Source organism: Sinorhizobium sp. KGO-5, from assembly GCF_036245905.1.
In the GTDB taxonomy this organism is placed as follows: Bacteria; Pseudomonadota; Alphaproteobacteria; order Rhizobiales; family Rhizobiaceae; genus Sinorhizobium; species Sinorhizobium meliloti_A.
In genome coordinates, this window is the sequence record NZ_BDIZ01000004.1 from 1 (window position 1) to 115343 (window position 115343).

Here is a 115343-nt window from a genome sequence, read left to right on the forward strand (position 1 = left end):
TCTTGGCCAGTGGCCCTGTGCGGCCACACCGAAAGGCCGAACATATGGAAGCAAGCGATCCGATCAAAAAATCTGCAAAAAACACTTGCAAGGGGGAGCCGTCCACATAAGGGATGAGGCGATCAAAAAAGCCGCGGCAGGTAGCCCGAATCTCAACAGGCCTTCATCCGACAATCGTCTGAATGCCGAAGCACGGCGCGTTCCCAGTCAGATGCCGAGCATCGTCTTGGCTTGGCCGAGCGCTGCTTCCGAGCCCGCATGGTCGCCGGCCTTGTGCAAGTCTTCGCCCTGCTGGCGCAACTGTTTCACCTTGGCCATGTCGGCCTCGGACAATGATGCGTTGGGCATGGCCGCATCGATGGCCTGCATCATGGAGGGGCACTGATTCGCAAAAGCGGGGACAGGCGCAAGCGCGAGAAACAGCGCAACGGAAATTCTGGTAATCATGGTCGCTCCTCCGTGGGCCGGGGGGCGGCTGCCTCCCCGGCAACGAGAGGATGATAGTCCAGAACCGGCCCGGCGCCAATCCGAGCGGCCGGGCCCGTGCTGAGGGGGGGGGAACCTACATGATCAGGTGCCGGATCGCCATGACCGCGATCCAGCCGACGAGCAGCATCCGAAGCGTCGAGAAGCGCAGCCCGATGACGAAGGCGACGAGCATCGCTGCGGCGACGTCGATGCCACCATAGACGAAGGCGGGCGCCACCAGCGTCGTCAATACAGCCGCGGGAACTGCGTTCAACGCAGATTCGATCCGCGGGGGAATGTACTTCAGCTGCGTGATGAGCACGTAGCCACCGAAGCGCGTGACATACGTGGCGACCGCGGCCGCAACGATGAGATAGAGCAGATCGAGGTGTTGCGCGTCCAAGGATCAGGCCTCCTTTTCCACGGCGCGGGCTTCGATCACCGGTCGCTTCGGCGGCATGCAGGCCGCAAGCACGATGCCGGCAAGCGCGCCGATGCTGACATGCCAGGGGGAGCCGACGAAATGCATTGCCGCCACCGAGGCGACGGCGCTCACGGCCACGATCGGCAGAAAACGGTCGCGTGTGCGGAAGCTCATCACCAGCCCCAGAAAGTAGATCGGGAGGAGCACGTCGAGACCGATCGCCTTGGGATCGCCGATCAGCTGCCCGAAAATCGCACCGATCAGCGTATTGATGATCCATGGAACATAGATCACGACGCCGAAGCCCGCATACCAGGCGAAGGTGACCGGCAATCCGCGCTCGCCGCGCTGTTCGGTCTCTGCATATTGCGGATCCACGAGCAGAAAGAAGGCGATCAGCTTTTGAGCGAAGCTGAAATGGCGGATGTGCTTGGCGAGAGAAGCGGAATAGAGCACGTGGCGGAAGTTGACCGCAAAGACCGAGAGCACCACGAGCCAGGGCTGCACGTTGCTTCCGAAGAGTTCGATGCCGACCATCTGGCTTGCACCCGCATAGACGGTGGCGCTCATGAATACCGCATCGGCAATCGAAAAACCGTTATCCACCGCAAGCGCGCCGAAAAGCGCGCCGAAGGGCGATGCCGCCAGCATGATCGGAAAGCCGCCGCGAAGCCCTTCCCGGAAATCGCCTCTGCTCATGAAATTCTCCCGCGGGGGCCGCTCGTAACGAGCATGCCGGCAGATTGCCTGCCGGACAGATAGGGGCTGCCGCACATCGCGACAATTCAATTACTCTGATGCGGCGATTGAATTTTCTGATGGTTGGACTCGCGTCATTCCAAGCGCACGCAAGACCAGGTGCTCGGCCGGCCAACCATAAGAAGGCGGACGCAAGGAACGCGCCCGCCCCGACACGTCAGCGCTTTACCTGAAACGTGTGCTCTATGCCGGGAAAAGTGCGCGCCTTCACCTCGTTGGCATAGGCCTCCGCCGCCTTTGAGATCGTCGGCGCCAGTTCGGCGAAGTGCTTGACGAAGCGCGGTTTGAAATCGTTGAAAAGACCCAGCATGTCGTCCGATACGAGGATCTGGCCGTCGCAGGCCGGCGAAGCGCCGATGCCGATGGTCGGCGCGCGCAGCGTGGCGGTGATCTCGCGGGCGACCGGCTCGACCGTTCCCTCGACCACGATGGCGAAAGCGCCGGCATCGTCGATCGCCTTGGCGTCGCGGCGGATCTTGGCCACTTCCTTCTCGTTGCGCCCGACCGAGCGGTAGCCGCCCGTCGTGTTGACGAGCTGCGGCATCAAGCCCACATGGCCGAGCACCGGAATGCCACGGCTGACAAGAAATTCGACCGTCTCGGCCATCTCGGCCCCGCCCTCGAGCTTCACTGCGCTGCAGCCCGTTTCCTTCAGGATGCGCGCGGCGCTGCGGAAGGCCTGTTCCTTGGATTCCTGATAGGCGCCGAAAGGCAGGTCGACGACGACACAACAGCGCTCCGAACCGCGCATGACCGCCTGGCCATGCGCAATCATCATTTCGAGCGTGACGCCGACGGTCGTATCGAGGCCGTAGAGAACCATGCCGAGCGAATCGCCGACGAGGAGGAAATCCACATGAGGATCGAGAAGCCGTGCGATCGGCGTCGTATAGGCCGTCAGGCTGACGATCGGGCGCTCACCCTTCAGGGCTTCGATGCTGGCGGGGCTGAGCCGCCGTTTCGTGGTCTGGACGCTCATTCTCAGGCTACCTTTGCAAAACGGGCGGATTTCGGGGCTATGACGCGGTTGTCGAGCAGCTTCGTGGTGCCGAAGCGGACGAAGAGCAGGAGCAGGACCGGCTTTTCTCCGATCTCGCCGATAGGCTCAAGCGTTTCCGGGTCGCGCAGCGCCACCACTTCGGGCCGCGCCAGGGGTTCGCCGGCGAGAAACTCCAAGACACCCTTCTCGATTTCGGCCGGTTCGGTGACGCCGCTTGCGATCAGCCGCTCGGCCTCGTCCAGCGCCTTCGGCACGATCGCGGCTGCACGCCGCTCTTGTGCCGTCAGATAGACGTTGCGCGACGAACAGGCGAGCCCGTCCTCCTCGCGCACCGTCGGTACGCCGATGACCGTAACCGGCTGCGCCAGATCCTCGACCATGCGCCGGATGATCTGGAGCTGCTGGAAATCCTTTTCGCCGAAATAGGCGCGGTCCGGCTCGACGATGTTGAAGAGCTTGGTGACGACGGTCGCAACGCCTGCGAAATGGCCGGGCCTCACCGCGCCTTCGAGCTCGGAGCCGAGCTTCGGCACGTCGACCACCGTTTCCATCGGCTGCGGATACATGTCGGAAACGCCGGGGGCAAAAAGGAAATCGACGCCGCCATCGGTCAGCAGCGCCCGATCACGGGCGAGGTCGCGCGGGTATTTGCCAAGATCCTCGTTCGCGCCGAACTGCAGCGGATTGACGAATATGCTGGCAACGACCACGTCGTTCTCGACGCGGGCGCGGCGCACGAGTTCCATATGGCCGACATGGAGATAGCCCATGGTGGGGACCAGTCCGATGGACCTGCCCGCGCGCCGATGCTCGGCAAGGGCCTCTCGCAGTTCGGCGATGGTGCTGATGGTTCTCATTTCGGACCCTCCAATCCGCCGGGACGTTAGATACGCCCCGCTTCGCCGATATGGCTCCTGCATCGTCAAAATGCTACAGCGACAGTTGCGCGTCCGATAAGACGCGCGGCTGCGGGCGCCAGCCCCGCGAAAAGGCAATTGCACAAATTTTGGCTGCAAGATCTATCTTGTGCAGCGCAAAAACACAAACGGAAATGGGCTCAAATTCGAAGCGCCGCACTGATCGGCGTCTCAGACCGTGGTCGACTACGAGGGGGTCGAAAAATTCAACGAGACCTGTCGGCACGCGGCACATGTCTTCGTCCTTGGCTCATCGAAGCGAAACCAATTTAACGAGGAGCACCCCATGCGCATGATTTTCGTCAACCTGCCGGTCAAGGATCTGAAAGCCTCGCGGTCCTTCTTCTCCGCTTTGGGCTTTACATTCAACGAGCAGTTTTCCGACGAGACCGCCGCCTGCATGGTCATCGACGACAATATCTTCGCCATGCTTCTGACCGAGCCGAAGTTCCGTAGCTTCATCGTCGGCGAGATCAGCGACACGGCGAAGGGCACCGAAGTCATCACCGCGCTCTCCGCCGGAAGCCGTGCCGAATGCGACGACATGTTCGACAAGGCTATTGCCGCGGGCGGCAAGCCATGGAAGCCGGCGATCGACTACGGCTTCATGTACGGCATCAGCTTCCAGGACCTGGACGGCCACGTCTGGGAGTTCATGTGGATGGACATGTCGGCTGAGCAGCAGGCGTGACGATCTAAACCAACGGGTCACGCGGCATCGCTCTCCTGCCGGCACCTTCTCCCCACGTCAATGGGGAGAAGGGACAAGGAGCGGCGCCGCGAATCCCCTTCGCCCCGCTTGCGGGAGAAACAAAATACGCTACCCGCCGATCAACGCCAGCCACTCGTCCTCGTCCATCGTCTGCACGCCGAGTTCGCGGGCCTTGTCGAGCTTCGAGCCGGCGCCCGGGCCGGCAACGACGATGTCGGTCTTCTTCGATACCGATCCCGCCACCTTGGCGCCCAGACTCTCCGCCTTCGCCTTCGCCTCCTCGCGCGTCATCTTCTCGAGCGATCCCGTGAAGACGACCGTCTTGCCGGCGACGGGGCTGTCGGTCGCCACGGGCAATGCCGCGCTTTCGGGGGTAACTTCCCGCAGCAGCTCGGAAACGACCTTCAGGTTGCGCGGCTCCTTGTAGAACTCGACAATCGCGCGAGCGACCACCTCGCCAATGCCGTCAATGCTGTTCAGCTCGTTCCAGGCATCTCCCGAAAAGCCTGCCGCCTCGGTCATGGCCGCCCCGAAATGCTCGTAGCTGCCATAGGAGCGCGCAAGCAGCTTGGCGGTCGTCTCGCCCACATGGCGGATGCCAAGCGCATAGATCAGGCGATGAAGCGCTATCGAGCGGCGGGCATTGATCGCTTCGTACAGCTTGCGGACGCTTACCTTGCCGAATCCGTCGATGTTCTCGAGCTTATTGAGCGATTGCTCCTGGCGGCGTTCGAGCGTGAATATCTCGGGGGCGGTGCGGATCCGCAGATTCTCGTCCTCGCTTTCGAAGAAGAACTCGATCTGCTTGGAGCCGAGGCCTTCGATGTCGAAGGCATTGCGCGAGACGAAATGCTTCAGATGCTCGACCGCCTGCGCACGGCAGACGAAGCCGCCCGTGCAGCGGCGCACGGCATCCACCTTGCCGGTCTTTTCGTTGATGTCACGCACCGCATGGCTGCCGCAGATGGGGCACGTCGTGGGAAACCTGTAGGGCTCGGCGCCTTCCGGCCGCTCGTCCATCACCACGTCGACGATCTGAGGGATCACGTCCCCTGCCCGCTGCACGATCACCATGTCGCCGATACGGACGTCGCGCCCATCGCGGATCGGTTCGCCGGTGTTGCCGACGCCCCGGATATAATCCTCGTTGTGCAGCGTCGCGTTAGTGACGACGACGCCTCCGACCGTGATCGGCTCCAGCCGCGCGACGGGCGTCAGGGCGCCGGTACGGCCGACCTGAATGTCGATGCCCTTCAGACGCGTGAACGCCTGTTCGGCCGGAAACTTGTGCGCCGTTGCCCAGCGCGGACTGCGCGAGCGGAAGCCGAGTCTGGCCTGCAGATCGAGCCGGTCGACCTTGTAGACGACGCCGTCGATGTCGTAGTCGAGGTCCGGACGCTCCCGCTCGATATGGTGATAGTGCTCCAGGAGCGCGTCGGCGGAGAAGAAGCGCTGCATCAGCGGGTTGACCGGGAATCCCCAGGCCTTGAAGGTCTCCACCATGCCGAGCTGCGTATCCGCAGGCATGGCCGAAATCTCGCCCCAGGCATAGGCGAAGAAGCGCAGCTTGCGGTTCGCCGTCACCTTCGCGTCCAGCTGACGGAGCGAACCCGACGCCGTATTGCGCGGGTTGACGTAGAGCGGCCTGCCCTGCGCCGCCATTTCGGCATTGAGCGCGGCGAAGTCCGATTTCGCCATGTAGATCTCGCCGCGGATCTCGACGACGTCAGGCGCGTCGGCCGGAAGCGTCTGCGGGATCATGCCGATGGTACGAACATTGGCCGTGACGTTTTCCCCGGTCGTGCCGTCGCCGCGGGTCGCAGCCGTGACGAGCCGCCGGTTTTCGTAGCGCAGCGACATGGATAGCCCGTCGATCTTCGGCTCGGCCGTGAAGGCGATCGAGCCGTCCGGGAGCTGGCCGAGGAAGCGGTAGACGCCGGCGACGAATGCGCGGGCGTCCTCGTCCGAGAAGGTATTGTCGAGCGACAGCATCGGCCGCGCATGGGCGACGGGCGCGAAGGTGAGCGAGGGCGCGGCACCGACCTTCCGCGAGGGGCTGTCCTCGCGGACAAGTGCCGGAAAGCGCTCTTCGATGAGATCGTTCCGCCGCTTCAGCCCGTCGTAGTCCGCATCCGAAATCTCCGGAGCATCCTTGCCGTGATAGAGTACGTCGTGGCGGGCAAGCTCCGCCGCCAGGAAGGCGAGTTCCTCGGCAGCTTCCGCTTCGTTCAATTGTTCGACGGGTTTTCTTTGATTCAGCATGGATGCGGCTCCAGAACTTTGGAGTCGCTTTTACTGCATGATTCTTAAAATCGGAATCGATTTGAGGGTGATCGATACGAAGATAAGTGGGAGGCTATTCAACCGTTGCCGGCGAGCAATCGCGCAGCCGCAGCCCTCGCCTCCTCGGTAATCGAGGCGCCGGCGAGCATGCGGGCGATCTCTTCCGTGCGTGCCGCTTCGTCCATGCGGGCGACGCGGGTGGCGATCATCTCGGTCTTTTCCGCGGAAGGCCCCTTCGAAATCAGGAGATGCGTCGCCGCGCGCGCGGCGACCTGCGGCGCATGGGTGACGGAAAGCACCTGCACGGTTTTCGAAAGTCGCTTCAGGCGCTGGCCGATCGCATCCGCCACGGCGCCGCCGACGCCGGTATCGATCTCGTCGAAGACGAGCGTCGGCGCCGAACCGCGGTCGGCGAGCGCCACTTTCAGCGCGAGCAGGAAGCGCGAGAGCTCGCCACCCGAAGCGACCTTCATGATCGGCCCCGGCCTGGTGCCGGGATTGGTCTGGACGTGGAATTCGACCGCATCGATCCCGTCGGCCGTCGGCGATCCCGGATCGCTCGTCACCTCCACCATGAAGCGGGCGCGTTCGAGCTTCAGCGCAGGCAGTTCTTCCATGACGGCGGCCGAAAGCGCAGCAGCCGTATTGTGGCGCTTCTCGGAAAGCGAGCGGGCCGCAACATCGAAGGCCGCTCTGGCCTCGGCGACCTGTATTTCCAGATGCTTCAGCTTCTCCTCGCCGGCGTCGAGATCGGCAAGATCTGCGATCATCCGCGCGGCAAGTGCCGGCAGTTCGGTGACGGGAACCGAATATTTGCGGCTCGCGGCCCGCAGAGCAAAAAGCCGCTCCTCGACGCGCTCGAGTTCCTTCGGATCGAATTCCGTGTTGCGGAGCGCGCGCTCGACCGCCATCTGGGCATCCGCAAGCTGGTTCAGCGCCCCGTCCAGAAGCTCGACCGTCTCTTCGAGCAGGCCGGGTGCCTCATGGCTCTTGCGTTCGAGCCGCCGGACGAGCGACGCGATGAGCGGTACCGGCGAGGCGTTGCCGTTCAGAAACTCGGATGCCTCGCTGATGTCCCCGGCAATGCGCTCGACCTTCATCATGCGGGCTCGGCTCTCGGCGAGTTCCTCCTCTTCGCCGTCGCGTGGCGAAAGCGTCTCGAGTTCCTCGACGGAGGAACGCAGATAGTCCGCCTCGCGGGCTGCTGCCTCCACCTTCTCGCGGTGTTTCTTCAGACAGCGCTCGGCATCCTTCCAGCCGCGATAGAAGGTCGCGACGTCTTCCGCAGCTTCGGTCGTGCCGCCGAAAGCGTCGAGCAGCGTGCGGTGCGCGTCGGTGTCGACAAGCGCCCGATCGTCGTGCTGGCCGTGAATCTCAACGAGCGTCTGGCCGACCTGCCGCATCAGCTGGACGCTCACCGGCTGGTCGTTGATGAACGCCTTGGTGCGGCCGTCGGCCGATTGCACACGGCGGAAGATCAGATCGCCGTCGTCGTCGATGCCGTTCTCGCGCAGGAAGAGCCGCGCCGCATGGCCGGCGGGAACGTCGAAGACAGCGGTAACCTGGCCCCTGTCCTCGCCGTGACGCACGAGCGAACCGTCGCCGCGGCCGCCCAGCGCGAGCGACAGACTGTCGAGAAGGATGGATTTGCCCGCGCCGGTTTCGCCGGTCAACACCGAAAGCCCGGCATCGAAGCTGAGGTCAAGCCGTTCGATCAGGACGATATCGCGGATCGCGAGCTGGGCGAGCATCCGGTTTCATATCTTCGTTGTCGGGCGCCGGGAAAATCACGCGCCGATGAGGTTCTTTCCCGCGCGCGCGATCCAGGACGTGCCGGTTTCGCGCGGCTCAAGCCCGCCGGATTGCAGCAGCTTGTAGGAGTCGGCATACCATTGGCTGTCGGGGTAATTATGCCCGAGAACCGCTGCCGCCGTCTGGGCTTCCCCAGTCACGCCCATCGCATAATAGGCTTCGACGAGACGGGCGAGCGCTTCCTCGACCTGATTGGTGGTCGGATATCGCTCGACGACGGTGCGGAAGCGTGAAATCGCCGCAAGGTATTCCTTGCGCTCGAGATAATAGCGGCCGACCTGCATCTCCTTGCCGGCGAGCTGGTCGCGTGCAAAGCGGATCTTTGCCTGCGCATCGTCGACATATTCGGAGTCCGGATACTTGTCGACGACGACCTGCATCGCCTCGATCGCCTTCGCCGCAGGTCTTTGATCCTGCGTCACCGACGGAATCTGCTTCGTATAGGCAAGGCCCTGGATATATTGCGCGTAGGCCGCGTCTTCCGACTGCGGATAAAGGTTCAGATAACGGTTGGTCGAGTTGATCGCGTCCTGATACTGGCCGTTGCGATAGGAAACGAATGCATTCATGACCAGCGCTTTGCGGGCATATTCGGAGAACGGATGCTGCTTGTCGATCGCCTCGAACTTCCGCGCCGCTTCCGTCGTCTTGCCGGCATTCAGGTTTGCAAGGCCCTGGTTGTAGAGCACGTCCGGCGGATCGGTCTCGGCCGTGAGTTTGGTGATGTCGATGTCCGGATCGTTCTGGCAGGCCGTGATCAGACTGGAGCCGGCGATAGCCGCAAGAACGACCGCGGCGACGCGCGCTGATCTTCTTATGTCGACAGAAACTGCAAGAACCATCGGATATTCCCGTTTCACTCAGCGCCCAGCATCGCGCCAGACTTGCGCGTTTTAGAGCAAGTTACCTCAAGACCGCAACGTCATGATCGGCAATTCATGCAAATTTGTGGCGCCCTGCAGGGCTGCACCCCTTTTCAGATGTGTAAAGCGCCTCTGGCACCGTGAAAATCGGTGCCGAAGAACACGCGTTACTCGGGGCAACGATCGAATCATCATAAAAATGCCGGCCTTTCGGCCGGCGACTGGAGAAGAATATCCTATGCCGTCAGGCGGACCAGGGCGCGAAGCCCGGCGCGGCAACCGCCACCATGTCCCGCGAACGGGTGCGCTGACGCGGCGTTGCCGTTTCCACCACCTCATAGGCGGTCGGATCGCTGAGCAATGCCTTGAGGGCATTGGCATTCATCCGGTGCCCGCCGCGATAGGAGCGGTAGCAGCCGAGGAAGGGAGCGCCCGCCAGCGAAAGATCGCCTACGGCGTCGAGGGTCTTGTGGCGGACGAACTCGTCCGTATACCGCAGTCCCTCCACATTGATGACCGCGTTGTCGTCCGAGATTACCACGGAGTTTTCGAGTGACGAGCCGAGCGCGAAACCGCCTGCCCAAAGGCGCTCCACATCGCGCATGAAGCCGAAAGTACGCGCCCGCGACAGCTCCCGTTTGAAAACGGAAGGCGTCATGTCGCCCTTCCATGCCTGGCGGCCGATCAGCGGGCAGCCGAAATCGATCTCGACTTCGAAGCGCATGCCGTCATAGGGCGTGAATTCCGACCAGGAAGCGCCCGATTCGATGCGCACCGGCTTTAGGATGCGGATATAGCGGCGCTTCTCGGCAAGCGATTGAATACCTGCCTGCTCGATCGCCTCGATAAAGGGGGCGGAGCTGCCATCCATGATCGGCATTTCGGCGCCATGCACCTCGATCGACAGATTGTCGAGGCCGAGCGCATAGACCGCCGCCATGACATGCTCGATCGTCGCGATCGAGGTCGCCGGCGAGAGGCCAAGGACGGTGCAGAGATCGGTGTTGCCGACCTGCGAAGAGACGGCCCGGAATTCGCTCACCCGGCCGCCGGCAAGCACACGCTGGAACACGATCCCGGCGTCGGCATCGGCCGGCTGGAAGGTGATCTCGACTTCCGCACCGGAGTGAACGCCAATTCCCTTGAGGGTTATCGGGTTTGCAATCGTCGTCTGAAACCCGAGCAGTTCGATTCCCATTCTCGTCACTTTCAATCAAGGCGGCCTTCGGCCAAAATCCTAGAGGGTGCCACGTTGCTCAAGACACAAGACGAAGTACCGGGATCCCGCGCCAGTCGGCGGAAATCTCGTCTTCGAACTAACAGCGCCCGATCGAATCGTATGCGTCCCCAATTCCGATGATGAAAATAAGAGTTTGGAGACACCATTCCAAATCACTGTTCGTTTCGGTTTGTTACGCAATTCATATGCGCGCAATGCAAATGATAAGCATCTGATTTCACGCGAGAAATCGAAAAATGCCCGGGCTGGCGCCCGGGCATCGGCAAGGTGAAGGAACAGTCTCCGCATGTTTCCCTGAACCGGAGCCGGCTCAGGAAAAACGGCGGCGACTGAAAGTACCACGGCGACGTTGCGCGTCCGATCGGACGCACGGCACCGTAGGTATCAGCTCGACTGGCGGCGCAGGAACGCCGGAATTTCGAGCTGATCGTCTTCATGCGACCGCATCTGAGGCGCAGCGCGACCGTGATCGTCGAGCTGGCCGCGACGCGGCGCATAGAGGCTGGCTTCCGGCGAAAGCGGCCGGCGCTGTTGCGAGGCGGCGCTTGGTGCGGCGGCGGTCATGTCGGACGAGACATTCGTCGCTTCCCGTTCACGCAGCCCGAGCGAGCTCGTGATCCGGTTCAGGAGTCCCATCGGTCCGCGTTCCTCCTGATGCACAGGCGCCGGCTGCGTCCGGTGATCCATTTCCGCCTTCACGACCGGCGGAAAGTCCTCAACCTTCGGCATGCGTACCGGCTCGGCCTGCTGCCGCACGACCGGGGTGGGCTCCTGCCGGACCGGCTGTGCCTGCATCTGCGGCTGAACGGGCGCCTGCATCTCGACCGGGCGCGGTGCCGGCTGCGCCGGCCGCATGACCGGTGCGGCCTCCGCCGGAGCGACGCCTGCGAAAAGCTTGCTCTGCGGACGGAAGGTCTCTTCCTGCAGTTGCGGCTGCGGCTGCGGCTGCGGCTGCGGTGCGGCGACCTGGGTGCGCGCAGCGATGTCGAGTTCGCGCTCCATTTCGGCTTCGCGAATGGCGAGCGCGATGTGGTCGACATTCTGCTGCTGCTGGAGCGGCTGCTGCACCGGCTGCGGCTGCGGGGCCGGCTGCAGCGAAACAGTCGGCTGCGGCTGGGCCGGAACGGCGGCGGACGGGCGGACGATCGGCTTCGGCGCTACCGGACGAAAGTCGGCGGAGCGGCCGGCCACCTCCGCGGCCGTGCGGTCGATGCCGGTCGCGACGACCGAAACCCGAATGAGGCCTTCGAGTTCCTCGTCGAAGGTCGCACCGAGAATGATGTTGGCGTCCGGATCGACCTCCTCGCGGATACGCGTCGCAGCCTCATCCACCTCGAAGAGCGTGAGGTCGCGTCCACCGGTGATGGAGATGAGCAGGCCTTGAGCGCCCTTCATCGAGGTTTCGTCGAGCAGCGGGTTGGCGATCGCAGCTTCCGCAGCGGCCATTGCGCGGCCTTCGCCGGAGGCTTCGCCCGTACCCATCATGGCGCGGCCCATTTCGCGCATCACCGAACGGACGTCGGCGAAGTCGAGGTTGATGAGGCCTTCCTTGACCATGAGGTCGGTGATGCAGGCGACGCCGGAATAAAGAACCTGATCGGCCATGGCGAAGGCGTCCGCGAAGGTCGTCTTGTCATTGGCGATGCGGAAGAGGTTCTGGTTCGGGATGACGATCAGGGTGTCGACCGACTTCTGAAGATCGGAAATACCCTGGTCGGCGATCCGCATGCGGCGTCCGCCTTCGAAATGGAACGGCTTGGTGACGACGCCGACGGTGAGGATACCCTTGTTGCGGGCAGCCTGGGCGACGATCGGAGCAGCGCCCGTGCCGGTGCCGCCGCCCATGCCGGCGGTGACGAAGCACATATGCGTGCCCTGCAGGTGATCGATGATCTCGTCGATGCATTCTTCAGCGGCCGCACGGCCGACTTCCGGCTGCGAGCCGGCACCAAGACCTTCGGTGACGGCGACACCCATCTGGATGATCCGCTCGGCCTTGGTCATGGTGAGTGCCTGGGCATCCGTGTTGGCGACGACGAAATCGACGCCCTGGAGCCCGGCGGTGATCATGTTGTTGACGGCGTTGCCGCCGCCGCCGCCGACGCCGAAGACCGTGATACGCGGCTTCAGCTCGGTAATGTCCGGCTTCTGCAAGTTGATGGCCATAGTCCTGTTCCTTCTCTTTCCCTGGCCGCCTTGCCGAGCCGGCCAATTCCTTCAAACTCGAACACCTGTCCCGTTCGGCGATATGCCGAGCGGTCTAGAAACTTTCTTTCAGCCATTGCCCCATCCGGGCGAAACGGCTGTTGCCGCCGAGGGTGGAGAACATGCCGCTGCCGGCGGCATGCGTCTCGAGGTCGGCGACCTGAGGGTAGATCATCAGCCCGACGGCCGTGGAGAAGGCCGGGCCCTTGGCAGCGGCCGGCAGTCCGGATACGCCGAGCGGGCGGCCGATGCGGACATTGCGTGCAAGGATGCGCCGCGCCGCTTCCGGCAGGCCGGTCAACTGGCTGGCTCCCCCCGTCAATACGATCCGCTTGCCGACGATCGGGCTGAAACCGGACCGCTGGATGCGGTCGCGTATGAGTTCCAGCGTCTCTTCGATGCGAGCGCGAACGATGCGCGAAACCAGAGCGCGCGGCACGTGCGTCGGCTGGTCGCGGTCGTCTTCGCCGATCGGCGGAACCGAAATGATATCGCGCTCGTCCGCGCTGTTCGGAAGCGCCGAACCGTGCACGACCTTCAGGCGCTCGGCATCCTCGATGCGGGTGGACAGGCCGCGCGCAAGATCGGTCGTGACATGGTGGCCGCCAAGCCCGACGGCATCCGCATGGACGAGCTTGCCTTCGGCGAAAACCGAGATCGTCGTCGTACCGCCGCCCATGTCGATGGCCGCACATCCGAGCTCGACCTCGTCATCCACGAGTGCCGCAAGGCCGCTGGCATAGGGCGTCGCGACCATGCCCTCGACCGAGAGGTGAGCGCGGTTGACGCAGAGCTCAAGGTTCTTCAGTGCGGGCCGCTCCGCCGTCAGCACATGCATGTCGACGCCGAGAACGTCACCGAACATCGCCAGCGGGTCGCGGATGCCGCGCTCGCCGTCGAGCGAGAAGCCTGTCGGCAGAGAGTGCAGGATGGCACGATCGGTGCGCAGCGACTGGTGACCCGCGGCAGCGAGTACCTTCTTCAGATCGTTCGCCTCGACCTCCTGCCCGCCGAGATCGATCGTCGCGGTATAGACGTCGCTCTGCAGGCGGCCGGCGGAAACATTCACGATGAGGCTGTCGATGGTCAGTCCCGCCATGCGCTCGGCTGCATCGACCGCAAGCCGGACGACACTTTCGACCGCATCGAGATCGGCGATGACGCCATTCTTGACGCCCCGCGACTTCTGGTGACCGATGCCGATGACCTCGATGCTGTGCGTGCGCCCCGGCAGGATCTGGCTCTCCGCACGCGGCGTCAGGCGGCCGATCATGCATACCACCTTGGTCGAGCCGATATCGAGGACCGACACGACATGCGACCGCTTCGAGGGCAAGGGTTTCAGACGCGGAAGGCCGAAATTGGCGGATCCGAACAAACTCATATCCGCTTCTCCTGGGCTTTCAGCATTTTCTCCCTCGCCTTGAGTGCGACTTCCCGGCGCTTCACGGCTTCCGGCGTCAACTGTACGGTCGTGCGGTCTTCGAGCCTGAGATCGACGGCGGCGATATCGCGCTCCAGCAGCTGATGCGTGTCTTGCATACCGGCGAGCACGCTCATCGCGCGGGCAACATCCTTTTCCGGAAGCTTCACGACGACGCCGTTGTTGAGCCGCAGATCCCAGCGACGCCCGGCCACGCGCACGAAGGCTTTGACGCGGGAGCGGAACTCCGGCCAGCGGGAAAATTCATCGTAGAACGCGGCCGCCGCCGTCTCCGCGTCGCGGCCGACGAAAAGCGGCAGGCTGGCGAACTTGTTGTCCCTGAGCGGCGCGATGACGCTGCCGCTACGCTCTATCAGGGAGAGATCCGATCCGTGCTGCCAGATACCGAAGGCTTCGCGCTCCTTGAGAACGACCTCGATCGTACCCGGATAGATCTTGCGCACCGTGACGGTCTCCACCCAGGGCAGTTCGCCGATCAGCCGACGCGCCTCCTCGATGTCGAGCGCCACCAGTGACGTCGTGCCGTCCAGGCCGAGCTGCTGGAGAATGTCGATCTCGGAGGTCTGCGCGTTGCCGGAAACGCGGACGTCCTCGATCGCGAAGCCGGCCGCAGTCGTCGAGACCTGCGCGAAACTCTGCGTGTGGCCGCCGAGCGACATGCCGTAAAGGCCCGTGGCCACCATGAAAGCTGCGGCGGAAACTGTTCCGGTATGATTCGGGAAGCGGATTCGACCGGCGCCAAGGCTGATCAGAAAGCGCACGCCCTTGCGCAGCGGCCGCGGCAGGACGAACGCTTCATCCGCCTCGGCGACAGCGCCGGCCGGGTAACGAACCCTCTTGCCCCTTCTGCCCCTCAGCGCAAGCACGACGCGTCCTCCACCATCCACCTGAGAAATTCACCGAATTGAAGGCCCGCATGCTGCGCCATTTCGGGCACCAGGGACGTTGGGGTCATGCCGGGTTGGGTATTGATCTCGAGCCAGATCAACTCGCCCTCACCATCCCCACGATCGTCGAAACGAAAGTCGGACCGGCTGACGCCGCGGCAACCGATCGCCTCATGCGCCTTCAACGCCAGTGTTTGTATTTTTTGGTAAATATTTGGTGAAATCTGTGCAGGTATGACGTGCTTTGAACCACCTTTTACGTATTTCGAGTCGTAATCGTAGAAGGCGTGCCCCTGCGGGATGATTTCAGTGACGCCGAGGGCGACATCGCCCATGACACCGCAGGTGAATTCGCGTCCGGCAATATAGCGCTCGACCATGACGCGGTCGCCGTACCGCCACTCGCTTGAGGTGATCACCTGAGGCGGATGCGACTGATCCTCCTTGACGATCACCACCCCGAAGCTCGACCCCTCGCGGACCGGCTTCACCACATAGGGCGGTTTCATCGGATGCTGATTGCCGAAGCTGCGCCGGTCCATGACCAGCGCCTCGGCAACCGGGATGCCGGCAGCCTTGGCGACATGCTTTGCCTGGTCTTTATCCATTGCCAGTGCCGAAGCCAGGACGCCCGAATGGGTATAGGGGATCTCGAGATATTCGAGAATGCCCTGGATCGTCCCGTCTTCGCCGAACGGCCCATGAAGCGCATTGAAGACGACATCCGGGCGCAAATTCTGAAGAACCGCTGCGACGTCGCGACCGACATCGACGCGCGTGACGCGATAGCCTTCCGCCTCCAGGGCATCCGCGCAAGCCGTCCCCGAAGACAGGCTCACCGGCCTCTCCGAGGAAAATCCGCCCAACAGGACAGCAACATGCTTGCTGCTCATTCAAACCCCCAAACAATACGCCACTATCGCGAAGCTTGCTTGCACCTGGCTGATTTCGAAGCCTCGATTCGCGTGACCGCCGCGTGGAACCACTACAACGACATTATGGTTAATGAAGTGTTTACTTTGGTTAACTCTCGCCGCGAAACGCGCTTCGGCGAAACCCGCCAAGAATCAATCAGAGACAAGATTTCCTAGCTGAATCAGAGCTTTCTGTGGCTTGCAAGGGAAATAATCTTAGGGAAGGCAGAGCCCGCCTGCGTGTGCAGGCGGGCTCTACACGGTCTCGCGTTGCGCTATCTTTCCCGATCTAGCTATCGTCGCCGACGATTTTCCATACGATTCCGGCGATGGCTGCACCGATCAGCGGTGCGACCCAGAAGAGCCAGAGCTGGGAAATCGCCCAGTCGCCGACGAACAGCGCCTGTCCGGTCGATCGGGCCGGATTTACGGAGGTGTTGGTGACCGGGATCGAGACGAGGTGAATCAAGGTCAGCCCCAGGCCGATGGCGATGGGCGCGAAGCCCACAGGCACACGGCCATGCGTCGAGCCAAGAATGATGAGCAGGAAAAAGGCGGTCATGACGACCTCGGTGACGAGAGCCGCCGTCAACGAGTAGCCCCCCGGAGAATGTTCGCCGTAACCATTGGCGGCAAAACCGCCAAGCTGGAAATCGGCCTTGCCGCTGGCGATCACGTAGAGCACGGCAGCTGCGGCGATCGCGCCGGCGACCTGCGCGATGATGTAACCGACGAGGCTCGCCGGCGGCATTCTGCCGGCTACGGCAAGTCCGACCGATACCGCCGGATTGAAATGGCCGCCGGAAATTCCGCCGACCGCATAGGCCATGGTCAGCACCGTAAGGCCGAAGGCAAAGGAGACCCCGAGCAGGCCGATGCCGACCTCCGGGAAGGCAGCGGCAAGTACGGCGCTGCCGCACCCGCCGAGAACGAGCCAGAAAGTACCGAGAAATTCCGCAGAGAGCTTTCTGAACATGAATATTCCCCCAAATCGAAGCAAAACGCTTCGCCGGCGAGAGTTCTCCAGTATTCGATTCTCGTCAAGCAGGAGATGTATTTCCTGGCAATGCCCGCAATGCGGGAAGCCCGTGAATTCATGTAAGTGGGCATGTCGACCGCTCGAGCACACCGGGGCGATGCGCCGATGGAATATTGCTGCGCCGGCAAGCGCATTTAGTTCGCATTTCTTACGAAATCGGACTTTCTCGATGTGAAAACTTGCGCTAAGAACCGGCCGCCCGCCTCCCAAGACGGCATAACCGCCAGATCATTTTTTTGCGTCCATGGGACGGCGAACTGATCTAACCCTCTGAAACTACGCAATTCCGGCGGGGAGAGTTACTCGCTTTCCCGCGAATTGCCACAGGAACGAACCAATGACAGACGCGACAACCTCGCTGTCGCCGCAGGATGGTGCGTTGCATCGGCAGGCCGTGAACTCCCCTGCCCGGGTGCTGTTCGCCAGCCTGGTCGGCACCACGATCGAATTCTTCGACTTCTATGTCTATGCGACCGCAGCGGTAATCATCTTCCCGCACCTTTTCTTCCCTGCAGCCGATCCGACCTCGGCAATGCTGCAGTCCCTCGCCACCTTTTCGATCGCCTTCTTCGCCCGCCCTCTCGGCGCCGTGATCTTCGGTCACTTCGGCGACAGGATCGGCCGGAAGGCGACGCTCGTCGCCGCGCTGATGACCATGGGCATTTCCACGGTCATCATCGGCCTGTTGCCCACCTATTCGACGATCGGCGTCGTGGCACCGCTGCTGCTTGCCCTCTGCCGTTTCGGTCAGGGTCTCGGCCTCGGCGGCGAATGGGGCGGCGCGGTGTTGCTCGCCACCGAGAATGCGCCCGAAGGCAAGCGGAGCTGGTACGCCATGTTCCCGCAGCTGGGCGCGCCGATCGGCTTCATCCTGTCGGCAGGAACCTTCCTCATCCTCGGCGAAGTCATGAGCGAAGAGGCCTTCTTCGCCTGGGGCTGGCGCGTTCCCTTCATCGCCAGCGTGCTGCTCGTGATCGTCGGCCTCTATGTCCGCCTGAAGATCACCGAAACGCCGGAATTCCAGAAGGCGATCGACAAGCACGAGCGTGTCGAGGTGCCGGTCGCGGCGATCTTCCGCTCGCACAAGCGAAGCCTCGTACTCGGCACCTTCGTGGCGCTCGCGACCTTCGTCCTGTTCTATCTGATGACCGTCTTCTCGCTCTCCTGGGGCACGACAAAGCTCGGCTATTCGCGCGAACAGTTCCTGCTCGTACAGATGACGGGCGTCGTCTTCTTCGGCCTGATGATCCCGGTCTCCGGCATACTTTCGGACCGCTTCGGCCGGCGCCTCGTGCTGGTGCTGACGACGATCGGCATCGGCGTTTTCGGCCTCTTCATGGCATCGCTTCTGTCATCCGGTCTCGGCGGGGCCTTCGTCTTCTCGATCGTCGGCCTCGGCCTGATGGGCCTCACCTACGGGCCGATCGGCGCGGCGCTGGCGGCCCCCTTCCCGACGGCGGTGCGCTATACCGGCGCCTCGATGACCTTCAACCTCGCCGGCATCTTCGGCGCGTCGCTGGCGCCCTATATCGCCACCTGGCTCGCGACCAATTACAGCCTCGGCCATGTCGGCTACTATCTGCTGGCGGCGGCGGCGATCACGCTCGTCTGCCTGCTTCTTTCGAACGAGGAAGAGGTCTCGGGCTGAGAGATGGAATAATCCGGAAAAAAGGGCCGCGTCGGATATCCGCCGCGGCCTTTTTCTTGGTGCCGATTTCGGATCAGGCCGTGGCGCGGCCGAGGAATTCCCTGATTTCATAGCCCGGCATGAAATTGCCGACCCGCTTGATTTCCCATTCCAGCTTGACGCCGGAATGCTCCATCACCCGCTGGCGCACGGTCTCGCCGAGATATTCGAGCTCATAGCCGGTCGCCTGTCCGGTATTGATCATGAAATTGCAGTGAAGCGGCGACATCTGGGCATTGCCGATCATCATCCCGCGGCAGCCGGCCTCGTCGATCAGCTTCCAGGCCGAGTGGCCGTCCGGGTTCTTGAACGTGGATCCGCCGGTCTTCTCGCGGATCGGCTGCACCGTTTCGCGATGCTGGCGCACGGCGTCCATGTCGGTGCGGATCTTGGTCTTGTCTTCCGCATAGCCCTCGAAGATCGCATGCGTGAAGATCAGCTCCTTGGCCGCGCCGGAATGGCGGTAGCCGTAGCCCATCTCCGCTTTGCTCAGGACATGCCTGTTGCCCTTGCGGTCGACGGCATGGACCTCGACGACGCGTTCGCTGGTTTCGCCGCTATTGGCGCCGGCGTTCATGCGGAGTGCCCCGCCGATCGAACCGGGAATGCCGTAATAGAAGTAGAAGCCGCCGATACCATGGTCGAGTGCCATGGCGGCGATGTTCTTGTCCGGGCAGATTGCGCCCGCCTTGATGCGGTTTTCACCGGCGAGTTCGAGATCGCCGAAGCCCTTCGCCGAAAGCCGGATGACGACCCCCGGAATACCGCCGTCGCGCACGAGCAGGTTGGAGCCCACACCGACGACCATTACCGGCACCTCTTCGGGCACCAGCTTCAGGAAGGCGACGAGGTCGTCGGTGTCGTGCGGCTGGAACATGAGCTCGGCGAGACCGCCCGCCCGAAACCAGGTAACGCGGTCCATCGGCGCATCGGGCGTGAGACGTCCGCGGATTGCAGCGACGCCGTTTCCGAGCGAATCGAGAAGTTTCTGACCGTTGACCTGTTTCATGCTCGATTTCCTGAAATTTCCGCGAGCTGCTTGGGCAAGGCCGCGGCCCAATAGGTAATGCTGCCAGCTCCCAAGAGAACCACAAAATCGCCCGGCTGTGCAATCTTCGCGATAACAGGCGCCAGTGCCTCCTGTCCGGGGATGTGGCGGGCATCGCGATGGCCGGCAGCCTTGATGCGGTCGACAAGCGCTTCCGAACTGACGCCCTCTATGGCTTCCTCGCCGGCCGCATAGACCGGAGCGAGCAGGATCGTATCGGCGTCGTTGAAGCAGGATGTGAAGTCTTCGAAGAGGCTCGACAGGCGCGAGTAGCGATGCGGCTGGTGGACCGCGACGATGCGCCCCTGGCACGCCTCGCGCGCCGCCCTCAGGACCGCCCTGATCTCGACGGGATGGTGGCCGTAATCGTCGAAGATGCGCGCGCCGTTCCACTCACCCGTCAGAGTAAAGCGGCGTTTCACGCCGCCGAAGGTGGCAAGACCTCTCGCAATGTCCTCGGGCTTGATGCCGAGCCGCTGTGCGACCGCCACGGCAGCCGTGGCGTTGGAGACATTATGGCGTCCGGGCATCGGCAGCCTGAGGTCCTTGATCGCGATCACCTGGCCCGTGCGGCGGCGGCGGATCTCGATATCGAAGATGGAAGTCGCACCGTCCATGCGGATATTGTGGAAGCGCACGTCGGCCTGGGGGTTCTCGCCGTAGGTGACGACCTTCCGGTCCTCGATCTTGCCGACCATGGACTGGACCTCTGGATGGTCGAGACACAGCACACCAAAACCGTAAAAGGGCACGTTCTCGACGAACTGCCGGAATGCCGCGCGCACGGCGTCGAAATTGCCGTAGTGGTCGAGATGTTCGGGATCGATATTGGTGACGACCGCGATGTCGGCCGGCAGCTTCAGGAACGTGCCGTCGGATTCGTCTGCTTCGACCACCATCCATTCGCCGGCGCCCATGCGCGCATTGGTGCCGTAGGCGTTGATGATGCCGCCGTTGATCACGGTCGGATCGAGGCCGCCCGCATCGAGCAGGGCGGCGACCATCGAGGTCGTCGTCGTCTTGCCATGGGTCCCGCCGATCGCAATCGCATTGCGGAAGCGCATCAGCTCGGCAAGCATCTCGGCCCGCCGCACGACCGGCAGGAATTTCTCGCGCGCAGCGATGAGCTCGGGGTTGTCCTTCTTGATCGCCGTCGAGACGACGACCACCTCGGCATCGCCGAGATTCTCCGCTTTGTGCCCGATGGAGACGCTGATGCCCTTTTCCCGCAGACGCTGCACATTGGCGCTGTCGGCCTGGTCGGAACCCTGGACGCGATGGCCGAGATTGTGCAGGACCTCGGCAATACCGCTCATGCCGATGCCGCCGATACCAATGAAATGTACGAGCCCGATCGTCTTCGGCATCTTCATGAGCGTGTTTCCTTGAACTTCGCGACTGTCGAGCCGCTGGCAATAGCCTCTACCAGCAAGGCAAGCAAGCGCGCGGCATCCGGCTTGCCGGTCTGGCGGGCGCCGGCCGCCATCTGCGCCAGCGCATCCGGGTTGCTCATCGCATCCGCAAGGATGCCGGCGAGCCGCTCGGCGCTGAGCTCCACCTGCGCGATCACGCGCGCGCCCCCTTTCGCGGCGAGTGCCGCGGCATTGGCTGCCTGGTCGTGGTCGAGAGCGTAGGGATACGGCACCAGGATCGCCGGGCGTCCGATGACCGAGATTTCCGAAACGGTGGAAGCGCCCGAGCGGCAGATAACGAGCTGCGCCGAAGCGATCCGACCGGCCATGTCGTTGAAGAAGGGAGATACCTCAGCGGGAACGCCGAGCTTCTCGTAGACCGCGATGACGCCTTCGCGGTCCTCGGGCCGGGCCTGCTGCGTCACCTTCAGCCGCTGGCGCAGTGCGTCGTCGAGCCGGCAGACCGCCTGCGGCACCGTTTTCGAGAAGAATTGCGCGCCCTGGCTGCCGCCGAAGACCACGAGATGAAAGGGCGCATCGCCGGCAGCCGGCGCATAAGGAAGCCCGGCAGCCTTCAGCACCGCCGGACGCACAGGGTTTCCGGTCGCCACGGTCTTCGCCGCGAAGGCTCCGGCGCCTTCCGGGAGAAAGCCGCCGGCGACGGCCTTGACCCGCGATGCGAGCATTTTGTTGGCGCGGCCCATCACCGCGTTCTGTTCGTGGATGATCGACGGGATGCCCATGCCCGTGGCCGCAAGCAGCGGCGGCACCGTCGGGTAGCCGCCGAAGCCGACGACGGCCCTGGGCCTAAGCCTGGCAATCAGTCGCCGGGCCGCCCTCAGCCCCGTCCAGAGCTTCCATACCGACCGGGCGAGTTTCATCGGGTTCTTCGAACCGATCGTCGCCGACGGCACGACATGAATCTCGTCGGCCGGAAACTTCCCCGTGAAGCGTTCGGCACGGCTGTCCGTCACCAGATGCACGGAATAGCCTGTTGCTTTCAGCTCATGCGCCAGCGCCTCGGCTGGAAAGAGGTGCCCGCCGGTCCCGCCGGCGGCAAGAAGAATGATGCCTTTATCCATGTCTCACTCCGCCGGCACTCCGACGCCCGATCGAAAGAGGCTGCGCTCGACGGCACGTTTCTCCGGCCGATGACGCGTCAGTGCCAGAATGAACCCCGCCGTCACGCAGATCGCCACCATCGACGACCCGCCATAGGAAATCAGCGGGAGCGTCATGCCCTTGGCCGGAAGCAGCTCGAGATTCACGCCGATATTGATCATCGATTGGATGCCGATTTGCAGAACCAGCCCGGCAACCGCGAACCGGTTGAAATCGTTGCGCTCGCGGAAGGCATGATTGAGGCCGCGCATGACCACGAAGGCGAAGATCATGACGATGACCATGCAGAAGACGATGCCGAACTCCTCCGCAGCGACGGAGAAGATGAAGTCCGTATGGCTGTCCGGAATGATGCGCTTCACCACGCCCTCACCGGGGCCGCGGCCGAACCAGTCGCCGCGAATGATCGCCTCGCGGGCCGTATCCACCTGGAACGTATCGCCTTCGCCGGTCAGGAACCGGTCGATGCGGCCGGCGACGTGGGGCAGGATGGAATAGGCGGCGAAAAATCCGCCTATCGCCACCGACGCGAGCACGATGATCCAGAGCCATGGCATGCCGGCCATGAAGAACATGCCGCCCCAGACCGCCGCAGTGAGGATGGTCTGGCCGAGGTCGGGCTGGGCAACGAGGAGCGCCCCGACGATACCGAAGAGGAGGATCGACAGCAGATTACCGGGAATTTCCGGCTGCCGCGCATGTTCGGCGAAAAGCCAGGCGCAGACTACGACAAAGGCGGGCTTCATGAATTCCGAGGGCTGTATCGAAATGCCGGCGAGCGCCAGCCACCGCCGGGAGCCCTTGACCTCCTGGCCGAAGAACAGAGCCAGCACCATCATCGCCGTGGAGATCACGAGCAGGATGATTGCCGTGCGCCGCACCTGTCGCGGCGAGAGAAAGGAGATGCCGACCATCACCACCAGCGACGGCAGGAGGAAGAGCGCATGGCGCTTGACGAAGTGGAAGCTGTCGAGGCCGAGCCGTTCGGCGACCGGGGGGCTTGCGGCGAAGGAGAGCATGAAGCCCACGCCCATCAGCAGGATGAAGGCGGCGAGAAAAAATCTGTCGATCGTCCAGAACCAGTCGGCCACGGGGCCACGTTCGGCTCGGCTTACCATCAGTCTGTCCCCTTTCCGGGCGCGTACCGCGCCAACATCCACTACCGGCCGAAGCCGTCAAATCAGCATGCTCACGCCCTCGAGCGCCGCCACATGGCCGACGAAGGCATCTCCGCGCACCTCGAAATTCTTGTACTGGTCGAAGCTTGCGCAAGCCGGGGAAAGCATCACGGCCGCAGGGCCTTGCATGTCCCGCGCCGCATCCGCTGCCGCGTGCGCAACCGCCTTCTCCAGCGTCCCCGAGATTTCGTAGGGCACTGCTTCGCCGAGGGTCGCCGCGAAGGAGGGTGCCGCTTCTCCGATCAGATAGGCCTTTACGATCTTCGGGAAGAACGGCGCTAGTGACGTGATGCCGCCCTCCTTCGGCAGACCGCCGGCGATCCAGTAGATTCGGTCGTAACTCGAAAGCGCCGGGGCTGCAGCCTCTGCATTGGTCGCCTTGCTGTCGTTGACGAAGACGATCTCGCCCTTTTTCGCAACCGGCTGCATCCGGTGCTTGAGGCCCGGAAAGCTCCTGAGGCCGTTCACGATTTCCTTCCCGGAGATGCCGACCGCCAGGCAGGCGGCGATCGCAGCCGCGGCATTCTGGGCATTGTGCCCTCCGCGCAGCGTCTGGATGCCGGCAAGATCGGTAAAGAGCGACGATGCCCCGTCCTGCGCCCGCATCAGCGCCGAGCCTTCGGCATATACGCCCTCGGCAAGCGGATGGCGGCGCGATATGCGCACGACCTTTGTTCCTGCCCGCTCCACCCGATCCGCGATCAGGCTCGAGAGGCTGTCGTCGACGCCGACGACCGCCGTTCCGCTCCCCGCCACCAGACGCTCCTTGATATCCGCATAGTGCTGCATCGTGCCGTGGCGATCCAGGTGATCCGGCGTCAGGTTGAGCAGTATCCCGGCGGTCGGGTCGAGCGTGGGCGCAAGGTCGATCTGGTAGGATGAGCATTCGACGACATAGAAGCGCCCTGCTTTCGGCGGATCCAGCGTGAGCACTGCGGTGCCGATATTGCCGCCGAGCTGCGTGTCCCGCCCGCTCGTCCTGAGAATATGGGCGATCAGCGCCGTCGTCGTGGATTTACCGTTGGTGCCGGTGATGGCGATGAAGGGGCAGTCGGGCGCGTGTTTGCGTCGCTCACGCACGAAGAGCTCCACGTCGCCGATGATCTCGACGCCGGCCTGATGCGCGAGATCGACGCTCCAGTGCGGCTTCGGATGCGTCAGCGGCACGCCGGGCGAAAGCACTAGGGCGGCAAAGGCATGCCACTCGACGCCGCGCAAGTCAGCCGTGCTTATCCCGGCTGCGGCGGCCTTGGCGACGCTGTCAGGATTGTCGTCCCACGCCACGACATCGGCGCCGCCCGAAACGAGTGCCTGAGCCGTCGCGAGCCCCGAGCCGCCAAGCCCGAAGAGTGCGACCTTCCTGCCCTTGAATGAGGTGACCGGGATCATCGTGGCTCACCGCAGCTTCAGCGTGGAGAGGCCGACCATTGCGAGGATCACTGCGATGATCCAGAAACGGATCACCACCTGGCTTTCCGTCCAGCCTTTCTTCTCGAAGTGATGGTGGATCGGCGCCATCAGGAATACGCGATGCCCGGTGCGCTTGAACCAGAAGACCTGGATGATGACCGACAGCGTCTCGATGACGAAGAGCCCGCCGATGATGACCATGACGATCTCGTGCTTGGTCGCGACGGCCACGGTGCCGATCAGGCCGCCGAGCGCAAGCGAACCCGTATCGCCCATGAAAATCGCAGCAGGCGGTGCGTTGAACCACAGGAAGCCGAGCCCCGCGCCGATCACGGCGCCGAGGATCACCGCGAGTTCGCCGGTGCCGGGCACGAAATGGATCTGCAGGTAATTGGCGAAGACGGCGTTACCGGCAAGATAGGCGATCAGCCCGAATGCGGCCGACGCGATCATGACGGGAACGATCGCGAGCCCGTCGAGACCGTCGGTCAGGTTTACGGAATTTCCGGCGCCGACGATGACGAACCCGCCGAACAGCACGAAGAAATATCCGAGATTGAGCATCAGGTCCTTGAAGAAGGGAAAGGTCACCGACGAGCCGAAGGTGGAACCCGCCGCCCCCGCGGAAAGCGCCGCCTGCATCATGAAGAAGACGGCAACGGCGGCGATCACGAACTCGATGCCGAGCCGTGCCTTGCCGGAGAAGCCCTTTTCCGACTGCTTCGTCACCTTCAGATAGTCGTCGTAGAAGCCTATCGCGCCGAACCCGAGCGTCACCAGAAGCGTCGATACGACGTAGATGCTGGATAGATCGGCCCAGAGCAGCGACGACACCACGATGCCGGTCAGGATCATCAACCCGCCCATGGTCGGGGTCCCTGCCTTCTTGAAGTGCGTCTGGGGGCCGTCCGCACGGATCGGCTGGCCCTTGCCCTGGCGGATGCGCAACGATGCGATCATGGCGGGGCCGAACAGGAACACGATCAAGGCAGAGGTGAAGAGAGCCGCCCCCGTACGGAAGGTGATGTAGCGAAAGAGATTGAAGAATTGAAAGTGGTCCGCCAGTTCCACAAGCCAGATCAGCATAAGGGACCTTTCCCCCAGAAGTTTATAATCGGACATCGTCCAACAGAATCATCTGCCAGAAGATACCCGCTTGCGTTCGACTATGTTAGGCCATTTCCCCTGGCCGAAGGCCGTATCCACCAGCACTGCGGCGCCGCGCACCCTTTCGGGCGTACAAGAGCCGCCGCAGCGCTTTCAGTAGCCGCATGTTCTTCCGCAGACCGGTTCCGGGTTCGAGGAAACATGCAGCGATGGCAACGTCCCTATACTTCCCCTGCTCCGGCCGTCTCCTGCGGATAGGCATCGAGAAGCGCCTGGACGATCTTTGCGCAACCGGTGCCCTTCGAAGACTTGACCATCACGACGTCGCCGGCCGCGACAGCTCCGAGCGCGTAGCCCGTGAGATCATCCACCCGGTCCCGATGGACGACGGATACCTCCGGCGGCAGGGCGTCGCGCAGATGGGCCATCTCTGGTCCGGCCAGCCAGACATCGGCAATACCCGCCTCGACAATGGGTCTCGCAAGCGCCGCATGAACCGCCGCCGAATGCTCGCCCATTTCCAGCATGTCGCCGAGAACGGCAATGCGTCGCCCGCCGGGTAACGGCTCTGCATCGCGCAGAAGCGAGATCGCCGCCCGCATCGAGGCGGGATTGGCGTTGTAGCTTTCGTCGATCACGGTGAGGTGCCCGGTGCCGATCCTGAGGTGATGCCGCAGCCCCCGGCCCTTTTCCGGCTGCATCGTCGCAAACGACGCGGCGACGCGATCGGTATCCGCGCCTGCCAGCGTCGCCGCGGCGATCGCCGCCAAGGCGTTCTCGGCAATATGGCGCCCGGGTGCCCCGATCGCTACCTCAAGCGTTCTGCCTCCGACGGCGGCCCAGAGCACCGAGCTTTCCGCTCCCCCGGCAAACTCGGCCAGACGGAACTCCGATCTCGGATTTGCGCCGAAGGAATGGACATGGCTGACCCCCGCCGCCGCAGCCGCCCTTTCGAGGAGCTCGTATTGCGCGCTGTCGCGATTGATGACCGCATGGCCGCCATTGACCACGCCTTCGAAGATCTCGGCCTTGGCGGCCGCAATCTCGTCCAGGCTCGTGAAATTGCCCAGATGGGCGGCGGCAATGCTGGTCACGACCGCGACATGCGGGCGGACCATCCGTGTCAGCGGCAGAATTTCGCCCGCATGGTTCATTCCGATCTCGAAGACCCCGAAATCGGTCGTCTCCGGCATGCGCGCAAGCGTCAGCGGCACGCCCCAGTGATTGTTGAAGGACGCCACGGAGGCGTGGACCCGACCGAGGGGCGACAGCACGTGCCTCAGCATCTCCTTCGTGGTGGTCTTGCCCACCGATCCCGTGACGGCGATGATTTTCGCCGCGCTGCGGTCGCGGGCGGCGCAACCGAGCCGGATCATCGCCTCCAGCACGTCGTCAACGACGATCATCGGGGCGGTCAGGCGCCCCAGCGCCGGGAGTTTCGCTTCGCTGACGACCAGGAGCGCGGCTCCGTTTGCAAGCGCGATCCCGGCATAGTCGTGGCCGTCGACGCGATCGCCTCTGATCGCGAAAAAGGCCTCGCCATCGCCGATCGTGCGGCTGTCGATCGAAATGCCGGTGATCCCTTCGGGCAGGTTCCCGACCGGGCGGCCGTTCATGGCGGCCAGAAGATCGCTGCTTGTCCAGAGCCAGTTCAAATCAAAGACCTCCCAGTGCCTTGCGGACCTCCGCGTGGTCGGAAAAAGGCAGCGTCACCGAACCGACCGTCTGCCCCTCTTCATGCCCTTTTCCGGCAACGATCAGCGTATCGCCGGTCTTCAGCATTCCGACGGCCGCACGGATCGCCTCGGCGCGATCGCCGATTTCCGTAGCCCCCTTGGCCGCAGCCATGATCTCGGCACGGATCACTTCCGGTACTTCCGAGCGCGGATTGTCGTCGGTGACGATCACGACATCGGCGAGGCGGCTGGCAATCTCTCCCATGATCGGGCGCTTGCCCTTGTCCCGGTCGCCGCCGCATCCGAAAACCACCACGACCCGGCCGGTGGTAAAGGGACGCACGGACTCCAGTACGTTTGCGAGTGCGTCCGGCTTGTGGGCGTAGTCCACATAGGCGAGTGCGCCGTCTTTCGTCTGTCCGACGAGCTCCAGCCGCCCCGAAGCGCCCTGCAGCCTCTCCAGCGCCGAGAATGCCGCCTTTGCGGTGATCCCGGTGGACATTGCGAGCCCCGCGGCAACGAGCGCGTTGGCGATCTGGAAATCACCGGCAAGCGGCACGTGAATTTCGTAGATGTCGTCGCCGACATGCACCTCCGCCGACTGCTTGTGGCGGAAATGCTCGACGCGCTTCAGCGCGATGAAATCGCCATTGCGCCCGACGGTGCGCACATCGTGGCCGGCCTTGCGAGCGGCAGCGATCGCCTCGGCGGACCATTGGTCGTCCGCGAAGATCACCGCCGGCGAACCTTTCGGCAGGAGCGCCCCGAAGAGGCGCATCTTGGAGGCCATGTAGTGTTCGACCGTCGGATGGTAATCCATGTGATCGCGGCCGAGATTGGTAAAGGCGGCGGCCGCGAGGTTGACCCCGTCCAGCCGGCACTGGTCCAGGCCGTGGCTCGAAGCCTCCATTGCCGCATGGGTCACGCCCTCATCGGCAAGTTCGGCAAGCAGCTTATGCAGGGATACCGGGTCGGGGGTCGTCAGCGAGCCGTATTCGGTGCGGCCGGGCGCCACCACTCCCGTGGTGCCGATCATCGCCGCCGAGAAGCCGCTATGCGCCCAGATCTGCCGGGTGAAGGAGGCAACGGACGTCTTTCCCGCCGTGCCCGTGACCGCCACCATCGTCTCCGGCTGGCGCTCGTAGAAGCTGGATGCCGCCTTTGCCAGGAACCTTCGCGGTTCCGAGATCGCAAAGACGGGCGCACCCGCTTCCGCCTGGGCGCCTTTTCCGGCAACGACCGCCGAGGCTCCGCGAGACAGCGCATCCGCTATGTAAGCAGCCCCGTCAGCCTTCGATCCGGCAACGGCGACGAAGAGATCGCCGGGCTTGACCTGCCGGCTGTCGGCCGTGATGCCGCCGATCTCGATGGTTGCGGCGTCGCCCTTGAGCTGCGCCGAAAGTTCCGGGAAATTCGATCCCGCCAGATCCGTGATCTTCATGAACTGCACGTCTCACATCGATATGAACCAACAGCGCCGTGCGTCTTTTCAGACGCGCAAAGGTCGCCGTAACACTTTGAATGCAGCATGGTATGGTCCTTGAATCGACTCCGGTTCACGGAGCCATGCAGCGGAATCGCGAATCCTCCGCCTTTCATTTCACGGTCAATAAGACACAAGCAAGGCAGAACCGTCTTGTCCGAATTTCGGCTCCACGCCGAGCAGCGGAGCGGAGCGGCTGATGATGTCGCGCACCATCGGGGCGGCATTCGAACCGGCCGTGCGGCCCCCGCCTTCGCCGGTCTTGGGCGCGTCGATGAAGGTCAGCACCATGTATTTGGGATCGTCGATCGGAAACGCCGCAAGGAAGGCATTGAAGTTCAGGTCGCTGGCATAGCGGCCGTTGACGACCTTGTCGGCCGTGCCGGTCTTGCCGCCGACATTGAAACCCGGAACGAGCGCCCGCTTGCCCGAACCCGCGATGCCGTTCCAGCGAAGCAGATAGCGCATGTCTTCACTGGTGCTCTTCTTGACCACTGCGCTCGCAAGTTCGCTCGCTTTTTCCTCGCTGCGCGGCAGGAAGGTCGGCGGGATGAGTTTGCCGCCATTGACCAGCGCGGCACCTGCGACCGCCGTCTGCAGCGGCGTCGTCGAAACGCCGTGGCCGAAGGAGATCGTGATCGAGTTGATCTTCTTCCACTCGCGCGGCTGGCTTGGCGCCTTTACTTCCGGCAGTTCGGTCGGAAGCCTCGTCAGCAGGCCTATCCGGGTGAGGAACTCCTTGTGGCCCGGAATGCCGATCAGGTCGGCGATCTTGGCGGTGCCGATATTCGAGGAATACTGGAAGATTTCCGGCACCGTCAGTACGCGGCGCTTGCCGTGGAAGTCCTTGATCGTGAATCCGCCGATGCGGATCGGCGCGGTCGCATCGAAACTGTCGTTGAGCGTCACCTTGCCGGAATCGAGACCCATGGCGATGGTGAAGGTCTTGAAGGTGGAGCCCATCTCGAACGTGCCGTTCGACATGCGGTTCATCCAGCCCTCTTCGGCGCCTTCCGCGGGCCTGTTCGGGTCGTAATCCGGCACGGAAGCCATGGCCAGCACTTCGCCGGTATGGACGTCGAGGACGACGGCACCGGCGGCAATCGCCTGGTAGTTCTTCATGCCTGCGTCGATGACGTCGCGCACGATGTTCTGCACGCGCACGTCGATCGAAAGCCTGACCGGTTCGAGCTTGGCATCGCTGGTCATTCCGATCGCCGCAAGATCGGCGAGACCCTGCTCGTCTATGTAACGCTCCATACCGGCGACGCCGCGGTTGTCGATGTTGACGTGACCGAGGATGTGGGCGGCAGTCGGCCCTCCCGGATAGAAGCGCCGTTTCTCCGGGCGGAAGCCGATGCCGGGAATGCCGAGCGCGAGGATTTCGCTCTGCTGCTTCGGCGTCAGTTGCCGGCGCAACCATTGAAAGCGCGAATTCGACTTGAGCTTGTTGTAGATTTCGCGCGCGTTGAGATCGGGAAGCACCGTCGCCAATCGCTCCACCGCCTCGTCGGCATCGACGATCTTGTGCGGCTCCGCATAGAGCGAGACGGTACGGATATCGGTTGCGAGAACCTCGCCGTTGCGGTCGAGAATGTCCGGCCGCGAGGCCATGAGACTATCGGCGCGGCCGATCGAGGAGACCGTTTCCGGTTGCGCGAGACCATATTGGACGAGGCGTCCTCCGATCGCCGCGTAAACGAGGCCGAAACTGGCGATGATGATCGCGACCCGGCTTTTCGCCCGGCTTGCGCTCTTCTTGCGCGTTCCTTCGAAAGTGACGTTGAGCCCGCTGTCGGCGGGGCGGTTATTGCCGCCCGCCGAAAAATGCGCCTTGCTCTTCAGCACCATGATACGAGAGAGAAACGACATCAGCGCGCCACCGAACCTGTTGCGATATTGTCGGCCTCGATGACGGCGGCGATATTGTCGGCCGCCTGGTCCCTGGCCTTCTTATCCTCTTCCGAAGGAGGCAGATCAGCCCTCAGCATCGGCAGCTCCTCCGGCCGCGCCAGCTGCGTCGAGGGGGTCGGCGCGAGTTGCAGATCGGCTGCAAAGACGGTCACCAGCCTCTCCAGCCGGTTCGGCTGGGTCAGAAGCGCCCAGTCGGCCTTGAGCAGATCGATCGTGTCCTCTTCGAGCTTTATCGCTGCGTCGAGCCTGCGCACCTCTTCGAGCTTGTTCTCGGCCTTATGCTTGATCGTGTAGGTGACCGTCGCGGCCGCCGTCATGATGACGATCAGGACAATATCGAGCGTTCTGAGCATCGTCTTCTAGCCCCCCAGCCTTGCAAGGCTCGCCAGTTCCGGCAGATTGAAAATCGAAAGATCGGCGCCCGGCGACGGAGCCTCGGTGCGGACACCCGCTCTCAGCTTCGCGGACCGGGCACGAGGATTGCGGGACGCCTCCTCCTCGCTTGCCGCAACCATAGGCTTGCCGACTGGAGTGAAGGTTGCGGCGCGCGCCGTCACCAGCGGCAGATGGCGGGAGCCGCCCGCCTTGCCGGACCGATCCTGGAAGAACGTTTTTACAATTCGATCCTCGAGCGAATGAAAGGTAACGACGACGAGCCGGCCGCCAGGTTTCAGAGCCCGTTCGGCCGCAAACAGGGCGTGGGCGAGCTCGCCCAGCTCGTCATTGACGAAGATGCGCAGCGCCTGGAAAACGCGCGTTGCGGGGTGAATTTTGTCCTTGGCCTTGCGCGGCGTAACCGTCTCGATGAGATTTGCGAGGTCGCGGGTGGTCTCGAACGGCGTCTCGGCGCGGCGCTTTTCGATGGCACGCGCAATCCGCCCCGCCTGCTTTTCCTCTCCGAGGAAGCCGAAGATGCGGATGAGGTCCGACACCTTCGCTCGATTGACGACATCGGCGGCGGAGACGCCGGCGGCCGACATGCGCATGTCGAGCGGCCCCTTCTTCTGAAAGGAGAAGCCACGCTCCGCCTCGTCGATCTGCATGGAAGAGACGCCGATATCGAGCACGACGCCGTCGAGCCCCTGTGCCGGCGCATGCTCGGCCAGATCGGAAAAACGGGAATGAACGAGCTTCAGCCGCCCGCCGCTCGCGTGCATCATGGATTGCCCCGCGGCGATCGCCGTCGGATCGCGGTCGAGCGCGATGACGTCGGCACCGGCATCGAGAATGGCGGAGGCGTAGCCGCCGGCGCCGAAAGTGCCGTCGAGAACGATCTTGCCGGGAGCGGGATCCAGAGCCGCGAGAACTTCCTTCAGGAGGACGGGAATGTGACGAACCGGTCCGCCGTCGGCATCAGAAGTTCCGCCGCCTTGATCCGTCACCATCCCGCCTCTCCATTCTATTGTGAACGCAGCCCCCGTTGCTTGCGCCCTTCTCTGGCCTCCGCCTGCGCCCTCGCAAACGCCTGCGGATCCCAGAGCTGAAAATGATCGCCCCGCCCGACGAAGGTCACGTCGTTCGAGATGCCGGTGAAGTCGCGGATGAAATCCGTCACCATCAGCCGGCCCTCCGGGTCGAGCTTCACATAGACCCCGCCCCCATGAACAAGGAGCGACATCTCGTTGGCCGCATCCGAAAACGGATCCTCGGCGGCCATCTGCTTCTCGAACCGGTCCAGAAGCTCCGGCCCGCCGACGCTGATCGCCGGAAAGACGAAGTCCTGAAAACAGTATAACTCCCGCACGCCTGCCTCCAAAAGCACGGCGCGGAAGGCCGACGGGACGGAGACCCGCCCCTTGGCATCGATCCGGTTCGTAACATGTGACAAGAAGCGGTTCATGACGCGAAACGGCCGCCTCCGATTGACGGACCACGATCATCGGCCCGCACATACACTCGCACCACCGCGCATGGATCCCCCGCCGGGCACGTGCGTGCCCGCCTGATCTTCCCATCGACGGAAGCCTCGAATTTCGCGATGGAGGGCCATTACACGGCCCTTGCGCAGTACCATTATGGGATAACATGGGACCATATGGGCGTCAATGGGAGAAGCTCGTAACCAGCCTTGCGGATGATCAAATATTGATAGGTTGTTAAGTTTAACAAAGGGTTACGATCCAAACCCTAATGCCTTGGAATCGCGCGCAAAAGCGAGCCACGTCCGTGAGGTGCGGCGAGCCTCGCAGGCGTGATTCGCTGAGTCAGGGAATTGAGGAGACGTGCTTTGCCGCAGTGGCGAAAGCTGCAAAGAAAAAAGCCAGTTGGCCTGTAAGCCGGGTTCTGTATGGCTCCGCCTCCGGAGAGACGAAACGTGGCAGCCATTCATCTGGGGCTGCGCTTGCGCGCAGCCTCGTGCAACCCACCCGGACGACGCGCCTGGAAACCGGCTGGGCGCTTGCGCGCCCGTGTCGTCCCTATTCGGTCTTGCTCCCGGTGGGGTTTGCCGTGCCGTCCATGTCGCCATGTCCGCGGTGGGCTCTTACCCCACCCTTTCACCCTTACTCCGCAAGCGGAGCGGTCTGCTTTCTGTGGCACTTTCCCTGGGGTCGCCCCCGCCGGACGTTATCCGGCACCGTGTTTCCGTGGAGCCCGGACTTTCCTCGCCCCGCGGCCTTTCGGCACTTGCGAGGCGCGGCTGCCCGGCCAACTGGCAGAGGCTCATTAAACGACCGGGACGGCAAGCGCCAGAGAAATCGGCACTGCCGCGCGGCCCGGCGGTTACTTAGCGATACGCGACCGCGAAGTCCGTTTCGTACCCGTCCGCCTCGAGCCGGCCGTCCGCCACCAGCACCGCGCCAAGCCTGCCGATCTCGTCGGAGCTCTTGGCAGCCTGGCCGTTGCCGCCTGTGAGCACGGCGATGCGGTCGCTCACGAAACCGATATAAGGATAGCCGTGTCGCGTGAACGCCGTGACGCAGGGCGAATAATGCGTCGAAACGGGTCTCAAGGCGGGGATCGTCTCGGCGAGCAGTCCGCGCATGTGTTCGGCCGCTTCCGCGTTTGCACCGCTTCGGAACCAGTCCCTGATCGCCCGCTCGCTCGCAAGGATCCTATCGGTCGGATCGCCGCCGATCTTTACGTAGTGTTTGCCATCGGCATAGGCAACCGGCGGCAACAGGTAATAGCTTCTCTCCTGCTCCGGCGCGACGCCGATCAGCGACGGCATGCCTTCATAGAAGGAAAGATCATCCGCGCCCACCTCCGCAAAAAGCACGGTGCGCGCCTTTACCGCAAGGTCGAGCGGCCGCGGAAGAAGCGCCTGCGAAAGCGAGAAGCCGCCTGCGGCGACCAGGGCGCGGCCGGCCCGTACCAGGTGGCCGTCGATCGTGCCGACCACCACGTGATCCGGACCGTCTTCGACCGAGATCACCTCCGAGCGGATCACCCGTGCACCCGATTTCTCGGCCGCGATCGTTTGCGCCCGGACGAGCGAGCGTGGATTTATGTAGCCTGCGCCGCTTGCCTCGTGAACTCCGGCATAGCCTTGCGGGAAGCGGAACCAGGGAAACCGCCCGGCAAGGTCGTCGCCAAGGATCAGCGGTGCCTCGACGCCGAGCCTGTCGCGGGCACGCTCGACATTCTCGAGATAATCGAACGCGCCGCCGGGAGCTGGGGCCGCGATCAGACAGCCGACGGGAAAATAGAATTCGACGCCGCTTTCCTGTGCAATTTCCGGATACCGATCGATCGAGCGCCGGGCCAGACGCGCCCAGACCGGGTCGTCGTCGATCGTACGGGTGATGCGGGCATTGTCGTAATGACTGGCGAAAACGCCGCCGTGGTTCGCCCAGTCCTCCGGCTCATCGGGGCCGATAAGCGCGACGCCGGCGCCCGCCCTCGCAAGGTGACGCGCCGCTGCGGCGCCCATCATCCCCTTGCCAATGATAACGAAATCAACGCTCTCCGACATGCCCTTCCCCGATATTCGCTTCGCGACCGAGATAGCACGCCGTTCAGGCTTTCGCACCGAATTCCTTCGGACAATCAACAATATGCCGGAACGCAATACCCACCCGGCGTATGTCTTACAGCGTCACATGCGATAGATCACAACCAGTCCAGGATGTTCTTGACTTTACCGCAATAGCGCTTCGAAACGGGGTTCATTCGCTTCGCGGCGTGGCCGGCATTGTATTTGAGGATGGTGCCGCAGGTCGTCCCGTCCGAAAGCTCCTGCGCCTTCGCCAGGTACTTCATCCCGAATTTGATATTGGTCTCAGGCTCGTAGAGGTCTTTGATCGAGCCGGTATAGCCCATCATCCGGGCCGTGGCCGGCTTGATCTGCATCAGGCCGACTTCGCCGGCGCTTCCGCGAGCCTTGGCATTGAAGTTGCTCTCGACCTCGACGATCGCGTGAGCGAGGTCGGCGGGAATGCCGTATTGCTTGGCATAGGACTGGATGAGGATCGTATATTGGGATCCGCGCGGCAAAGTCAGGTCGGGTTTCGGATAACCCGTCGTTCTGCTTACCGACGGAATTGCAGAAGTCTTGACGGTTTTGTCGATGCCCCCTGCATACGACGTACCAATCCCGGCGAAGAACATGCCAAGGCATGCCGCCACCGCAGCAACAGACGCTATTCTCATTTAGTTTGAAGTCTCCGGTCTGGGGAACCGATCGCGCGGCGCACCCCACCGCGACGATCGAATTTCCCGATCGTTTTCATTGACAAGAGTGCCGCGCCCGGCGCCACATCCCCTGCAGTTGATGCAACGGAAATGACCGGCGCATCATGGTAAACATGTGGCAGCACGAGAAAATCGTGCACGAAAATCAATCAGACGCTAATTTAGGGCGGACAAAAATCGCTTTTCAGGCGGCCGGAATCGGCAATGTCGAAAGCAGGCGGTGCAACGTATCGATGGTGGAAACGTCGGCGATGCCGTCCACTCGCGATTGTCGGAAATGGCGCTGGAACGCAGCGACCACCCCTTCGGTCTTCGCGCAGAAATCCCCTGTGATTTCAACTCCGTAACCATAAAGCAAAAGCATGGACTGGAGCGCTTCCACGGGCTGGCCCCGGTCGCCGCGCTGGAAGAAGCGGCCGCCCCTCACGGAGGCCGGTTCAACCCAGTGTCCGACCCCGCGACGAAACAGCACATCCCAAGGAAAATTTTCTCCAGGATCAACCTTGCGAATCGGCGCGATATCGCTATGCGCAAGCACCCTCTCCGGGGTGATTTGCCAGCGTTCGCCACAGTCCAGACACAATTCGGCGACTGCCTCGATCTGCGCTTCAGGGAAGTCCGGGAGGCCGCCCGGGTGACCGGCATTGGCAATCTCGATCCCGATGGAACACGAATTGATATCCTTTTCGCCCTTCCAGACGCCCTTGCCCGCGTGCCAGGCCCTGCGTTCTTCCGGCACCAGCTGGGCGATTCGCCCCTCCTCGTCTACGAAATAATGACAGGAGACCTGGCTTTCCTCGCGACAGAGCCAGTCGAGCGCGGACGCCGCCGTCTCCATGCCGGTGTAATGAAGGATGATCATATCCGGCCTGCGCCCGCCGGCGCGCTCACCATGGTTGGGCGAGGGCACGAGATGAGCGCCGGGGAAGTCGCAGGTCTCGGATGTCATGCGGCGCGGCGCTCTCTTTCGATCGCCTCGTAGGCCGCGTTGAGCACGGCCATGCGATCGTTGGCGATCGCGTGGAACTCTTCCGGCACGCCGCGCGCCACGAGCATGTCCGGGTGGTTCTCGGAAACGAGAACGCGATAGCGCTTGCGAATCGCGGAAAAGTCATCCTTCGGCGAAACGCCGAGAACCTGGTAGGGATCGCGGTCGTCGCCATGAACGTGGCGCGCCATGATGCACCCGAAATGATCGTCGTCCATCCTGAATATTTCAGCCACACGCCTCAGGAACGTAAGCTCCTTCTCGTGCACCGCCCCGTCCGATTTCGCGATATGGAACAGGCCGTCGACGATGTCTTCGAGAATCGGGCAATTCCTTTCGCAAGAGGAGCAGAGCGAAGCCATTTTCTCCGCATAGGCCTCGTAACCGGCAACGTCCTGGCGGGCGAGATTGTAAAGCCTGGCGACGTTCCTCGCCTGGTCCGCGGGAAACTTGAAGATGTCGCGAAAGGCGCTCACCTCGGCCTCGTTCACGATGCCGTCGGCCTTCGCCATTTTCGCCGAAAGCGCGATCATGGCGACCGAAAAGGCGACCTTTCGCCGGGTTTCCGGATCTCCTTCGAAGAGCGTCCGGACCGCCTCGACCACTCCCGTAAGGGCGTTACCAGTGGTCGTGACGATTTTGAGGAGGCTGTCCCAAAATGACATGAGTGCGATTGTTCCCTGTCCACCACGCGAGCATGATCTGATGCGGTGGCGATTTGCAAGCGGCAGAGCCGCGTCAACCATCATGGATGACGAATTTGTGATGGCCCCTCAATAATTCATATCGTCACAAATCTCAATCGAATTCCTGGACGGCGCCGTGCGACCTTCAGGCGCAACGCTGCAACCGCGCGGCCGGTTCCCCTTTCTCGTGATCCACAACCCTGTCATTTAATTTCCATCGGATTTGGGTTAGACCACCGCTATCTTTGATCTAAGGCAAGGATTTAGAATGCGGTTGATCTCACGAGCGATCGCTTGATGCCGAAATCCCCAGGAGGACCCCATGGCCAAGAAGAAAGTCGCAATGTTGACGGCAGGCGGGCTCGCGCCCTGCCTCTCATCCGCTGTCGGCGGCCTGATCGAACGCTACACGGACATCGCGCCGGACTATGAGCTCGTGGCCTACCGTTCCGGCTATCAGGGCCTGCTTCTCGCCGACCGGATCGAAATCACGCCGGCCATGCGCGAGAAGGCGCATGTGCTCCACCGCCACGGCGGATCGCCGATCGGCAACAGCCGCGTGAAACTCACGAACACGGCCGACTGCGTGAAGCGCGGCCTCGTCAAGGAAGGGGAGAATCCGCTGCGCGTTGCGGCCGAGAGGCTCGCCTCCGACGGCATCAGCATCCTGCACACGATCGGCGGCGACGATACCAACACCACGGCGGCCGATCTCGCAGCCTATCTCGGAGCCAACGGCTACGATCTGACGGTCGTGGGGCTGCCGAAGACGGTCGACAACGACGTGGTGCCCATCCGCCAGACACTCGGCGCCTGGACGGCGGCCGAATACGGCGCACGCTTCTTCGACCATGTCAGCAACGAACAGAGCGCTGCGCCGCGCACCCTCGTCGTCCATGAAGTCATGGGCCGCCACTGCGGCTGGCTGACCGCGGCAACCGCGCGCGCCTATATCCAGCTGGCCGGCAACAAGGAATATGTCGACGGCTTCATGATGAACGCACAGCTGAAGAACATCGACGGCCTCTACCTTCCCGAGATGGCGTTCGATCTGGAAGCGGAAGCCGAGCGCCTGCGCGAAGTCATGGATCGCGCCGGGTTCGTCACGCTGTTCGTGAGCGAAGGCGCCTGCCTCGATGCCATTGTCGCCGAACGGGAGGCCGCCGGCGAGACGGTCAAGCGCGACGCGTTCGGCCACGTGAAGATCGATACGATCAACGTCGGCAACTGGTTCTCCAAGCAGTTCGCGGCGCTCCTCGGCGCCGAGCGGTCCATGGTGCAGAAGTCCGGCTACTATGCCCGCTCCGCCCCCGCCAATGTCGACGATCTGCGACTCATCCAGAGCATGGTCGATCTGGCGGTCGAGAGCGCGCTCAACAAGGTCTCCGGCGTGACGGGTCACGACGAGGACCAGGGCGGGCGGCTGCGCACGATCGAGTTCCCGCGCATCAAGGGCGGAAAGCATTTCGACACGTCCGCGAAATGGTTCGGCGAGGTCATGGATGTCGTCGGTCAGAAATGGCAGGTGGCCGACTGATGAAGGACGAGGAACGGTTCGCTGTTTTCTGAAACGGCGAACCGCTTCTCACCGGAGGCTTTCGGCTCGAGAGGAGTTGACGGCTGCCCGCCGGCATGGCTCCCTCCTCTTCAGCAGCCATTCAACCGCGGAGCCCACTCATGTCCTTCGAACACTGGTTCGCCTTCGCCGCCGCATCTGCGGTGCTGCTTGCGATTCCCGGCCCCACGATCCTTCTCGTCATATCCTATGCGCTCGGCCACGGCCGCAAGATCGCGGGGGCGACCGTGGCTGGTGTGGCTCTTGGCGATTTCACCGCAATGACGGCGTCGATGCTCGGCCTCGGTGCCCTGCTTGCAACCTCGGCGGCGATTTTCACCGTGCTGAAGTGGGTCGGCGCCGCCTATCTCGTCTGGCTCGGCATCAAGCTCTGGAAGGCGCCGGTCGGCAACGACAGCGGGAGCACCCTTGAAACGAGTCCTGCAGAAAGGCCGCTGCGGATCTTCGTTCACACCTATGCGGTGACCGCACTCAACCCGAAGAGCATTCTCTTCTTCGTCGCCTTCCTGCCCCAGTTCCTCGATCTGTCGCGGCCGCTTTTCGCGCAGATGGCGATCTTCGAGACGACATTCCTGATACTCGCCACGATCAACGCGGCGCTTTATGCCTGGCTTGCTGCCGCGGCCGGAAGCACCATCCGCAAGCCGAATGTCCGGCGCATCGTCAATCGCCTCGGTGGTTCGCTGCTCATCGGCGCCGGCCTGCTGACGGCGGGTCTGAAGCGCGCCACGACGTGACATGAGCAGTCTCTGAAATGCTCTCACGCGCTTGCCGCAACCGGCGGCATAGGTTAATGGAGATTCAAGCGCGGCGGGGTGGCAACCGCTGATTTGCAGGGGCTACGGGGCCCAGAAGCACGAAAGTGACAGCATGGCGAAATTCCGTATTCCCCTTTCGAAGCGGGCACTTGCCGCCGTGTCCCTTGTTTCCGTCGCTGTTGCTTCCGGGTGTTCCACGGTCGAGCATACGTCGCTTGCGGAGTTAACGGCCGTGCAGACCGTTACGCCACTGCCGAAGCCGGGAACGGAGACGACGGCTTACGCACTGCCCGCGCCGGTCGGCGCAACGGCGAGCACCTCGGCCGCATTGACCGCACAAACCTCGTCGGCGGCGCCGGCAAGCGCCGCAGGAACTGATTTCGCTGGCGAAACGAAGACGGCGCCCGCGACAGACACGACCCTCGCTTTCGCGGCTCCCCAGTCGGTCGCCGTGCCGGCGGCCAAACCCGCGCAGCCCTTTGAAGTAGCGATGGCGACACCCGCCTCGGCAGGCACCTCCCCGGCAGCCGCGCCGCCGGTCCCCGAGAAAGGCGCCGGGCATCAGTCCGCCCCGCTTATCGGGGTTGCCGCCTCGTGGGAATCGGATTTCGACACCGGCGAGCCGGTCGGTCTGGAAACGCTTGTCGCCAAGCGCATGATCGTTCCGACGGAGCGCCCGAAGACGGGCGTGTTCGGCACCGCAGTCGGCGCGGTCGCAAGCGTCATCCCCGATTCGCTGAAGTCCGGAAAAGCACCGACCAGCTCGCGGCCGGAGCTTGACAGGCTGATCAAATATTATGCCGAACTGAACGGTCTGCCGCTCGAGCTGGTGCACCGAGTGGTCAGGCGCGAGAGCAACTACAACCCCCGCGCCTACAGCAAAGGCAATTTCGGGTTGATGCAGATCCGCTATAACACGGCCAAGGGTCTCGGCTATGAGGGCCCGGCCGAAGGGCTCTTCGACGCGGAAACCAACCTCAAATACGCGACCAAGTATCTGCGCGGAGCGTGGATGGTTGCCGACAACCAGCACGACGGCGCGGTAAGGCTCTATGCCAGCGGCTATTATTACCATGCCAAGCGCAAGGGCATGCTCGACGAGCTGAATATGAGGTAAGCCGCGCCGAGCGGCTGGCCTGTCTGCCGGACATCGCTCAATCGAGCGCGTCGATTATCCTCGCATTCAGCTTCTGCACATCGTAGCCGAGGCGCGACGGTGTCAGTCCCAGGCGGACGACCGCGAGGCGAAGCGAGGGGACGATCATGATCGCCTGCCCGTCATGTCCAAGCATCCAGAACGTGTCGGGCGGGAAATTCGCCGTTCCGGCGCGGATACCGTTTTCCTTGAGCCAGACCTGGCCGGCCCCGTAGTCGCCGCCGGAAGCCGCAGTCGGCGTGCGCATGAAGGATACGTAACCTTCCGGCAGGAGCCGCCTCCCCTTCCAGCTTCCGTCCTGAAGCAGAAACTCCGCGAAGCGCGCCCAGTCCGGCGCCGACGCATACATGTAGGAAGAGCCGACGAAGGTTCCGCTTGCATCCGTCTCCATCACGGCGCTCGTCATCCCGAGGGGAGCGAAGAGCGCCTCGCGCGGATAGGAAAGCGCTTCGGCCGGATCGTCGAATGTCTCCATCCAGAGCCGGGACAGAAGATTGCTCGTGCCGCTCGAATAGGCGAATTTCGTGCCCGGAGCCGCCTCCAGAGGCTTCGAGGCGACGAAGCCGGCCATGTCGCTTTCCAGATAGAGCATGCGCGTCACGTCCGTGACGTCGCCGTAATCCTCGTTGAAATCGAGCCCGCTCTGCATCGCGAGAAGATCGGTCAGCTTGATGCGAGCTCGCTCGTCGCCGTTCCATTCGGTCACCAGATCGGTCCGGGCCAGATCCATCCGCCCTTCGGCAATGCGCCGGCCGATGATCGCCGCCGTCACGGACTTCGTCATGGACCAGCCGAGCAGGGGCGTGTTCCGGTCGAAGCCCGCCGCATAGGTTTCCGCGACCAGCCTGCCATCCCTGACGACCACGATTGCGCGCATGCCCGGACCTGCCAGTGCCGGATCTTCGACAAGCATTTGAATGGCCGCGTCGATGTCCGGCTTGTCCCCGTCCGGCCAGTCGACGCCAGGATCGTGGGCGAGAGGCGCCGTCGCCGACTCGGTCCCGCGCATCCCCGCGATGGCCTCGGCGCTGCCTCCGCTCACATTGGCGCAACCGCTGCCCGGACGGTAGACGGCGCGGCCGGGTGCGGCAAAGCCCAGGATACGCGCCGTCACGCTCTGCTCTTCCCGATCGACCGAAACGCGCACGAGCTTCAGCAGCGGGTGCCCGGGCGCCTGCACGTCCTGCGCCAGCACTTCCTGCGGATCGCGTCCGGCGAGGAACACGTTGGAGCAGACGATCTTGGCGGCATAGCCGTCTCCCACCTTGAGGAGTTCAGGCGGAAACAGCGCCAGCCAACCGACGAGGCCCACGAGCGCGGCCGCCCCCAGTCCGCCAAGCGCCTTCAGAAGACCCTTCATTCTCGCCCTCCCGCTCTTCGCATAAGTGCTACTGCGCTTTCGCCCGTCTGACCAGTCGGATGAGTGGCAATACCCGAATCCCTGCGAGCCCCTGTGCGAAACCTCGTCATCAAAGTGTAGCCGAGTCACCTTAGAAGCGGCTCAGTTTCAACTGGACGATAGGCAAGATGACCGACTTCGCCCCGGATGCCGGCTTCGGCAAGAAGAATCCGAAACTGAAAAGCGCACTCCTGCAGCATAAACCGCTCTCCCCCGCCGGTCTCTCCGAACGCCTGTTCGGTCTGCTCTTTTCCGGACTCGTCTACCCGCAGATCTGGGAGGATCCGATTGTCGACATGGAAGCGATGCAGATCCGCCCCGGACATCGGATCGTGACGATCGGTTCCGGCGGCTGCAACATGCTGACCTACCTCTCGGCCGCGCCTGCCCGGATAGACGTGGTCGATCTCAATCCCCATCACATCGCGCTCAACCGGCTGAAGCTTTCGGCCTTTCGCCACCTGCCGAACCACAAGGACGTGGTGCGGTTCCTCGCCGTCGAAGGTACGCGCACGAATGGCCAGGCTTACGACGTGTTCCTCGCTCCGAAGCTCGATCCGGCAACCCGCGCCTATTGGAACGGCCGGGATATCACCGGCCGCCGGCGCATCGGCGTCTTCGGGCGCAACATTTACCGTACCGGCCTGCTCGGCCGCTTCATTGCCGCGAGCCATGTTCTCGCACGGCTGCATGGCGTCAATCCTGAAGACTTCGCAAAGGCGCGCTCCATGCGCGAGCAGCGGCAGTTCTTCGACGACAAGCTCGCTCCGCTCTTCGAGCGTCCGGTCATCCGGTGGATCACCAGCCGCAAGAGCTCCCTTTTCGGCCTCGGCATCCCGCCGCAGCAGTTCGACGAACTCGCGAGCCTGAGCAGGGAGAAATCCGTCGCCGCGGTGCTGCGCAATCGCCTGGAAAAGCTGACCTGTCATTTCCCCTTGCGCGATAACTACTTCGCCTGGCAGGCCTTTGCGCGGCGCTACCCGCGGCCGGACGAGGGCGAGTTGCCGCCTTATCTTCAGGCATCGCGATACGAAGCGATTCGCCACAATGCGGAGCGCGTCGAGATCCACCATGCGAGCTTCACCGAGCTTCTCGCCGGCAAGCCCGCCGCCTCCGTCGACCGCTACGTGCTCCTCGACGCACAGGACTGGATGACCGACCAGCAGCTGAACGATCTCTGGACGGAGATCACCCGCACCGCCGACGTCGGCGCGGCGGTGATCTTCCGCACGGCGGCGGAAGCGAGCATCCTGCCGGGGCGCCTCTCCACCACGCTCCTCGATCAGTGGCACTACGATGCCGAGAGCTCGATGAGGCTCGGCGCCGAGGACCGGTCGGCGATCTATGGCGGCTTCCACATCTACCGGAAGAAAGCATGAGCGCCGTGCAGACTGTGAATGAAAGCCAGGCTCACCTCATGGACCGCATGTATCGCTATCAGCGGTACATCTATGATTTCACGCGCAAATACTATCTCTTCGGCCGTGACACGCTGATCCGTGAATTGAACCCGCCGCCGGGTGCATCCGTGCTGGAAGTCGGTTGCGGCACGGGCCGCAATCTCGCCGTGCTCGGGGAACTCTACCCCGGTGCGCGCCTCTTCGGCCTCGATATCTCGGCCGAAATGCTGGCGACCGCCAAAGCCAAGCTCCGGCGCCAAAATCGGGCGGACGCAGTGTTGCGGGTCGCCGACGCGACGAACTTCACCGCCGCCTCCTTCGATCAGGAAGGTTTCGACCGGATCGTCATCTCCTACGCCCTTTCCATGGTTCCCGAATGGGAAAAGGCGGTCGACGCCGCGATTGCCGCGCTCAAGCCGGGCGGCTCGCTGCATATCGTCGATTTCGGCCAGCAGGAAGGTTGGCCGGCCGGCTTCCGCCGCCTCCTCCAAGCCTGGCTCGGACGTTTCCACGTCACGCCGCGCGAATCGCTTTTCGACGCGATGCGCAAAAGGGCCGAGAGAGACGGAGCGGCGCTCGAGGTCAGATCGCTCGGACGAGATTATGCCTGGCTCGCCGTCTATCGCCGCGCGGCACCGTAGCGGACGATGGCGGAAAGCATTCGGCTGCAATTCCCACTTGAGCTAACGCAATTTTTACGATGATATGGTGAAAAGGAGGTCACGCCTCCCTGGGGGACATCACCAATCATGGAAACCATCGCGTGAGGCAGGATCGTCGTTCGTCTCGAAACGGAACCCCCATGCGCCGGCTTCTCCTGGCATTGCTGCCCATCGCCTCCATTCTCTCTTCCTGTACCTCCACCGATTACGACCTCGTCAAGACGGCCTCCATTCAGCCGCGCTTCCACGATACGGATCCGCAGGATTTCGGCGGCCGCACGCCGCACCATCACAGCGTTCACGGAATCGACGTCTCCAAGTGGAACGGCGACATCGATTGGCGAAAGGTCAAGAATTCCGGCGTGTCCTTCGCGTTCATCAAGGCAACCGAAGGCAAGGACCGGGTGGACTCGCGCTTCCACGAATATTGGCAGCAGGCGCGCGCCGTCGGCCTCGCCTACGCGCCCTATCATTTCTATTATTTCTGCTCCACCGCCGACGCCCAGGCCGACTGGTTCATTGCCAACGTGCCGAAGAGCGCCGTCCACCTGCCGCCCGTCCTGGATGTCGAATGGAACGGCGAATCGAAGACCTGCCGCTACCGGCCGGCGCCGGACACCGTGCGGTCCGAAATGAAGCGGTTCATGGACCGGCTCGAGGCCCATTACGGCAAACGGCCGATCATCTACACGTCCGTCGACTTTCACCGCGACAATCTGGTCGGCGCCTTCAACGACTATCATTTCTGGGTGCGCTCGGTAGCCAAGCACCCAAAGGACATCTACGTCGAACGCCGCTGGGCCTTTTGGCAATATACCAGCACCGGCGTGATCCCCGGCATTCAGGGCAGCACGGACATCAACGCCTTCGCCGGTTCCACTAGGAACTGGCAGAAGTGGGTCGCGACCGTCTCGCAGGCAAGATAGACCGGAGGACGGGGCGGCATGGTCCGCATTTTCTTCATTCGGTCATAATGCTCTGAGAGAGCATCGATAGATTTCATTCTCGACAGACTTCGGGCCCGGCGGCATTCCGTGCGGCCGGCCACGGAAAGGAATTGTAATGACAGGCACAGCGCGCAAAGCCCTTCTCTCCCTCGGATTCCTTGCCATCGCCGGCACGCCGGCCCTGGCGCAAGCTCCGGCTCAGTCGGGAAACCCAGCCGCCGCGTGCGGCGGCGACCTCGGCTCCTTTCTGGAGGGCGTCAAGGCCGAAGCGGTCGCCAAGGGCATTCCCGCAGACGTCGCCGATCGGGCCCTCGCAGGCGCCGCGATCGACCAGAAGGTGCTCAGCCGCGACCGCACCCAGGGCGTGTTCAAGCAGACCTTCACCGAATTTTCGAAGCGAACCGTCAGCAAGTCGCGCCTCGACATCGGTGCGCAGAAGATGCGGGAATATGCCGACGTCTTTGACCGGGCCGAGCAGGAATTCGGCATACCGGCGCCCGTGATCACCGCATTCTGGGCGATGGAAACCGACTTCGGCGCCGTGCAGGGCGATTTCAATACGCGCAACGCGCTGGTGACGCTGGCGCATGACTGCCGCCGCCCGGAAATGTTCCGGCCGCAGCTTCTCGCTGCAATCGAGATGGTGCAGCACGGCGATCTCGATCCCGCGACGACCACGGGCGCATGGGCGGGCGAGATCGGCCAGGTACAGATGCTGCCTGAGGACATCATCGCCTATGGCGTCGACGGCGACGGCGACGGCCATGTCAATCTCAAGAAGAGTTCTCCGGATGCCATTCTGACGGCGGCGAAATTCATCCAGAGCCTGGGCTTCAAGCGCGGCGAGCCGTGGATTCAGGAGGTCCGCGTCCCGGAGCAACTGCCTTGGGAGAAGACGGGCCTGCAGTCCGGCATGACCGCCGGCGACTGGTTCGCACTCGGTGTCACGCCGCGTGACGGCAACACCTCCAACAGTGGGCTCGAAGCCTCGCTGGTTCTCCCTCAAGGCCGCAAAGGCGCCGCTTTCCTGACCTACCCGAACTTCAAGATCTATCTCGAGTGGAATCAGTCCTTCATCTACACGACCTCCGCCGCCTATTTCGCGACCCGGCTTGCCGGTGCGCCTCCCTATCAGCAGGGCAATCCGGAACCGGGGCTCGGCGACGCCGAGATGAAAGCCCTGCAGACCAGATTGCAGGCGCTTGGTCATGACGTCGGCAAGATCGACGGCATTCTCGGCTCGGGCACGCGGGCCGCACTGCAGAAGGAGCAGTTGAAGCTCGGCCTTCCCGCCGACGGCTGGGCAACACCGGGCCTGCTGGAGGCGCTTTAACCTTTGGCAGGACGCAAGAAGCGGGTGGCGACACCCGCTTCGCCGCAATACTGCTTGCGCAATTCTGAATTGTCGGGCTCCTATTCCGGCTTAGAGCGCGGTCGTTCCGGATGGGCGCACGAAGTGCGCTCCAACTTATTCGGTCGACGCATCGTGCTTTCCGAAATCGTCCGATTTCGGGCCGATGCGGCAGCTGCTGCGCAGGCAAGATATGGCTTCACCCGCAAATTCCATCAGCGCCCACATGACCATGCGCCTCTGGGCACTGCTCGGGCTGCTCGGTCTCATCTGGGGCGGTTCCTTCTTCTTCGCCCGGGTGGCCGTTGCCCATGTGCCGCCTTTCACGCTCGTGCTTTTGCGTCTCGGCCTCGCTGCCCTCGCCCTGCATCTCTATCTTCGCGGGCGACACGGCATATATCCGGCGCTCGCCGAGCGCTGGCGCGAGTTCCTGCTCATGGGGCTCATCAACAACGCCATTCCGCATGCGTTCATCTTTCTCGGCCAGACGCATATCGGCGCCGGTCTCGCTGCAATCCTCAACGCCACGACGCCGGTCTGGACGGTGCTCATCGCGAATGTCGCGACCGAGGATGAAAAGCTGAGCACCGCGAAGTTCAGCGGTTGCCTGCTCGGGCTTGCCGGTACCGTCGTGCTCATAGGGCCGAGTGCGCTTGCCGGCCTCTTCGGCGCTGCCGGCGACGTGCCGCTCTGGGCGCTGGTCCTGCCGGTCCTGGCGGCAGTCAGCTACGGCTTTTCCGCTTCTTACGGCAAACGCTTCCGCAATCTGGCCGCGCCGGTGACGGCCGCCGGGCAATTGACCGCATCGACACTCATCATGCTGCCGGTCGCGGTTCTCGTCGACATGCCATGGACCCTGCCCATGCCGCCGCTCACGACCGTGCTCGCGATCCTCGGACTGGCGCTCGTTTCAACCGCCTATGCCTATATCCTGTTCTTCCGCATCATGGCTGAAGCGGGCGCCACCAACACCTCGCTGGTAACGCTGCTCGTCCCGCCAAGCGCCATCCTGCTCGGCTATCTCTTCCTGGGAGAAATACTGCAGGCGACGGATATCGGGGGCATGCTGCTCATCGCCGTCGGCCTGGCGATCCTGGATGGGCGCGTCCTGAAGCTCGGATATTCCGCCGGACGGTGACCATTCCGCGCGCCACGATCCGCCCGGCGGGCGCCGGTAGACTGATTCACCGACTTTTTCACACACTCACGCAGCGTTACAGATGTTTACATTAACCTCCTGGCAGGAATTGTGAATAAAATGTGGCATTCTAAATAGTTGATTGTTTTCAACATATTACATGTATTCATGAAAAAATCGGAGATAGGAAATTTCGCAGTGCAGCACAAGTTTCGCTTTCACATGCCGTTTTTTCGCCCTATGTTTTACCCGTCAACGCAGGGAGGATCAGCTTATGGGACTTACACACTCGTTGAACGTCCTTATGATCAGTGCAGCGTTCGCATTCGTGGCCGTAATGCTTTTCGTGTGATTCAGGGCCACTGACAGTCCAGCCGAAACGGGGACTTTAATTTCCGGAAAATCCATTTTGCAGCAAGGTCTCACCGCCGCTCAGGCGCAATAGTTCGACAGGCTGCAACAATCAGAAAGCCCATGAATGCTGCGGCATTCATGGGCTTTCGCTATGGTGCTGCTTATCCGAGGTCGGCCGTCATGCCCTCGCGACCGCCCGGACCGGGCGGTCCGTGTCTGCGGGCTGAGCCGGCGCGAGTTCCGGATCATAGCCCATCAGTTCGCAAACGGCAGTGATGAGCTGCGGGCGGTTCATCGTGTAGAGGTGGAAATCGCTGACGCCGCGCCGGACGAGATCGGTGATCTGTTCGGCCGCGATATGGGCCGCCTCCCGGAAACGCCCTTCCGGCTGATCGTCAAGAGGGCTCAGCCGCGAAACGAGCGACTCCGGAACTCTGGCGCCGCAAAGACCGGCAAATTTCTGCACCTGGGTGAGATTATTGATCGGCAATATGCCGGGTACGATCGGTATCGCGATGCCCGCGCGCCTTACGCGTTCCAGATAGCGCTCGAAGTCGTCATTGTCGAAGAAGAACTGCGTAAGCGCGCGCGTTGCGCCATTGTCGACCTTGCGCTTCAGCATGTCTATGTCGGCAGCGACGTCGGGGCTCTCCGGATGCTTTTCCGGATAGGCGGAGACGGAGATCTCGAAATCGCCGCGCGCCCGCAGGGCCTCGACGAGGGCGGCGGCATTTTCGTAGCCGCCCGGGAAAGGCTCGTAGACGCTGCCGATACCGCCTTGCGGATCACCCCTCAAAGCCACGAAATGGCGCACCCCGCAGGCGACGAACTCGTCGATGACCGCATCCACCTCCGCCTTCGGCGCGCCGACGCAAGTGAGATGCGCGGCCGTATTCCGGATCTCCATCTCCCCGATCATCCGCTTGACCGTCGTCAGGGAGCGCGCCTTGGTCGACCCGCCGGCACCGTAGGTCACGGTGACGAAGGCGGGCGCGAAGACGGCGAGAGCCGTGACGGTCTGAAAGAGTTGCGCCTCCATCTCGTCGTTCTTCGGAGGGAAGTACTCGAAGGAAAATCTAAGACCGTCGCAGTCCACGGGATAAGGCGTCCGTCCGTTCATTCTCAAACTCCCCCTGCATGAAGGCGCTGGCGCGGCAAGTCGGCAACGGTTTCGACCGCGCGCTGATCGCGCGCCAGCCAGATGGTGACAGTCAGCTTCCCCTCCTGCCCGCCTTCCGGCGCAAGATCGGTCGTCTTCTCGAGCGAAAGATCGGCCTTCTGCAGCCATTCGCTCATTGTCTGGTGCGAAAAGCCCAGGCGCGCATGGGCATGGTCGTCACGCAGGTGTTCAAGCCCGTGCGGCGCGAAATCGATGATCACGAGCCGGCCGCCCGGGACGAGCATGCGCGCCGCCTCGGCAATCGCCGCCTCGGGCTCCTCGAGATAATGCAGCACCTGATGGATCGTGACGAGATCGAAGGATTGACCATCAAGCGGCAGGTTGAAGATGTCGCCGTGGCGGATCGACGCCTTGGTGATGCCGGCCTTGTCCAGGTTGGACCGCGCGACCGCCAGCATGTCGCGGCTGGCGTCGACCCCGATCCCGCGGCGGTAGATACCCTCGAAGAGCTGCAGAATACGTCCGGTTCCTGTGCCGAGGTCGAGCAGGCTGTCGACCGGCTCGTCGCCGACCATCGCCTTGAGCGCCGCCTCGACGTCGCCTTCGGCGATGTGCAGACGTCTGAGCTTGTCCCATTCGGCGGCGTTGCGGCTGAAATAGGCCTGCGCCTTCTCCGCGCGGGTTCTCTTCAACGTGGCAAGGCGGATGGCATCCCTGGCCAGAATTGCATCGTCGGCTGCGGCCGATGCGAGAAGCTCGCGGATCAGCGCGACGCGACGGCCCTCCTGCCGCAGGCGGAAATAGGCCCAGGCGCCTTCCTGATAGCGATCGATGAGCGCGACCTCGGCCAACAATTTCAGATGACGGGAAATGCGCGGCTGCGATTGCCCGAGAATTTCGGTAAGATCGGTGACCGTCAGGTCACCGGCCGAGAGAAGGGCCAGCAGGCGCAGGCGCGTCGGCTCGCCCGCCGCCTTCAGGACGTCGACCAGCGCATCCAAACCAAGCGTTTCCCGATCAGCCATAGCCTTCCCCATCAACACATAAAGATATGTTTATGTGATTTGTGACAGCTGCGCAAGAGATTTGCGCATAGAGGCAATAGAATGGCGCCTGGAGGATAGAACGGCCGGACCTTGCGGTCGCCCGGCCGACAAATGGCGCGCTACGATTTGTGGAGATTTCAGAACGCTTGGGGAGCGGCTCTGCCCGTCGACCCCCTCTGCCTCGGCCCCGACATTCATCCTCAGCCGTGACCCCGACAGTCATCCTCTGCCTGGACCGGAGGATCCACACGCCGGGCATAGGAGCCGAACTCCGTGGATGACGCGGTGCATGCAACGGGACTGCGCGTAACGCCGCCTGTTTGCGTATCGGTGGCTTGTGAACGGATCCTCGGGTCAAGCCCCGAGGATTACGGCGGCGAAGCCCGGCGATGGCGACCGGGAGAGGCCGCCTTCGCTGGATGTACAGACTCAAAGAACGCCGTCAGCGATGCGCCGCCGCAAACCTATGACGGTCAACGCGTCAGGCGCTTGTAGGTTACGCGCTTCGGGTTGACCGAGTCCGGGCCGAGGCGGCGGATCTTGTCCTTTTCATAATCCTCGAAATTGCCTTCGAACCACTCGACGTGGCTGTCGCCCTCGAAGGCGAGGATATGGGTGGCAAGGCGGTCGAGGAACATGCGGTCGTGGCTGATGATAACAGCGCAACCGGCGAAGTTTTCCAGCGCATCTTCCAGTGCGGCCAGGGTCTCGGTGTCGAGGTCGTTGGTCGGTTCATCGAGCAGGACGACGTTGCCGCCGGACTTCAGCATCTTGGCAAGGTGAACGCGGTTACGCTGTCCGCCCGAAAGCGTGCCGACCTTCTGCTGCTGATCGCCGCCCTTGAAGTTGAAGGTCGAGCAATAGGCCCGCGAGTTGACCTCGTGCTTGCCGAGCTTGATGATGTCGTTGCCGCCCGAGATTTCTTCCCAGACCGTCTTGTTGGCGTCGAGCGCATCGCGGCTCTGGTCGACATAGGCGAGCTGCACGCTGTCTCCGATCCGGATGGAACCGTCGTCGGGCTGCTCCTGCCCGGTGATCATGCGGAAGAGCGTCGTCTTACCGGCGCCGTTCGGGCCGATGACGCCGACGATGCCGCCCGGCGGCAGCTTGAAGCTCAGGCCTTCGATCAGCAGCTGGTCGCCATAACCCTTGGAAATATTCTCCGCCTCGATGACCACCTGCCCCAGTCGTTCGCCCACGGGAATGACGATCTGCGCATCGCCCGGACGCCGGTCCGCAGCCGCCTCGACCAGCTCGTCATAGGCGCGAATACGAGCCTTGGACTTCGCCTGGCGGGCCTTGGGGCTCGAAGAGATCCACTCCTGCTCGCGGCTGATGGCCTTCTGGCGGGCAGCCTCTTCGCGTCCTTCCTGCGCCATGCGCTTGGCCTTCGCCTGCAGATAGGCGGAGTAGTTGCCCTCATAGGGAATGCCCCGTCCGCGGTCGAGTTCGAGAATCCAGCCTGTGACGTTGTCGAGGAAGTAGCGATCGTGCGTGACCATCAGCACGGCGCCCGGATATTCGCGCAGGTGTTTTTCGAGCCAGGCGATCGTTTCCGCGTCGAGGTGGTTGGTCGGTTCGTCGAGCAGAAGCAGTTCGGGCTGCGACAGCAGAAGCTTGCAAAGCGCCACGCGGCGCTTCTCGCCGCCGGAGAGATTGGTGACCTCCGCATCGCCCGGAGGGCAACGCAACGCTTCCATCGCCATTTCCACCTGACTGTCGAGGTCCCAGAGGTTCTGGCTGTCGATGACGTCCTGGAGCTTGGCGCCCTCTTCCGCGGTTTCGTCGGAATAGTTCATCATCAGCTCGTTGTAGCGGTCGAGGATCGCCTTCTTGGCAGCCACCCCTTCCATCACGTTATCGAGCACGTTCTTCTGAGGATCGAGTTGCGGCTCCTGTGCGAGATAGCCGACCCTCGCACCTTCGGCGACCCAGGCCTCACCGGTATATTCGGTATCAAGGCCGGCCATGATCCGGAGCACGGTCGACTTACCGGCCCCGTTCGGGCCGAGAATGCCGATCTTCGCCTCCGGATAGAAGGAGAGATGGATGTTCTCGAGGACCTTCTTGTTGCCGTAGGCCTTGTTCAGCCCGGCCATGTGATAGATGAATTGACGTGCCATAAAGGAAATGCTCCGCATCGGAAGGGAATTTTGCCCGCTATGTAGGCGAATTATGGTGGCGGGGCAACGCCAAAGGCCCTTGCCCCCACGCTCCCCCGCCGCTTCCTCAATGCGAATTGCGGTCCGGATCAGCCCCGCCCGGCAGCGTCTGCGACCCCCTTTGCGCATTTGAATTCCGTCGGCCCCGCCGCCTGGATCAAATCCGCCAGCTCGGCTTTGCCCGAGAGGTCGCCCGAGAGCCCGATCGTCAGCCCGGTAATCACGTCGCGGCCGTTCACCGACTGGCAACGCATGCGCACCCGGTCTCCGGCCCCCGCCCCGAAAGTCTGGTCGAAGGCCTGCTTGATCTGTTTTTCGTCGAGTTCCCTGCCGATCCCGCCGGCGAAGAGCGCACGCACCGCCGACCGGTTGAGCTCGTCCAGAAGCCGGAGCTGCAGCGCGAAATAGTCCTCGGCATTTGCCGTCTGGCAGGTACCGTTGCGCAGCCATTGGTGCCGGTCCAGACCGGACATGACGCCCGGCATGGCGACGAGCAGGCGCTTGGCCGTCTCGTCCCCCATGGCGACTTCCGGCAGTTCCAGCCAATCGCCCTTGCGGTCGCGCGCTTTCAGATCCGCTTCCACGCCGCAATAGCTCTTCTTGAGCGGCCATAGTCCATGAAGCGAGAAATTCGTGGCGTCGAAGCGATCCGCGGTCTGATCGACGCATTCCTTGCGATCGGGCCGCGTCTCGCAGAATCCCGGCTGCCAGCTCACGGCGAGGACATATTCCGTCCTTCCCGCGCCGGTTTCGCCCTCGCTCGCCTCACTCTCCTGAGCCGCAGCGAGGGGCGCATTCGCCAAACCCAGCGCCAGCGCCGCCAACCTGATCAGATGCATCATCGCCCTTGTCTTCATTGCCCCAAACCCTCTAAAGGAAACAAAACAGGAACAAATAACGCCATATACGGGAAAATTGCAACCCTGAATCGCATCTGCGGATTCGTTGTGATCTCATGCGCAACGAGCAACAAGCTGCGGTTGCCTTTCCCACCCAAATCGATTTGATATCCGCACGGCATCCGCAAGTGGGGGAGAGCGCATGGCATGTTCGGGCAGGTGAGGACGCATCGAAGCCCGACCGGCGCGACGCTCGGCTGGCGCCATCTCGGCGCCGCGGGTGAACCGCAAGGCATTCTCGTCATCAGCCACGGCCTTGCCGAGCATTCCGGCCGCTATGCCCGCTTTGCCGAAGCCATGGCCGGCCAAGGTTTCCACGTCTACGCCCATGACCACCGCGGCCACGGCACGAGCTGTGCCCCCGATGCGTGTCCCGCCATGTTCGCGCAGCGGGATGGCGCTGCCAAGGTCGTCGCGGATCTCCGCGCGCTCCGCGATATGGCGGTGGCCAGCCATCCCGGCCTGCCGGTCGTGCTGTTCGGCCATTCGATGGGCGGCCTGATCGCGCTTAACGCCGCCGAAACCGATCCGGAACTCTACGACGCGCTTGCTGTGTGGAACTCCAATTTCCGGCCCGGCCTTGCCGGGCGCGGCGGCCAGTTGCTGCTGGCGATCGAGAAGATGCTGAAGGGTTCGGACGTGCCAAGTCCGCTCGTGACGAAACTCACCTTCGGTGCCTGGAGCACCAGCATCGCCGACCGGCAGACCGATTTCGATTGGCTCTCGCGCGATAGAAGCGAGGTTGCCAAATATCTCGAAGATCCGCTCTGTGGTTTCGACCCGACCGTATCGCTGTGGCTCGACGTATTCGCCTTCGCCTTTGCCGGGGCCCGCTCCGACCGGCTGTGGCGGCTACCGTCAAGCCTGCCGGTTCACCTCGTCGGCGGCAGCGCCGATCCTTCCACCCTCAACGGAGAGGCCGTTCGCTGGCTGGGCAACCGCATGAAAGCGCGGGGCATGACGGATGTCACGATCGCAATTCACGAGGGCATGCGCCACGAAACGCTGAACGAGATCGGACGGGAAAAAGCGATGACGGAGTTCGCCGCCTGGTGCAGGAAGGCAGTCGGGGGAAAGCGGCACCGTCCATGAGCGAGCTCTCCCTTTCCAAGGCGGCAATCGACCACAACCGGATCTCCTACGGCCTGACGCTGATGGTCCTTTCGGTGTTGCTGTCGCCGCTGATCGACGTCTTCTCGAAGCTCGCCATAGCGACGGTTCCCTCGGCCGAGATCACGGCGGCACGCTTCCTGCTGCAGATCGTCTTCATCCTGCCGATCGTCCTTCTGCGCGGCACGCTGTTCGATCTCACCTGGCGCAAGAGTGCGCTGCATGCGCTGCGCGGCGGCCTTTTGGTGGTGACCATGCTTTCCTTCATCACCACGCTGAAGGTCATGGAGGTGGCCGATGCCATCGCCATCTTCTTCGTGGAACCGATCATCCTCACCATTCTCGGCAGCATTTTCCTGAAGGAGACGATCGGCTGGCGCCGTTATACCGCCTGCGCTGTCGGCTTCCTCGGTTCGCTGCTCGTCATCCAGCCGAGCATGCAGGAAGTTGGTTGGGTCGCGCTTCTGCCGATCGTCGCCGCCTTCGGTCTCGCCGTTTTCCTGCTCGTGACGCGCATGGTCGCGCAGAACGAGGACCCCTGGTCGATGCAGTTCCATGCCGGCATCTGGGGAGGCCTCTTCTGTCTCGCGCTGCTCTGGTTCGGCGAGGGCAGCGGATCGAGCGTCTTCGATCCGGTCTGGCCGGACGGCCGCGCCTGGTATTATCTGTTGGGAGTCGGCGTCACCGCGACGATCTCCGGCGTGCTCGGCGTCTATGCCTATCGGGCGGCGCCGGCCTCGGTGCTCGCGCCGCTGCAATATCTCGAGATCGTCTCGGCGACGATTTTCGGCTGGCTCGTCTTCGGCGATCTGCCGGACGCGCTGAAATGGCTGGGGATCGCGATCATCATCGGCTCAGGACTTTATATCATCTGGCGCGAGCGACAGGTGCAGAAGACGGCGGGTATCGCGCCGGTGTCGCCGGCGATCTGACAGCGGCGAAACAGGACAGCATTTGGGAGGTGCACATGAAAACGGGCGGACAACTGGTGGTGGAGGCGCTTGCCGCAAACGGGGTGAAGCGCATCTCTTGCGTACCGGGAGAAAGCTATCTGGCGGTGCTCGATGCGCTTTACGACGCCGACATCGAGGTCGTCGTCTGTCGGCAGGAGGGCGGGGCCGCAATGATGGCGGATGCCTGGGGCCGGCTGACGGGCGAGCCCGGCATCTGCATGGTCACCCGCGGCCCCGGCGCGACCAATGCCTCCGCCGGCCTCCACGTGGCCCGGCAGGATTCGGTTCCGATGATCCTCTTCATCGGCCAGGTGCAGCGCGACGCCCGCGAGCGGGAGGCTTTTCAGGAAATCGAGTATCGCCGGGCCTTTACCGAAGTCGCAAAATGGGTCGGCGAAATCGACGATCCGGCGCGCATCCCGGAATTCGTGACGCGCGCCTTCGCCGTCGCGACGTCCGGCCGTCCCGGCCCCGTGGTCCTGACCTTGCCGGAAGACATGCTGACACAGAGCGCCGAAGCACCGGCCGCACGCGCTTACCGGCCGGTGGAAAGTCACCCCGGCCCAGGCCAGATCTCCCAGCTTGCAGAGCTTCTCTCCACCGCGAAAAGGCCGATCGCCATTCTCGGCGGTACCCGCTGGTCCGCCGAGTCCGTAGCCGGATTCCAGAGCTTCGCCGAGCGTTGGCAGCTGCCTGTCGGCTGCTCCTTCCGCCGCCAGATGCTTTTCGACCACCTGCATCCGAACTATGCGGGCGATGTCGGCATCGGCATCAATCCGTCGCTGGCAGGCGAGATCCGGGATGCCGACCTCGTCCTCCTCGTCGGCGGGCGGTTCTCGGAGATGCCTTCCTCCGGCTACACGCTGATCGACGTCCCCTACCCCAGGCAGACCCTGGTGCATGTCCATCCGGATCCGGGCGAGCTCGGCCGGGTCTACCGTCCGGACCTCGCAATTGCCGCGAGCCCGCGCGACTTCGTCGCGGCGCTCTCGAGCCTGACGCCTTCGGCCGAGCCCCATTGGTCCGCCCGCACCGGGGAAATGCATGCGGCCTACCTCAAATGGTCGACGCCGCCGGAAAAGGGACCGGGCGACGTGCAGATGGGCCCGATCGTGAACTGGTTGGAGGCGAATACGAGGCCGGAGACGATCTTCACCAACGGTGCAGGCAACTACGCCACCTGGCTCCATCGCTTCCACCGTTTCCGGCGTTACGGGACGCAGGCTGCTCCCGCTTCCGGTTCGATGGGCTACGGCCTGCCGGCCGCAGTCGCGGCCAAGCATCTGCATCCCGACCGCGAGGTGGTCTGCTTTGCCGGGGACGGCTGTTTCCTCATGCACGGCCAGGAGTTCGCGACCGCCGTCCGCTACGAACTCCCCATCATCGTGCTCGTCGTCAACAACGGTATCTACGGTACGATCCGCATGCACCAGGAGCGCGAATATCCCGGCCGCGTCAGCGCGACGGATCTGACGAACCCGGATTTCGCAGCGCTCGCCCGCGCCTATGGCGGCCACGGCGAAACGGTGGCGAGGACGGAAGAATTTGCAGGCGCCTTCCTGCGGGCGCGTGAGAGCGGCAAGCCGGCTATCATCGAGATCAAGCTCGATCCGGAAGCGATCACGCCGACGCGGACGCTGAGCGAAATCCGGAACGGGTGAGTGCATTTGGTGGCCCGGCTGCAGCCGGGCCCGCCTCAGCCCCGAATGTGCAGCGTCTGCTGATAGACTGCGGTGGAGCGGGCGCCGGAGCGGCAATAGCCGAGCATCGGTCGCTGGAACTCGTCCAGTGCGTCGACCATGCTCTTGACCGCGTCCGCGGTCACGCCCATCGGGCCGACCGGGATATGGGTGATCTCCAGCCCGAGTTCCTGGGCACGTGCCGCGATGGCGTCGAAGGTCGGCTGATCGGGGGCCTCGAAATCCGGGCGATGACAGACGATGGACTTGAAGCCGAGCGCCTTGATCTCGTCGAGGTCGTCGACGGTGATCTGGCCCGAAACCGAGTACTCATCGTTGATCTGGCGAATGTCCATGTGGCGTCCCTCAAGAAAAGCGTTGCCCTGATTTAGGCCCGGCGCCGGGCGGCGTCAATCGAGAAGGCGTCATCGGGAGACGGTGAAAGCCAGGCGATATTCACGCGACTGACCGGGCTTAAGAGCACCAAGCTCCCCGTTTGCGGCAAGTTCGGGCCGTTTCGCCAGGCGATGCGAGGCCGGTTCGATGCTGACGACGTTGGCGCCGCCGCGCTGACAGCGCCACATCTGCAGGAACGGCAGCGTCTCGGTCCGGAACCGCACACGGAGTGCACGCCCGTGAAGACCCGGCATTGCGGTCAGCGCCACCTCCGACCATCCGTCACAGGCAACGGCAGGCCGGCAGAAATGCGCGCTATCCCCCTCGCCGAAGCGCCAGGGAAGCGATCCGCCGTCGACCGACGGGCTTTCGATCCGCGTCATCTCGCCGAGCAGCCGGCCCGCGATGTTCATGTGATACATCATCATCGGCGCAAAGGCCGACGAACCGATGTTGACGACGCGGTCGGCAAGCGTCACGGCGTGCGCGGCCGCATCGACTTGCCAGAGCCGCTCTATGGCCGCTCGGCCGCCGCAGGCGAGATCGACTTCGGTCACCGCAGTACGGCGATCGCCTGCCCCGCACATCTCGGTCCGGCTGACAGGCGTTCCGGCGAGCGAACCATGCAGGGGATAATAGGCGCCGGCGCCGCCTTCCAGAGCCTCGGGATGACGAATGTGCTCAGGACCGCAGGTGAACAGGAAACCCGCAAGCGCGCGGTCGATCCGCGGATCGCCGTCCGAGGGGATCGCCGCGCCGGGCGACAGGTCGACGCCGCCGACGACGAAGGCCGCGACATCGAGTGCCGAGGACGGGTCGAACAGGAGGTGGATCGCGGCGCCATCGGCCGCGTTCAAGGTGGTCCGCATTTCACCTCCTCAGAAGGAGCCCGGAATCAGGCAGAGAATCCATGATAGTCGAAGCCTCGGAACCGGGCCATTTCGGCGAGCGTTGCAATGGGCAGGATGTTGGCCTAACTAATTTAACCGGCTGTTCATGATGAATTCACTTTTTTCACATTAACGTCCAAATCGGTATGTACCGCCGCAAAGCAACCGCCATGAAGACAGGTTCCCTAGTGACGCCCGCGACCCGCACCGGCCTTTCGCTCTTCGCAGCATTCGCCCTCATCGCCGTGGAGCTTGCGCCCGCCAACGCACAGGATGCCTATGGTGGCTATTGGGGCGGCGGCGACGTGATGCTCGTCACCCCCGAGGGCGACATTCTCGACTATATCCCCGGAGAGGCCGAGGTTCACGCCATGCGCGACCGGCGCGGACGCACGGTGCTCGTGGATCCGTGGGGCAATATCGTCGCCACCGTCGTGCCGAATGACGGCTATGGTCGCGGACAGCGGCGCCGCCAATACGGGCGCGATGGCTATCCCGATCCCCGCGATCGCGGTTACGGCTATTCGGAGCCCGGCGAGTTTACCGGCGCCATCCCCGAATATCGCGATATTGCGCCCGCTCCGGTCGAGCGCGAGGATCTGCCCAACAGCCTTCCCTCGCTCTCCGATCGTGAGGAGGCTGCCTACGATCCGCAATACAATGACCCGCTGGCACAGCCGATGCCGCCGGCCATGACGGTGAGGGGAAAGTCGCGCGCCGAGATCGCTGCCCTGCAGGTCTTCCTCGACCGCGAAGGCTATTCTCCCGGCGTGATCGACGGCAAGATGGGCTCGAACGTCACCAAGGCCATTGAAGCCTGGCAGCAGGCAACGGGCGAAACGCTCGATCCGAACAATACCGAAGACATTCTCGAGCGGCTGCGCTTCAACGGCGGCTTGCCGATTACGACCTACACGATCACCGCCGCGGATGCGGCCGGCCCCTTTGTCGCCTCCATCCCGGAAGATTACGCACACAAGGCGCAGCTGCCGCATCTGTCGTTCACGTCGGTGACGGAGATGCTCGGCGAAAAGTTCCACATGGACGAGGCCTATCTGCGCGAGCTCAATCCCGGTGCCGATTTTTCAATTCCCGGCACAACGATCAAGGTCGTCAATCCCGGCCCGAACAAGAAGGGCAAGGTGGCGCGCATCCTCGCGGACAAGGCCCGCAAGCAGGTGCTCGCCTACGACGAAGCGGGGAAACTGATCGCCGCCTATCCGGCCACAATCGGCTCCTCCGACACGCCGTCGCCTTCCGGGACCGTGCATGTCGAGCGTATCGCCTTCGATCCTGGTTATACCTATAACCCGAAGATCAACTTCCAGCAGGGCGCGAACGACAGGATCCTGCAATTGCAGCCGGGTCCGAACGGCCCGGTGGGCACCGTCTGGATCGCACTGTCGAAGCCGACCTACGGCATTCACGGGACACCGGAGCCGTCGAAGATCGGCAAGACCCAGAGCCATGGCTGCGTCCGCCTTACCAACTGGGATGCGACCGAACTCGGCAAGATGGTGAGCACTGGCGTCACGGTCGAATTCGTCGACTGACGCACGACAATCGGCCAAGCGTGCCGCGTGAATGCGCATGATCGCGACACGCTTGAGCTGCCTCGAATGCCATATAGCCCTGCCGGCGCAGCAGCCTCATGACATCATGAAACATTGTCATGAAAAACTCCGACGCATTGCCTTTATCACAGGCGAAACACCCCTGACTCTAAGGAACTGTCCGCGATGGCAACGGAGCGTGCTCTCCCCAATCTCTGGCATGCGACGGCACCGGCCGCTCCGCGCACCGCTCCGCTAGCAGGCGACCTGGCGGTCGAGGTGGCGATCGTCGGAGGTGGTTTCACTGGCCTTTCGGCCGCGCTTCATCTGGCCGAGACAGGCGTCAGGACGGCGGTGATCGAATCGCGGATGATCGGCTTCGGGGGTTCGGGCCGCAATGTCGGCCTGGTCAATGCCGGCATGTGGGTGCAGCCCGACGACCTGATTGCAACGCTCGGAGCAGCCGCGGGCAATCGGCTTCTCGACGAACTCGGCGACGGCCCGTCATTCGTCTATGATCTCGTTGCGAAACATGGAATCGAATGCGAAGCCGTTCGCAACGGCACGCTGCATATGTCGGTCGGCGCGGAAGGGCTCAAGGAAATCCGGGAGCGCGAGGCGCAATGGAAAAAACGCGGTGCTCCGGTTGAGGTGCTTTCGGCAGAAAAGGCGCACGCGCTTTCAGGGGCCGAGTGCTTCACAGGCGCACTGCTCGACCGTCGCGCCGGAACGATACAGCCGCTCGCCTATGCGCGGGGATTGGCCCGTGCAGCGCTTGCCGTCGGCGCCGAAATCTTCACCGATACCCCCCTCCTTGGAGCCAGCCGCCAAGGCGATCTCTGGAAATTGAAGACCGGGCGGGGGACGGTCACGGCCCGTCACGTCATTTTAGCGACCAACGCCTATGGAGGCCTTGTCACCGATGTCCCATGGAAGGAGTATCGGCAGGAGCTGACGATCCTTCCCTATTTCCAGTTCGCGACCAATCCGCTGCCCGACAACGTGGCCGAGCGCATATTGCCCGAACGGCAGGGGGCCTGGGACACGGGGCTGGTGATGACCTCCTTCCGCATGGACAAGCAGAACCGGCTGATTTTCGGATCGATCGGCAGGCTCGATGCGATCGCCGCGGGCACACACCGGGCCTTCGCCGCCCGGTCCGTGCGCAAGCTCTTCCCCTTTATCGGGGATTTCCGCTTCGAATATTGGTGGGACGGCCGCATCGGCATGACCACGAACAATCTGCCGGCCATGCATGTGCTCGCCCCGAATGTCGTATCGATCAGCGGATATAACGGCCGCGGCATAGCCCCAGGTACGGTCTTCGGCCGCGCGCTTGCCCGTCACGTCACCGGCGACACGTCCGCGATCCCGCTTGCCGAGACGCCGGTCACGCCGGATCCGTGGCGGACCCTGAAATCCGTCTTCTACCACGCCGGCGCCCAGGCCAAGCATTTCATCGATAAACGGTTCTGAACGGCAACGCCCTTCGCGATCGATCGCTACGCCGCCCGCGGCAAAGCCGAGCGCAGGCGGGACATCAGGGCGCGGCGTGCGGTCACGGGGAGCAGGTTCTGCACCTCGGCGGCAAGCGCGTAGGCGTTTTCGCGCGCCTTGTCGAGATTGCTGACCCTGTTCGGGTCCATCATCTGCAGGGTGCCGCCGCACTCGAAGATTTCGCGATAGGCAACACGCTCGACGATCGGCGTGTCGAGGACCGAAACGCCGCGGGAGGCGAGCAGCGCCTTGATCGTCTGCAGCGCTCGCGTGGTCACCAGCGAATTGACGCGCGTCAACACGACCGAGTGGTTGATGCGTACCCTCGCCTTCTCTCCGATATGGCGGATAAGTTCAAGAATCTGTACGGCCCCCCGCGCATCCATGGCACAGCCCTGAACCGGTATCAGCACGTGATCGGACAGCCCCAGCGCCAACGCGACGATCGCGTCCTTGGCTCCGGCGAGGTCGATGACGATGAAATCGGCCTCACCCTTGAGTTCGCGGATATGACAGGGAAGCGAAGCCGGAGTGACGTGCGAAATCACCTCGAGATTGGCGACACGGCCGGACACTTCGGACCAGCTCGTGATCCAGCGCTGCGGATCGGCGTCCAGTACCACGACGCGGTTTCCCTGCCTCGCCAGTTCCGTCGACAGGATCAGCGCCGCGGTCGTCTTTCCCGCACCGCCCTTTGCATTGGCGAATGTGATGACCGCCATTTCTCTCACCTCGTCCTTGCTCGTTTCCGGTCCGCCGAGCGATGCCCGGCGCGCGGTTTCCTTAATAGAACCTTGCAGAACATGGTTAACGAAATGGAAACTTTTGGCCCCCAAAAGTTAACCGTGGGGCGCATTTTCCGTTGAAGAGCAACGAAAAAGCCCGGAAAACATGGGTTTTCCGGGCTCGAAAAAATTAACGACGGCTCCCGTCAAATGCATTCGGCGAACAGCTTTTTGGCAGCATCGAGCGTCAGTTCGACGGGATTGCCGCCGGCCGTCGGATCGACGATCGCCATCTCGGCCATCTCGTCGATACGGTCCGTGCCGACACCAAGCGCCGACAGCTTGTCGGGAACGCCGAGTTCCTCCCGGAGCTGCAGCACATAGTCATAGAAACCGTCGAAACCGCCCGCAATGCCGAGATAGGCGGCGGCGCGACCGATCTTCTCCTCGATCGCGGAGCGGTTGAACCGCAGGACCGGGGGCATCACCACGGCGTTGGTCATGCCGTGATGGGTGTTGTAGATCGCGCCGACGGGATGCGACAGCGAGTGGATCGCGCCGAGGCCCTTCTGGAATGCAACCGCCCCCATGGCCGCCGCGCTCATCATATTGGCACGGGCTTCGAGATCCGTGCCGTCCTTATAGGCGCGCGGCAGGTATTCCTTGACGAGCCGCATGCCCTCGAGGGCGATACCTGCCGACATCGGGTGATAGAAGGGAGACGAATAGGCTTCGAGGCAATGGGCAAAGGCGTCCATGCCCGTGCCGGCGGTGATCGCCTTGGGCATGCCGACCGTCAATTCCGGATCGCAGATCGTGACGCCAGGAAGGAACTTCGGATGGAAGATCACCTTCTTCACATGACTTGCCGAATTGGTGATGACGCTGGCGCGCCCGACTTCTGACCCGGTGCCGGCGGTCGTCGGAACGGCGACGATCGGCGCGATACCTTCGACGCTCGCCCGGGTCCACCAGTCGCCGATATCCTCGAAGTCCCAGACCGGCCGCGTCTGGCCGGCCATGAATGCGACGCACTTGCCGAGGTCCAGGCCCGAGCCGCCGCCGAAGGCGACGACGCCGTCATGGCCGCCGTCACGGAACGCTTTCACGCCGGCTTCGAGGTTCCTGTCGTTGGGGTTCGGATCGACGTCCGCGAAGATCGCGCGTCCGAGCCCACCCGCTTCCAGAATATCGAGCGCCTGCTGCGTGATCGCCATCGGGGCAAGTCCGCGATCCGTTATGAGCAGCGGCTTCTTGATGCCGAGCGCCTTGCAGTGGTCGGCAAGCTCCTTGATCCGGCCGGCGCCGAATTTGACGGCGGTCGGATAGCTCCAGTTGGCGGTGATGGTCATGCGGTCACTTTCTTGAGGTGATAGGATTTCGGGCGGGTGAGGTTGTGGAAGCCGAGCACCGAGAGCGAGCCGCCCCGGCCGGTCTCCTTGACGCCGGTCCAGCACAGCGCCGGATCGAGATAGTCGGCGCGATTCATGAAAACCGTGCCGGTTTCGAGCTCACTGCCGATCCGGGCCGCGCGCTCCGCATCCTTCGTCCAGAGCGACGCGGTAAGACCGTACCGGCTGTCGTTCATCAATTCGATCGCCTCGGCGTCGCTCTTCACCTTCATGATGCCCACGGCCGGCCCGAAGGTTTCCTCGCGCATGAACTCCATGGAGTGATCGACGTCGACAAGGACTTGCGGCGCCAGATAGGCACCGCCATCGTCCTGCGGGAAGAGCTTCGGGTCGATCAGCGCCTTGGCACCCCTGGAGATCGCATCGGCGATCTGATTGCGCACCGTTGCCGCAAAGCGCTTGTTTGCCATCGGACCGAGCGTCGTCTCCGCATCGAGTGGATTGCCGAGCTTGTAATTGGACGCCCAGGCGACCGATTTCTCGACAAAGGCGTCATAGAGCGACTCATGCACATAGATGCGCTCGATGCCGCAGCAGCACTGGCCGGAATTGTAGGTCGCGCCGTCCATCAGCGTGTCGACGGCCGCGTCGAGGTCGGCATCCTCCATCACATAGCCAGGATCCTTGCCGCCGAGTTCGAGGCCGAGGCCGGTAAAGGTGCCGGCCGCCGCCCGCTCGATCGACCGGCCGCCTTCGACCGATCCGGTGAAGTTGATGAAGTCGAAGCTCTTGGCGGCAATCAGCGCCGCCGTCGTGTCGTGATCCAGGAACAGGTTCTGGAAAACGTCCGCCGGAACGCCCGCCTCGATGAAGGCGCGCACCATGCGCTCGCCGACGAGGATCGTCTGGCTGGCGTGCTTGAGGATCACGGTATTGCCGGCCATCAGCGCCGGCGCGACCGTGTTGATCGCGGTCATATAGGGATAGTTCCACGGAGCGATGACGAAGACGACGCCATGCGGCTCGCGCGCGATGCGCCGCTCGAAGCGGTCGCTCTCCTCCACGACGAGCGGCTTCAGCGCATCGGCCGCGATCGAGGCGACGTAATTGGAGCGCTCGTTGAATCCCTTGAATTCGCCGCCATAGCGCACCGGCCGGCCCATCTGCCAGGCGAGCTCCGGCACCACCTCGTCGACCATCTCGTTGAGGCGTGCCACGCCGGCAAGCACCAGCTTCACACGTTCATCGAGCGGGCGCCTGGCCCAGGCCTTCTGCGCGAGGCGCGCATGTGCCACGGCCTGCCTCGCCATCTCCAGCGGCATTGCCGGGCGCTCGGCATAAACCTCGCCGTCGACCGGCGAAACACATCGGATCATCGTCATGATCGTCTTCCTGTTCTCATTTCACAATGAACTCCCCTCCCAACCCTTCCCACGCGAGGGCGGGGCTTGACCTGCGGCACCGCTCCGCACGGTAATTCGGCCATGCTCCTTGTGGAGGCATCGGCTTTCGATAGGAGGGTGCCGCAACGTAGCCCATCCCCCTCGTGGGGAGGGATTGTGGAGGGGCGTTTTACGCCCTTTCGAACCCGCGCGCGACCTCCCAGTCGGTCACCCGCCGGTCATATTCCTGCTGCTCCCATTCTGCGGCGTGCACATAATGATCGACAACCTCTTCGCCGAAGGCGGCACGCAGCATCTTCGAACCGGAAAGCGCCTCGCTCGCCTCTCTCAGCGTATGCGGGATCTCGCGCACCTCCTTGCCCTGGTAGGCGTCGCCCACGAAGGGCGCCTCCAGTTCCATCTTGTTCTCGATGCCGGAAATGCCGGCCGCGATCAGGGCGGCAAAGGCAAGGTATGGATTGAGATCGGAGCCGCCGACGCGGCATTCGATGCGGATTGCCTTGCTGCCCTCACCGCAGAGGCGATAGCCGGCGGTGCGGTTGTCCTTGCTCCAGATCGCCTTGGTCGGAGCGAAGGTGCCGGCCATGAAGCGCTTGTAGGAGTTGATATAGGGCGCCAGGAAATAGGTGACCTCGCTCGCATGGGCGAGCTGACCGGCCACATAGTGGCGCATGAGCTCAGACATGCCATACTGCCCGTTCTTGTCGAAGAACAGCGGCGTTTCGCCGTCCTTGCTCCAGAGCGACTGGTGGATGTGCGACGAGGAGCCGGCGGCCGAGTAGTTCCACTTGGCAAGGAAGGTGATCGCCTTGCCGCGCTGCCAGGCGATTTCCTTGCAGCCGTTCTTGATGATCGCATGCCGGTCGGCCATCGTCACGGCCTCCGCGTAACGGACGTTGATCTCCTCCTGGCCGGCGGACGCCTCGCCCTTGGAGTTCTCGACCGGGATCCCGGCACCCTGAAGACCGTTGCGGATCGCCCGCATCACATCCTCTTCCTTGGTCGTCTGGAAGATGTGGTAATCCTCGTTGTAGCCGCTGGCGAGCTGCAGGTCGCGATATCCCGAGAGCCTCGCATCGTCATAGGACTGATCGAAGAGGAAGAATTCGAGTTCGCTCGCCATATAGGCCTTGAAGCCCAAGGCTTCGAGGCGCGCCACCTGCTTCTTCAAAATGGCGCGCGGCGAGTGCGGCACTTCCGCATGCGTGTCATGGTCCAGCATGTCGCAGAGAACCAGCGCGGTGCCTTCGAGCCACGGAATGCGCCGGAGGGTCGAGAGGTCCGGCTTCATCGTGTAGTCGCCGTACCCTTTCTCCCAGCTCGTCGCCTTGTAGCCGGGAACGGTCTCCATCTCCATATCTGTGGCAAGCAGGTAGTTGCAGCTATGCGTCTCCTTCCATGCGCTTTCCACGAAATATTCCGCATGAAACCGCTTGCCCATCAGGCGGCCCTGCATGTCCACCTGGCAGGCGAGCACCGTGTCGATGCGGCCGGCGGCAACATCCTCTTTCAGTTCCTCGAACGAATAGCTCATGAAAGTGTCATCCCATGTTCGGCGCGGCCGTTCCCTTGAACCGCGAAACGAAGCGGGGATCGCGGTCGCGACCCCCACTCTCTTGATGTTGGTTCAGGCTTCGCCGACCGCCTTTTCGGCAGCGGCGATCTCGGCCTGGCGGCGCGCAACCTCGTCGCCGATCGGCGGGCCGCGGAAACGGCGGTTTTCGAAGGCGAACCAGATGATGCCGGTCACGATCAGGAAGCCGACGGTGATGTAGAGCGCCCAGTCGTTCGGCGGCTGAATGCCGAGGACGAAGATCAGCACCATGGCGACGATAGAAAGGATAGCGAAGAGCTTGAACATGCCCTCACCGAGGTTCCACGGCCCCATCTTGTCCCACTTCGATGTTCCCCAGGCGAACAGACCCAGGGTGATCGGGATCGCGAAAGAGAAGAACAGGAAGATGACGGTGCAGGAGACGACGATCGTGTAAACCGGCGTGTCGCCTATCGACACCAACGATGATCCCCAGACGAAGAGCACCGCAAGAATGGAACCCGTCCAGATGGCGGCCACCGGCGTGCGATAGGTCGGGCTCACCTTCGACAGCGCTTTGGAGGCCGGCAGGCCGCCGTCCCGCGAGAAGGCGAAGATCATGCGGGAAACCGAGGTAACCGTTGCCAGCCCGCACAGCCACTGACTGACGAATATGGCGAGGTAGAGGATATCCTTGATGATCGGGTTGACCTGGGCGTCCATCGCCCAGAAGAACACGTTCCAGCCCTGCTTGGCAGCCTCGTCCATATCAGGAATCATCAATACGAAGGAGCACAGCATGATGTAGCCGAAGAGAGCGGCCCAGAGCACGGAGGAAATCATGCCGCGCGGCACGGAATGTGCGGCCTTGACCGTTTCCTCCGAGGTATGGGCAGAGGCGTCATAGCCGGTGATCGTGTAGATCGGCAGCAGCAGCCCGAGAAGGAACACCCAGGTTCCCGAGGTTTGCGGCCACACATTGCCGCCCGTCTCGCCCGAATAATTGGAGAAGGTGAAAAGACGGCTGATCTCGTAGGTGTCGGCAGCGGCAAGGCAGACCAGCGCGAGGAGGATCGCGGTAACGAAGATCAGATAGCCCGAGAAGTCGGTGAGTTTCGCCGTCAGTCCGATGCCCATATGGTTCACGAGCGCCTGCGCGCCGGTGATGATCGCCAGGAAGACGATGCGCGTCATCGTCGTGTCCTCGAGACCGAAGTAAGGCGTTCCGAACGAGCCCATGAAAAAATAATAGGTGCCGACATTGATGGCGCCGAGAACGGTGACCAGACCGAGCAAATTGAACCATGCGGTCAGCCAGCCGGTAAAACGGTTGCCGAGGATTGAACCCCAGTGATAGAGGCCGCCGGCGGTCGGATAGGCGGAGCTGATCTGCGCCATGGCGACCGCGAAGACAAACGAGATGAAGCATCCGAGCGGCCAGCCGATGCCGATCGCGGCGCCTCCGGCCCCGGAAGTCGCCTGCGCCAGCGAGTTGATGCCACCGGACAGAATGCAGATGATCGAGAACGAGACGGCGAAATTCGAGAACTGGCTCATTCGCCTTTCGAGTTCCTGGGCATAGCCCATCGAATGCAGGATCTGCATATCCTGCTTCTTGTCGACTTCGGTGTAGTCTGACATCCTTTTCCCCTGTTTCTCCAAGACCCGCCGCGCCATTGCGGAAGATCATGTCACCCCTGCTCCGGAAACCGGAGCAGCACCGCGGCTTTGCCGCTCCCCCAGGGTCTTTTAGTGCGCCGGAAGGGCAGCCACGCTCTTCGCGAGCAGCCCCGCCAGATAATCGGCCATGACCCTTTGGCCGACTTTATCGCGGATGAGATCGTTGCGGATCTCGATCATGACATTCGGCACGCCAAAGCGGACGCCGTACTCGATCAGGCTGTGCGTCACACCGTCGGCCGGCCCGTAAGGCTCGTTGCGGCGGACCTCGTAACCCGCCTCGCCGATGGCTGCGGCGGCAAGCATGCGGTCCGCGAGCCGGCTGTCGGCGTCGTGCAGAATGCCTAACTCGACTGTCCGCGGCTTGCCGAAATAGATCGGCGTGAAACTATGCATGGTCACGAGAACCGGCCGCCTGCCTGCGGCCTTGCGGTCTGCGACCGCGCGCGTCACCGCCTCCTGAAACGGCAGATAGATCTCCTCCACCCGCGAACGCCGCTCCGCCGCCGACATGGTCCTGTTGCCGGGCACGTCATAGACCTCGCTGAGGACAGGCATCGCCGCGTCAGACTCCGGCGGCCTGTTGCAGTCATAGGCGAGCCGGGAAAAACGTTGATGGATGACCGTGCCGTCAAGCTTTTCGGAGAGCAATCGGGAGACTGCCAATGCGCCGGGATCCCAGGCGACATGACTCTCGAGCGCCTCCTTCGAAAGGCCGAGCGTTCCCAGCCGCTCGGGCATCCGGTTCGAGGCATGCTCGCAGACGAAGAGGAATTCTCCCTTCGCTTCGGCGTTCTCGATCGCGACCGGGTCGCCCTCTGCCTCAGTCAAAAGTCCCGTCAAAACCGGCCCCCAATGCCTCGTCAGACGATGGTTGTGAAGAGAATTCTTCACGAATCGGCACGTGTCAATGGAAAACTGAAACGATCTTTTCAAAATTGCGATTGACTCCGATTGTGACAGCGATGTTTAATTTCCGGCAAGCTGGCAAAGACCGGCCAAGGGGACGACATTGAACGGCAACACGGCTTCCATGACGGTGTCGGATGTGATCAACGCACATTTCGCCGCGCTGACGCGCGCCGAAAAGCAATTGGCGGAGACACTTCTCGACAATTACCCGGTCTCCGGTCTCGGCTCGATCACCACGGTCGCCGAGAACGCCGGCGTTTCGACGCCGACGGTCGCCCGCATGGTTCAGAAGCTCGGTTTTCGCGGCTTCCCGGACTTCCAGGCACGGCTTCATCAGGAGCTCGAGGCGACGATTTCCAATCCGATCGCGAAGCACGACCGCTGGGCGGCCAGCGCGCCGGGAACCCATACGCTCAACCGCTTCGCCGACGCGGTCATGGGAAACATGCGCCAGACGCTGTCGCAGATCGAGCCCGCGGAGTTCGACACGGCCGCCGCACTCGTTGCCGATTTGAAGCGCAGGGTCTATCTCGTCGGCGGGCGCATCACCCGCTCTCTCGCGGATTACCTCTTCACTCATCTTCAGGTCATCCGAACCGGCGTCACGCAGATCGCCGCGAACCCGAGTTCGTGGCCGCATTACGTGCTGGACATGCGCCCGGGAGACGTCCTCATCCTGTTCGACATCCGCCGTTACGAGCAGGAGATGGAAACGCTCGCCCGCTCCGCCCGAGAGCGCGGCGTCGAGATCATCCTCTTCACGGACCAGTGGGGCTCTCCGGTCGCCAAGTCTTCATCGAAGGTCTTCCGCGCCCGGATCGAGGTTCCCTCCGCATGGGACAGTTCCGTCATGCTGCTCTTCCTCGTGGAGGCGCTGATCGAGGCGGTACAGAGCTCGAACTGGGACCAAACCCGGGACCGGATGAGGACGCTGGAGGGCCTGTTCGATTCCACCCGCATTTTCCGCAAGCCGGTCTAGGAGGGCTCCGGCGGCTTGAATTCCCTGATGGAAGAGCATTCAGGCGACATTCGAATGCAACCGGGGCGGATTGCTCCGAAGCCGACATATCTGCCGCAGACGGGACAAGGCCTGTCACATAAGCTTCATCGCATATCTTTAACTGCATCGGCGAAATTGAACGAAAACCCAATAAGGAGAACGCCAGTGATTTCAAGGACTCAACGCCTGCTCTCGCTTTCGACCGCCATGCTGCTCGCAACGACGGCAGTAGCCGTTGCCGAGCCGAGCGAAGAGCTCATCGCAGCCGCCAAGAAGGAAGGCACGCTGACGACAATCGCGCTCCCGCACAATTGGTGCGGGTACGGCGACGTGATCGCCGGCTTCAAGGCCAAATACGGCATCGAAGTCAACGAACTGAACCCGGATGCGGGCTCCGGAGACGAGATCGAGGCGATCAAGGCCAACAAGGGCAACACCGGCCCGCAGGCCCCCGACGTCATCGACGTCGGCCTCTCTTTCGGCCCCTCGGCCAAGGCCGAAGGCCTGATTCAGCCCTACAAGGTCTCTACCTGGGACACTATTCCGGACACGGCCAAGGATCCGGAAGGCTATTGGTACGGCGACTATTACGGCGTTCTCTCCTTCGTGGTGAACACCGATATCGTCAAGGACGTGCCGAAGGACTGGGCGGACCTCAAGAAGTCCGACTATGCGAACTCGGTCGCCCTCGCCGGCGATCCGCGCGCATCCAACCAGGCGGTGCAGGCGGTCTACGCCGCAGGCCTCGCGGCCGGTGAAACCGATGCGGCAAAGGCCGGGGAAGCGGGCCTGGCCTTCTTCGCCGAGGTCAACAAGGCCGGCAACTTCGTCCCGGTCATCGGCAAGTCCGCCTCGCTTGCGCAAGGCTCGACGCCGATCATCATCGCCTGGGACTATAACGGCCTCTCCTGGCGCGACAGCCTGAACGGCAACCCGCCGGTCGAAGTCGTCGTCCCGGCCTCCGGCGTCGTCGCCGGCGTCTATGTGCAGGCGATCTCTGCCTTCGCTCCGCATCCGAACGCCGCCAAGCTCTGGATGGAATATCTTTATTCGGACGAAGGTCAGCTCGGCTGGCTGAAGGGCTACTGCCACCCGATCCGCTTCAACGACCTCGTCAAGAACGGCAAGGTTCCGCAGGAAATGCTCGACAAGCTGCCGCCGGCCGCATCCTACGAAAAGGCCGTGTTCCCGACACTCGACGAGCAGGCCAAGGGCAAGGAAGCGATCACCACCAAGTGGGACAGCGTCGTCGGCGCGAGCGTGCAGTAACTGCCATTGCGTACCTCCCCGCCTCGTACGTGGCGGGGAGGTCATTTTCCTCCGACGCCGGGACAGCCGAAAGCTTTATGACCACGACAACAGCAGCAGCACCCCTGATCAGCAAACGAGCGATCATCGACTGGCTGGGCATCGCGCCCTTCATGATTTTCGCGCTGATGTTCCTGGTCGTTCCGACGCTCTATCTCGTCACCGGGGCCTTCCTCACGCCTGCAGGCGAGTTCACCTTCAAGAATATCGGCGATCTCTTCACGCCCTCGATCCTCTCCGCCTACTGGATTTCGATCCGCGTATCGGTCGCCTCCTCGCTCGGCGGCGCGCTCATCGGCTTTTTCCTTGCGTGGGCGATCGTGCTTGGCGGGCTGCCGGGCTGGATTCGCTCCGGGCTCCTCACCTTTTCCGGCGTCGCCTCCAACTTCGCGGGCGTTCCGCTCGCCTTCGCGTTTCTCGCGACCCTCGGCCGCACCGGACTTGTCACCGTGTTTCTGCGCGACTGGTTCGGCTTCAATCTCTATTCGACGGGGTTCAATCTCCTGAGCTTCCTCGGCCTCACCATCACCTACATGTATTTCCAGATCCCGCTGATGGTGCTGATCCTTACGCCGGCGCTCGACGGCATGAAGAAGGAATGGCGCGAAGCTTCCGAAATTCTCGGCGCCTCCACCTGGCAATACTGGCGCATGGTGGCGCTGCCGATCCTCTGGCCGAGCCTGCTCGGCACGACGCTCCTGCTCTTCGCCAACGCCTTCGGCGCGATCGCCACCGCCTACGCGCTGACCGGCAGTTCGCTCAATATCGTGCCGATCCTGCTCTATGCGCAGATCCGCGGCGACGTGCTCCATAATCCGAACCTCGGCTATGCGCTGGCGCTCGGCATGATCGTCATCACCGGCATCTCCAATATTCTCTACATCTGGCTGCGGATGCGCGCCGAACGGTGGCAGAAATGAAAGCAAGACGTCTCGGTGCCTGGATCGCCATCGCCATCGGAGCGAGCTATTTCATCGTCCCGCTGCTCGGCACGCTGGAATTCTCGCTGCGCATGCGCCGCGATGCCTATTCCTTCGACGCTTACCGGTCGGTCTTCTCCGACTTCCAGTTTCGCGAGACCTTCGGCTATTCGATGCTGATGGCGTTTTTCACGATCATCTTCGGCATGCTGCTGGTGGTGCCGACCGCCTATTGGGTGCGGCTGCGCCTGCCGCAGGTCCGCCCCGTCATCGAGTTCATCACGCTGCTGCCGCTCGTCATTCCGGCGATCGTCATCGTCTTCGGTTATCTCAGACTCTATAATTCCTCCTCGTTCCTGCCGCTGACCGGCTCCACTTCCGGCACCAACGCGCTCCTGATGTTCTCCTACATGACGCTGTCGCTTCCCTATATGTACCGCGCCGTCGACACGGCGATGCGGGCCATCGATGTCAGAACGCTGACCGAGGCCGCGGAAAGCCTCGGCGCCAAATGGCCGACCATCCTCTTCCGCTGCATTTTCCCGAATGTGATGAGCGGCGTGCTTTCCGGTGCCTTCATCACCTTCGCGATCGTCATGGGCGAATTCACCATGGCGGCGCTGCTCAACCGCCCGGCCTTCGGCCCCTATCTGCAGCTTGTCGGCGCCAACAAGGCCTACGAGCCTTCGGCGCTCGCCGTCATCGCATTCGCGATCACCTGGCTCAGCATGGGATTGATCCAGCTGGTATCGCGCTTCCAGAAATCCGCTCCGGCCAAGGCTTGATCACATGGCATTCCTGCAACTGACCAACATCCAGAAATCCTTCGGCCCGGTCCAGGTCGTGCATAATTTCGACATGGGGATCGACCAGGGCGAGTTCGTCTCCTTCCTCGGCCCCTCCGGCTGCGGCAAGACGACCATACTGCGCATGATTGCCGGCTTTGAAATGCCGTCCGGCGGCTCGATCTTCATCGACGGCAAGGACCAGGGCACGCTGAAGCCCAACCAGCGCAATATCGGCATGGTGTTCCAGGCCTACGCACTCTTTCCCAACATGAATGTTCACGACAATGTCGCCTTCGGCCTCAAGGTCGCCGGCGCCTCCAAAACGGAGATCGAGGCTCGGGTGAAGCAGATGCTCGGACTGATCAAGCTCGAGCATCTGGCGGACCGCTTCCCCTATCAATTGTCCGGCGGACAGCAGCAGCGCGTGGCGCTTGCCCGCGCCCTCGCCGTCAAGCCGCAGGTGCTGCTCCTCGACGAGCCGCTCTCCGCGCTCGATGCAAAAATCCGCATCTCGCTGCGGGAGGAGATTCGGCAGATCCAGCAGCAGCTCGGCATCACCACGGTATTCGTGACGCACGACCAGGAAGAGGCACTGTCGATCTCCGACCGGATCGTCGTCATGAATGCCGGCCGCGCCGATCAGATCGGCACCCCTTTCGAGATCTACAACACCCCGGCCACACGATTCGTCGCCTCCTTCGTCGGCACGCTCAACATCATCGAGGGCAAGGTGGCCGATCCCGCAAGCGGCGCGGTCACCATAGGCGGGCAGCGGATTTCGCTGAAAGAGCCGATAGCCGGGGCAAAGGGCGGCGACAGCATTTCGCTGGCACTCAGGCCGGAAGCAGGCTCAATCGCCGAGGGCGCCAGGGGCGATACCGCACTTCCGGGCCAAGTCGTATCGAGGAGTTTTCTCGGCTCCGTCATCCGCACCAAGCTGCGGGTCGGCGAAGACATCATCTCCTTCGATATGTTCAACGATCCGGGCATGACCCCACCGGTCGCCGGCGAGAGCGTCACGCTGCGCTTCGCGGCAAAGGACCTGCTCGTCATCCGCGAATAGACCGGCGGGAATGAATTGTTCAGGGGCGCGAAATCCGTGGAAAATTCTGTCGTGATTTTTCGCTTTCACGTCGCAGCACAGATTTGACGGCGGCGAAACAGCCGCTATAGTCGCAAGCGTTCTCAGGGCGGGGTGAAATTCCCCACCGGCGGTAGCGAACACAGGATCGGGAATGGTCGGTGGTCGAAGCCCGCGAGCGCTTTGCATTTTCGTGCGAAGGTCAGCAGATCCGGTCGAATTCCGGAGCCGACGGTTATAGTCCGGATGGAAGAGAGCAAGCAGAGGCGTCGCCCCTCCCCGGGGTCTTCGCACATGCATGTTCGCCCGACGGGATCATTGGAAAATGCCAACCCTGAAAGGCTTGAGACCATGACCATACTTTCCCATCCCTCCGCCAAGATCGCCATCGTCCGCGCCCGCTGGCACGCCGATATCGTCGATCGTTGCGTCGACGCCTTCATTGCGCAATGGACGAAACTCGGCGGCAGCGCCGCCGATGTCGAGATCTTCGACGTGCCGGGAGCGCTCGAAATCCCGCTGCATGCGCAGGCGCTCGCCAGGACCGGCCGCTACGCGGCGATCCTCGGCACTGCCTTCGTCGTCAATGGCGGCATCTATCGCCACGACTTCGTCGCCGGGACGGTGCTCGACGGCATGATGCGCGTCCAGCTCGATACCGACGTGCCGGTGCTCTCCGCGGTCCTGACACCCCACAACTTCCAGGAAAGCGAGCCTCTGATCGCCTTCTTCCGCGACCATTTCGTCGTCAAGGGCGAGGAAGCCGCGAATGCCTGCGCGCAGATTCTCGATGCGCGTGCGAAGCTCGCGCTGGTCGACGCCTGAAACGGTGCTGCCCCTCTCCCCGGGCTAAACCCGAGAGGCGCAGATGTACCAATTCCATTCAGAAAAGGGGCGCGGTCGGCATCGGCCGCGCCTTCACATTGAAGCGATTGAAACCCCACGCGATCCGCGATAACAAACTTGAATAACACTTGAAGGATTACTGCGGTCGGGCTTGGCAAGCCGGCAGGACCGGAGAAAGCGACGATGACATTTCAGCCGCGCATGCAGAACAGGATCAGCGGGTTTTCGATCATCGGCGGCCTCAACCGCAGAGAGTGGAATGGTGTGGTCGCGGATGTCTGGGATGTGGAATGCGTTCCGCATGCGGGCGGCTATTATATCGCCGAGGACCCCCGCATGTTCATCGTGCTCGACGCCAAGGGCGGCGGCAATTGCAGGGTGAAGCTCGCCGCAAACGGCAAGGGTGCCGTCCAGAACTACCATCGGCAGGCCCTCTCCTATATCCCGGCCGGAATGGAGCTCTGGACCGATGTCGTCGACATCCATTACATCCGGCATCTCGATCTTCACTTCGACATCGATGCACTCGGCAGACGCCTGAAGGAAGACCTGGACGCCGCGGCAATCGAGACGCCCCGGCTGATGTTCCAGGACCAACGCTTCCTTACGATCGCCGGCCTGATCGCAGCCGAGTGCCTCAATCCCCAGCCCCTCCACGATCTTTACGGCGACGGCCTCACGGTGGCGCTTTTCATCGATCTCATGAAGATCGGCAAGCGAAGCGGCCGCAAGCGCAGCCAGCTTGCGGCGTGGCAATTGCGGCGGGCCGTCGATTTCATCGAGGAGAATTTCGCCCGTAATGTCCGGCTCGAGGAACTCGCCGACCTCACGGGCCTCTCCCAATCGCATTTCAGCCACGCCTTCAAGGCTTCGACGGGTGTCGCGCCTCACCAGTGGCACATCAATGCGCGGGTCGAACGGGCAAAGCAGATGCTGCTCAGGAGCGACGCCCCGCTGACCTCGATTGCCGCCGAGACGGGTTTTGCCGATCAGGCGCACTTCACCCGTGTGTTTCGCAAGGCAGTCGGCACGACTCCGGCCTTCTGGAAGAAAAGTCACACCGCCTGACCAGTCCGCCGGCAGCGCGCAGTTTTTGCCCAAAATCGTTCAATTTCCCGATATCGGGACAAGCGCCGCCAAAATAGTTGATCTAGACACTCATCTTATTGTCGACGGTGCCGGTCGCGCGGGGCAACGCGGGGCCGGCCGATTTTCGGGGCATGAATGAGATGAAGTGCAGGATTCGCGGGGCGCATCTGAAGACTCTTCTGGCGAGCGGAGCAGCACTCGCGCCGCTGATGATGAGCGCAATGGCGCTGGCGCAGGAGGGAAACGCCACGCAGCTCGAGCGAATCGTCGTCGAGGGCGGCAATGCGACGGGCGCCAACGCGAGCGGACCGGTGGACGGCTACGTCGCAAAGGCGACCGCAACCGGGTCGAAGACCGCCACGCCGCTCAGCGAAATCCCCCAGTCGGTCTCCGTCGTCGGCCGCGAGGAACTGGACGATCGCGCCGTGGTCAACAAGGTCGACGAGGCCTTGCGCTATACGCCGGGCGTCACGTCGGCACCTTTCGGCACCGATCCCGACACGGACTGGTTCTACATCCGCGGCTTCGATGCGGCCCAGACCGGCCTCTTCCTCGACGGCTTGCCGCTCTTCAGCTTCGGTTTCGGCAATTTCCAGATCGACCCTTTCATGCTGGAGCGGATCGAGGTGCTGAAGGGCCCGGCCTCCGTGCTCTATGGCGGGTCCAATCCGGGCGGCATCATCAATCTGATCAGCAAGCGTCCGCTCGATGAGCCGCTCTATTACACCGAAGTCGGCATCAACAGCGACGGCAACGCCTTCACCGGCTTCGACATCAGCGACAAGCTGAACGATGACGGAACGGTTCGCTACCGCCTGACCGGAAAGGTCGCCGGCGGCGACAACTATTCGGACTATTCGGAGGACCTGCGCGGTTTCATCCTTCCTCAGGTAACCTACGCACCCGACGACGCGACCAGCCTGACCGTCTTCGGCCTGCTCCAGGGTCTGGACCAGGTTCATGTGGGCAACGGCTTCCTGCCCTATGTCGGAACCGTGGTCGATGCTCCCTACGGCAAGATCGACCGCGACGCCTATTTCGGCGAGCCGGACATGGACGAAGGAACCTACGCCCAGCAGATGGTCGGCTACGAGTTCACGCACGACTTCGACAACGGCTGGAAATTCACGCAGAACGCCCGCTATGCCCATCTCCACAAACACGAGAACTATCCGTATCCCTACGGCTATGTCGGCCCGGGCTTCGGCAATGTCGATCCGATCGCTCCGGACTACCTCCTGAACCGCATCGGTTTCGAGGCCACCTCGAAAGTCGACAGCTTTGCGATCGACAACCGCGCCGAGACGGAATTCGATCTCGGCGCCACGAGCCACACCTTCCTCGCCGGCCTGGATTACAAATATTACCGACTGGACCACATCGGCGCCTCGGGAGGCGCAACACCGATCAGCCCGACCGATCCGGTTTACGGTGTGCCGCAGGGCCCGAAATCCGTCTACATCAACCAGGTTTTCACGCAGCAGCAGATCGGCATCTATGCTCAGGATCAAGTGCGCTTCGGCGACGGTTGGCTGGCCACGCTCAATGGGCGATACGACTATGTGGACACCGACCTCAGGAACGGCGCCACGGCCTGGGCCGCACCTTCGAACTTCGGATATGACGACGGAGCGCTCAGCGGCCGGGCCGGCCTTGCCTACGAGTTCGAAAGCGGCGTTACGCCCTATTTGAGCGTAGCGACATTCTTCAATCCGCTCGTGGGCTCGCGCGACTCGAACCCGGATCCCGCGGTCACGACGCTGGTGCCTCTGAAGCCCGAAGAAGGCTACCAATACGAAGCGGGAATCAAATACGAGCCGACGTTTATCGATGGTTTGTTCACCGCCTCGGTCTTCGAGATAACCAAGCAGAACGTCCAGGTGACCGACACACTCGGTGTTTCCACACAGCTCGGCGAGGTGCGCTCCCGCGGTTTCGAGCTCGAGGGCAAGGTGAATATCGACGAAAACTGGAAGATCGTCTCGGCGTTCAGCTATACCGATCTGGAGATCACAGAGGACACCAATCCGTCGCTGCTCGGCAAGTCGCCCTATCTCATACCCGAGACTCAGGCCGCTCTGTGGCTCGACTACACCGTGACCGACGGCGCGTTCGAAGGCATGAGCCTCGGTGCGGGCGTGCGCCGCCAGGGCGAGTCCTGGGCGGACGCCGCGAATACGAAGAAGGTCCCGGCGGCGACGCTCGTAGATGCCGCCATCCGCTACGAGAAGAACGACTGGACGGCGTCGCTCAACGTCGCCAACCTGTTCGACAAGGACTATGTCGCGGGCTGCCAGGGCCTCCTGACCTGCGGCTACGGCGAAAGCCGGACCTTCACGCTGAAGCTCAGCAAGAAGTGGTGACGGGTGGTACTTCCCCTCATCGGCAGAGCCGGATGTGGGGGAAGTCACCCGGCGCACCGCCCCTTCAACGAAAACACCCGGCATCGCTGCCGGGCGTCTCGCTGCGTGCGCATGAGGGAGGATCAGCACGCGCCGCAGAATTCGCGACCGTTACTTCGCCTGATCCAGGCGGTCGATCGCTTCGACATTTGCCGCCGACGGACCATTGGGGTCGAACTCGGAGGCCAGCCACGTATCGACGATCGATTTCGCCAGTTCCGGGCCGATGACGCGCGCGCCCATGGTGATGATCTGGGCGTTGTTGGATTTGGCCGCCCGCTCGGCGGAATAGGTATCGTGGGTCAGCGCGGCGCGGATGCCCGGCACCTTGTTGGCCGAGATGCACACGCCGATGCCGGTGCCGCAGATCAGAATGCCGCGCTCGTTTTCGCCGGCCGTGATCGTCTGCGCCAGATCGCGGGAGAGATCGGCATAGTAGCCGGTCTGACTCAGGTCCTTGACTTCGAGATCGCTTCTCTTGGCGAGATGCGCGGCGATGACGTCGAGCAGGGGCTTGCCGGCACTGTCGGCTCCAATCGCGATTTTCATGTTGTTTCCTTTCCGTAAGGTGTTGTTGCCTGACCCGGCGATGCTCAGATCGCCCGGGCTACGCGTTGCAGAATGTCGAGGTAGCCGCCCACGTCCCAGGCGGAGCGGCCGATGAAGAGCCCGTCGATATGGCGCTGGAGGATCAATTCCTCGCAGTTCTGCGGATTGACGCTGCCGCCATAGAGTACCGGAACCTTCACGCCGAGTGCACGCTCGGCGACTTCGCCAATGCGGCGGTGGCGGGCATCCGCATAGTCGGCGGTGGCCGGTATGCCGTTGACGCCGATCGCCCAGACCGGCTCATAGGCCAGGAGAACGGGCGCCGTCCGCGCCGCGCCTTCGAGAAAGGCAAAGGCGCCTTCCACCTGGCGCTTCAGGACCGTATCCGCCTCGCCCGCTTCGCGTTCCGCGAGAGTCTCGCCGATGCAGATCAACGGCACGAGCCCATGCTTGACGGCGGCTGCCGTCTTCAGGCCCACGGTGCGGTCGGTCTCGCCGAAATGCTCCCGCCGCTCGCTGTGGCCGAGCTCGACGATGTCGAGATGGCAATCCCTGAGCATGACCGGAGAAATTTCGCCGGTCCAGGCGCCCGCATCGTCCCAGTGCATGTTCTGCGCACCGACCTTGACGCTCGTCGCCTTAAGCCTTTCCTTCACCTGCCGCACGGCGGTGAACGGAGGAATGACGAAGCGCTGTATCCGCTGATCGCGCCCATCGTCGGCGGCCGCAAGACCGTCGGCGAAGACCATTGCCTCGGCCAGCGTCTTGTTCATCTTCCAGCTCGTGCCGACCCAGAGACCAGTCTTGCTCATGCGTTCTCCAATATTTTCCGATTGTCGATCCTGACGAGCTTGACGCCGGCGTCACCGAGCGCCGCCGTATTCTCCTCGGACACTTCGCTTCCGGTCAGCACCGCATCGAAGGCCTCCAGCCCCGTCAGGAAATGCAGGGCCGACCGGCCGAACTTGCCGTGGTCCACCAGGAGATATTTGCGGCTGGCGGATTTCACCATCTGGCGCTTGATCTGCACGACCTCCTGATCCTGGTGGAACGCTGACGCGCCCTCGACGGCCGAACTCGACAGGAAGGCCACGTCGGCGCGCAGCGAACGCAGCGCCTCCTCGGTGACGACACCGAAAAAGCCGTTGAATTTCTTGCTGTAATGCCCGCCGAGCGCGATCAGGTTGATGCCTGGGGCTCCCGAAAGATCGGCGATGACGCCGAGATTGTTGGTGATGACGGTGAGCGGACGAATATCCCTTAGAAACCCGGCGATCGCTCCGGCCGTCGAGCTGTCGTCGATGATGATGCTCTGGCCGGGCTCGATCAGCGTCGCGGCATGTTCCGCAAGGCGGCGCTTCTCGCCCGTCGCGATCTTTTCACGGTAGCGGAAATCGCTTTCGAATTGCGGGCTCGACTGGATGGAAGCGCCGCCATGGACCTTTCGCAGGAGCCCCGCCTGTTCGAGATCGTCAAGATCGCGATGAACCGTCATCTTGCTGACGCCGAAGCGAAGGGCAAGTTCCTCGACGGAGGCTGTTCCCGCCTCCATCAGGACATCCATGATCGCCTGGCGTCTGTCTTCCGGTTTCATCGCATCGTCCCGTCAGGTGCAGCCTCCGCTGCGCCAAGGGAAAGGTAACAGTCTTCTGTGATATTTCAACTCAAATATGGGATTTTGTTACATTTCATTGTGATAATTTCGAAGCATTGAATCCCGTGTCGATAAAGGGCTCCCAGAATTCAACCGACTCCCGGATCATTTCCACCACGTTGCGGTCGGTCGGTTCGCGCTCCCGGAAGGAAAGCTCCAGGCAGATTTCGTTGTCCGTCCCGCCTCCCCTCCTGACGGCCTCGAGCAGTCGGTAGGGCGTGATCCTGCCGTCCTTGTTGTGGGCGGCCGTGAAGGGCCAGTGTCCGCCCTTGTTCATCGAGGACTGCTTGACGTGAATGATCGGCGACTGCCGCGGAAAGGCCTCCGCCCAGGCATAGGGGTCGACGTCGGCGGCGTTCGGCGATGTGACGTCGCCATGATCGATGTCGACCATCATCCTCATCGGGATCGGCAGGTCGGCTGCCGCCAGACGCCGGTCGAGCGCCCTGCACGCCTCGATCGTGTGGCCGAACTCCCGGCCGACCGACATCGGCTCCCAGAAGACATAGGAAAGGCCCGCGGCCTTGGCGTGCTCTGCCACCTCGCGCCAGCATTCGATGGCGATTGCCATCAGCTCCTCGCGACGCGCCGGGTCGTGATAATCCCTGAGCGTGAAGATCGCGAATTGCGTACCCATGCCGGAGGCGCCGAGCTCGGCGGAGATATCGGCGAAAGTCTTGAACCAGTCGACGTAATAGCGCCGGACGTCCGGGTCGGGATGTCCGAAATGATTGAGACGGCCATAGGGGCCCGTCATGCCGGAGGTGATTTTCACGCCGGTACGGCCGAGCGCCGTTCGAAACTGCCGCAGCGTCTTGTTGATCGTCGCCGCCGGCCAGCCTGGATTGACGAATTCATGGGTGAGCTGGACGTAACCGATGCGGATCTTCTCGGCGATGGTGTCGATCAGGTCGTCCGCCTCGGCAAAGCGGTTGACCAGAGGATTGGTGTTGAGCGACAGCGTGAAGGCCATTGCCGGCTCCTTGCTACCAGAGGAATTTCGGGAGGATGAAATCGGGGCTCGCACCGTGCTCCCGAAAGAGCTGCCGGCGCTCCGCGTCCGACCGCTGCTCGAGAATTCCGGTGGCGACGAGCACCGAGCAGAGCCCGGCCGCCGCAGCCCCGGCAATGTCATGCTCGACGCTGTCGCCTATGGCACAGACGCGCCGCGGCTCCGGCCGCCCGAGAAAATCGAGCGCGAAGTCGTAGATGTCGGCAAACGGCTTGCCGATCCAGCGCACAGGACCGCCCAGCTCTTCGTAAAGCTCGGCGATGCGACCGGCGCCGAAGGCCGGGCCGCTCCTCGTCAGCATAACCTTGTCCGGGTTGGTACAGAGGCACGGGATGCCTCGCCGGGCAGCCGGTCCCAGCAGATCTTCGTAATAGGCAAGCGGATGGATATCGCCCTCGCTCCCCGCCAGCAGCACGATGTCGGCGTCTTCACCGCTCTCGGCGCGGACGAGATTCAGTCCCTTGAGCGGCGACTGATCGCCGTCGCGGCTGATCAGAAGGCACTTGCGCGCTGCGCCGCCCTCGCCTTCGGCCTCCCGTTTCAAGAGCTGCCAGGCAACCTCTCCCGAGGTCAGGAACCAGTCCCAGCTTCCGCCCTGGAAACCGAGTGCCTCCAGCCGCCGATCGTTCTCGGCCGAGCGCTTGCCGGAATTGGAGAGGATGATGACCCGCTTTCCGGCCTGCTTGAGGCGAACAAGCGTTTCCGCCGCACCCGGATAGGGCCCGCGACCGTCTCTCAGCACTCCGTATTGATCCACGAGAAAGGCATCATATGCGTCCGATATCGCAGAGAGGGCTGGAATTTCCCGGACGACGCTCATAGCACGCCCGCCTCTTTCGCTCCGGAAAGCGCCAGGCGAGCGGCGCCGGCAGCCGCCTCTTCCGATAGCACCGGCAGGAAGGGAACGGCGAGCCTCCGTTTTCGGATTTCGGTCCACACCCCGTTCTTCGCGCCGCCGCCGACGGTGCGGATCGAGCCCAGGGCCGGGCTGCCGAGGGATACGAGCCGCTCATAAGCAAGACGCTCGACCCCCGCGATGCCCTCGAAGATCGCCTTCAGGAATTCGGCGTCCTCCGTCGGGCGCGGTTCCATGCGCGGCATGAAGGCGGGATCGGCCACCGGGAACCGCTCGCCGGGTTTCAGCAGCGGATAGAAGTCGAGGCCCGTATCGCTCGCCGGGTCGATTTGCTCCGAAAGCTCGACGATCCGATCGCTGCTGAAATGCGCAGCGAGAACCGCGCCACCGGTATTGGAGGCGCCGCCGGCAAGCCACATATCGCCGATCCGGTGGCTGTAGAGCCCGAATTCCGGGGCAAAGAGCGGCTTGTCGGAGAGCATCTTCACCGTCAGCGTCGTGCCCAGCGCGCTGACGGCGTCACCCGGCCGGTCAGCGCCGGTCGCGAGGAAGGAGGCGCAGCCGTCCGTCGTACCCGCAACGATAACGGCTTCGCTCGGCAGTCCGAAGGCTTCCGCCGCGGCCGGCGAGATCGTCGCGACCGGCGCCCCCGCCGGCAGAACATCGGGCAGAAGATCGACACGCGCGCCGGTCCGCGCAAGCCATTCCGGCCAGTTGCGGGCAACGGGATCGTAGCCGGTCTTCAGCGCGTTGTTTTCGTCGCTGACGTCATAAAGCCCGGTGAAATGGCCGGCAATCCAGTCGGCCTGGTGAATGACACGGAAGACCTCTGGCAGCGACTGGAAAGTCAGCAGCTTGGCCAGGCCCGACGTCGCGCCATGTGCCGCACTCTCCTTGGGTGCATGGACGGCGATACGCTCCAGAACGGCGGGATCGCCGACCGGGTCGTTATACATGAGCGGCGTCGCGAGCGGCGCTCCGTCGGCAGCGACCGGGAGCATGGTGCCCGACGTGCCGTCGATGCCGAGCGCACATATATGCGAGCCGTCGACGGCTTCGAGTGCCTGCGCAAGCGCGGCCTGGACCGCCTTCCACCAGCCAAGCGGATCGCGATGGTCATCGGAAAAGGCGGCAAGCCTCGCTGCGCCCGACGCGACGATCTCGCCCGCAGCGGTCATCGCCACGGCACGTGCACCGGACGTGCCGAGGTCGATGCCGAGAACGAGCTTGCCCCGGCCGCTCATTGCAGCACCTGCCCTGCACGGTTCAGTTGCTGGCGGTATTTTTCCGCGTCCCAGCCGAGAAGTTCCGCGTTTTCCGCATCGGTGAGATAGCGCAGCCTTGCACCCTCCGGGATTCGCGCCGTCACGTCCGAAAGGCAGCGCGCCATGGCGAGCGCGCCGGCAGAGATATCCTTGAGCACCAAGGCGCCCTTGCCGGGAAAGAGAAGGACCGGCGGCAGGCTCTCTCCCGCGCGACGGAATCCCTCTTCGAGAGAGAGCGCGTTCTCTCCGGGAGCGGCGACAACCGATCCCTTGCCGAGAAAGATCACGTGGTCCGGATAGAGGCTGCCTCCCGCGGCAATTCTGCAGCTTTCGAGATCGGTCGCGGCATCGTGGATCCGACCGTCGTCGGGCAGCCGGTAGGCGCTGTTGACCGCAAGGCGCGACAGCGCCTCCAGGTCGGCGGAAGGCGCCCGCCGCACGGGCACGGCGAAGCGCTGGGATACCTCTGCGAGAAGACGCGCCGCGTCCGCGACCGTCTCGGCTGCGACGGCAAGCCCGTGATTTCCGAGTACCAGGACCGAGGTGTCATCCCGAATCCGCTCGGCAATTGCCTTGGCGAGCGGCAGCCCCGGCCTGGCATAGGGAACGAAGGCGTAGGGAATGCCCTTAAGCTTCTCTTCGGCAATCGCGGCCGCGTCGGCGTGAACGGCAGTCGCGATCGTCTCGACGCAATGGACATGAACCACCACCTTCTGCGGCATCAGCGCGTGGACCGTGGTTTCGATCGACGGCCTGAGGCCCGAGGGGTTCAGATCCTCGACGACGAAATCCTGCGCCTTCTCCGTCGCCGGGTCGTCCCGCTCCAATGCGTCGAGCAACGGGTCGAGCGCGACCGCGACCATCACGTCGCGCCGACGGGCATGGGCAAGCCACAGGCCGGAAGCCTTGATCCAGAGGGTTCCGCCCTCCTTGATCGAGGTATTGCCGCCCGCGCCCTGAACGAGATCCGGATCGGCGCCGACACGCGCCGACAGATCGAGAAGCGCTTCGAATTCGGAGCTTCGCAACATCAAATCTTCCTTCTCACGCCGCAGCCTGCTGGCCCTCGAACCAGCCGCTGAAGGCACGCTTCTCGGCGTCGCTCATATGCAGGCCGTGTTTGGTGCGCCGTTCCAACAGGTCTTCCGCCGTTCGCGCCCATTCATTCTCTATGAGGAAGCGGGCTTCCCGCTCCCGGAAGAGCTGCGTGAACGCCGTCCCGAGCTCGTCGAGGCAGGTGGCGCTGCCGATCAGATCATGCGCCCGCGTGCCGTAAAGCCGGGCGTAGTGCTTGGCGAGGTCCGACGGCAGCCACCGGTAGCGCGCGCGCAGGTCGCCGAGAAACTGGTCGAAATCCGCATCCGCCATGTCGCCGCCCGGCAGATGCGCACGCGCCGTCCAGGCCGGGCCCATCTTCGGAAAGAAAGGCTTCAACCGTTCGAGCGCGTGCTCGGAAAGCTTGCGGAAGGTCGTGATCTTGCCGCCGAACACCGAGAGCAGCGGCGCGTCCTTCCCGGCGGCGTCGAGCTCGAAAATATAGTCGCGCGTCACTGCCGACGGATTTTCGGCATTGTCGTCGTAAAGCGGACGCACACCCGAGAAGCTGTGAAGGATGTCGCCCGGCGCCAGTTGCTGCTTGAAATAGCGGTTCACCGATTTCAGGAGATAGGCGACCTCGTTTTCGTCCGCCGCGACGTCCTCAGGCCGCCCGTCATAGGGAATATCCGTGGTGCCGATCAGCGCCAGATCGTTCTGATAGGGATTGATGAAGATCACGCGCTTGTCGGGGTTCTGGACGAGATAGGCCTGCCGCCCCTCCCAGAACTTCGGCACGACGATGTGGCTGCCCTTGACGAGGCGGACGCTGCGGCTCGAATTCAGCCCCGCAACGCGGCCGATCACGTCGTTGACCCAGGGCCCGGCGGTATTGACCACGCAGCGCGCCTTGGCCTCCGTCTTCGCTCCGGTCGCGGCATCGGTCATCTCGACATGCCAGAGGTCGCCTCGCCGGCGAATACCGGTGCAGGCGGTGCGGGTCAGTATCCGGGCGCCTTTCTTTTTCGCGTCGAGCGCGTTGAGCACGACGAGGCGGGCGTCGTCCACCCAACAGTCGGAATATTCGAAGGCCTTGCGATAGGCCGGCTTGATCGCAGCGCCTTCCGGGGCCGTACGCAGGTTGAGCACCCGCGTGCCGGGGAGGCGCTTGCGGCCGCCCAGGTGATCGTAGAGGAAGAGGCCGAGCCGTACGAGCCAGGCCGGCCTGTCGGCCGGATTGTGCGGCAGCACGAAACGCATCGGCCAGATGATGTGAGGTGCGGATTCCAGCAGAACCTCGCGCTCTATCAGGGCTTCGCGCACCAGGCGGAACTCGTAATATTCGAGGTAGCGTAAGCCGCCATGAACGAGCTTGCCGGAGCGGGAACTCGTGCCCTGCGCCAGATCGTCCTTCTCGCAGAGCAGGACGGAGAGCCCCCGCCCTGCCGCGTCGCGGGCAATGCCCGCCCCGTTTATGCCGCCGCCGATGACGAAAAGGTCGTATGTACCGGTTTCGGAACTCACGTGCTTGTCTCCTGTCGTCGTCATGCGGTCAGGCGGCCTCGCCGTTGGGTTTGTCCTGATGGCCGTAAGTGGCGAATCCCTCGATGACGCCGGCGATTTCCTCCTCAGGCAGGACCACCGGGCCGCCGATCAGGAGCGCGTGGTAATATTGCTTGGCGATCGTCTCGAGCTCGATCGCCGCCCACATCGCCTTTTCCAGGCTCGAACCGGTCGCGATCATGCCGTGATTGGCCATGAGGCAGGCGGAACGCCCCTCCATCGCCTTCAGCACGTTCTCCGACAGCGCCTTCGTGCCGTAGCGGGCGTAATCGGCGACGCGCACGTCGGAACCGCCGAAGGCGGCGATCATGTAGTGGCAGGCGGGAATCGGCTTGCCCGCGATCGCGAGGATCGTCGAGAAGGTCGCGTGGGTATGAACGACGGCGCCGACATCCGGCCGCGCCCGCAGAATGTCGAGGTGGAAGGGCCATTCGACCGACGGCCTCTTGGGGCCTGCCCAGGCGCCATACTCGCCGTCGATCGGCATGGCGACGATCATGTCAGGCGTCATCTCGGCATAGGGGATCGCAGACGGGGTGATCAGCATCGTGCCGTTATGGCGCAGGCTGATATTGCCCGAAGTGCCCTGGTTGAGGCCGATCGCATTCATGTGGCGGCAATGGTCGATGATCGACTGGCGCAGTTGAAGTTCGTTCATCGTCCCACCTCAGCACGGATTGACCGGCGGCAGGCCGGCGATGTAGCGGCGCACTTCCTCGGCAGCCATTTCGGCCGCATAGGTCACGGTGCGTACCGACGCGCCCGCGATATGCGGCGTCAGCGTCACATTGGGAAGATTCAACAGCGGCCAGCCTTCCGGCACGGGCTCGACGGCAAACGTCTCCAGCATCGCGCTTGCGAGATGGCCGCTGACGAGATTCTCGTAAAGCGCGTCATAGTCGCAGAGCGGTCCGCGGGCCGTGTTCACGAAGATCGCCCCCGGCTTCATCTTCGCGAAGGTCTCCGCATTCATCATGTTCTTCGTCTCTTCGCTGACGCGCGGATGCAGCGTCACCAGGTCGGCGCGGGCAAGCAGTTCGTCGAGCGAGACGTGCTCGACGCCGGCATTCCTGTCTTCGGCGCTGAGCTGAACATAGGGATCGTGGACGAGCACCTTGGTGCCGAAAGCACGAAGCAAGCGGACCACCTTGGTGCCGATATTGCCGTAGCCGATGACGCCGACCGTCATTTCGGAAAGCTCGCGGCCGGTGCGGTCGGCACGGTAGAGATCGCCCCGCCATTCGCTCCGCCTCAGCGCTTCGTGCCCCACGCGGATAAGGCGCGTCTCCGCGAGGATGGCGCCGATCGTGAATTCGGCGACGGCACTCGCATTGCGGCCGGGCGTGTTGACGACGAGGACGCCCGCCTCGCGAGCGGCTTTCATGTCGATATTGACCGGACCGCCGCGCGACACGGCGACGAGCTTCAATCCCGGCAGGTCAGCCAGCATCGTTCGCGACAGGGGCGCAAGCTGCGTCACGAGAATTTCGGCATCGCCGACGAAGTCGACGATTTCGCCGGGCTTGCCGAGATATTCCTTGAGGCCGTCCATGCCCTCCACGGCATAGCCGTGCTCCATCGGCACGTCCGGCCAGGGCAGTTCGAGCATGCTGATCTCATGCCCGTCGCCGCATGCCTCGACGATCTTGTCGCGAAAAACATCCGGCAGCATGAACCGGTCGCCGATAATGGCTATCTTCTTCATTGCGGTCTTTCCTGTTGGTTTCCCGTTCCGGCTGCGTGGGAGAGCGCATGCCAGACGGGTTGAAGCGCAAGGCGCGACTGCTTGTAGGCGGGGAAAAGCGCATCATAGCGGCGCGCAAGCTCTTCATCCGCGGGTTCTGCCGGCCGATGGTGGGGCCGCACCCATTCGCGGACGCAGTCGGCCATCGAGGGATAAATGCCGAGAGAGACGGCGGCGATCATCGCCGCACCGGCGGCACCCGCCTCCTCGCGTTCGCTCGTCTGGATGCTGGCGCCGAGAGCCCCGCCGAGAATGCGGCGCAGCGAGGCGCTGCGCGCAGCGCCGCCCGACAGACGAACGCAGGCCGGCAGCGGCCCCATCGCGGCGTAACAATCCCGCGAGGCAAAGGCGAGACCGTCGAAGACCGCACGCACCATGTCGCCGAAGCCGTGATTGATCGAAAGCCCGACGAAGGAGGCGCGGGCCGAAGCATCGACAAAGGGGCCGCGCTCACCGGCCTCCGAAATGTAGGGCTGGAAGAGAAGCGGAGTCTCGTTCGCCTCGGAAAGCCAGCCATCCACATGGGTGAGCAGATCGTTCTTCGATTTCTCGATCCCCATGCCCTTGAGGAGACCTCCCGCAAACCGCAGGATCCAGTCGATATTGAGCGTCGCAGCCATATTCGACTGCATCTGCGCATAGGTGCCCGGAATCGGCATGCACATGGTGTAGCCGGTGTGATCCTGGTTGAGCCGAACATCGTCGGCGCCGGCGGCCAGACGCATGTGCATGCCTGTCGAGCCTATGATCGAGCAGCCCGTGTCGGTTCCGGGATCGTAGAGGCCAGCGCCGAGCGCCGTGCAGACGACGTCGACATAGCCAAGCACCACCGGCGTCCCCGCCGGCAGGCCCGTGGCGGCTGCGGCGGCAGCCGAGAGAGGGTGATGCGTGCTCGCCCCGTCGACGATTTCCGGCAGCAGGTGTTTGAGTTCGTTGAGACCGAGAAAGTCGATCACGTCGTCGGAATACTGGCGCTTGCGGAAATCGCCGAAGGTGAAATTCGCTTCCGAGGGATCGGTCGCGCGCCTGTCCGTGAGATTGAAATAGAGCCAGTCCTTGCAATGGAATGCGGTCGCAGCACCTTGCAGCATCTCCGGTGCATGATCCTTCATCCAGCGCAACTGCGGGCCCTGCTGGCAGGCGGCAAGTCCGGAGCCGGTGCGCGAGAAACGCTCCGCATCGCCGCTTTCGGCCCGCAGGCGTTCGACGATTGCGCTCGCGCGCGCATCAAGCCAGAGCCAGCCCTTGCCCACCGGCTCGCCCTCTCTGTCGATCATCCAGGTGCCGTCCCCCTGACCGGTCACCGCGATGGCGGCAACACGGCCAGGGAGGTTCTCGATCCTGGCCGAGAGCTCGACCAGGGTTTTGACCGTGTCCGTCCAGGTACGCCGCAACTCCTGAACGCTGCCGGTGCGGCCCACCGCCTCATAGCTGTTCGGAACCGCCGTCATCGCCAGCTGCCGGCCGCCGAGATCGAAGGCGACGGACTTGATGACGGACGTTCCGGCATCGATGCCGATGAGGATGTCGCGCATCAGGCGAGCTCCTCGCCGTGCGAAATCGCCATACCGCTCTCGCTGTCGAAGACGTGCAGGCTTGCAGGGTCGAGCCGGATGCCGATCGGCTGGCCGATCTCCAGGCTGGTACGGTCGTGTTCGACGAGCACCATGGTGCCGCCGGCGAAATCGGCCGCGATATGGGTCTGGTCGCCGAGCCATTGATTGACGGCAACGCGCCCCGTCACCCCGTCTGCACTGCGCCGGACGGAATAGGGCCGAATGCCGAGAACCACATTCTGGCGCTTCATCAGCGCATTGCGGACGGCATGGGAGAAATCGGCGGCCTGGTATTCGAGCCGGACCCCGTCCTTGAGGCCGAAGGTCACGCGGGCGTCCGTGCCGCTGACGCTTGCCTCGAAGACGTTCATCGGCGGTTCGCCGACGAAGGTTCCGGTGAAGAGATTCGCCGGCCGCTCCTTGATCTTCTGAGGCGTATCGAACTGCTGCAGCACGCCGCCTTCCATGACGGCGATCCGGTCGGCGAGCGCGTTCGCTTCGGTCTGATCGTGGGTGACGAGAATGGCGGTGAGCCCGCGTTCCTTGATGTAGTGCTTGATACGGCCGCGCAGCACGGCGCGCAATTGCGGCTCGAGCTGGCCCATCGGTTCGTCGAGGAGATGCAGGTCGGCGTCGCGGATAAGCGCGCGTCCGAGGGACGCCCTCTGCTGCTGACCGCCGGAAATCGAACTCGGATAACGGCCGAGAATATCCTCGATCTCGAGCAGTTTGGCGATGCTCGCTACCTTCTCTTCGACGACGCTCTGCGAGAGCTTCGACGCCTTGAGCGCAAAAGCTATGTTTTCGCGTACCGTCAGCGGCGGATAGAGCGAATAGCCTTCGAAGGCCATGGCGACGTTGCGGCGGACCGGCGCAAGCATATGCACCTGCCGGCCGGCGACCGAAATCGTGCCGCGCGATACCGGTTCGAAGCCCGCGATCATGCGAAGGGTAGAGGTCTTGCCGCAGCCGGAGGAGCCCAGAAGCGCGATGATCTCACCCTTCTTCACCTCCATGTTCAGCTGCTTCACGGCGTGAACGCCGTAGTCGACCGGGCCATAGAACTTGTCGACGTTGTCGATCAAAAGAGCGGTAGCGTTCATGCCGCTTCTCCATCGCGCTTGGATGCCAGTTCGGAAGGAAGGATGCGCTGGCCCGTCGCCTTGTCGAACAGAAAGGCCGCCCGACCGTCGACTGCGATATGCGCCGGTCCGGCGACCGGGCCGGGGGTACCGGCAGGACGGGACACCAAGATCTCGCGGCCGCGGGCGGTCAGCGCCAGCGTCACGGTCTTCTCGTTGAGCGGCGTTTCCGCCTCGACCGTCACGGGGATCGCGCCCTGCGCGGCGGCTTCGGTAAAAGCGATCGTCTCCGGGCGCAGGCCGAGAACGCATTGCTTTTCGACAATTTGCGCGCCGAAGCCCGGCAGGCGCAGCCGCATGTCGGAGAGTTCGACGAACGCGCCGTCCGGTCCGCGCTGCGGCACGACATCGAGCAGGTTGATGGTCGGATCGCCGAAGAGCCGGGCGATCTCTATATCGGCGGGCGCGTTGTAGATTTCCGCCGGCGTGCCGATCTGGCGGATACGCCCATGCGCCATGACCGCGATGCGGTCGCCGAGCGCCATTGCCTCCTTATAGTCCTGCGTGACGTAGATGACGGTTGCCCCTTGAGCGGCGAGCAGGCGCGGCAGTTCCAACCTCATTTCGAAGCGCAGCTTCGCGTCGACGTTGCGAAGCGGATCGTCGAGAAGCAGCAGCGGCGGCGAGCCCACGAGGGCGCGGGCAAGTGCCGTGCGCTGCTTCTGGCCGTTGGAGAGCGCCTTCGGATGATGGCTCAGCACATGATCGATCTTCAGGAGCTTTGCGACCTTGTGCACGCCGGCGGCGATCGTGTCCCGGGACGATTTCCGCGAGGTCAGCGCGCTGGCGATGTTGTCGAAGGCGCTCATATGCGGGAACAGTGCAAAGTTCTGGAACGCCATGCCGAGCCCGCGATGCTCCGCGTCCACGTCGGTCATGTCTTCGCCGCCGATCAGGACCCGGCCACCATCCGGCTCGATGACGCCGGCGATCAGCCGGAGCAGAACGGTCTTGCCGGAACCGGATGGGCCGAAGAGCACCAGTCGCTCGCCATTGGCCACGTCGAGCGAGAGATCGTCCAGAACCGCCTGGCTCTTGTAGCGCTTGACGATGTTTTTCAGTTGCAGTGTTGTCATTCGATTATCCCTTCACCGCACCGAGCGACAGGCCTTCGACGAGGTAGCGCTGGGCGTAGAGTGCGAGTGCGAGCGTCGGCGTGATCGAGAGCACGATCGCGGCGGCGATCTGGCCGTACTGGATGCCCGAGGCCGTGACGAATGCCAGCGCGCCGACTGTCACCGGCTGCTTGTCTGCGGACGCCAGCACCAGGGCGAAAACGAAATTGTTCCAGGCGAAGATGAAGGCGAGCAGACCGGCCGCTGCTATCCCGGGACCTGCCAGCGGCAGGGCGATCTTGCGGAACGTCGAAAACCAGGAGTGGCCGGCGATGCGATAGGCATATTCGACATCGGCCGAGATGTCCTCGAAGTAGCCGCGCACGATCCAGAGGATGAGCGGCAGGCAGATCAGCTGGTAGATCCAGATGAGACCGAAATAGGTGTTCGAGAGGCCGAGCCACTGAAAATACTGCGTCAGGGGCAGCAGCACGAGCAACGGCGGCGCAAAGCGGAAGGAGAGCAGCGTGAAGGCGATGTCCTCCGACCCCCTGAACTTGTGCCGCGCGAAGGCATAGGCCGCCGGCACGCCGAGAACCAGCGCCAGAGCTACGGAAGCGACCGACAGCAGGACCGAATTGCCGAGATTGCGCATGAAAGCGATATCGAGCGTGCCGGAGGCGGTCTGGAGTTTGCCGGTGATCAGCGCCGCATAATTCTCGAGCGTCGGCGTGAAGACCACCGATGGGGGTATTCTGAGGATCGTCTCGTTCGTCTGGAACGACATGAGGAAGATCCAGACGATCGGAAACATGAAGAAGACGACGACCAGGGTGAGCGCGACGCCGCGCAGGAGCCTTTCGACCGGAGAGGTGGTTTCCATTTTCGGCCTCCTTACGCTTCGCCGCGGGCGCGTTCGCGCAGCCGGAGCCAGTTCTTGATGAAGATGTTCGACAGGGCGTAGGTGATCGCCCACAGGATGATCAGCAGCGCCGCTGAACGCCCGACATTGGTCGACTGGAAGAAGTTGAGGTAGGCCTCGACCTGGAAGACCGTCAGCGTGTCCCCGGGTCCGCCCTGCGTCATCGCGTAGATGATGTCGAACTGCTGGATCGAATCGAGCAGCCGGAAGAGCGTCGCCGTCAGAATATAGGGCGTCAGCATCGGCAAGGTGATGCGGAAGAAGACGAAACTGCGCGGCACGCCGTCGAGCGCCGCCGCTTCGAAAGGCTGCGTCGGCAGCGAGCGGAGGCCCGCGAGCAGCAGGATCATGATGAAGGGCGTATAGACCCAGATGTCGACGAGCACGACGGTCAGCAGCGCCGTGTCCGGCGAGGAGGCCCAGCGGAAATTCTCAAGGCCTACGAGACTTGCGAGATAGCTCAGGATTCCGAAGCCGGGATTGGTCATCAGCTTCCACATCAGCGCGGCGAGCGCCGGGGCCGTCATCAGCGGCAGGAGCAGCATGATCGAGATGAAATTGTTGACCGTGGAGCGGCGCTGCAAGAGCAGTGCGATGCCGAGACCGAGCAGCAGCTCCAGGGTCACGGTGACGCCGGCATAGAGCAGCGAGATCTTCAGCGTGTTCCAGAAACCCGGATCGGTGAAGAAGTTCAGATAGTTCTCACCCCAGTTGAACTGGCGTGCCCAGGGCTGGCTAAGCCGGTAGCGCTGGAAGGAATAGATCACCGCCGTGAAGAACGGGATCAGGATACCGATGCACACGAGAAGCGCCGGCAGGGAGAGCACATAGGGCAAGGCCCTCTTGCTGATTCCGAACCTGCTGCCCCTTGGGCTGGAGTGCGTTACTGAAGCCATGGCCAGCTCCGTCTAAATGCCTGTGTCTATGACATAAGGGGTCGGCCGCGGCCGGCGCAGCCAGACCCCCTCTTCCATTTGCTTTTCGTGCCGAAACGGCGACCCGCCGGCGGCGGGCTGGCCTGGAGCGGGATGGATGCGAACCTTCGATGATGTCCGCCCGCCTCCGCTCCAAGCCGGAGGTGCGATCAACCGAGACCGGCTTCCGCGAGCTGCCGGTTGATGCTCTCGACAAGCCTGTCGAGACCCTCGTCGACCGGCACTTCCTTCGCCACCATCTTCTGCAGCGTCGCCGCCCACTCGGTGGTGAGGTCGAAGAAAAGCGGCTGGGGGGTGAAGTGGATCTTCGCGCCCGGCGCCGAAACGTCGTGCATCTCCACATAACCGGGATAGCTCTTGTTCAACCGCTCGCGGAAGATCTCGTCCTTCCAGACCGATGCCCGGACCGGATTGACGAAGTCCATCTTGGTCGCGCCGAAGATCGCGTGCTCGAGACCCGATGCCCATTGCAGGAAATACCAGGTCGCATCCTTGTCCTTCGCGAAGTTGGACATGGCCAGCGACCAGATCCAGATGTTCGGCGTCGGAGCCTTTGCTTCCGGGTTGGCGGCAAACGGCGCGTAGGCGAGCTTGCCGGCCATCTTGTTATCGCCGCCATTCATGAAGTAGCCGAGAATGTCGGCGTCGTAGATCATGGCGGAGGCGCCGGCGCCGAGGTCCGTGCCGACCTGGTACCAGGTATAGGTCGACCAGTCCTTCGGGCCGCTCTCCTGGATCATCTGCACCCATTTTGCGTGGAAGGCCTTGGATTCAGGCGTATTCATCGCGGCCGAAAGCTTGCCGTCCTCCGAAACGTTCAGATCCTTCTGGCCGAAATTGGCGTAGCCGGAAAGGAAGCCCGGATGGATGGTCGCCCAGGAACGGGACCCGCGCACGCCGATGCCGTAGACGCCGCCGCCCACGTCCTTGTTGAGCTTTGCCGCGGTAGCGACGAGTTCATCGAGGTTCTTCGGAACGCTTGCGCCGACCTTTTCGAACATCTCCTGATTATAGGAGAGGTTGTTCTGCTCGTAGCCCCACGGAATGCACCATTGCTTGGCATCTTCCGAACCGAGCGCACCGCCCGGCTGTCCGTTCCATGCGCAGGAAGCCTTGACGCCCGGCAGGAAGTCGTCCCAGCCATATTGCGGATTTGTCTTCGCCGGATCCTTGATCCACTCGTTGAGGTCCGTGATCCAGCCGGCCGGACCGTAGGTCCAGGTCATATAGGCGCCGGTCATGAAGGCGTCGTATTCCGACGAGCCGGAAGAGAGCGCCGCCGTCACCTTGTCGAAATAGACGTCCTCCGGGAAGACGTCATAGGTGACTTCGATGCCGGTCAGGTCCTTGAACGCCTGAAGATTGGCGATCATCGCATCCGCATAAGGGTGCTTGTTCAGGAGCAGCTTCAGCGACTTGCCGGAATGTGCCTTCCAGTCGAAGTCGGCGGCAAGCGCCTGGGTCGACATCATGTTGAACAGGGTGCCGGCGGTGCCCGCCGTCAGGCCTGCCGCGCCAAGGCCCTTCAACAGGCCGCGACGGTCCACCTCTCCGCGCAGGAATGCGCCAATGAGGTCTTTCTCCTTGTCGTACATCTGTTTTCTCCTCCACTACGGGTAAAACTGCTCGACTGAGCTGCCGGCTACCCAACCGGTATTGCCTCCCTGGACCGCAGCGCCGATTTTCGTCGCTCCTCGGTCCCGTGTTTTCTCAAGCGGCGAGCGTCTGCGCAGTGCGCTCGTCGGTGATGAGTCCGCTCAGGAACCCGCTCTCGAGGACCGCGCGAATCGGGCGCGTCTTGACCCTGCCCCCGGCAATCGCCACGGTGCGGCGGTTCTTCAGGTCCTGCCGGCCAAGCGTGAAGGTGCGGTTCGAAAGCGCGGTCTCTATCGGCCTGCCCTTCTCGTCGAAGAAGTGGCCGAGCAGTTCGCCCACGCCGCCCGCTTTCTGGATCTCCGCTATTTCGCGCATCTCGATCATCCCGGTCGCCACAAGTGAAGCCTCGCGCTCGGCCGTACCGATTCCGACCATCAGAAGGTCGGCCGACTTCGCGAGATCGAAGACCTCCCGCACGCCGCGCTGGCTGAAAAGGACATCGCGATCCTCGACCGTATTGGCGAAGAACGGCACCGGCATCACATAGGCTTCGGCGCCCGTGCGCTCTGCCAGGCGGTGGATAACGTCATGCGGATTGGCGGAGAATTTTCGCGTGAGCCCGCCGAGCAGAGAAACGAAGCGGGTGTTGTTGCTCGCCGTGCGCGGCATGTACTCGATGCTGGCTGCGAGCGTGCGTCCGTGGCCGACGCCGATCAGCGCCGTCTCTCCGCGCTCGATCTCGCGTCTGAGAAACTGCGCCCCGGAGATGCCGAGCGCCTTCAGCGGCAGGTCGTCGCTGTCGAAGTCCGGGACCACCTCGCAATAGTCCAGGCCGTATCGGCTGGAAAGCTTCTGCTCCAGCTCGACGCATTCGGAGACGTCCCCGTCGATATAGACTTTCACCAACCCTTCCTGGTTGGCCTTCATGATCAGCCGGTGTGCTTTGAGCGACGTGAGCCCCAGGCGCTTGGCGACCTCGGCTTGGGTCAGCCCGCCGGCGTAATGCAGCCAGGCGGCGCGGGTCGCCATGCTCGCCTCGTCCTCGCGGACAGCCATTCCACCGATGCTCGCCATATCCTCCCACCCGATGCTGCGCTGCATGATAAATTTTGCAGCGCATGATATTTTTATCTCGATATGAAATAATTTTCACGGGTTGAAAAAATTGTCAAGTCTCAGTTGGTCGCATGCCGAAAAAACGCGGGCACATCGGCGATGCGTCCCGCGGAGTTTTCGAAAGCCGACGGCGTCAGGTGATCGGCAGAAGCGGAAGCCCCCCTCTCTAATGGCCGAGATTCTTGATGTAGAGAGACAGGAGCTGGGTTTGCGAGGAAATGCCGAGCTTCCGATAGACGTTGCGGCGGTGGACTTTGACCGTGCCCGTCGAAATGCCGAGCTTCAATCCGATCGATTCGGAAGAATGGCCCTGGAGCACGAGTTCGATGATCGCCGCTTCCCGCTCGGTAAGATTGAGGTGCCGCCAGACCCCGTCAGCCGGAGGATGTGCCGCCTTCCGGCGGCCCCGGCCCTTTTTCGCGAGCGCCATATCGAAGCGACGGTCGAGTTCCGCCCAATGATGGCGCACGAGGGCCGCCACCAGCAGCTCCGCCTTCTTCAGCAAAGCGAATTCCGTCGCGCTGAAGACCCCCGTCGCCTCCCGCCGCATCAAGGAGAGGACGACGGTGACCTGTTCGCTGACCGGCACGAAGAAGCCGACCTCCTCGGCAAGCCCCGTCTGGACGTAGTAGGTCCGGTAGTACTCGCTCGAGAAAAAGCGGTCGGGCGCCAGTTCGCGCATGCGCCACACGCCGGGCTTGGGGGCACGAGCGGCGTGATAGAACGGATCGAGCAGATAAGGTCCAGCCTGATAGAGGCTCACGAAGAGCACGTGATCCTCGGCGTCGAACGTACTGTAAAGGTCGAGCGGCCGTTCTTTTCCCCGATAGGCGAAGACGACGACGTAATCGAACGTCATCAGGGTGGACATCAGTCCCCGGAATGTGCAGCCGACAGCCTCGTCATCCATCAGGGCGCCGTTCACCAGCGGCGCCATCGCCTGAAAAAGTCTGTCGAGGTCGATGCCCAAACGGTTCTCCCGGGTCGCTCCGCCGCTCTGGGGTATACTCCTCCCACAGGGCGTTTTGGGTTGAAATACCTCTCTTGGGGTATATACCGGCCCGGGCGCTTTTGACTAGGCTATCCGATAATGACGGTGGAAGCGGCGGTGCATGAACCGCGAGCAATTCCAAGAACGACCGCAGGGAACAGACGTGACATCCGCTTCGACGAACGACATCGAATTCCGTTCGGTCGCCAAACGCTATGGCAGCGTGACGGCCGTATCGGACATCAACCTGACGGTGCCGAAGGGCGCCTTCGTTGCGCTGCTCGGCCCATCCGGCTGCGGCAAGACCACATGCCTGCGCATGATCGGCGGCTTCGAGCAGCCGAGCGAAGGCATGGTCTATGTCGGCGGCCAGCCAATGAACGGCGTGCCTGCCTATCGCCGGCCGGTCAACATGGTGTTCCAGCAATATGCGCTTTTCCCGCATCTCGATGTCGAGCAGAACGTCGCCTATGGCTTGAGGCAAATGCGTCCCCGCATCCCGGCCGCCGAGATCACCCGGCGTGCTCAGGAGGCGCTGGAGATGGTCCGCCTCGGCGGCTTCGGCAAGCGCCGGATCCACGAAATGTCCGGCGGACAGCAGCAGCGCGTGGCGCTCGCCCGCGCCATCGTCAACAAGCCGAAGGTGCTGCTCCTCGACGAGCCGCTCGCAGCGCTCGATAAGAAGCTGCGCACCGCCATGCAGATCGAACTGCAGAGCCTGCAGCGCGAGCTCGGCATCACCTTCGTGCTCGTCACGCACGATCAGGAAGAGGCGCTCTCGATGAGCGACTTCGTCTGCGTCATGAGCACCGGCCGCATCGTGCAGATCGGACCGCCGCAGGAGATCTACGACCGCCCGGCAAGTCTCTTCGTCGCCGATTTCGTCGGCAAGGCCAACCGCATCGCCGGGTCGATCGAACCCGGCGCCGGCGCGGTCCTCCTCGCCAATGGCGTCGGACTTGCCAAGCCCGCCCGCGCCAACGGCACGGCAGGCCCGGTCATGGTTGCGCTGCGCCCGGAGGCGATAAGCCTGGTGCGTGACGGCAGCGCTGCGCTGCGCGGCACGGTGACCCACCGTATCTTCCTGGGCTCGTCCGTCGAATATTCGGTCGAGGTCGAGGGCCTCGGCGATTTTCTCGTTACCGCAGACCGCCGCAGCCTGAACGACAGCGATCTCGCCGAGCCCGGCGAAAGGATCGGGCTAAGCTTCGACCCGAATGCAATGCATGTCTTTCCGGCCTGAAGGGCCCGATCTGCCGCAATCAATTGACGTCAACGATAAGGGAACAGCATCATGACCAAGTGGTACAGAGAGAATGCCCCGATCACCGCGGATAAGCTTGCCGACGAGCTGATGCGCCTGAAGCGCGGCTCCGTTTCGCGTCGTCACTTCCTCGGCGTCACCGGCCTCGGCCTCGCGACGGCCGTATTGGCGCGCCAGCCCGGCCTCTTCAACTCCGCCGCTTACGCCGCCGGCGACCTCGGCACGCAGATGTCGATCGCCACCTGGCCGAACTATCACGACCCCGCCACCTTCGAAGCCTTTACCGCTGCGACCGGCGTTGCGGTCGAAGTCAACGTCTTCGGTTCCAACGAGGAAATGCTGGCGAAGCTGCAGGCGGGCGGCACCGGCTGGGACCTCTTCGTCCCCACGAACTACACGATCTCGACCTATGTGAAGCTCGGCCTGATCGACGAGCTCGATCTTTCCAAGCTGCCCAACTACGACGCCTCTACGGAAAATGAGCGCTTCACCAATGAAGGCATCGTCGACGGAAAGACCTATGCCGTGCCGAAGAACTGGGGAACCACCGGGATCGCGGTGAATTCCGATAAGATCAAGGCGCCGGTTGCGAGCTGGAAGGACTTCTTCGAGGTCGCGATGACGGAAGCCGACGGCCGCGCCATGGTGCACGACTATCAGCTCACCACCATCGGCAACGCGCTGGTCTCGCTCGGCTTTTCCTTCAATTCGGTCCAGCCCGAAGAGCTCGCCAAGGCCGAAGAGTTGCTGATCAAGGTCAAGCCGCATCTCTATGCCATCAACAGCGACTATCAGCCCTCGATGCGCGCGACCGATGCGTGGATGACCATGTGCTGGACCAATGACGGGGCCCAACTCAATCGCGACATGCCGGAGATCAAGTTCGTGCTCGGCAAGGACGGCGGCGAGATCTGGTCGGACTTCTATGCGATCCCGAAGAGTGCAGCGAACAAGCCCGCGGGCTACGCGTTGCTCGATTTCCTGATGACCCCTGAAAATGCCGTTAAAGAACACATCGCCAACGGCGCGCCGACGACCGACAGCCGCGTCATGAAGCTGCTCCCGGCCGATGTCACCTCGAACAAGATCGTCTATCCGGACGAAGCGGCCCTCACCCCGCTCGAATTCGGCGCTGCGGTGACGCTGACGGATCCCGGCCGCGCCGAGCTGATGGCGCGCTTCAAATCGGCTTGAACATACGGGCAAGATGCCCCTCATCCCGCTGCCGCGTCCTTCTCCCCGTTTAACGGGGAGAAGGACACAAGCCGCGACGTCCCTAACCTCTCCCCGCCTGCGGGGAGAGGGTTAGGGTGAGGGGCAATTTCATTCCAGTTCACGGACAAATCATGCAGGCAGCAACGAACACGAAGAGGAAACTGGTTACGGCGGCGCTGATTGCGCCGGCGGCCGCGTGGCTCACCGTCTTCCTGGTTCTCCCATTCATCGCCATGCTCGTCTTCGCCTTTGGCGAGCGGGCGCCTGAAGGCGGATACCAGCCGGCCTTCACCTTTGCGCAGTTCGCCAATCTGCCGACTCGCGCGGCCGCCTTCTGGAACACGCTGATGCTCGCCCCGGCCGGCGCCCTGCTCTGCCTCATCGTCGCCTATCCGGTCGCCTATTACCTCGCCGTCAAGGCAAATCCGCGCTACCGCCTCATACTCGTCTCGCTCGTCGTCGTTCCTTTCTGGACGAGCCTGCTCGTGCGTACCTATGCCTGGATGTACATCCTCGGCTCGCGCGGCATTCCCAATCTCCTGTCGATGATCGGCATCGAGGACGTCCGCATGCTGAATACGCCCGGCGCCGTGCTGCTCGGCATCGTCTACGGCTATCTGCCGCTGATGATCATGCCGATCTATGTGAGCCTGGAAAAGCTCGACCGCCGCCTGCTGGAGGCTTCCGCCGATCTCGGCGGCAAGCCCGTCTCCACCTTTCTGGGCGTCACTCTGCCGTTGTCGCTGCCGGGGGTCATGACGGGCGTCGCGCTCGTCACCATCCTGCTTCTCGGCGAGTATCTGATCCCGCAGCTGCTCGGCGGCGGCAAGGTCTTCTTCATCGGCAATGCGCTGGTCGATCTCTTCCTGCAGTCTCGGAACTGGCCCTTCGGATCGGCGATCGCCGTGACACTCGTCGCCGTCGTCGTCGTCGTGCTCATGCTGGCGATGCGAATCGCCTGGAAGGTCGCCGGAACAAGACAGGTGGATCTCGTCTGATGCGCGCCTTCATTTCCTCCGTCTATCTCTTCCTCTATGCGCCGATCGCGCTGGTCGTGCTCTTCTCGTTCAATGCCGGCCGCAATGCGAGCGAGTTCACGGGCTTTTCGCTCGCCTGGTACGGCAAGGCGCTCGGCAACACCTTTCTCGTCTCGGCGCTGCAGAACAGCCTGATCATCGCCTTCACCAGCGCCACGCTTGCCGCCGTCTTCGGCACCATGGCAGCGCTCGGCATGGAGCGGCTTGGCTCCCGCATGCGCGCTCTCTTCGATGCTCTCTTCGCCGCGGCGATCGTCGTCCCGGGCGTCGTCATCGGCATCGCGACGCTGGTCGCACTCGTCGCTGTCTTCTCCTTCGTCAACCCGACGATCGCAGCCCTCTGGCCGGGCGATCAGCCGCCGCAACTGGGACTCGGTTACGGCTCCATCATCGCCGCCCACGGGCTCTTCTCGATGGCGCTCGTCACCATGATCGTCAAGGCGCGCATCGCGAGCCTCGGCCGCGACATCGTCGAGGCGTCGGGCGACCTCTATGCGACGCCGCTCACCACTTTCCGGCTGATCGTGCTGCCGCAGATCCTGCCGTCGATCCTCGCGGGCTTTCTCCTCGCCTTCACCTTCTCCTTCGACGACTTCATCATCGCCTTCTTCGTCGCCGGCTCGAAGACGACCCTGCCGATCTATGTCTTCGCCTCGATCCGCCGCGGGGTGACGCCCGAAATCAACGCGATCGCGACCCTGGTCCTGGTCGCCTCGCTGTTCCTTATCCTGACCGCCCGCGTGCTCATGCGCGAAAAGAAAAGCAAATCCGGGGAGTGAAACCATGATCCTGAATGACCGGATCGCGATCGTGACCGGAGCGGGCTCCGGAATCGGCCGGGCGGGTGCCGCCATCATCGCCCGCGAAGGCGCCCATGTGGTCGTCGTCGACCGCAGCGTGGAAGCCGCGGGCGAAACCGTGGCGGCGATCGCCACCGTGGGCGGCAGCGCTGAAGCGCTCGCGGTCGACGTCACCGACGACGAAGCGCTTGCGCACGGCATCGCCGATATCCTCTATCGGCACGGGCGGATCGACATCCTGCACAATCACGCCGGCGCGCAGGTCGCCGGCGACCTGGAAAAGGTCGAGGTGGCGGGTTTCGACCGGTCCTGGAACCTCAACGTCCGCGCCCATTTCATGGCTGCACGCCTCGTCATGCCCTCGATGAAGGCGGCCGGTCGCGGCGTGATCGTGAACACGTCGTCTTCGTCCGGCGTCCTCTACGATCGTGAGATGATCGCCTATACGACGACGAAACACGCGGTCATCGCCATGACCCGGCAGATGGCGGGCGACTATGCGAAATACGGTGTCAGGGTGAACGCTCTCTGCCCCGGCTGGGTCGACACGCCCTTCAACGAACCCTTCATCGACCAGATGGGCGGGCGCGAGGCCATCGAAGCCTATATCCGCGAGAGGGTTCCGCTCGGCCGCTGGGCGAGCGTCGACGAGATCGCCGAGTCGATCCTCTTCCTTGTTTCCGACCGTTCCTCCTACATGACGGGACAGATCCTCGTGGTGGACGGGGGCGAGACGGTGGTCTGATCGCTGAATCATCTCTCGATGGATTGGCCGCAGACCTCTGATTCGACTCGGAAAACTCAGCTTCGCTCATCTTCCGCCTGAAGCCCTTGAATCAGTTCTTCAGCTTGAGCCGCCGGCGCGTCTCGCTGGGGCTTTCGCGATAATGCGCGCGATAGCTGCGCGAAAATGAAGATGACGAATTGAAGCCGGAAATCGCCGCAATGTCGGCGAACTCCATCCGCGTTTCGATCACCTTGCGCCGCGCTGCGTTCAGCCGCAGCGCCAAATAGTGTTCGTGCGGCGCGACGCCCATGGTCTCCTTGAAGAGATCCTGAAGGTGCCGGGCACTGACCCCCACGCGGCGCGCCAGCCGCGCGAGCGTCAGCGGAGCCTCGACCGTTTCTTCCATCAGCTTGACCGCGGCGCCGACGCGGGTCTCGAGAATGCGCATGTTGCCGATCGCGGGTACCTGCAGGCGGTCGCCGCGGGTGCGTTCCTGCTCGTAGATGAAGAGGCGCGACACTTCGAGCGCCAGCGAATAGCCGTGCGCGCGGCGGATCAGTTCCAGCATCAGGTCCAGCGTCGGCAGCGAGCCGCCGGTGGTGATGCGTTTTCGGTCGATGACGAAACGCTCGCGCACCATCGTCACCTGCGGATAGGCGGCGGCGAAATCCTCGAAATCCTCCCAGTGGGTGGTGGCCGAGAAATTGTCGAGGAGGCTCGTCTCCGCCAGCAGCCAGGAGCCGGATTCGATTCCGGCCATCATCTCCCGGTGCCGCGCCGTCTGCGACAGGAGCATCTTGAGCTGCGAGGTGGCGCTGCGCTGCCAGTGGTAGCTGGAAAGCACGAAGAGCGGCGCCGTCTCGCGCTGCGGGCGGAAGGCGCCGGCCACCGGGACGGGAATGCCGCTCTTCGTCTCGATCGCCCTCCCGTCCGGACTGAACAGGCTCCAGCTGTAAAGCGTGCGCCCGGCGATGCGATTGGCGGCGCGCAACGGTTCGACAACCGATGCGACAAGGATGAGATTGGTCTCCGGCAAGATCAGAAGGTCGATATGCTGCGCCTGCGCGATGCTGCTGTCCACGGCAAAACTTCCTCCAGAGAATTCCGATAATGTATAGGATGCTTCTCTTATTGCAAAGCAATGCGGCACTTTCTGGCCCGTAATACGGGCAACGAAAGGGAGGACATCAATGCCGCTCAGCATGAACCGCGAGGTGTTCATCACATGCGCCGTCACCGGCGCCGGAGACACCGTCTCGAAATCCAGCCACGTTCCGGTCACGCCGAAACAGATCGCCGAATCGGCGATCGAGGCCGCCAAGGCGGGTGCCGCGGTCGTCCACTGTCACGTCCGCGATCCCGACACCGGCGCGCCTGCGCGGCGGCTCGACCTCTACAGGGAGGTGACCGACCGCATCCGCTCCGCCGACATCGACGTGGTGCTCAATCTGACCGCCGGCATGGGCGGAGACCTCGTCTTCGGTAACGTCGAGAGCCCCTTCCCCGTCAACGAGAAGGGCACGGACATGGCCGGCGCCACCGAACGCGTCGCGCATGTCGCCGAATGCCTGCCGGAAATCTGCACGCTCGACTGCGGCACCATGAATTTCTCGCTCGGCGATTACGTCATGACCAATACGCCGTCGATGCTGCGCGAGATGGCACGGCAGATGACCGCACTCGGCGTGCGTCCGGAGATCGAGGCCTTCGATACCGGGCATCTGTGGTTCGCCAAGCAACTCGCCGAAGAAGGCCTGATCGAGGATCCGGTGCTGATCCAGCTCTGCATGGGCATTCCGTGGGGCGCGCCGGACGATCTCAACACCTTCATGGCCATGGTCAACAACGTTCCCTCGAACTGGACCTTTTCCGCCTTCTCGATCGGCCGCAACGCCATGGCCTATCCCGCTGCCGCAATCCTTGCCGGCGGCAACGTCCGCGTCGGCCTGGAAGACAATCTCTATGTCGGCAAGGGCCAGCTGGCGACCAATGCCCAGCTCGTGGAGAAAGCGGTTTCCGTCGTCGAGAGCATGGGCGCGAAGATCATCGGTCCGGAGGAGGTCCGCAGGAAGCTGAAGCTGACGAAGCGGTAACAAGACCCCTCCCAACCCTCCCCACAAGGGGAGGACTTAACCTGCCGCGGCAGGCGCCACCTGTCCCTCCCCTTTGTGGGGAGGTCGATCCCGAAGGGATCGGGAGCGGCTCTTACGACATTTTGAATGGAGAGGGGAATGACCACAATCACCAGGGCCGCCTGTATCGGCGGCGGCGTCATCGGCGGGGCCTGGGCTGCGCGTTTTGCGCTTGCAGGAATAGACGTCAACATCTTCGACCCGCATCCGGAAGCCGAGCGCATCATCGGCGAGGTCATGGCCAACGCGGAACGCGCCTATGGCATGCTGACCATGGCGCCGCTTCCGCCGCGCGGCAAATTCACCTTCTGCAAGAGCGTTCAGGAAGCAGTCGAGGACGTTGACTGGATTCAGGAAAGCGTGCCCGAACGGTTGCCGTTGAAGCGCGGCGTCATCAACGAGATCGATGCCGCCGCCCGGCCCGACGCCCTCATCGGCTCCTCCACTTCGGGCCTGCTCCCGTCCGACCTGCAGGCCGAGATGAAACACCCCGAACGCATGTTCGTGGCCCATCCCTATAACCCGGTCTATCTGCTGCCGCTGGTGGAGCTCGTCGGCGGCAAGAAGACGTCGCCGGAAACGATCAGGCGCGCCGAGGAAGCGGTCGCCGAGATCGGCATGAAGGGCGTCGTCATCGCCAAGGAGATAGAGGCCTTCGTCGGCGACCGCCTGCTCGAGGCGCTCTGGCGCGAAGCACTCTGGCTGATCCAGGACGACATCTGCGATACCGAGACGCTCGACGACGTCATGCGCTATTCCTTCGGCATGCGCTGGGCACAGATGGGTCTCTTCGAGACTTATCGCATCGCCGGCGGCGAAGCGGGCATGCGCCATTTCCTCGCCCAGTTCGGCCCCTGCCTCAAATGGCCCTGGACGAAATTCACCGACGTGGTCGATCTCGACGACGCGCTCGTCGAGAAGATCGGGGCACAATCGGACGCGCAGGCCGCCGGTCGCTCCATCCGCGAACTCGAACGCATCCGGGACGAAAACCTCGTCGGCATCATGCATGCCTTGAAGGCCGGCGACGGCGGCAAAGGCTGGGGTGCCGGCAAGCTGCTCGCCGATTTCGAGAAGCGGCTTTGGGAAAAGGGCGGCAGTCCGTCGAAGAGCCTGGACGCGTCCGGGCCGCTGCGTCTGGTCGATACCAGGGTCAACGCCGCCTGGGTCGACTACAACGGCCACATGACAGAGCATCGATACTTACAGCTCTTCGGCGACACCTCGGACGCACTGCTCAAGTTGATCGGCGTCGACTTCGCCTATGTCGAGGCCGGCCACAGCTATTACACGGTCGAGACCCACATCCGTCATCTCGGCGAAGCCAAGCTCGGACAGGCGCTCTATACGACCCTGCAGCTTCTTTCGTCGGACGAGAAGCGCATTCACTTCTTCACGCGCATTCACGATGCGGCGTCGGGCGACCTCATCGCCACCGCCGAACAGATGATGCTGCATGTCGACGCCAAGGCCGGCAAATCCGTGCCGGCACCGACGGAGGTGATGGCCAAGCTGAAGCCGATCGCGGAAGGTCATGCGAAGCTGGACGCGCCCGAGGGCGCGGGACGGCATGTGGGGCAGAGACGGTGATGGCGATGCTGGCGGGATAAGAGCCCCTCATCCGCCTGCCGGCACCTCTCCCCGTCCCAAGGACGTCCCGACGGGGAGAGGGATAGTCCTCGGATTAGCCCGAGGAGAGGGGCACCGCCCGAGAGCCCGCAGCAGATCGTTGAGGAGCGATCTGCCGCGCGCACCAGAATTGACGAGGGAGAACAATGAATTTCGCACTGACCGAAGAACAGCAGATGATCGTCGACACGGTCCGCACCTTCGTCGAGACCGAGATCTATCCGCATGAGAACGAGGTCGAGCGGACCGGAGTGGTGCCGCGCGAACTCGGGCTGGAAATCGCCCGCAAATGCAAGGAACTCGGCTTCTTCGCCTGCAACTTCCCGGAAGAGGTCGGCGGCGCCGGCCTCGACCATCTGACCTTCACTCTGGTCGAGCGCGAGCTCGGCCGCGGGTCCATGGGCCTCACCGTCTTTTTCGGGCGGCCGTCCGGCATCCTGATGGCCTGCAACGAGGATCAGCGGGAGCGATACCTGCTCCCAGCCGTCCGCGGCGACAAGTTCGACGCGCTCGCCATGACCGAACCGGATGCCGGCTCGGACGTGCGCGGCATGAAATGCTTCGCACGGCAGGACGGCGACGACTGGATCGTCAACGGGACGAAGCACTTCATCAGCCATGCCGACATTGCCGATTTCGTCATCGTCTTCGTCGCCACCGGCGAGGAGCAGACGCCGCGCGGACCGAAGAAGAAGATCACCTGTTTCCTGGTCGATCGCGGCACCCCCGGCTTCGAAATCCGCGAAGGCTACAATTCCGTCTCGCATCGCGGCTACAAGAACTGCATCCTCACTTTCGACGACTGCCGGCTGCCTTCGGCCCAGATCCTCGGCGAGGCCCATAAAGGCTTCGATATTGCCAACGACTGGCTCTACGCCACGCGCCTGACCGTGGCGGCCACCTCCGTCGGCCGCGCCCGTCGCGCCTTCGATTACGCACTCTCCTACGCGGCCGAGCGCAAGCAGTTCGGCAAGCCGATCGGCGCCAACCAGGGAGTCTCCTTCAAACTTGCCGACATGATCACCGAAATCGACGCGGCCGACCTTCTGACACTCTCGGCCGCCTGGCGGCTCGACCAGGGCCTGCCGTCCAACCGCGAGATCGCTTCGGCCAAGGTCTATGCCACCGAAATGCTCGCCCGCGTCACAGACGAGGCGATCCAGATCTATGGCGGCATGGGACTCATGGACGACCTGCCGCTCGCCCGCTTCTGGCGCGACGCCCGCGTCGAGCGCATCTGGGATGGGACGTCCGAGATCCAGCGACACATCATCAGCCGCGATCTGCTCCGGCCGCTGGGGGCTTGAACGATGGGCGAGCTTCCGCAAATTACCCCCCTCTGCCCTGCCGGGCATCTCCCCGGCGCACTCCACGGGGGCGCGGCATGACCTCCACTCCCCGCTCCCTCGACCGTCTCATCCGCCCACGCTCCATCGCCGTCTTCGGCGGCAAGGAGGCGCGCCGCGTCATCGAGCAATGCGACAAGATGGGCTTTGCCGGCGACATCTGGCCGGTCCACCCGCGCGAAGAAGAAATCCTCGGCCGCCGCTGCTACCGCTCGGTGTCCGACCTGCCGGGGGCGCCGGATGCCTCCTTCGTCGGGGTCAACCGCGCGCTCACGATCGAGATCATCCGCGATCTCGCCGCGCGCGGCGCCGGGGGTGCCGTCTGCTACGCCTCCGGTTTCCGCGAGGCGGCAAACGAGCTTGCCGACGGCAACGACCTGCAGGAGGCGCTCGTCGCGGCGGCCGGCGACATGCCGATCGTCGGGCCCAACTGCTACGGTTTCATCAACATGCTGGACGGCGCGCTGCTCTGGCCCGACCAGCACGGCATGCTTCGGGTCGAACGCGGCGTCGCGATCCTCACGCAATCTTCCAACATCGCCTGCAACATCTCCATGCAGAAGCGCGGGCTGCCGCTGGCCTATGTCATGACGGCCGGCAACCAGGCGCAGACGGGCCTTTCCGACATCGCCTGCGCCGTGCTCGAGGATCCGCGCGTCACCGCCGTCGGTCTCCATATCGAAGGCTTCGACAGCATCGAGGCTTTGGAAAGGCTTGCCGCCCGCGCACGCGAGCTGCGCAAACCCGTGGTCACGCTGAAGGTCGGAAAATCGGAAGCAGCCCAGCTTGCAACCGTCTCCCATACCGCCTCCCTAGCCGGCAACGACCGGGTCTCCTCGGCCCTGCTCGCCCGCCTCGGCATCGGCCGCGTCGATACGCTGCCCGAGTTGCTCGAAACGCTGAAGCTGCTGCATCTTCATGGGCCGCTGCCCAGCGCCGATATCTCCTCGATGAGCTGTTCGGGCGGCGAGGCATCGCTGATGGCGGATGCCGGCGTCCGGCGCAAAGTCAATTTCCGGGCACTCAGGGAGGAACAGCGCCAGCCGCTGCGCGAAAGCCTCGGCGAAATGGTGACGATCGCCAATCCGCTCGACTACCACACCTTCGTCTGGGGAAATCGCGAGAAGCAGACGGCCGCCTTCACGGCCATGATGCGCGGCGGCTATGCCCTCAACCTGATCGTGCTCGATTTCCCGCGGCTCGACCGATGCGACGCGGCCGACTGGGTCACGACCTGTGAGGCGATCATCGATGCGACGAAGGCTACCGGCGCGGTCGCCGGTATCGTTGCCAGCCTCGGCGAGAACATGCCCGAGGAAACCGCTCTCTCGCTGGTGTCGGCGGGCGTCGTGCCCTTCTTCGGCATCGACGAGGCGCTCGCCGCCATCGAGACCGCCGCTGCGATCGGCGCGATATGGGCAAAGCCCGCAGCACCTCCCCTCCTCCGCTCGCGTCCTGAGGGAGGCGAGATCGTCACCCTGAGCGAAGCCGAAGCGAAGGCTGAGCTCGCGGCAGCGGGCGTCATCGTTCCCGGTGGCAGGAGCGCCGCGACAGTCGAGGAAGCCGCAGCGGCGGCCGAGGCCCTCGGCTTCCCCGTGGTCCTCAAGGGCCTCGGCGTGGCGCACAAGACCGAAGCCGGTGCGGTCAAGGTCAATCTGACAAGCCGTCAGGAGGTCATCACGGCGGCGCGAGGCATGGCTGCGGTCGCCTCCGGTTACCTCGTCGAGAAGATGATCGCCAGGCCTGTGGCGGAGCTGATCGTCGGGGCGATGCGCGACGCGGTCGCAGGTCCGGTGCTGACGATCGGCGCGGGCGGAATTCTCGTCGAATTGCTGGAGGATTCCGCGATCCTCACGCTGCCGGTCACCGAAGAGATGATCCGCGATGCGATTGCGGGCCTGAAGATCGCCAAGCTGCTCGACGGCTATCGCGGCAATCCCAAGGGCGATATCGCCGCCTTGACAGGAACTGTCGCTGCCGCGGCATCCTATGTCGTTGCAAACGCTTCCAAACTCGAAGAACTCGATATCAATCCTATAATGGTGCTGCCGGACGGCCACGGAGCCGTTGCCGCCGACGCCCTGATCCGCCGGAGGAAATGACGCCCATGACCGGACCGATCCTTACGCGCCGCGAAGGCGGCATTCTCGAAGTCACGATCGACCGGCCGAAGGCCAACGCCATCGACCTGAAGACCAGCCGCGTCATGGGCGAAATCTTCCGCGATTTCCGGGACGACCCGGAGCTCAGGGTCGCGATCGTCACCGGCGCCGGCGAGAAATTCTTCTGCCCCGGCTGGGATCTGAAGGCGGCCGCGGAAGGCGATCCAGTCGATGGAGACTACGGCGTCGGCGGTTTCGGCGGGATGCAGGAACTGCGTGACCTCAACAAGCCCGTCATCGCGGCCGTCAACGGCATTTGTTGCGGTGGCGGCCTGGAGATCGCGCTTTCGACCGACATCATCCTCGCAGCCGAACATGCGAGTTTCGCACTCCCCGAAATCCGCTCGGGCACGCTCGCCGATGCCGCTTCGATCAAGCTGCCGAAGCGAATCCCCTACCATATCGCCATGGACATGCTGCTCACCGGCCGCTGGCTCGACGTGGTCGAAGCGAACCGCTGGGGCTTCGTCAACGAGATCCTGCCGGCCGGACGGCTGATGGACCGGGCCTGGGAACTGGCGCGCCTGCTCGAAAGCGGCCCGCCGCTCGTCTATGCCGCAATCAAGGAAGTGGTCCGCGATGCCGAGGGCCGGGACTTCCAGACGACCATGAACAAGGTCACCCGTCGCCAGTTCAGGACAGTCGATGTCCTCTATTCGAGCGAGGACCAGCTCGAGGGCGCCCGCGCCTTTGCGGAGAAGCGCGACCCGGTCTGGAAGGGACGCTGAGATACGCGGCCTCTTCGGCCGCGGACAGAGTGGAAGCCGGAGGATGCCGGCCTTCAGCGTGACGCGTCGCGAGCACCGGCGCGTGCGGCTGAGCAGTCTTTCCATAAGACATGCTTATGGAAAAGATTTATAATTTAGGACGTTACAAGCCACGTCCAAGCGTTTAGCCTTATGGATGAACAACGCGGATAACGCGCAAAGAGACGACAAGGAGGTCAGGATAGAGACGATCCCGGTGGACTGCAAACCACCTCCGGCCATCTCGACCGATGGCAAATACGCGAACACTCTACCAATCACAACGAACGGCGAATGCCGGCTGAAGAAGGGAACAGGGGAATGAGCGATTACAAAGACTATTTGGCACGTCAGGTCATGCTCGGCAAAATGAACCGGCGTGAATTTCTCGGACGCGCCGCCGCCCTCGGCATTGCCGTGTCTACGGCGAATACGCTCTTCGCGTCCAGCGCCGCGGCGCAGGAGCCGAAGCGCGGCGGTCACCTGAAGCTCGGCCTCGAAGGGGCAGCCGCCACCGATTCGCGGGATCCCGCAAAGGCGCTGTCGCAATTCATGTTCGTGGTCGGCCGGAACTGGGGCGACATGCTCGTCGAGAGCCACCCGACGACCGGCGAACCGGTGCCGGCGCTTGCAGAATCCTGGGAACCCTCCGCCGACGCCGCCACCTGGACCTTCACGATCCGCAAGGGCGTCAAATTCCACGACGGCAAGGAACTGACGATCGACGACGTCATCAAGACCCTGCAGCGACACACGGACGAAAAGTCCGAGTCCGGCGCGCTCGGCGTGATGAAATCAATCAAGGAAATCAAGGCCGACGGCGACAAGCTCGTCTTGACGCTGACGGAGGGCAATGCGGACCTGCCGCTGCTGCTGACCGATTATCACCTCATCATCCAGCCGAACGGCGGCACGGACAATCCCGACGCCATGATCGGGACCGGCCCCTATAAGGTCGCAAGCTTCGAGCCGGGCGTGCGGGCCACATTCGAAAGGAACGCCGACGACTGGCGCACCGACCGCGGCTACGTCGATTCCGTCGAACTGATCGCGATGAACGACGCGACGGCGCGCATTGCGGCGCTGTCCTCGGGCCAGGTCCACTTCATCAACCGCGTCGACCCGAAGACGGTCAACCTGTTGAAGAAGGCGCCGACCGTCGAAATCCTCAACACGTCGGGCCGAGGACATTACGTCTTCATCATGCATTGCAACACGGCGCCGTTCGACAACAACGACCTTCGCATGGCGCTGAAATACGCGATGGACCGCGAGACGCTGGTACAGCGCATTCTTGGCGGCTACGGCAAGGTCGGCAACGACTTCCCGATCAACGACACCTATGCGCTCTTCCCCGAAGGTATCGAGCAACGCGCCTACGATCCGGACAAGGCGGCATTCCACTACAAGAAGTCCGGCCATAGCGGTCCGGTGCTGCTGCGCACCTCGGACGTCGCTTTCCCGGGCGCGGTCGATGCCGCCGTCCTCTACCAGGCGAGCGCCAAGAAGGCGGGCATCGAGATCGAGGTCAAGCGCGAGCCGGGCGACGGCTATTGGTCCAACGTCTGGAACGTCCAACCCTTCTCGACATCCTATTGGGGCGGGCGTCCGACCCAGGATCAGATGTACTCCACCGCCTATCTCTCGACAGCCGACTGGAACGATACCCGCTTCAAGCGTCCGGATTTCGACAAGATCCTGCTCGAAGCACGTTCCGAGCTGGACGAAGCGAAGCGCAAGGACATGTACCGCACCATGGCGATGATGGTGCGCGACGAAGGCGGCCTGATCCTGCCGATGTTCAACGACTTCGTGAACGCGGCCGGCAAAACGGTGAAGGGCTACGTCCACGACATCGGCAACGACATGTCGAACGGCTATGTCGCGACCAGGGTATGGCTGGACGCCTGATGATGGAAAGCGGACCGATCACGGGTCCGGTCGTGACGGATGCGACCGCAGGCGAGACAGCCCTGCGGTCCCCCGATCTTTCCGGTGTCCCAGCCAAATCCGACCCGGCCGCCGACGAGCTCGGCGGCACGTTCTGGCGGCGCTTCGCCTTTCGCCGTCCTCTCGCGGCGCTGATCCTTCAGCGCCTGGGACTGAGCGTCGGCCTGCTCTTCGCCGTGTCGCTGATGATCTTCGGCGGCATCGAGGCGTTGCCCGGCGATTTCGCCACCACCTATCTCGGCCAGTCGGCGACGCCGCAGGCCGTCGAGAACATCCGCAAGGATCTCGGGCTCGACCGCCCCTGGAGCGAGCGCTATCTCAGCTGGCTCGGCGGCGCCGTGCAGGGTGATTTCGGCACGTCCTGGGCGAGCAGGAATTCCGTCAGCGAGCAGATCGGCAACCGCCTCGGCAACTCGCTCTTCCTGGCTTTCTTCGCGGCGCTCGTCTCCGTACCGCTGGCCGTGGGTCTCGGGATGCTCGCGGTGCAATTCCGCAACCGCCTGCCTGACAAGATCATCAACGTGATATCGCTTGCGGCGATCTCACTGCCGGAGTTCTTCATCGGCTATCTGCTGATCATGTTCTTCGCCGTCAAATGGGGGGTCGCCACCTTCCCGGCCACCGTCTACGCCAGCATGGGCTTCATGGACCGCCTTTCGGCAATCGCACTTCCGGTCGCGACCCTCGTGCTCGTGGTCCTCGCCCATATGATGCGCATGACGCGCGCGGCCATCCTCAACGTCATGTCGTCGGCCTACGTGGAAACCGCCGAACTCAAGGGGCTCGGCACGTTCCGCATCATCGCACGGCACGCCGCCCCCAATGCCGTGGCCCCGGTGATCAACGTCATCGCGCTGAACCTTGCCTATCTGGTCGTCGGCGTCGTCGTGGTCGAGGTCGTCTTCGTTTATCCCGGCATGGGGCAATACATGGTGGATGCCGTGACGGTGCGCGACATGCCCGTCGTGCAGGCGTGCGGGCTGATCTTTGCGGCCTTCTACATCTTCCTCAACATGGCGGCCGACATTCTCGCCATTCTCGCCAATCCGAGACTGAGGCACCCGCGATGAACCTGAAATCCATTCCCTTCAGTGCCTGGATAGGCATCATCGGGATCGCGATCGCGCTTCTGTGCGCTCTCTTCGCGCCCGTTCTCGCGCCCTTCGGCGAGCGGGAAGTGGTCGGCGAGATCTGGCTTCCGGCCGGCGGCGATTTCCTGCTCGGCACGGACAATCTCGGCCGCGACCTGCTCTCGCGCCTGATCTACGGTGCCCGCACGACCATCTTCGTGGCGTTGGCGGCAACCGTGCTCTCCTTCGCTCTCGGCATGATCCTGAGCTTCACCGCAGCCGTCACGGGCGGCTTCGTCGATCAGTTCTTCTCCCGCTTCAACGATCTGATGATGGCGGTGCCGACGCTGATCTTCGCACTCGTCGTTCTCGCGGTGCTGCCGCAGCATCTGTGGATCCTGGTCCTCGTCGTGGCCGTGCTCGACTCGACGCGCGTCTTCCGCATCGGCCGCGCCGTCGCCCTCGATGTCGCGGTGATGGAATTCGTCGAGGCTGCGCGGTTACGCGGCGAAGGCAATATCTGGATCATCTTCCGGGAAATTCTGCCGAACACGCTGTCGCCACTGCTCGCCGAGTTCGGTCTGCGCTTCGCCTTCTCGATCCTGTTCCTCTCCACCCTCTCCTTCCTCGGCCTCGGCATCCAGCCGCCGGCCGCCGACTGGGGCGGCATGGTCAAGGACAACAAGGATGGCATCATCTTCGGCATATCGGCCGCGCTCATCCCGGGCGGAGCGATCGCCGCCCTCGCCATTTGCGTCAATCTCGTCGTCGACTGGCTGATGAAGCGCACCTCGAGCCTGAAAGGAGGCCGCGGCGATGCCTGAGCTGCTTTCCGTCAAGAACCTGAAGATCGAAGCGACGAGCTATCCGCCGGGCGAACCGCCGAAGGTGGTGACGCTGGTCGAGGGCGTTTCCTTCGATCTCGAAAAAGGCAAGGTGCTCGGTCTCATCGGCGAGTCCGGTGCCGGCAAGTCGACCATCGGCCTTTCGGCGCTCGCCTATGGCCGCGGCGGGGTGAGGATCACCGGCGGTGAGGTGCTGCTCAACGGCCGCGACATCCTGAAGCTCGGCCGCAGCGGCATCAACGCGGTTCGCGGGCGCAATGTCTGCTACGTCGCGCAGTCCGCCGCAGCCGCCTTCAACCCGGCGCACAAGCTCGGCGATCAGGTGATCGAGGCGTCGGTCCGTCACGGCGTCATGAGCCGTGAAGAGGCGAACAGGCGCGCGCTCTACCTTTTCGAGGTCCTCGGCCTTCCCAATCCGGAGACCTTCGGCGACCGCTATCCCCACCAGGTGTCGGGCGGGCAGTTGCAGCGCGCCATGACCGCCATGGCTCTCTGCCCCAATCCGGAACTGATCGTCTTCGACGAGCCGACCACCGCACTCGACGTGACGACCCAGATCGACGTGCTCGCGGCCATCAAGCACGCGATCGAAGAGACCGACACGGCGGCGCTCTACATCACCCACGATCTTGCGGTCGTCGCCCAGATCTCCGATGACATCATGGTGCTGCGTCACGGCAAGACCGTGGAATACGGTACCACGAAGCAGGTGATCGAGGCCCCGAGGGAAGAATACACCCGCGCCCTCGTCAGCGTCCGCCAGGAAAAACGCGTCGAGGCCCCGGACCAGACCGGCGCGCTTCTCAAGATCGAACATGTGCATGCCGGCTACGCCAACGGCTTCAAGGTGCTGCATGACGTTTCGATGCATCTGCCTAAGGGACAGACGCTTGCAGTCGTCGGGGAGTCCGGGTCGGGCAAGTCGACGCTCGCACGCGTCATCACCGGCCTGCTGCCGCCGAGCGAAGGGCGCATCACCTTCGAAGGAAAGGAACTGCCGAAAGCCTTGAAGGGGCGAACCAACGACGAGCTT

At 63.2% G+C, this 115343-nt stretch carries 100 protein-coding genes, 1 other RNA gene and 1 riboswitch (1 of these 102 running past the window's edge); of the genes, 38 read left to right on the forward strand and 63 right to left on the reverse strand.

Annotated features, from left to right (window positions below):
- Positions 1 to 207: 207 nt before the first annotated feature.
- The 5 genes from BHD07_RS18390 to panC all read right to left on the reverse strand — a co-directional run bounded on the left by BHD07_RS18390 (position 208) and on the right by panC (position 3508).
- Positions 208 to 447 (reverse strand): hypothetical protein, encoded by a 240-nt coding sequence (locus BHD07_RS18390; protein ID WP_100671686.1) that lies wholly within the window; start codon positions 445 to 447, stop codon positions 208 to 210.
- Positions 448 to 562: 115 nt separating this feature from the next.
- On the reverse strand, positions 563 to 871 hold the full coding sequence (locus BHD07_RS18395) for an AzlD family protein (RefSeq protein WP_324762010.1): 309 nt from the start codon (positions 869 to 871) through the stop codon (positions 563 to 565).
- Between the two features lie 3 nt (positions 872 to 874).
- On the reverse strand, positions 875 to 1591 hold the full coding sequence (locus tag BHD07_RS18400; protein ID WP_338282340.1) for an AzlC family ABC transporter permease: 717 nt from the start codon (positions 1589 to 1591) through the stop codon (positions 875 to 877).
- Positions 1592 to 1808: 217 nt separating this feature from the next.
- Positions 1809 to 2630 carry a 3-methyl-2-oxobutanoate hydroxymethyltransferase gene (gene panB / locus BHD07_RS18405; protein ID WP_338282342.1) on the reverse strand — a complete coding sequence of 274 codons (822 nt, stop codon included), beginning with the start codon at positions 2628 to 2630 and terminating at the stop codon, positions 1809 to 1811.
- 2 nt (positions 2631 to 2632) lie between these two features.
- Complete coding sequence (panC, locus tag BHD07_RS18410; RefSeq protein WP_338282344.1) at positions 2633 to 3508, reverse strand: pantoate--beta-alanine ligase; 876 nt, start codon at positions 3506 to 3508, stop codon at positions 2633 to 2635.
- Between the two features lie 346 nt (positions 3509 to 3854).
- Here panC and BHD07_RS18415 point away from each other — a divergent pair, with 346 nt between their 5' ends.
- Positions 3855 to 4259, forward strand: coding sequence for a VOC family protein (locus tag BHD07_RS18415; RefSeq protein WP_026168647.1), 405 nt, complete (start codon positions 3855 to 3857; stop codon positions 4257 to 4259).
- A 129-nt stretch (positions 4260 to 4388) separates the two neighbouring features.
- On the opposite strand, the gene ligA is transcribed toward BHD07_RS18415, so the two are convergent.
- The 8 genes from ligA to BHD07_RS18455 form a co-directional block, all read right to left on the reverse strand.
- Positions 4389 to 6542 carry an NAD-dependent DNA ligase LigA gene (ligA, locus tag BHD07_RS18420; RefSeq protein WP_338282347.1) on the reverse strand — a complete coding sequence of 718 codons (2154 nt, stop codon included), beginning with the start codon at positions 6540 to 6542 and terminating at the stop codon, positions 4389 to 4391.
- A 98-nt stretch (positions 6543 to 6640) separates the two neighbouring features.
- Positions 6641 to 8314 carry a DNA repair protein RecN gene (gene recN, locus BHD07_RS18425; RefSeq protein ID WP_127712408.1) on the reverse strand — a complete coding sequence of 558 codons (1674 nt, stop codon included), beginning with the start codon at positions 8312 to 8314 and terminating at the stop codon, positions 6641 to 6643.
- A 36-nt stretch (positions 8315 to 8350) separates the two neighbouring features.
- Positions 8351 to 9217, reverse strand: a complete 867-nt coding sequence (locus BHD07_RS18430; RefSeq protein WP_018095445.1) for an outer membrane protein assembly factor BamD — start codon at positions 9215 to 9217, stop codon at positions 8351 to 8353.
- 265 nt (positions 9218 to 9482) lie between these two features.
- Positions 9483 to 10436 (reverse strand): UDP-3-O-acyl-N-acetylglucosamine deacetylase, encoded by a 954-nt coding sequence (lpxC, locus tag BHD07_RS18435; protein ID WP_338282353.1) that lies wholly within the window; start codon positions 10434 to 10436, stop codon positions 9483 to 9485.
- A 426-nt stretch (positions 10437 to 10862) separates the two neighbouring features.
- Positions 10863 to 12644 (reverse strand): cell division protein FtsZ, encoded by a 1782-nt coding sequence (ftsZ, locus tag BHD07_RS18440; RefSeq protein ID WP_275597664.1) that lies wholly within the window; start codon positions 12642 to 12644, stop codon positions 10863 to 10865.
- 94 nt (positions 12645 to 12738) lie between these two features.
- Positions 12739 to 14067 (reverse strand): cell division protein FtsA, encoded by a 1329-nt coding sequence (ftsA, locus tag BHD07_RS18445; RefSeq protein WP_010969742.1) that lies wholly within the window; start codon positions 14065 to 14067, stop codon positions 12739 to 12741.
- Entirely contained in the window at positions 14064 to 14993 is a 930-nt protein-coding gene (gene ftsQ, locus BHD07_RS18450; RefSeq protein WP_018095449.1) for a cell division protein FtsQ, read from the reverse strand. Before ftsQ ends, ftsA begins: the two co-directional genes overlap by 4 nt.
- The gene (locus tag BHD07_RS18455; RefSeq protein ID WP_100671692.1) at positions 14981 to 15907 is read right to left on the reverse strand and encodes a D-alanine--D-alanine ligase; all 927 of its coding nucleotides are present in this window, start codon (positions 15905 to 15907) and stop codon (positions 14981 to 14983) included. The genes ftsQ and BHD07_RS18455 overlap by 13 nt, the downstream gene beginning before the upstream one ends.
- Here BHD07_RS18455 and BHD07_RS18460 point away from each other — a divergent pair.
- Positions 15893 to 16105: a hypothetical protein gene (locus BHD07_RS18460; protein ID WP_157813664.1), complete on the forward strand. Its 213-nt coding sequence runs from the start codon at positions 15893 to 15895 to the stop codon at positions 16103 to 16105. The two genes, BHD07_RS18455 and BHD07_RS18460, sit on opposite strands and share 15 nt — an antisense overlap.
- A 112-nt stretch (positions 16106 to 16217) precedes the next feature.
- Here the strand turns inward: BHD07_RS18460 and aqpZ are convergent, their stop codons facing one another.
- Entirely contained in the window at positions 16218 to 16904 is a 687-nt protein-coding gene (aqpZ, locus tag BHD07_RS18465) for an aquaporin Z (RefSeq protein ID WP_018095451.1), read from the reverse strand.
- Positions 16905 to 17304: 400 nt separating this feature from the next.
- Between aqpZ and BHD07_RS18470 the strand changes: the two genes are divergently transcribed.
- A complete protein-coding gene (locus BHD07_RS18470; RefSeq protein ID WP_338282366.1) occupies positions 17305 to 18615 on the forward strand; it encodes an MFS transporter in 1311 nt (436 codons plus the stop codon).
- Positions 18616 to 18688: 73 nt separating this feature from the next.
- Here the strand turns inward: BHD07_RS18470 and murB are convergent, their stop codons facing one another.
- From murB to BHD07_RS18555, 17 genes are all read right to left on the reverse strand, one after another.
- On the reverse strand, positions 18689 to 19663 hold the full coding sequence (gene murB, locus BHD07_RS18475; RefSeq protein ID WP_018095453.1) for a UDP-N-acetylmuramate dehydrogenase: 975 nt from the start codon (positions 19661 to 19663) through the stop codon (positions 18689 to 18691).
- Entirely contained in the window at positions 19660 to 21075 is a 1416-nt protein-coding gene (gene murC, locus BHD07_RS18480) for a UDP-N-acetylmuramate--L-alanine ligase (protein WP_018095454.1), read from the reverse strand. The genes murB and murC overlap by 4 nt, the downstream gene beginning before the upstream one ends.
- Positions 21072 to 22196: an undecaprenyldiphospho-muramoylpentapeptide beta-N-acetylglucosaminyltransferase gene (gene murG / locus BHD07_RS18485; protein WP_338282369.1), complete on the reverse strand. Its 1125-nt coding sequence runs from the start codon at positions 22194 to 22196 to the stop codon at positions 21072 to 21074. The genes murC and murG overlap by 4 nt, the downstream gene beginning before the upstream one ends.
- Before the next feature lie 3 nt (positions 22197 to 22199).
- On the reverse strand, positions 22200 to 23354 hold the full coding sequence (gene ftsW / locus BHD07_RS18490) for a putative lipid II flippase FtsW (RefSeq protein WP_275597658.1): 1155 nt from the start codon (positions 23352 to 23354) through the stop codon (positions 22200 to 22202).
- Positions 23355 to 23411: 57 nt separating this feature from the next.
- Positions 23412 to 24803: a UDP-N-acetylmuramoyl-L-alanine--D-glutamate ligase gene (murD, locus tag BHD07_RS18495; protein ID WP_338282373.1), complete on the reverse strand. Its 1392-nt coding sequence runs from the start codon at positions 24801 to 24803 to the stop codon at positions 23412 to 23414.
- Positions 24804 to 24809: 6 nt separating this feature from the next.
- The gene (gene mraY / locus BHD07_RS18500) at positions 24810 to 25910 is read right to left on the reverse strand and encodes a phospho-N-acetylmuramoyl-pentapeptide-transferase (protein ID WP_018095458.1); all 1101 of its coding nucleotides are present in this window, start codon (positions 25908 to 25910) and stop codon (positions 24810 to 24812) included.
- A gap of 242 nt (positions 25911 to 26152) precedes the next feature.
- On the reverse strand, positions 26153 to 27586 hold the full coding sequence (locus tag BHD07_RS18505; RefSeq protein WP_338282376.1) for a UDP-N-acetylmuramoylalanyl-D-glutamyl-2,6-diaminopimelate--D-alanyl-D-alanine ligase: 1434 nt from the start codon (positions 27584 to 27586) through the stop codon (positions 26153 to 26155).
- 1 nt (position 27587) lies between these two features.
- A complete protein-coding gene (locus BHD07_RS18510) occupies positions 27588 to 29048 on the reverse strand; it encodes a UDP-N-acetylmuramoyl-L-alanyl-D-glutamate--2,6-diaminopimelate ligase (protein WP_338282378.1) in 1461 nt (486 codons plus the stop codon).
- 165 nt (positions 29049 to 29213) lie between these two features.
- A complete protein-coding gene (locus BHD07_RS18515; protein ID WP_018095461.1) occupies positions 29214 to 30962 on the reverse strand; it encodes a peptidoglycan D,D-transpeptidase FtsI family protein in 1749 nt (582 codons plus the stop codon).
- Entirely contained in the window at positions 30962 to 31357 is a 396-nt protein-coding gene (ftsL, locus tag BHD07_RS18520) for a cell division protein FtsL (protein ID WP_127712415.1), read from the reverse strand. Before ftsL ends, BHD07_RS18515 begins: the two co-directional genes overlap by 1 nt.
- A gap of 6 nt (positions 31358 to 31363) precedes the next feature.
- Positions 31364 to 32389, reverse strand: coding sequence for a 16S rRNA (cytosine(1402)-N(4))-methyltransferase RsmH (gene rsmH, locus BHD07_RS18525; RefSeq protein WP_100671701.1), 1026 nt, complete (start codon positions 32387 to 32389; stop codon positions 31364 to 31366).
- 14 nt (positions 32390 to 32403) lie between these two features.
- Entirely contained in the window at positions 32404 to 32844 is a 441-nt protein-coding gene (gene mraZ, locus BHD07_RS18530; RefSeq protein ID WP_018095464.1) for a division/cell wall cluster transcriptional repressor MraZ, read from the reverse strand.
- A gap of 416 nt (positions 32845 to 33260) precedes the next feature.
- An RNA gene (rnpB, locus tag BHD07_RS18535) (RNase P RNA component class A) lies at positions 33261 to 33658 on the reverse strand.
- Positions 33659 to 33729: 71 nt separating this feature from the next.
- Positions 33730 to 34917, reverse strand: coding sequence for an NAD(P)/FAD-dependent oxidoreductase (locus BHD07_RS18540; protein ID WP_338282381.1), 1188 nt, complete (start codon positions 34915 to 34917; stop codon positions 33730 to 33732).
- 137 nt (positions 34918 to 35054) lie between these two features.
- The gene (locus BHD07_RS18545; protein WP_100671704.1) at positions 35055 to 35594 is read right to left on the reverse strand and encodes a lytic transglycosylase domain-containing protein; all 540 of its coding nucleotides are present in this window, start codon (positions 35592 to 35594) and stop codon (positions 35055 to 35057) included.
- Positions 35595 to 35820: 226 nt separating this feature from the next.
- Entirely contained in the window at positions 35821 to 36585 is a 765-nt protein-coding gene (locus BHD07_RS18550) for an N-acetylmuramoyl-L-alanine amidase (RefSeq protein WP_338282384.1), read from the reverse strand.
- Positions 36582 to 37289: a DnaJ family molecular chaperone gene (locus BHD07_RS18555; protein ID WP_338282386.1), complete on the reverse strand. Its 708-nt coding sequence runs from the start codon at positions 37287 to 37289 to the stop codon at positions 36582 to 36584. Before BHD07_RS18555 ends, BHD07_RS18550 begins: the two co-directional genes overlap by 4 nt.
- A gap of 343 nt (positions 37290 to 37632) precedes the next feature.
- Between BHD07_RS18555 and BHD07_RS18560 the strand changes: the two genes are divergently transcribed.
- From BHD07_RS18560 to BHD07_RS18570, 3 genes are all read left to right on the forward strand, one after another.
- Entirely contained in the window at positions 37633 to 38847 is a 1215-nt protein-coding gene (locus BHD07_RS18560) for a pyrophosphate--fructose-6-phosphate 1-phosphotransferase (RefSeq protein WP_018095469.1), read from the forward strand.
- A 140-nt stretch (positions 38848 to 38987) separates the two neighbouring features.
- Positions 38988 to 39623, forward strand: coding sequence for a LysE family translocator (locus BHD07_RS18565; RefSeq protein ID WP_018095470.1), 636 nt, complete (start codon positions 38988 to 38990; stop codon positions 39621 to 39623).
- A 133-nt stretch (positions 39624 to 39756) separates the two neighbouring features.
- A complete protein-coding gene (locus tag BHD07_RS18570; protein ID WP_338282390.1) occupies positions 39757 to 40761 on the forward strand; it encodes a transglycosylase SLT domain-containing protein in 1005 nt (334 codons plus the stop codon).
- Between the two features lie 37 nt (positions 40762 to 40798).
- Here BHD07_RS18570 and BHD07_RS18575 read toward each other — a convergent pair whose 3' ends face one another.
- Positions 40799 to 42160 carry a serine hydrolase domain-containing protein gene (locus BHD07_RS18575; protein WP_338282392.1) on the reverse strand — a complete coding sequence of 454 codons (1362 nt, stop codon included), beginning with the start codon at positions 42158 to 42160 and terminating at the stop codon, positions 40799 to 40801.
- 167 nt (positions 42161 to 42327) lie between these two features.
- Here BHD07_RS18575 and BHD07_RS18580 point away from each other — a divergent pair, with 167 nt between their 5' ends.
- The 5 genes from BHD07_RS18580 to BHD07_RS18600 all read left to right on the forward strand — a co-directional run bounded on the left by BHD07_RS18580 (position 42328) and on the right by BHD07_RS18600 (position 47697).
- Positions 42328 to 43578, forward strand: a complete 1251-nt coding sequence (locus tag BHD07_RS18580; RefSeq protein WP_338282393.1) for a DUF3419 family protein — start codon at positions 42328 to 42330, stop codon at positions 43576 to 43578.
- On the forward strand, positions 43575 to 44240 hold the full coding sequence (locus BHD07_RS18585) for a class I SAM-dependent methyltransferase (protein ID WP_338282395.1): 666 nt from the start codon (positions 43575 to 43577) through the stop codon (positions 44238 to 44240). Before BHD07_RS18580 ends, BHD07_RS18585 begins: the two co-directional genes overlap by 4 nt.
- Before the next feature lie 161 nt (positions 44241 to 44401).
- On the forward strand, positions 44402 to 45187 hold the full coding sequence (locus BHD07_RS18590) for a glycoside hydrolase family 25 protein (protein WP_338282398.1): 786 nt from the start codon (positions 44402 to 44404) through the stop codon (positions 45185 to 45187).
- A 136-nt stretch (positions 45188 to 45323) separates the two neighbouring features.
- Positions 45324 to 46541, forward strand: coding sequence for a lytic murein transglycosylase (locus tag BHD07_RS18595; RefSeq protein ID WP_338282399.1), 1218 nt, complete (start codon positions 45324 to 45326; stop codon positions 46539 to 46541).
- 211 nt (positions 46542 to 46752) lie between these two features.
- Positions 46753 to 47697, forward strand: coding sequence for a DMT family transporter (locus BHD07_RS18600; RefSeq protein ID WP_338282401.1), 945 nt, complete (start codon positions 46753 to 46755; stop codon positions 47695 to 47697).
- Positions 47698 to 48229: 532 nt separating this feature from the next.
- On the opposite strand, the gene metF is transcribed toward BHD07_RS18600, so the two are convergent.
- From metF to BHD07_RS18620, 4 genes are all read right to left on the reverse strand, one after another.
- A complete protein-coding gene (gene metF / locus BHD07_RS18605) occupies positions 48230 to 49171 on the reverse strand; it encodes a methylenetetrahydrofolate reductase [NAD(P)H] (RefSeq protein WP_338282403.1) in 942 nt (313 codons plus the stop codon).
- 2 nt (positions 49172 to 49173) lie between these two features.
- Positions 49174 to 50196 (reverse strand): ArsR/SmtB family transcription factor, encoded by a 1023-nt coding sequence (locus BHD07_RS18610; RefSeq protein ID WP_100671716.1) that lies wholly within the window; start codon positions 50194 to 50196, stop codon positions 49174 to 49176.
- A gap of 494 nt (positions 50197 to 50690) precedes the next feature.
- The gene (ettA, locus tag BHD07_RS18615; RefSeq protein WP_338282405.1) at positions 50691 to 52340 is read right to left on the reverse strand and encodes an energy-dependent translational throttle protein EttA; all 1650 of its coding nucleotides are present in this window, start codon (positions 52338 to 52340) and stop codon (positions 50691 to 50693) included.
- 128 nt (positions 52341 to 52468) lie between these two features.
- A complete protein-coding gene (locus BHD07_RS18620) occupies positions 52469 to 53236 on the reverse strand; it encodes a ribonuclease T2 (protein WP_275597638.1) in 768 nt (255 codons plus the stop codon).
- Positions 53237 to 53425: 189 nt separating this feature from the next.
- Here BHD07_RS18620 and BHD07_RS18625 point away from each other — a divergent pair, with 189 nt between their 5' ends.
- Genes BHD07_RS18625 through BHD07_RS18635 form a run of 3 tightly spaced genes read left to right on the forward strand, consistent with a single transcriptional unit; the run spans position 53426 to position 57002 of the window.
- A complete protein-coding gene (locus tag BHD07_RS18625; protein WP_338282408.1) occupies positions 53426 to 54370 on the forward strand; it encodes an alpha/beta hydrolase in 945 nt (314 codons plus the stop codon).
- Positions 54367 to 55320, forward strand: a complete 954-nt coding sequence (locus BHD07_RS18630) for a DMT family transporter (RefSeq protein ID WP_338282409.1) — start codon at positions 54367 to 54369, stop codon at positions 55318 to 55320. The genes BHD07_RS18625 and BHD07_RS18630 overlap by 4 nt, the downstream gene beginning before the upstream one ends.
- A 35-nt stretch (positions 55321 to 55355) precedes the next feature.
- Complete coding sequence (locus BHD07_RS18635) at positions 55356 to 57002, forward strand: thiamine pyrophosphate-binding protein (protein WP_275597635.1); 1647 nt, start codon at positions 55356 to 55358, stop codon at positions 57000 to 57002.
- Between the two features lie 35 nt (positions 57003 to 57037).
- Here the strand turns inward: BHD07_RS18635 and BHD07_RS18640 are convergent, their stop codons facing one another.
- Positions 57038 to 57376: a TIGR01244 family sulfur transferase gene (locus BHD07_RS18640; RefSeq protein ID WP_010969769.1), complete on the reverse strand. Its 339-nt coding sequence runs from the start codon at positions 57374 to 57376 to the stop codon at positions 57038 to 57040.
- Positions 57377 to 57445: 69 nt separating this feature from the next.
- Positions 57446 to 58285: a DUF4432 family protein gene (locus BHD07_RS18645; protein ID WP_338282418.1), complete on the reverse strand. Its 840-nt coding sequence runs from the start codon at positions 58283 to 58285 to the stop codon at positions 57446 to 57448.
- 167 nt (positions 58286 to 58452) lie between these two features.
- On the opposite strand from BHD07_RS18645, the gene BHD07_RS18650 reads away from it, so the two are divergent.
- Together BHD07_RS18650 and BHD07_RS18655 are read left to right on the forward strand one after the other, a co-directional pair.
- The gene (locus tag BHD07_RS18650) at positions 58453 to 59859 is read left to right on the forward strand and encodes a L,D-transpeptidase family protein (RefSeq protein WP_338282420.1); all 1407 of its coding nucleotides are present in this window, start codon (positions 58453 to 58455) and stop codon (positions 59857 to 59859) included.
- Positions 59860 to 60045: 186 nt separating this feature from the next.
- On the forward strand, positions 60046 to 61335 hold the full coding sequence (locus BHD07_RS18655) for an NAD(P)/FAD-dependent oxidoreductase (RefSeq protein WP_338282421.1): 1290 nt from the start codon (positions 60046 to 60048) through the stop codon (positions 61333 to 61335).
- A gap of 26 nt (positions 61336 to 61361) precedes the next feature.
- Here the strand turns inward: BHD07_RS18655 and BHD07_RS18660 are convergent, their stop codons facing one another.
- The 6 genes from BHD07_RS18660 to BHD07_RS18685 all read right to left on the reverse strand — a co-directional run bounded on the left by BHD07_RS18660 (position 61362) and on the right by BHD07_RS18685 (position 68893).
- Positions 61362 to 62078 carry a ParA family protein gene (locus BHD07_RS18660; RefSeq protein ID WP_003529183.1) on the reverse strand — a complete coding sequence of 239 codons (717 nt, stop codon included), beginning with the start codon at positions 62076 to 62078 and terminating at the stop codon, positions 61362 to 61364.
- 209 nt (positions 62079 to 62287) lie between these two features.
- Positions 62288 to 63433 carry an iron-containing alcohol dehydrogenase gene (locus BHD07_RS18665; RefSeq protein WP_100671725.1) on the reverse strand — a complete coding sequence of 382 codons (1146 nt, stop codon included), beginning with the start codon at positions 63431 to 63433 and terminating at the stop codon, positions 62288 to 62290.
- The gene (locus tag BHD07_RS18670; RefSeq protein WP_338282425.1) at positions 63430 to 64815 is read right to left on the reverse strand and encodes an aldehyde dehydrogenase family protein; all 1386 of its coding nucleotides are present in this window, start codon (positions 64813 to 64815) and stop codon (positions 63430 to 63432) included. Before BHD07_RS18670 ends, BHD07_RS18665 begins: the two co-directional genes overlap by 4 nt.
- Positions 64816 to 65005: 190 nt before the next feature.
- Entirely contained in the window at positions 65006 to 66370 is a 1365-nt protein-coding gene (locus BHD07_RS18675) for a glutamine synthetase family protein (RefSeq protein WP_338282427.1), read from the reverse strand.
- Positions 66371 to 66463: 93 nt separating this feature from the next.
- On the reverse strand, positions 66464 to 68011 hold the full coding sequence (locus BHD07_RS18680; RefSeq protein WP_275597632.1) for an amino acid permease: 1548 nt from the start codon (positions 68009 to 68011) through the stop codon (positions 66464 to 66466).
- A 108-nt stretch (positions 68012 to 68119) separates the two neighbouring features.
- Complete coding sequence (locus tag BHD07_RS18685; protein WP_100671729.1) at positions 68120 to 68893, reverse strand: N-formylglutamate amidohydrolase; 774 nt, start codon at positions 68891 to 68893, stop codon at positions 68120 to 68122.
- A 169-nt stretch (positions 68894 to 69062) separates the two neighbouring features.
- Between BHD07_RS18685 and BHD07_RS18690 the strand changes: the two genes are divergently transcribed.
- The 8 genes from BHD07_RS18690 (at position 69063) to BHD07_RS18725 (ending at position 78357) form a co-directional block, all read left to right on the forward strand.
- Positions 69063 to 69941: a MurR/RpiR family transcriptional regulator gene (locus BHD07_RS18690; RefSeq protein WP_338282430.1), complete on the forward strand. Its 879-nt coding sequence runs from the start codon at positions 69063 to 69065 to the stop codon at positions 69939 to 69941.
- A gap of 186 nt (positions 69942 to 70127) precedes the next feature.
- A complete protein-coding gene (locus BHD07_RS18695) occupies positions 70128 to 71231 on the forward strand; it encodes an ABC transporter substrate-binding protein (RefSeq protein WP_018095497.1) in 1104 nt (367 codons plus the stop codon).
- 77 nt (positions 71232 to 71308) lie between these two features.
- Positions 71309 to 72190 carry an ABC transporter permease gene (locus BHD07_RS18700; protein ID WP_018095498.1) on the forward strand — a complete coding sequence of 294 codons (882 nt, stop codon included), beginning with the start codon at positions 71309 to 71311 and terminating at the stop codon, positions 72188 to 72190.
- Positions 72187 to 72975, forward strand: a complete 789-nt coding sequence (locus BHD07_RS18705; RefSeq protein ID WP_018095499.1) for an ABC transporter permease — start codon at positions 72187 to 72189, stop codon at positions 72973 to 72975. Before BHD07_RS18700 ends, BHD07_RS18705 begins: the two co-directional genes overlap by 4 nt.
- 4 nt (positions 72976 to 72979) lie before the next feature.
- Positions 72980 to 74041: an ABC transporter ATP-binding protein gene (locus BHD07_RS18710; protein WP_338282434.1), complete on the forward strand. Its 1062-nt coding sequence runs from the start codon at positions 72980 to 72982 to the stop codon at positions 74039 to 74041.
- A 114-nt stretch (positions 74042 to 74155) separates the two neighbouring features.
- Positions 74156 to 74321: riboswitch (FMN riboswitch) on the forward strand.
- Between the two features lie 89 nt (positions 74322 to 74410).
- Positions 74411 to 74884: a 6,7-dimethyl-8-ribityllumazine synthase gene (locus BHD07_RS18715; protein WP_018095501.1), complete on the forward strand. Its 474-nt coding sequence runs from the start codon at positions 74411 to 74413 to the stop codon at positions 74882 to 74884.
- A 204-nt stretch (positions 74885 to 75088) separates the two neighbouring features.
- The gene (locus BHD07_RS18720; RefSeq protein WP_338282436.1) at positions 75089 to 75973 is read left to right on the forward strand and encodes an AraC family transcriptional regulator; all 885 of its coding nucleotides are present in this window, start codon (positions 75089 to 75091) and stop codon (positions 75971 to 75973) included.
- Between the two features lie 152 nt (positions 75974 to 76125).
- A complete protein-coding gene (locus BHD07_RS18725) occupies positions 76126 to 78357 on the forward strand; it encodes a TonB-dependent siderophore receptor (RefSeq protein WP_338282438.1) in 2232 nt (743 codons plus the stop codon).
- A gap of 150 nt (positions 78358 to 78507) precedes the next feature.
- Here BHD07_RS18725 and derI read toward each other — a convergent pair whose 3' ends face one another.
- The 18 genes from derI to BHD07_RS18815 all read right to left on the reverse strand — a co-directional run bounded on the left by derI (position 78508) and on the right by BHD07_RS18815 (position 97366).
- Positions 78508 to 78945, reverse strand: a complete 438-nt coding sequence (derI, locus tag BHD07_RS18730; RefSeq protein ID WP_003537271.1) for a D-erythrulose-4-phosphate isomerase — start codon at positions 78943 to 78945, stop codon at positions 78508 to 78510.
- Positions 78946 to 78989: 44 nt separating this feature from the next.
- Positions 78990 to 79757 carry a triose-phosphate isomerase gene (locus BHD07_RS18735; RefSeq protein WP_100671739.1) on the reverse strand — a complete coding sequence of 256 codons (768 nt, stop codon included), beginning with the start codon at positions 79755 to 79757 and terminating at the stop codon, positions 78990 to 78992.
- Entirely contained in the window at positions 79754 to 80539 is a 786-nt protein-coding gene (locus BHD07_RS18740) for a DeoR/GlpR family DNA-binding transcription regulator (protein ID WP_338282446.1), read from the reverse strand. Before BHD07_RS18740 ends, BHD07_RS18735 begins: the two co-directional genes overlap by 4 nt.
- 94 nt (positions 80540 to 80633) lie before the next feature.
- Entirely contained in the window at positions 80634 to 81572 is a 939-nt protein-coding gene (locus BHD07_RS18745; RefSeq protein WP_338282448.1) for a sugar phosphate isomerase/epimerase family protein, read from the reverse strand.
- Positions 81573 to 81585: 13 nt separating this feature from the next.
- Positions 81586 to 82431: a TIGR01459 family HAD-type hydrolase gene (locus BHD07_RS18750; RefSeq protein ID WP_338282450.1), complete on the reverse strand. Its 846-nt coding sequence runs from the start codon at positions 82429 to 82431 to the stop codon at positions 81586 to 81588.
- The gene (locus tag BHD07_RS18755; RefSeq protein ID WP_338282452.1) at positions 82428 to 83711 is read right to left on the reverse strand and encodes an FGGY-family carbohydrate kinase; all 1284 of its coding nucleotides are present in this window, start codon (positions 83709 to 83711) and stop codon (positions 82428 to 82430) included. The genes BHD07_RS18750 and BHD07_RS18755 overlap by 4 nt, the downstream gene beginning before the upstream one ends.
- Complete coding sequence (locus BHD07_RS18760) at positions 83708 to 84763, reverse strand: class II aldolase/adducin family protein (RefSeq protein WP_338282454.1); 1056 nt, start codon at positions 84761 to 84763, stop codon at positions 83708 to 83710. The genes BHD07_RS18755 and BHD07_RS18760 overlap by 4 nt, the downstream gene beginning before the upstream one ends.
- Positions 84764 to 84776: 13 nt before the next feature.
- The gene (locus BHD07_RS18765) at positions 84777 to 86315 is read right to left on the reverse strand and encodes a glycerol-3-phosphate dehydrogenase (RefSeq protein WP_338282458.1); all 1539 of its coding nucleotides are present in this window, start codon (positions 86313 to 86315) and stop codon (positions 84777 to 84779) included.
- A 4-nt stretch (positions 86316 to 86319) separates the two neighbouring features.
- Positions 86320 to 86988, reverse strand: coding sequence for a class II aldolase/adducin family protein (locus BHD07_RS18770; protein WP_338282460.1), 669 nt, complete (start codon positions 86986 to 86988; stop codon positions 86320 to 86322).
- Positions 86989 to 86997: 9 nt separating this feature from the next.
- The gene (locus BHD07_RS18775) at positions 86998 to 88035 is read right to left on the reverse strand and encodes a 2-hydroxyacid dehydrogenase (RefSeq protein ID WP_100671746.1); all 1038 of its coding nucleotides are present in this window, start codon (positions 88033 to 88035) and stop codon (positions 86998 to 87000) included.
- A complete protein-coding gene (locus BHD07_RS18780) occupies positions 88032 to 89609 on the reverse strand; it encodes an FGGY-family carbohydrate kinase (RefSeq protein WP_338282463.1) in 1578 nt (525 codons plus the stop codon). The genes BHD07_RS18775 and BHD07_RS18780 overlap by 4 nt, the downstream gene beginning before the upstream one ends.
- A complete protein-coding gene (locus tag BHD07_RS18785) occupies positions 89609 to 90733 on the reverse strand; it encodes an ABC transporter ATP-binding protein (protein ID WP_127711264.1) in 1125 nt (374 codons plus the stop codon). Before BHD07_RS18785 ends, BHD07_RS18780 begins: the two co-directional genes overlap by 1 nt.
- Entirely contained in the window at positions 90730 to 91848 is a 1119-nt protein-coding gene (locus BHD07_RS18790) for an ABC transporter ATP-binding protein (RefSeq protein WP_018095515.1), read from the reverse strand. Before BHD07_RS18790 ends, BHD07_RS18785 begins: the two co-directional genes overlap by 4 nt.
- A gap of 4 nt (positions 91849 to 91852) precedes the next feature.
- The gene (locus BHD07_RS18795; RefSeq protein ID WP_010969796.1) at positions 91853 to 92710 is read right to left on the reverse strand and encodes a carbohydrate ABC transporter permease; all 858 of its coding nucleotides are present in this window, start codon (positions 92708 to 92710) and stop codon (positions 91853 to 91855) included.
- A gap of 11 nt (positions 92711 to 92721) precedes the next feature.
- Positions 92722 to 93645 (reverse strand): carbohydrate ABC transporter permease, encoded by a 924-nt coding sequence (locus tag BHD07_RS18800; protein WP_018095517.1) that lies wholly within the window; start codon positions 93643 to 93645, stop codon positions 92722 to 92724.
- Between the two features lie 188 nt (positions 93646 to 93833).
- Positions 93834 to 95279, reverse strand: coding sequence for an ABC transporter substrate-binding protein (locus tag BHD07_RS18805; protein WP_100671750.1), 1446 nt, complete (start codon positions 95277 to 95279; stop codon positions 93834 to 93836).
- Positions 95280 to 95394: 115 nt separating this feature from the next.
- Positions 95395 to 96354 carry a sugar-binding transcriptional regulator gene (locus BHD07_RS18810; protein ID WP_100671974.1) on the reverse strand — a complete coding sequence of 320 codons (960 nt, stop codon included), beginning with the start codon at positions 96352 to 96354 and terminating at the stop codon, positions 95395 to 95397.
- Between the two features lie 208 nt (positions 96355 to 96562).
- Positions 96563 to 97366 (reverse strand): helix-turn-helix transcriptional regulator, encoded by an 804-nt coding sequence (locus tag BHD07_RS18815; protein ID WP_338282472.1) that lies wholly within the window; start codon positions 97364 to 97366, stop codon positions 96563 to 96565.
- Positions 97367 to 97508: 142 nt separating this feature from the next.
- Between BHD07_RS18815 and BHD07_RS18820 the strand changes: the two genes are divergently transcribed.
- From BHD07_RS18820 to BHD07_RS18840, 5 genes are all read left to right on the forward strand, one after another.
- Positions 97509 to 98630, forward strand: coding sequence for an ABC transporter ATP-binding protein (locus BHD07_RS18820; RefSeq protein WP_338282474.1), 1122 nt, complete (start codon positions 97509 to 97511; stop codon positions 98628 to 98630).
- A gap of 51 nt (positions 98631 to 98681) precedes the next feature.
- The gene (locus tag BHD07_RS18825; protein WP_338282476.1) at positions 98682 to 99845 is read left to right on the forward strand and encodes a polyamine ABC transporter substrate-binding protein; all 1164 of its coding nucleotides are present in this window, start codon (positions 98682 to 98684) and stop codon (positions 99843 to 99845) included.
- Between the two features lie 152 nt (positions 99846 to 99997).
- Positions 99998 to 100864: an ABC transporter permease gene (locus tag BHD07_RS18830; RefSeq protein WP_338282479.1), complete on the forward strand. Its 867-nt coding sequence runs from the start codon at positions 99998 to 100000 to the stop codon at positions 100862 to 100864.
- The gene (locus tag BHD07_RS18835) at positions 100864 to 101682 is read left to right on the forward strand and encodes an ABC transporter permease (protein WP_018095524.1); all 819 of its coding nucleotides are present in this window, start codon (positions 100864 to 100866) and stop codon (positions 101680 to 101682) included. Before BHD07_RS18830 ends, BHD07_RS18835 begins: the two co-directional genes overlap by 1 nt.
- Positions 101683 to 101686: 4 nt before the next feature.
- The gene (locus BHD07_RS18840; RefSeq protein ID WP_338282480.1) at positions 101687 to 102448 is read left to right on the forward strand and encodes an SDR family NAD(P)-dependent oxidoreductase; all 762 of its coding nucleotides are present in this window, start codon (positions 101687 to 101689) and stop codon (positions 102446 to 102448) included.
- 91 nt (positions 102449 to 102539) lie between these two features.
- On the opposite strand, the gene BHD07_RS18845 is transcribed toward BHD07_RS18840, so the two are convergent.
- Positions 102540 to 103511, reverse strand: coding sequence for a GlxA family transcriptional regulator (locus tag BHD07_RS18845; protein ID WP_338282482.1), 972 nt, complete (start codon positions 103509 to 103511; stop codon positions 102540 to 102542).
- Between the two features lie 109 nt (positions 103512 to 103620).
- On the opposite strand from BHD07_RS18845, the gene BHD07_RS18850 reads away from it, so the two are divergent.
- The 9 genes from BHD07_RS18850 to BHD07_RS18890 form a co-directional block, all read left to right on the forward strand.
- Positions 103621 to 104523 (forward strand): 3-keto-5-aminohexanoate cleavage protein, encoded by a 903-nt coding sequence (locus BHD07_RS18850; RefSeq protein WP_018095527.1) that lies wholly within the window; start codon positions 103621 to 103623, stop codon positions 104521 to 104523.
- A gap of 138 nt (positions 104524 to 104661) precedes the next feature.
- A complete protein-coding gene (locus BHD07_RS18855) occupies positions 104662 to 106152 on the forward strand; it encodes a carnitine 3-dehydrogenase (RefSeq protein ID WP_338282484.1) in 1491 nt (496 codons plus the stop codon).
- A 185-nt stretch (positions 106153 to 106337) separates the two neighbouring features.
- On the forward strand, positions 106338 to 107498 hold the full coding sequence (locus BHD07_RS18860) for an acyl-CoA dehydrogenase family protein (protein ID WP_127711286.1): 1161 nt from the start codon (positions 106338 to 106340) through the stop codon (positions 107496 to 107498).
- Positions 107499 to 107575: 77 nt separating this feature from the next.
- On the forward strand, positions 107576 to 109639 hold the full coding sequence (locus tag BHD07_RS18865) for an acetate--CoA ligase family protein (RefSeq protein WP_338282486.1): 2064 nt from the start codon (positions 107576 to 107578) through the stop codon (positions 109637 to 109639).
- A gap of 5 nt (positions 109640 to 109644) precedes the next feature.
- A complete protein-coding gene (locus BHD07_RS18870; RefSeq protein WP_275597607.1) occupies positions 109645 to 110427 on the forward strand; it encodes a carnitinyl-CoA dehydratase in 783 nt (260 codons plus the stop codon).
- 339 nt (positions 110428 to 110766) lie between these two features.
- Positions 110767 to 112356 (forward strand): ABC transporter substrate-binding protein, encoded by a 1590-nt coding sequence (locus BHD07_RS18875; RefSeq protein ID WP_018095532.1) that lies wholly within the window; start codon positions 110767 to 110769, stop codon positions 112354 to 112356.
- Positions 112341 to 113465, forward strand: a complete 1125-nt coding sequence (locus tag BHD07_RS18880) for an ABC transporter permease (RefSeq protein ID WP_338282489.1) — start codon at positions 112341 to 112343, stop codon at positions 113463 to 113465. The genes BHD07_RS18875 and BHD07_RS18880 overlap by 16 nt, the downstream gene beginning before the upstream one ends.
- The gene (locus tag BHD07_RS18885; protein ID WP_338282491.1) at positions 113462 to 114289 is read left to right on the forward strand and encodes an ABC transporter permease; all 828 of its coding nucleotides are present in this window, start codon (positions 113462 to 113464) and stop codon (positions 114287 to 114289) included. Before BHD07_RS18880 ends, BHD07_RS18885 begins: the two co-directional genes overlap by 4 nt.
- Positions 114282 to 115343 carry the 5' portion of an ABC transporter ATP-binding protein gene (locus BHD07_RS18890; protein ID WP_018095535.1) on the forward strand. The gene runs 570 nt beyond the window's last position, so the window shows 1062 of its 1632 coding nt (coding positions 1-1062); it begins with the start codon at positions 114282 to 114284; its stop codon lies beyond the right edge, outside the window. The genes BHD07_RS18885 and BHD07_RS18890 overlap by 8 nt, the downstream gene beginning before the upstream one ends.

Bases quoted from the DNA above. Each gene is read 5' to 3' on its own strand.
- BHD07_RS18860 (WP_127711286.1), top strand. From the start codon at position 106,338: ATGAATTTCGCACTGACCGAAGAACAGCAGATGATCGTCGACACGGTC.
- ftsZ (WP_275597664.1), bottom strand. From the start codon at position 12,644: ATGGCCATCAACTTGCAGAAGCCGGACATTACCGAGCTGAAGCCGCGT.
- BHD07_RS18510 (WP_338282378.1), bottom strand. From the start codon at position 29,048: ATGAAGATCACGGATCTGGCGGGATCGAATTTCCCGGAACTTTCGGCG.
- rsmH (WP_100671701.1), bottom strand. From the start codon at position 32,389: ATGGTGACGGATCAAGGCGGCGGAACTTCTGATGCCGACGGCGGACCG.
- BHD07_RS18430 (WP_018095445.1), bottom strand. From the start codon at position 9,217: ATGGTTCTTGCAGTTTCTGTCGACATAAGAAGATCAGCGCGCGTCGCC.
- BHD07_RS18825 (WP_338282476.1), top strand. From the start codon at position 98,682: ATGACCAAGTGGTACAGAGAGAATGCCCCGATCACCGCGGATAAGCTT.
- murC (WP_018095454.1), bottom strand. From the start codon at position 21,075: ATGAAGATGCCGAAGACGATCGGGCTCGTACATTTCATTGGTATCGGC.
- BHD07_RS18820 (WP_338282474.1), top strand. From the start codon at position 97,509: ATGAACCGCGAGCAATTCCAAGAACGACCGCAGGGAACAGACGTGACA.
- ftsA (WP_010969742.1), bottom strand. From the start codon at position 14,067: ATGAGTTTGTTCGGATCCGCCAATTTCGGCCTTCCGCGTCTGAAACCC.
- BHD07_RS18875 (WP_018095532.1), top strand. From the start codon at position 110,767: ATGAGCGATTACAAAGACTATTTGGCACGTCAGGTCATGCTCGGCAAA.
- BHD07_RS18550 (WP_338282384.1), bottom strand. From the start codon at position 36,585: ATGACATCCGAGACCTGCGACTTCCCCGGCGCTCATCTCGTGCCCTCG.
- ligA (WP_338282347.1), bottom strand. From the start codon at position 6,542: ATGCTGAATCAAAGAAAACCCGTCGAACAATTGAACGAAGCGGAAGCT.
- BHD07_RS18725 (WP_338282438.1), top strand. From the start codon at position 76,126: ATGAATGAGATGAAGTGCAGGATTCGCGGGGCGCATCTGAAGACTCTT.
- mraZ (WP_018095464.1), bottom strand. From the start codon at position 32,844: ATGAACCGCTTCTTGTCACATGTTACGAACCGGATCGATGCCAAGGGG.
- BHD07_RS18790 (WP_018095515.1), bottom strand. From the start codon at position 91,848: ATGACAACACTGCAACTGAAAAACATCGTCAAGCGCTACAAGAGCCAG.
- BHD07_RS18810 (WP_100671974.1), bottom strand. From the start codon at position 96,354: ATGGCGAGCATCGGTGGAATGGCTGTCCGCGAGGACGAGGCGAGCATG.
- BHD07_RS18600 (WP_338282401.1), top strand. From the start codon at position 46,753: ATGGCTTCACCCGCAAATTCCATCAGCGCCCACATGACCATGCGCCTC.
- BHD07_RS18740 (WP_338282446.1), bottom strand. From the start codon at position 80,539: ATGAAACCGGAAGACAGACGCCAGGCGATCATGGATGTCCTGATGGAG.
- BHD07_RS18835 (WP_018095524.1), top strand. From the start codon at position 100,864: ATGCGCGCCTTCATTTCCTCCGTCTATCTCTTCCTCTATGCGCCGATC.
- lpxC (WP_338282353.1), bottom strand. From the start codon at position 10,436: ATGGGAATCGAACTGCTCGGGTTTCAGACGACGATTGCAAACCCGATA.
- BHD07_RS18700 (WP_018095498.1), top strand. From the start codon at position 71,309: ATGACCACGACAACAGCAGCAGCACCCCTGATCAGCAAACGAGCGATC.
- BHD07_RS18830 (WP_338282479.1), top strand. From the start codon at position 99,998: ATGCAGGCAGCAACGAACACGAAGAGGAAACTGGTTACGGCGGCGCTG.
- ftsL (WP_127712415.1), bottom strand. From the start codon at position 31,357: ATGCTCAGAACGCTCGATATTGTCCTGATCGTCATCATGACGGCGGCC.
- BHD07_RS18865 (WP_338282486.1), top strand. From the start codon at position 107,576: ATGACCTCCACTCCCCGCTCCCTCGACCGTCTCATCCGCCCACGCTCC.
- BHD07_RS18595 (WP_338282399.1), top strand. From the start codon at position 45,324: ATGACAGGCACAGCGCGCAAAGCCCTTCTCTCCCTCGGATTCCTTGCC.
- BHD07_RS18755 (WP_338282452.1), bottom strand. From the start codon at position 83,711: ATGAGCGGCCGGGGCAAGCTCGTTCTCGGCATCGACCTCGGCACGTCC.
- BHD07_RS18400 (WP_338282340.1), bottom strand. From the start codon at position 1,591: ATGAGCAGAGGCGATTTCCGGGAAGGGCTTCGCGGCGGCTTTCCGATC.
- mraY (WP_018095458.1), bottom strand. From the start codon at position 25,910: ATGCTGATCTGGCTTGTGGAACTGGCGGACCACTTTCAATTCTTCAAT.
- BHD07_RS18580 (WP_338282393.1), top strand. From the start codon at position 42,328: ATGACCGACTTCGCCCCGGATGCCGGCTTCGGCAAGAAGAATCCGAAA.
- BHD07_RS18545 (WP_100671704.1), bottom strand. From the start codon at position 35,594: ATGAGAATAGCGTCTGTTGCTGCGGTGGCGGCATGCCTTGGCATGTTC.
- BHD07_RS18840 (WP_338282480.1), top strand. From the start codon at position 101,687: ATGATCCTGAATGACCGGATCGCGATCGTGACCGGAGCGGGCTCCGGA.
- ftsW (WP_275597658.1), bottom strand. From the start codon at position 23,354: ATGGTAAGCCGAGCCGAACGTGGCCCCGTGGCCGACTGGTTCTGGACG.
- BHD07_RS18415 (WP_026168647.1), top strand. From the start codon at position 3,855: ATGCGCATGATTTTCGTCAACCTGCCGGTCAAGGATCTGAAAGCCTCG.
- murG (WP_338282369.1), bottom strand. From the start codon at position 22,196: ATGGATAAAGGCATCATTCTTCTTGCCGCCGGCGGGACCGGCGGGCAC.
- BHD07_RS18765 (WP_338282458.1), bottom strand. From the start codon at position 86,315: ATGACGACGACAGGAGACAAGCACGTGAGTTCCGAAACCGGTACATAC.
- BHD07_RS18660 (WP_003529183.1), bottom strand. From the start codon at position 62,078: ATGGCGGTCATCACATTCGCCAATGCAAAGGGCGGTGCGGGAAAGACG.
- BHD07_RS18560 (WP_018095469.1), top strand. From the start codon at position 37,633: ATGGCCAAGAAGAAAGTCGCAATGTTGACGGCAGGCGGGCTCGCGCCC.
- BHD07_RS18610 (WP_100671716.1), bottom strand. From the start codon at position 50,196: ATGGCTGATCGGGAAACGCTTGGTTTGGATGCGCTGGTCGACGTCCTG.
- BHD07_RS18680 (WP_275597632.1), bottom strand. From the start codon at position 68,011: ATGTCAGACTACACCGAAGTCGACAAGAAGCAGGATATGCAGATCCTG.
- BHD07_RS18855 (WP_338282484.1), top strand. From the start codon at position 104,662: ATGACCACAATCACCAGGGCCGCCTGTATCGGCGGCGGCGTCATCGGC.
- BHD07_RS18745 (WP_338282448.1), bottom strand. From the start codon at position 81,572: ATGGCCTTCACGCTGTCGCTCAACACCAATCCTCTGGTCAACCGCTTT.
- BHD07_RS18780 (WP_338282463.1), bottom strand. From the start codon at position 89,609: ATGCGCGACATCCTCATCGGCATCGATGCCGGAACGTCCGTCATCAAG.
- panC (WP_338282344.1), bottom strand. From the start codon at position 3,508: ATGAGAACCATCAGCACCATCGCCGAACTGCGAGAGGCCCTTGCCGAG.
- BHD07_RS18785 (WP_127711264.1), bottom strand. From the start codon at position 90,733: ATGAACGCTACCGCTCTTTTGATCGACAACGTCGACAAGTTCTATGGC.
- BHD07_RS18795 (WP_010969796.1), bottom strand. From the start codon at position 92,710: ATGGAAACCACCTCTCCGGTCGAAAGGCTCCTGCGCGGCGTCGCGCTC.
- BHD07_RS18625 (WP_338282408.1), top strand. From the start codon at position 53,426: ATGTTCGGGCAGGTGAGGACGCATCGAAGCCCGACCGGCGCGACGCTC.
- BHD07_RS18620 (WP_275597638.1), bottom strand. From the start codon at position 53,236: ATGAAGACAAGGGCGATGATGCATCTGATCAGGTTGGCGGCGCTGGCG.
- BHD07_RS18870 (WP_275597607.1), top strand. From the start codon at position 109,645: ATGACCGGACCGATCCTTACGCGCCGCGAAGGCGGCATTCTCGAAGTC.
- BHD07_RS18460 (WP_157813664.1), top strand. From the start codon at position 15,893: ATGCTTGCTGCTCATTCAAACCCCCAAACAATACGCCACTATCGCGAA.
- BHD07_RS18705 (WP_018095499.1), top strand. From the start codon at position 72,187: ATGAAAGCAAGACGTCTCGGTGCCTGGATCGCCATCGCCATCGGAGCG.
- BHD07_RS18805 (WP_100671750.1), bottom strand. From the start codon at position 95,279: ATGTACGACAAGGAGAAAGACCTCATTGGCGCATTCCTGCGCGGAGAG.
- BHD07_RS18655 (WP_338282421.1), top strand. From the start codon at position 60,046: ATGGCAACGGAGCGTGCTCTCCCCAATCTCTGGCATGCGACGGCACCG.
- BHD07_RS18640 (WP_010969769.1), bottom strand. From the start codon at position 57,376: ATGGACATTCGCCAGATCAACGATGAGTACTCGGTTTCGGGCCAGATC.
- BHD07_RS18735 (WP_100671739.1), bottom strand. From the start codon at position 79,757: ATGAGCAAGACTGGTCTCTGGGTCGGCACGAGCTGGAAGATGAACAAG.
- aqpZ (WP_018095451.1), bottom strand. From the start codon at position 16,904: ATGTTCAGAAAGCTCTCTGCGGAATTTCTCGGTACTTTCTGGCTCGTT.
- murD (WP_338282373.1), bottom strand. From the start codon at position 24,803: ATGATCCCGGTCACCTCATTCAAGGGCAGGAAGGTCGCACTCTTCGGG.
- BHD07_RS18665 (WP_100671725.1), bottom strand. From the start codon at position 63,433: ATGACCATCACCGCCAACTGGAGCTATCCGACCGCCGTCAAATTCGGC.
- BHD07_RS18585 (WP_338282395.1), top strand. From the start codon at position 43,575: ATGAGCGCCGTGCAGACTGTGAATGAAAGCCAGGCTCACCTCATGGAC.
- BHD07_RS18885 (WP_338282491.1), top strand. From the start codon at position 113,462: ATGAACCTGAAATCCATTCCCTTCAGTGCCTGGATAGGCATCATCGGG.
- BHD07_RS18390 (WP_100671686.1), bottom strand. From the start codon at position 447: ATGATTACCAGAATTTCCGTTGCGCTGTTTCTCGCGCTTGCGCCTGTC.
- ettA (WP_338282405.1), bottom strand. From the start codon at position 52,340: ATGGCACGTCAATTCATCTATCACATGGCCGGGCTGAACAAGGCCTAC.
- panB (WP_338282342.1), bottom strand. From the start codon at position 2,630: ATGAGCGTCCAGACCACGAAACGGCGGCTCAGCCCCGCCAGCATCGAA.
- BHD07_RS18515 (WP_018095461.1), bottom strand. From the start codon at position 30,962: ATGTCGTTTCTCTCTCGTATCATGGTGCTGAAGAGCAAGGCGCATTTT.
- BHD07_RS18720 (WP_338282436.1), top strand. From the start codon at position 75,089: ATGACATTTCAGCCGCGCATGCAGAACAGGATCAGCGGGTTTTCGATC.
- derI (WP_003537271.1), bottom strand. From the start codon at position 78,945: ATGAAAATCGCGATTGGAGCCGACAGTGCCGGCAAGCCCCTGCTCGAC.
- BHD07_RS18645 (WP_338282418.1), bottom strand. From the start codon at position 58,285: ATGCGGACCACCTTGAACGCGGCCGATGGCGCCGCGATCCACCTCCTG.
- metF (WP_338282403.1), bottom strand. From the start codon at position 49,171: ATGAACGGACGGACGCCTTATCCCGTGGACTGCGACGGTCTTAGATTT.
- BHD07_RS18575 (WP_338282392.1), bottom strand. From the start codon at position 42,160: ATGAAGGGTCTTCTGAAGGCGCTTGGCGGACTGGGGGCGGCCGCGCTC.
- BHD07_RS18750 (WP_338282450.1), bottom strand. From the start codon at position 82,431: ATGAGCGTCGTCCGGGAAATTCCAGCCCTCTCTGCGATATCGGACGCA.
- BHD07_RS18540 (WP_338282381.1), bottom strand. From the start codon at position 34,917: ATGTCGGAGAGCGTTGATTTCGTTATCATTGGCAAGGGGATGATGGGC.
- BHD07_RS18470 (WP_338282366.1), top strand. From the start codon at position 17,305: ATGACAGACGCGACAACCTCGCTGTCGCCGCAGGATGGTGCGTTGCAT.
- BHD07_RS18570 (WP_338282390.1), top strand. From the start codon at position 39,757: ATGGCGAAATTCCGTATTCCCCTTTCGAAGCGGGCACTTGCCGCCGTG.
- BHD07_RS18555 (WP_338282386.1), bottom strand. From the start codon at position 37,289: ATGTCATTTTGGGACAGCCTCCTCAAAATCGTCACGACCACTGGTAAC.
- BHD07_RS18760 (WP_338282454.1), bottom strand. From the start codon at position 84,763: ATGTTGCGAAGCTCCGAATTCGAAGCGCTTCTCGATCTGTCGGCGCGT.
- BHD07_RS18670 (WP_338282425.1), bottom strand. From the start codon at position 64,815: ATGACGATGATCCGATGTGTTTCGCCGGTCGACGGCGAGGTTTATGCC.
- BHD07_RS18710 (WP_338282434.1), top strand. From the start codon at position 72,980: ATGGCATTCCTGCAACTGACCAACATCCAGAAATCCTTCGGCCCGGTC.
- BHD07_RS18880 (WP_338282489.1), top strand. From the start codon at position 112,341: ATGGCTGGACGCCTGATGATGGAAAGCGGACCGATCACGGGTCCGGTC.
- BHD07_RS18715 (WP_018095501.1), top strand. From the start codon at position 74,411: ATGACCATACTTTCCCATCCCTCCGCCAAGATCGCCATCGTCCGCGCC.
- BHD07_RS18650 (WP_338282420.1), top strand. From the start codon at position 58,453: ATGTACCGCCGCAAAGCAACCGCCATGAAGACAGGTTCCCTAGTGACG.
- BHD07_RS18630 (WP_338282409.1), top strand. From the start codon at position 54,367: ATGAGCGAGCTCTCCCTTTCCAAGGCGGCAATCGACCACAACCGGATC.
- BHD07_RS18850 (WP_018095527.1), top strand. From the start codon at position 103,621: ATGCCGCTCAGCATGAACCGCGAGGTGTTCATCACATGCGCCGTCACC.
- BHD07_RS18455 (WP_100671692.1), bottom strand. From the start codon at position 15,907: ATGAGCAGCAAGCATGTTGCTGTCCTGTTGGGCGGATTTTCCTCGGAG.
- BHD07_RS18675 (WP_338282427.1), bottom strand. From the start codon at position 66,370: ATGAGCTATTCGTTCGAGGAACTGAAAGAGGATGTTGCCGCCGGCCGC.
- BHD07_RS18770 (WP_338282460.1), bottom strand. From the start codon at position 86,988: ATGAACGAACTTCAACTGCGCCAGTCGATCATCGACCATTGCCGCCAC.
- BHD07_RS18775 (WP_100671746.1), bottom strand. From the start codon at position 88,035: ATGAAGAAGATAGCCATTATCGGCGACCGGTTCATGCTGCCGGATGTT.
- BHD07_RS18635 (WP_275597635.1), top strand. From the start codon at position 55,356: ATGAAAACGGGCGGACAACTGGTGGTGGAGGCGCTTGCCGCAAACGGG.
- BHD07_RS18800 (WP_018095517.1), bottom strand. From the start codon at position 93,645: ATGGCTTCAGTAACGCACTCCAGCCCAAGGGGCAGCAGGTTCGGAATC.
- BHD07_RS18590 (WP_338282398.1), top strand. From the start codon at position 44,402: ATGCGCCGGCTTCTCCTGGCATTGCTGCCCATCGCCTCCATTCTCTCT.
- recN (WP_127712408.1), bottom strand. From the start codon at position 8,314: ATGCTCGCCCAGCTCGCGATCCGCGATATCGTCCTGATCGAACGGCTT.
- murB (WP_018095453.1), bottom strand. From the start codon at position 19,663: ATGAAACAGGTCAACGGTCAGAAACTTCTCGATTCGCTCGGAAACGGC.
- BHD07_RS18565 (WP_018095470.1), top strand. From the start codon at position 38,988: ATGTCCTTCGAACACTGGTTCGCCTTCGCCGCCGCATCTGCGGTGCTG.